The sequence below is a fragment of the Vreelandella titanicae BH1 genome, from assembly GCF_000336575.1.
GTDB lineage: Bacteria > Pseudomonadota > Gammaproteobacteria > Pseudomonadales > Halomonadaceae > Vreelandella > Vreelandella titanicae.
In genome coordinates this window covers 57,672-172,087 of record NZ_AOPO01000005.1, presented here as the reverse complement: position 1 = coordinate 172,087, position 114,416 = coordinate 57,672, and the positions used below count along the sequence as shown (strand labels likewise).

The 114,416-nt window shown below is 54.4% G+C and carries 107 protein-coding genes, 1 pseudogene and 1 riboswitch (1 of these 109 only partly in view); of the genes and pseudogenes, 54 read left to right on the top strand and 54 right to left on the bottom strand.

Going from position 1 to position 114,416, the window contains the following annotated elements; genetic code table 11:
• Window positions 1–423: 423 nt before the first annotated feature.
• The 5 genes from HALTITAN_RS11560 to HALTITAN_RS11540 all read right to left on the bottom strand — a co-directional run bounded on the left by HALTITAN_RS11560 (window position 424) and on the right by HALTITAN_RS11540 (window position 3,951).
• Entirely contained in the window at window positions 424–906 is a 483-nt protein-coding gene (locus HALTITAN_RS11560; RefSeq protein WP_039859275.1) for a GNAT family N-acetyltransferase, read from the bottom strand.
• Between the two features lie 76 nt (window positions 907–982).
• On the bottom strand, window positions 983–1,453 hold the full coding sequence (locus tag HALTITAN_RS11555; protein WP_039859274.1) for a GNAT family N-acetyltransferase: 471 nt from the start codon (window positions 1,451–1,453) through the stop codon (window positions 983–985).
• A gap of 62 nt (window positions 1,454–1,515) precedes the next feature.
• Window positions 1,516–2,043: a GNAT family N-acetyltransferase gene (locus HALTITAN_RS11550; protein WP_039859332.1), complete on the bottom strand. Its 528-nt coding sequence runs from the start codon at window positions 2,041–2,043 to the stop codon at window positions 1,516–1,518.
• Between the two features lie 206 nt (window positions 2,044–2,249).
• Entirely contained in the window at window positions 2,250–3,131 is an 882-nt protein-coding gene (yddG, locus tag HALTITAN_RS11545) for an aromatic amino acid exporter YddG (RefSeq protein WP_039859273.1), read from the bottom strand.
• Window positions 3,132–3,219: 88 nt separating this feature from the next.
• Window positions 3,220–3,951: an AraC family transcriptional regulator gene (locus HALTITAN_RS11540; RefSeq protein WP_009287223.1), complete on the bottom strand. Its 732-nt coding sequence runs from the start codon at window positions 3,949–3,951 to the stop codon at window positions 3,220–3,222.
• Here HALTITAN_RS11540 and HALTITAN_RS25555 point away from each other — a divergent pair.
• Window positions 3,950–4,126: a hypothetical protein gene (locus HALTITAN_RS25555; RefSeq protein ID WP_155705713.1), complete on the top strand. Its 177-nt coding sequence runs from the start codon at window positions 3,950–3,952 to the stop codon at window positions 4,124–4,126. The two genes, HALTITAN_RS11540 and HALTITAN_RS25555, sit on opposite strands and share 2 nt — an antisense overlap.
• 36 nt (window positions 4,127–4,162) lie before the next feature.
• On the opposite strand, the gene HALTITAN_RS11535 is transcribed toward HALTITAN_RS25555, so the two are convergent.
• From HALTITAN_RS11535 to HALTITAN_RS11520, 4 genes are all read right to left on the bottom strand, one after another.
• Window positions 4,163–4,696, bottom strand: a complete 534-nt coding sequence (locus HALTITAN_RS11535; RefSeq protein ID WP_009287222.1) for an AAA family ATPase — start codon at window positions 4,694–4,696, stop codon at window positions 4,163–4,165.
• Between the two features lie 348 nt (window positions 4,697–5,044).
• A complete protein-coding gene (locus HALTITAN_RS11530) occupies window positions 5,045–6,256 on the bottom strand; it encodes a DcaP family trimeric outer membrane transporter (RefSeq protein WP_009287221.1) in 1,212 nt (403 codons plus the stop codon).
• A gap of 38 nt (window positions 6,257–6,294) precedes the next feature.
• A complete protein-coding gene (locus tag HALTITAN_RS11525) occupies window positions 6,295–7,566 on the bottom strand; it encodes an Nramp family divalent metal transporter (RefSeq protein WP_009287220.1) in 1,272 nt (423 codons plus the stop codon).
• A 101-nt stretch (window positions 7,567–7,667) separates the two neighbouring features.
• The gene (locus tag HALTITAN_RS11520; protein WP_009287219.1) at window positions 7,668–8,585 is read right to left on the bottom strand and encodes a dihydrodipicolinate synthase family protein; all 918 of its coding nucleotides are present in this window, start codon (window positions 8,583–8,585) and stop codon (window positions 7,668–7,670) included.
• 269 nt (window positions 8,586–8,854) lie between these two features.
• On the opposite strand from HALTITAN_RS11520, the gene HALTITAN_RS11515 reads away from it, so the two are divergent.
• Entirely contained in the window at window positions 8,855–9,859 is a 1,005-nt protein-coding gene (locus HALTITAN_RS11515) for a LacI family DNA-binding transcriptional regulator (protein WP_039859272.1), read from the top strand.
• Between the two features lie 298 nt (window positions 9,860–10,157).
• A complete protein-coding gene (locus tag HALTITAN_RS25355) occupies window positions 10,158–10,346 on the top strand; it encodes an MntP/YtaF family protein (RefSeq protein ID WP_236614953.1) in 189 nt (62 codons plus the stop codon).
• Window positions 10,347–10,688: 342 nt separating this feature from the next.
• Here HALTITAN_RS25355 and HALTITAN_RS11510 read toward each other — a convergent pair whose 3' ends face one another.
• Window positions 10,689–11,381 carry a substrate binding domain-containing protein gene (locus HALTITAN_RS11510; RefSeq protein ID WP_236614956.1) on the bottom strand — a complete coding sequence of 231 codons (693 nt, stop codon included), beginning with the start codon at window positions 11,379–11,381 and terminating at the stop codon, window positions 10,689–10,691.
• A 15-nt stretch (window positions 11,382–11,396) separates the two neighbouring features.
• A pseudogene (locus HALTITAN_RS26030) lies at window positions 11,397–11,591 on the bottom strand (LysR family transcriptional regulator); the annotation flags it as partial.
• An 89-nt stretch (window positions 11,592–11,680) separates the two neighbouring features.
• On the opposite strand from HALTITAN_RS26030, the gene HALTITAN_RS11505 reads away from it, so the two are divergent.
• Window positions 11,681–12,700, top strand: coding sequence for an NADP-dependent oxidoreductase (locus HALTITAN_RS11505; protein WP_039859271.1), 1,020 nt, complete (start codon window positions 11,681–11,683; stop codon window positions 12,698–12,700).
• Here HALTITAN_RS11505 and HALTITAN_RS11500 read toward each other — a convergent pair.
• A complete protein-coding gene (locus tag HALTITAN_RS11500) occupies window positions 12,667–13,602 on the bottom strand; it encodes a LysR family transcriptional regulator (protein WP_039859270.1) in 936 nt (311 codons plus the stop codon). The two genes, HALTITAN_RS11505 and HALTITAN_RS11500, sit on opposite strands and share 34 nt — an antisense overlap.
• A gap of 160 nt (window positions 13,603–13,762) precedes the next feature.
• Here HALTITAN_RS11500 and HALTITAN_RS11495 point away from each other — a divergent pair, with 160 nt between their 5' ends.
• The 3 genes from HALTITAN_RS11495 (at window position 13,763) to HALTITAN_RS11485 (ending at window position 14,661) form a co-directional block, all read left to right on the top strand.
• Complete coding sequence (locus HALTITAN_RS11495) at window positions 13,763–14,002, top strand: hypothetical protein (RefSeq protein ID WP_039859269.1); 240 nt, start codon at window positions 13,763–13,765, stop codon at window positions 14,000–14,002.
• A gap of 156 nt (window positions 14,003–14,158) precedes the next feature.
• On the top strand, window positions 14,159–14,410 hold the full coding sequence (locus HALTITAN_RS11490; RefSeq protein ID WP_022520613.1) for a type II toxin-antitoxin system Phd/YefM family antitoxin: 252 nt from the start codon (window positions 14,159–14,161) through the stop codon (window positions 14,408–14,410).
• Window positions 14,407–14,661, top strand: a complete 255-nt coding sequence (locus HALTITAN_RS11485; RefSeq protein ID WP_039859268.1) for a Txe/YoeB family addiction module toxin — start codon at window positions 14,407–14,409, stop codon at window positions 14,659–14,661. The genes HALTITAN_RS11490 and HALTITAN_RS11485 overlap by 4 nt, the downstream gene beginning before the upstream one ends.
• Before the next feature lie 255 nt (window positions 14,662–14,916).
• On the opposite strand, the gene HALTITAN_RS11480 is transcribed toward HALTITAN_RS11485, so the two are convergent.
• From HALTITAN_RS11480 to HALTITAN_RS11455, 6 genes are all read right to left on the bottom strand, one after another.
• Entirely contained in the window at window positions 14,917–15,372 is a 456-nt protein-coding gene (locus HALTITAN_RS11480) for a GNAT family N-acetyltransferase (protein WP_027959860.1), read from the bottom strand.
• 89 nt (window positions 15,373–15,461) lie between these two features.
• On the bottom strand, window positions 15,462–16,046 hold the full coding sequence (locus tag HALTITAN_RS11475; RefSeq protein WP_022520616.1) for an HD domain-containing protein: 585 nt from the start codon (window positions 16,044–16,046) through the stop codon (window positions 15,462–15,464).
• Window positions 16,047–16,165: 119 nt separating this feature from the next.
• Window positions 16,166–16,528, bottom strand: a complete 363-nt coding sequence (locus tag HALTITAN_RS11470) for a DUF1304 domain-containing protein (RefSeq protein ID WP_027959862.1) — start codon at window positions 16,526–16,528, stop codon at window positions 16,166–16,168.
• A gap of 290 nt (window positions 16,529–16,818) precedes the next feature.
• Entirely contained in the window at window positions 16,819–17,007 is a 189-nt protein-coding gene (locus HALTITAN_RS11465) for a 2-hydroxymuconate tautomerase (RefSeq protein ID WP_022520619.1), read from the bottom strand.
• Between the two features lie 372 nt (window positions 17,008–17,379).
• A complete protein-coding gene (locus HALTITAN_RS11460) occupies window positions 17,380–18,567 on the bottom strand; it encodes a pyridoxal phosphate-dependent aminotransferase (protein WP_039859267.1) in 1,188 nt (395 codons plus the stop codon).
• Window positions 18,568–18,577: 10 nt separating this feature from the next.
• Window positions 18,578–19,255 carry a TetR family transcriptional regulator C-terminal domain-containing protein gene (locus HALTITAN_RS11455; RefSeq protein WP_022520621.1) on the bottom strand — a complete coding sequence of 226 codons (678 nt, stop codon included), beginning with the start codon at window positions 19,253–19,255 and terminating at the stop codon, window positions 18,578–18,580.
• 324 nt (window positions 19,256–19,579) lie between these two features.
• Here HALTITAN_RS11455 and HALTITAN_RS11450 point away from each other — a divergent pair, with 324 nt between their 5' ends.
• The 4 genes from HALTITAN_RS11450 (at window position 19,580) to HALTITAN_RS11435 (ending at window position 22,827) form a co-directional block, all read left to right on the top strand.
• Window positions 19,580–20,350: an ABC transporter ATP-binding protein gene (locus HALTITAN_RS11450; protein ID WP_039859266.1), complete on the top strand. Its 771-nt coding sequence runs from the start codon at window positions 19,580–19,582 to the stop codon at window positions 20,348–20,350.
• A 71-nt stretch (window positions 20,351–20,421) separates the two neighbouring features.
• Complete coding sequence (locus HALTITAN_RS11445; protein ID WP_009287214.1) at window positions 20,422–21,198, top strand: transporter substrate-binding domain-containing protein; 777 nt, start codon at window positions 20,422–20,424, stop codon at window positions 21,196–21,198.
• 66 nt (window positions 21,199–21,264) lie between these two features.
• Entirely contained in the window at window positions 21,265–21,984 is a 720-nt protein-coding gene (locus tag HALTITAN_RS11440) for an ABC transporter permease (RefSeq protein ID WP_009287213.1), read from the top strand.
• A gap of 9 nt (window positions 21,985–21,993) precedes the next feature.
• On the top strand, window positions 21,994–22,827 hold the full coding sequence (locus HALTITAN_RS11435; protein WP_009287212.1) for an ABC transporter permease: 834 nt from the start codon (window positions 21,994–21,996) through the stop codon (window positions 22,825–22,827).
• A gap of 153 nt (window positions 22,828–22,980) precedes the next feature.
• On the opposite strand, the gene HALTITAN_RS11430 is transcribed toward HALTITAN_RS11435, so the two are convergent.
• Both HALTITAN_RS11430 and HALTITAN_RS11425 read right to left on the bottom strand, forming a co-directional pair.
• A complete protein-coding gene (locus tag HALTITAN_RS11430) occupies window positions 22,981–23,748 on the bottom strand; it encodes a class II aldolase/adducin family protein (RefSeq protein WP_022520626.1) in 768 nt (255 codons plus the stop codon).
• A gap of 53 nt (window positions 23,749–23,801) precedes the next feature.
• A complete protein-coding gene (locus HALTITAN_RS11425) occupies window positions 23,802–24,758 on the bottom strand; it encodes an NAD(P)-dependent oxidoreductase (RefSeq protein WP_027959869.1) in 957 nt (318 codons plus the stop codon).
• 213 nt (window positions 24,759–24,971) lie between these two features.
• A riboswitch (TPP riboswitch) is annotated at window positions 24,972–25,134 on the top strand.
• Window positions 25,135–25,222: 88 nt separating this feature from the next.
• Here HALTITAN_RS11425 and tenA point away from each other — a divergent pair.
• From tenA to HALTITAN_RS11410, 3 genes are all read left to right on the top strand, one after another.
• Entirely contained in the window at window positions 25,223–25,906 is a 684-nt protein-coding gene (gene tenA, locus HALTITAN_RS11420) for a thiaminase II (RefSeq protein ID WP_009287211.1), read from the top strand.
• Window positions 25,907–25,937: 31 nt separating this feature from the next.
• Window positions 25,938–27,842 (top strand): phosphomethylpyrimidine synthase ThiC, encoded by a 1,905-nt coding sequence (thiC, locus tag HALTITAN_RS11415; RefSeq protein WP_009287210.1) that lies wholly within the window; start codon window positions 25,938–25,940, stop codon window positions 27,840–27,842.
• Between the two features lie 328 nt (window positions 27,843–28,170).
• Complete coding sequence (locus tag HALTITAN_RS11410; RefSeq protein ID WP_009287209.1) at window positions 28,171–29,880, top strand: hypothetical protein; 1,710 nt, start codon at window positions 28,171–28,173, stop codon at window positions 29,878–29,880.
• Between the two features lie 134 nt (window positions 29,881–30,014).
• Here the strand turns inward: HALTITAN_RS11410 and HALTITAN_RS11405 are convergent, their stop codons facing one another.
• The 5 genes from HALTITAN_RS11405 to HALTITAN_RS11385 form a co-directional block, all read right to left on the bottom strand.
• Complete coding sequence (locus tag HALTITAN_RS11405; RefSeq protein ID WP_039859265.1) at window positions 30,015–30,200, bottom strand: CsbD family protein; 186 nt, start codon at window positions 30,198–30,200, stop codon at window positions 30,015–30,017.
• A 97-nt stretch (window positions 30,201–30,297) separates the two neighbouring features.
• Window positions 30,298–31,422, bottom strand: a complete 1,125-nt coding sequence (locus HALTITAN_RS11400) for a DUF2955 domain-containing protein (RefSeq protein ID WP_009287208.1) — start codon at window positions 31,420–31,422, stop codon at window positions 30,298–30,300.
• The gene (locus tag HALTITAN_RS11395) at window positions 31,412–32,473 is read right to left on the bottom strand and encodes an HlyD family secretion protein (protein WP_039859264.1); all 1,062 of its coding nucleotides are present in this window, start codon (window positions 32,471–32,473) and stop codon (window positions 31,412–31,414) included. The genes HALTITAN_RS11400 and HALTITAN_RS11395 overlap by 11 nt, the downstream gene beginning before the upstream one ends.
• A gap of 234 nt (window positions 32,474–32,707) precedes the next feature.
• Window positions 32,708–33,220 carry a porin family protein gene (locus HALTITAN_RS11390; protein WP_027959874.1) on the bottom strand — a complete coding sequence of 171 codons (513 nt, stop codon included), beginning with the start codon at window positions 33,218–33,220 and terminating at the stop codon, window positions 32,708–32,710.
• A gap of 77 nt (window positions 33,221–33,297) precedes the next feature.
• Window positions 33,298–34,218: an EamA family transporter gene (locus HALTITAN_RS11385; protein ID WP_027959875.1), complete on the bottom strand. Its 921-nt coding sequence runs from the start codon at window positions 34,216–34,218 to the stop codon at window positions 33,298–33,300.
• A gap of 186 nt (window positions 34,219–34,404) precedes the next feature.
• Between HALTITAN_RS11385 and HALTITAN_RS11380 the strand changes: the two genes are divergently transcribed.
• Window positions 34,405–35,589, top strand: a complete 1,185-nt coding sequence (locus HALTITAN_RS11380) for an acetate/propionate family kinase (protein WP_022520634.1) — start codon at window positions 34,405–34,407, stop codon at window positions 35,587–35,589.
• Window positions 35,586–37,766, top strand: a complete 2,181-nt coding sequence (gene pta / locus HALTITAN_RS11375; protein ID WP_009287205.1) for a phosphate acetyltransferase — start codon at window positions 35,586–35,588, stop codon at window positions 37,764–37,766. Before HALTITAN_RS11380 ends, pta begins: the two co-directional genes overlap by 4 nt.
• Before the next feature lie 88 nt (window positions 37,767–37,854).
• Here pta and cyoE read toward each other — a convergent pair whose 3' ends face one another.
• From cyoE to HALTITAN_RS11345, 6 genes are all read right to left on the bottom strand, one after another.
• Entirely contained in the window at window positions 37,855–38,778 is a 924-nt protein-coding gene (gene cyoE, locus HALTITAN_RS11370) for a heme o synthase (protein WP_009287204.1), read from the bottom strand.
• On the bottom strand, window positions 38,736–39,056 hold the full coding sequence (gene cyoD / locus HALTITAN_RS11365; protein WP_022520636.1) for a cytochrome o ubiquinol oxidase subunit IV: 321 nt from the start codon (window positions 39,054–39,056) through the stop codon (window positions 38,736–38,738). Before cyoD ends, cyoE begins: the two co-directional genes overlap by 43 nt.
• A gap of 1 nt (window position 39,057) precedes the next feature.
• A complete protein-coding gene (gene cyoC / locus HALTITAN_RS11360; RefSeq protein ID WP_009287203.1) occupies window positions 39,058–39,678 on the bottom strand; it encodes a cytochrome o ubiquinol oxidase subunit III in 621 nt (206 codons plus the stop codon).
• Window positions 39,678–41,654: a cytochrome o ubiquinol oxidase subunit I gene (cyoB, locus tag HALTITAN_RS11355; RefSeq protein ID WP_009287202.1), complete on the bottom strand. Its 1,977-nt coding sequence runs from the start codon at window positions 41,652–41,654 to the stop codon at window positions 39,678–39,680. Before cyoB ends, cyoC begins: the two co-directional genes overlap by 1 nt.
• Window positions 41,655–41,657: 3 nt before the next feature.
• Complete coding sequence (gene cyoA, locus HALTITAN_RS11350) at window positions 41,658–42,665, bottom strand: ubiquinol oxidase subunit II (RefSeq protein WP_009287201.1); 1,008 nt, start codon at window positions 42,663–42,665, stop codon at window positions 41,658–41,660.
• Between the two features lie 345 nt (window positions 42,666–43,010).
• Window positions 43,011–43,793, bottom strand: a complete 783-nt coding sequence (locus HALTITAN_RS11345; protein ID WP_022520638.1) for a DeoR/GlpR family DNA-binding transcription regulator — start codon at window positions 43,791–43,793, stop codon at window positions 43,011–43,013.
• A 310-nt stretch (window positions 43,794–44,103) separates the two neighbouring features.
• Between HALTITAN_RS11345 and HALTITAN_RS11340 the strand changes: the two genes are divergently transcribed.
• The 7 genes from HALTITAN_RS11340 to cdd all read left to right on the top strand — a co-directional run bounded on the left by HALTITAN_RS11340 (window position 44,104) and on the right by cdd (window position 51,051).
• Window positions 44,104–44,949, top strand: a complete 846-nt coding sequence (locus HALTITAN_RS11340) for an outer membrane protein OmpK (protein ID WP_009287199.1) — start codon at window positions 44,104–44,106, stop codon at window positions 44,947–44,949.
• A 168-nt stretch (window positions 44,950–45,117) separates the two neighbouring features.
• Window positions 45,118–46,401, top strand: coding sequence for a NupC/NupG family nucleoside CNT transporter (locus HALTITAN_RS11335; protein ID WP_009287198.1), 1,284 nt, complete (start codon window positions 45,118–45,120; stop codon window positions 46,399–46,401).
• A gap of 85 nt (window positions 46,402–46,486) precedes the next feature.
• Window positions 46,487–47,281: a deoxyribose-phosphate aldolase gene (deoC, locus tag HALTITAN_RS11330; protein WP_009287197.1), complete on the top strand. Its 795-nt coding sequence runs from the start codon at window positions 46,487–46,489 to the stop codon at window positions 47,279–47,281.
• The gene (gene deoA / locus HALTITAN_RS11325; RefSeq protein WP_009287196.1) at window positions 47,281–48,636 is read left to right on the top strand and encodes a thymidine phosphorylase; all 1,356 of its coding nucleotides are present in this window, start codon (window positions 47,281–47,283) and stop codon (window positions 48,634–48,636) included. Before deoC ends, deoA begins: the two co-directional genes overlap by 1 nt.
• Window positions 48,633–49,877: a phosphopentomutase gene (locus HALTITAN_RS11320; RefSeq protein WP_009287195.1), complete on the top strand. Its 1,245-nt coding sequence runs from the start codon at window positions 48,633–48,635 to the stop codon at window positions 49,875–49,877. Before deoA ends, HALTITAN_RS11320 begins: the two co-directional genes overlap by 4 nt.
• A gap of 12 nt (window positions 49,878–49,889) precedes the next feature.
• Entirely contained in the window at window positions 49,890–50,615 is a 726-nt protein-coding gene (deoD, locus tag HALTITAN_RS11315) for a purine-nucleoside phosphorylase (RefSeq protein ID WP_039859262.1), read from the top strand.
• 28 nt (window positions 50,616–50,643) lie between these two features.
• Window positions 50,644–51,051 (top strand): cytidine deaminase, encoded by a 408-nt coding sequence (gene cdd / locus HALTITAN_RS11310; protein WP_039859261.1) that lies wholly within the window; start codon window positions 50,644–50,646, stop codon window positions 51,049–51,051.
• Here the strand turns inward: cdd and HALTITAN_RS11305 are convergent.
• The 3 genes from HALTITAN_RS11305 to HALTITAN_RS11295 form a co-directional block, all read right to left on the bottom strand.
• On the bottom strand, window positions 51,048–52,037 hold the full coding sequence (locus tag HALTITAN_RS11305; RefSeq protein ID WP_039859260.1) for a LacI family DNA-binding transcriptional regulator: 990 nt from the start codon (window positions 52,035–52,037) through the stop codon (window positions 51,048–51,050). The two genes, cdd and HALTITAN_RS11305, sit on opposite strands and share 4 nt — an antisense overlap.
• Window positions 52,038–52,123: 86 nt before the next feature.
• Entirely contained in the window at window positions 52,124–53,173 is a 1,050-nt protein-coding gene (locus HALTITAN_RS11300) for a Gfo/Idh/MocA family protein (protein WP_039859259.1), read from the bottom strand.
• Complete coding sequence (locus HALTITAN_RS11295; RefSeq protein ID WP_009287192.1) at window positions 53,170–53,949, bottom strand: ThuA domain-containing protein; 780 nt, start codon at window positions 53,947–53,949, stop codon at window positions 53,170–53,172. Before HALTITAN_RS11295 ends, HALTITAN_RS11300 begins: the two co-directional genes overlap by 4 nt.
• 272 nt (window positions 53,950–54,221) lie before the next feature.
• Here HALTITAN_RS11295 and HALTITAN_RS11290 point away from each other — a divergent pair, with 272 nt between their 5' ends.
• Window positions 54,222–55,346 (top strand): aminotransferase class V-fold PLP-dependent enzyme, encoded by a 1,125-nt coding sequence (locus tag HALTITAN_RS11290; protein ID WP_009287191.1) that lies wholly within the window; start codon window positions 54,222–54,224, stop codon window positions 55,344–55,346.
• Between the two features lie 43 nt (window positions 55,347–55,389).
• On the opposite strand, the gene HALTITAN_RS11285 is transcribed toward HALTITAN_RS11290, so the two are convergent.
• Both HALTITAN_RS11285 and HALTITAN_RS11280 read right to left on the bottom strand, forming a co-directional pair.
• Window positions 55,390–56,079, bottom strand: coding sequence for a CBS domain-containing protein (locus tag HALTITAN_RS11285; protein WP_027959889.1), 690 nt, complete (start codon window positions 56,077–56,079; stop codon window positions 55,390–55,392).
• A gap of 165 nt (window positions 56,080–56,244) precedes the next feature.
• Entirely contained in the window at window positions 56,245–57,675 is a 1,431-nt protein-coding gene (locus HALTITAN_RS11280) for a hypothetical protein (RefSeq protein ID WP_009287189.1), read from the bottom strand.
• Between the two features lie 112 nt (window positions 57,676–57,787).
• Here HALTITAN_RS11280 and HALTITAN_RS11275 point away from each other — a divergent pair, with 112 nt between their 5' ends.
• The gene (locus HALTITAN_RS11275) at window positions 57,788–58,807 is read left to right on the top strand and encodes a J domain-containing protein (RefSeq protein ID WP_027959891.1); all 1,020 of its coding nucleotides are present in this window, start codon (window positions 57,788–57,790) and stop codon (window positions 58,805–58,807) included.
• A 59-nt stretch (window positions 58,808–58,866) separates the two neighbouring features.
• On the top strand, window positions 58,867–59,298 hold the full coding sequence (locus HALTITAN_RS11270; RefSeq protein WP_022520651.1) for a hypothetical protein: 432 nt from the start codon (window positions 58,867–58,869) through the stop codon (window positions 59,296–59,298).
• On the opposite strand, the gene HALTITAN_RS11265 is transcribed toward HALTITAN_RS11270, so the two are convergent.
• A complete protein-coding gene (locus HALTITAN_RS11265) occupies window positions 59,215–61,749 on the bottom strand; it encodes a mechanosensitive ion channel family protein (RefSeq protein WP_009287188.1) in 2,535 nt (844 codons plus the stop codon). The two genes, HALTITAN_RS11270 and HALTITAN_RS11265, sit on opposite strands and share 84 nt — an antisense overlap.
• Window positions 61,750–61,882: 133 nt before the next feature.
• Here HALTITAN_RS11265 and HALTITAN_RS11260 point away from each other — a divergent pair, with 133 nt between their 5' ends.
• Window positions 61,883–62,893, top strand: a complete 1,011-nt coding sequence (locus tag HALTITAN_RS11260; protein WP_009287187.1) for an amidoligase family protein — start codon at window positions 61,883–61,885, stop codon at window positions 62,891–62,893.
• A gap of 74 nt (window positions 62,894–62,967) precedes the next feature.
• Window positions 62,968–63,651: a gamma-glutamyl-gamma-aminobutyrate hydrolase family protein gene (locus tag HALTITAN_RS11255; RefSeq protein WP_035538585.1), complete on the top strand. Its 684-nt coding sequence runs from the start codon at window positions 62,968–62,970 to the stop codon at window positions 63,649–63,651.
• Here the strand turns inward: HALTITAN_RS11255 and tpx are convergent.
• Window positions 63,648–64,148: a thiol peroxidase gene (gene tpx / locus HALTITAN_RS11250; RefSeq protein WP_039859258.1), complete on the bottom strand. Its 501-nt coding sequence runs from the start codon at window positions 64,146–64,148 to the stop codon at window positions 63,648–63,650. The genes HALTITAN_RS11255 and tpx overlap by 4 nt on opposite strands.
• A 136-nt stretch (window positions 64,149–64,284) precedes the next feature.
• On the opposite strand from tpx, the gene HALTITAN_RS11245 reads away from it, so the two are divergent.
• Window positions 64,285–65,001 (top strand): glutamine amidotransferase, encoded by a 717-nt coding sequence (locus HALTITAN_RS11245; protein ID WP_039859257.1) that lies wholly within the window; start codon window positions 64,285–64,287, stop codon window positions 64,999–65,001.
• A 24-nt stretch (window positions 65,002–65,025) separates the two neighbouring features.
• Here the strand turns inward: HALTITAN_RS11245 and nfi are convergent, their stop codons facing one another.
• The 3 genes from nfi to HALTITAN_RS11230 form a co-directional block, all read right to left on the bottom strand.
• Complete coding sequence (gene nfi, locus HALTITAN_RS11240) at window positions 65,026–65,712, bottom strand: deoxyribonuclease V (protein WP_009287185.1); 687 nt, start codon at window positions 65,710–65,712, stop codon at window positions 65,026–65,028.
• A 170-nt stretch (window positions 65,713–65,882) separates the two neighbouring features.
• Complete coding sequence (locus tag HALTITAN_RS11235) at window positions 65,883–67,598, bottom strand: DEAD/DEAH box helicase (protein ID WP_009287184.1); 1,716 nt, start codon at window positions 67,596–67,598, stop codon at window positions 65,883–65,885.
• A 91-nt stretch (window positions 67,599–67,689) separates the two neighbouring features.
• On the bottom strand, window positions 67,690–67,878 hold the full coding sequence (locus HALTITAN_RS11230; protein WP_039859330.1) for a hypothetical protein: 189 nt from the start codon (window positions 67,876–67,878) through the stop codon (window positions 67,690–67,692).
• Window positions 67,879–68,131: 253 nt separating this feature from the next.
• Between HALTITAN_RS11230 and HALTITAN_RS11225 the strand changes: the two genes are divergently transcribed.
• Both HALTITAN_RS11225 and HALTITAN_RS11220 read left to right on the top strand, forming a co-directional pair.
• Window positions 68,132–68,329, top strand: coding sequence for a CsbD family protein (locus HALTITAN_RS11225; RefSeq protein ID WP_027959898.1), 198 nt, complete (start codon window positions 68,132–68,134; stop codon window positions 68,327–68,329).
• Window positions 68,330–68,484: 155 nt separating this feature from the next.
• The gene (locus tag HALTITAN_RS11220) at window positions 68,485–68,973 is read left to right on the top strand and encodes a PRC-barrel domain-containing protein (RefSeq protein ID WP_027959899.1); all 489 of its coding nucleotides are present in this window, start codon (window positions 68,485–68,487) and stop codon (window positions 68,971–68,973) included.
• Between the two features lie 123 nt (window positions 68,974–69,096).
• Here HALTITAN_RS11220 and HALTITAN_RS11215 read toward each other — a convergent pair whose 3' ends face one another.
• Window positions 69,097–70,089 carry a glutathione S-transferase family protein gene (locus HALTITAN_RS11215; protein ID WP_022520660.1) on the bottom strand — a complete coding sequence of 331 codons (993 nt, stop codon included), beginning with the start codon at window positions 70,087–70,089 and terminating at the stop codon, window positions 69,097–69,099.
• Window positions 70,090–70,178: 89 nt separating this feature from the next.
• The gene (locus HALTITAN_RS11210; protein ID WP_027959901.1) at window positions 70,179–71,102 is read right to left on the bottom strand and encodes a LysR family transcriptional regulator; all 924 of its coding nucleotides are present in this window, start codon (window positions 71,100–71,102) and stop codon (window positions 70,179–70,181) included.
• A gap of 435 nt (window positions 71,103–71,537) precedes the next feature.
• Between HALTITAN_RS11210 and HALTITAN_RS11205 the strand changes: the two genes are divergently transcribed.
• On the top strand, window positions 71,538–73,235 hold the full coding sequence (locus HALTITAN_RS11205) for a peptidoglycan DD-metalloendopeptidase family protein (RefSeq protein ID WP_039859256.1): 1,698 nt from the start codon (window positions 71,538–71,540) through the stop codon (window positions 73,233–73,235).
• An 87-nt stretch (window positions 73,236–73,322) separates the two neighbouring features.
• On the opposite strand, the gene HALTITAN_RS11200 is transcribed toward HALTITAN_RS11205, so the two are convergent.
• Window positions 73,323–74,957 carry a L,D-transpeptidase family protein gene (locus HALTITAN_RS11200; RefSeq protein ID WP_009287181.1) on the bottom strand — a complete coding sequence of 545 codons (1,635 nt, stop codon included), beginning with the start codon at window positions 74,955–74,957 and terminating at the stop codon, window positions 73,323–73,325.
• A 105-nt stretch (window positions 74,958–75,062) separates the two neighbouring features.
• Here HALTITAN_RS11200 and HALTITAN_RS11195 point away from each other — a divergent pair, with 105 nt between their 5' ends.
• The 9 genes from HALTITAN_RS11195 (at window position 75,063) to HALTITAN_RS11155 (ending at window position 85,698) form a co-directional block, all read left to right on the top strand.
• Window positions 75,063–75,785 (top strand): murein L,D-transpeptidase catalytic domain family protein, encoded by a 723-nt coding sequence (locus HALTITAN_RS11195; protein WP_027959903.1) that lies wholly within the window; start codon window positions 75,063–75,065, stop codon window positions 75,783–75,785.
• A 170-nt stretch (window positions 75,786–75,955) separates the two neighbouring features.
• Window positions 75,956–77,080, top strand: coding sequence for a CZB domain-containing protein (locus tag HALTITAN_RS11190; protein WP_022520665.1), 1,125 nt, complete (start codon window positions 75,956–75,958; stop codon window positions 77,078–77,080).
• Window positions 77,081–77,183: 103 nt separating this feature from the next.
• The gene (locus HALTITAN_RS11185) at window positions 77,184–78,203 is read left to right on the top strand and encodes a patatin-like phospholipase family protein (RefSeq protein WP_009287178.1); all 1,020 of its coding nucleotides are present in this window, start codon (window positions 77,184–77,186) and stop codon (window positions 78,201–78,203) included.
• A gap of 342 nt (window positions 78,204–78,545) precedes the next feature.
• Complete coding sequence (locus tag HALTITAN_RS11180) at window positions 78,546–79,898, top strand: NarK family nitrate/nitrite MFS transporter (RefSeq protein WP_009287177.1); 1,353 nt, start codon at window positions 78,546–78,548, stop codon at window positions 79,896–79,898.
• A gap of 125 nt (window positions 79,899–80,023) precedes the next feature.
• Window positions 80,024–81,301: a nitrate regulatory protein gene (locus HALTITAN_RS11175; RefSeq protein WP_039859255.1), complete on the top strand. Its 1,278-nt coding sequence runs from the start codon at window positions 80,024–80,026 to the stop codon at window positions 81,299–81,301.
• A gap of 130 nt (window positions 81,302–81,431) precedes the next feature.
• Window positions 81,432–82,124, top strand: a complete 693-nt coding sequence (locus tag HALTITAN_RS11170; RefSeq protein WP_039859254.1) for an SDR family oxidoreductase — start codon at window positions 81,432–81,434, stop codon at window positions 82,122–82,124.
• A gap of 141 nt (window positions 82,125–82,265) precedes the next feature.
• Window positions 82,266–83,258 carry an LLM class flavin-dependent oxidoreductase gene (locus tag HALTITAN_RS11165; RefSeq protein ID WP_009287176.1) on the top strand — a complete coding sequence of 331 codons (993 nt, stop codon included), beginning with the start codon at window positions 82,266–82,268 and terminating at the stop codon, window positions 83,256–83,258.
• Between the two features lie 23 nt (window positions 83,259–83,281).
• Entirely contained in the window at window positions 83,282–83,776 is a 495-nt protein-coding gene (locus HALTITAN_RS11160; protein ID WP_039859253.1) for a GNAT family N-acetyltransferase, read from the top strand.
• Window positions 83,777–84,033: 257 nt separating this feature from the next.
• Entirely contained in the window at window positions 84,034–85,698 is a 1,665-nt protein-coding gene (locus HALTITAN_RS11155; RefSeq protein WP_039859252.1) for a methyl-accepting chemotaxis protein, read from the top strand.
• A 156-nt stretch (window positions 85,699–85,854) separates the two neighbouring features.
• Here the strand turns inward: HALTITAN_RS11155 and HALTITAN_RS11150 are convergent, their stop codons facing one another.
• Together HALTITAN_RS11150 and HALTITAN_RS11145 are read right to left on the bottom strand one after the other, a co-directional pair.
• Window positions 85,855–86,424 carry a DUF1415 domain-containing protein gene (locus HALTITAN_RS11150; RefSeq protein ID WP_009287175.1) on the bottom strand — a complete coding sequence of 190 codons (570 nt, stop codon included), beginning with the start codon at window positions 86,422–86,424 and terminating at the stop codon, window positions 85,855–85,857.
• 77 nt (window positions 86,425–86,501) lie between these two features.
• A complete protein-coding gene (locus tag HALTITAN_RS11145; protein ID WP_051051998.1) occupies window positions 86,502–87,197 on the bottom strand; it encodes a GntR family transcriptional regulator in 696 nt (231 codons plus the stop codon).
• A gap of 178 nt (window positions 87,198–87,375) precedes the next feature.
• On the opposite strand from HALTITAN_RS11145, the gene HALTITAN_RS11140 reads away from it, so the two are divergent.
• From HALTITAN_RS11140 to HALTITAN_RS11100, 9 genes are all read left to right on the top strand, one after another.
• A complete protein-coding gene (locus tag HALTITAN_RS11140; RefSeq protein WP_009287174.1) occupies window positions 87,376–87,945 on the top strand; it encodes a chromate transporter in 570 nt (189 codons plus the stop codon).
• Window positions 87,942–88,472 (top strand): chromate transporter, encoded by a 531-nt coding sequence (locus HALTITAN_RS11135; RefSeq protein WP_009287173.1) that lies wholly within the window; start codon window positions 87,942–87,944, stop codon window positions 88,470–88,472. The genes HALTITAN_RS11140 and HALTITAN_RS11135 overlap by 4 nt, the downstream gene beginning before the upstream one ends.
• A gap of 124 nt (window positions 88,473–88,596) precedes the next feature.
• Entirely contained in the window at window positions 88,597–89,577 is a 981-nt protein-coding gene (locus HALTITAN_RS11130) for a Bug family tripartite tricarboxylate transporter substrate binding protein (protein WP_009287172.1), read from the top strand.
• 84 nt (window positions 89,578–89,661) lie between these two features.
• Window positions 89,662–90,105, top strand: a complete 444-nt coding sequence (locus HALTITAN_RS11125) for a tripartite tricarboxylate transporter TctB family protein (protein WP_236557252.1) — start codon at window positions 89,662–89,664, stop codon at window positions 90,103–90,105.
• A gap of 15 nt (window positions 90,106–90,120) precedes the next feature.
• A complete protein-coding gene (locus HALTITAN_RS11120; protein WP_009287171.1) occupies window positions 90,121–91,635 on the top strand; it encodes a tripartite tricarboxylate transporter permease in 1,515 nt (504 codons plus the stop codon).
• A 91-nt stretch (window positions 91,636–91,726) separates the two neighbouring features.
• On the top strand, window positions 91,727–93,334 hold the full coding sequence (locus HALTITAN_RS11115) for a gamma-glutamyltransferase family protein (RefSeq protein WP_039859328.1): 1,608 nt from the start codon (window positions 91,727–91,729) through the stop codon (window positions 93,332–93,334).
• Between the two features lie 129 nt (window positions 93,335–93,463).
• The gene (locus HALTITAN_RS11110) at window positions 93,464–95,326 is read left to right on the top strand and encodes an ABC transporter ATP-binding protein (RefSeq protein ID WP_039859327.1); all 1,863 of its coding nucleotides are present in this window, start codon (window positions 93,464–93,466) and stop codon (window positions 95,324–95,326) included.
• A 165-nt stretch (window positions 95,327–95,491) separates the two neighbouring features.
• Complete coding sequence (locus HALTITAN_RS11105) at window positions 95,492–97,168, top strand: methyl-accepting chemotaxis protein (RefSeq protein ID WP_035538592.1); 1,677 nt, start codon at window positions 95,492–95,494, stop codon at window positions 97,166–97,168.
• A 140-nt stretch (window positions 97,169–97,308) separates the two neighbouring features.
• The gene (locus tag HALTITAN_RS11100; RefSeq protein ID WP_009287167.1) at window positions 97,309–98,475 is read left to right on the top strand and encodes an EAL domain-containing response regulator; all 1,167 of its coding nucleotides are present in this window, start codon (window positions 97,309–97,311) and stop codon (window positions 98,473–98,475) included.
• Between the two features lie 7 nt (window positions 98,476–98,482).
• On the opposite strand, the gene HALTITAN_RS11095 is transcribed toward HALTITAN_RS11100, so the two are convergent.
• The gene (locus HALTITAN_RS11095) at window positions 98,483–100,723 is read right to left on the bottom strand and encodes an ATP-binding protein (protein WP_009287166.1); all 2,241 of its coding nucleotides are present in this window, start codon (window positions 100,721–100,723) and stop codon (window positions 98,483–98,485) included.
• An 18-nt stretch (window positions 100,724–100,741) separates the two neighbouring features.
• Window positions 100,742–101,260, bottom strand: a complete 519-nt coding sequence (locus HALTITAN_RS11090; protein ID WP_236614952.1) for a putative pterin-binding protein — start codon at window positions 101,258–101,260, stop codon at window positions 100,742–100,744.
• A 166-nt stretch (window positions 101,261–101,426) separates the two neighbouring features.
• Here HALTITAN_RS11090 and HALTITAN_RS11085 point away from each other — a divergent pair, with 166 nt between their 5' ends.
• Together HALTITAN_RS11085 and HALTITAN_RS11080 are read left to right on the top strand one after the other, a co-directional pair.
• Window positions 101,427–102,140, top strand: a complete 714-nt coding sequence (locus HALTITAN_RS11085) for a response regulator transcription factor (protein WP_009287164.1) — start codon at window positions 101,427–101,429, stop codon at window positions 102,138–102,140.
• 296 nt (window positions 102,141–102,436) lie between these two features.
• Entirely contained in the window at window positions 102,437–102,685 is a 249-nt protein-coding gene (locus tag HALTITAN_RS11080; RefSeq protein WP_008957723.1) for a hypothetical protein, read from the top strand.
• Between the two features lie 166 nt (window positions 102,686–102,851).
• Here HALTITAN_RS11080 and arfA read toward each other — a convergent pair whose 3' ends face one another.
• The 6 genes from arfA to HALTITAN_RS11055 form a co-directional block, all read right to left on the bottom strand.
• Window positions 102,852–103,001 (bottom strand): alternative ribosome rescue factor ArfA, encoded by a 150-nt coding sequence (gene arfA, locus HALTITAN_RS24865; protein ID WP_008957724.1) that lies wholly within the window; start codon window positions 102,999–103,001, stop codon window positions 102,852–102,854.
• Window positions 103,002–103,111: 110 nt separating this feature from the next.
• Window positions 103,112–103,930, bottom strand: coding sequence for a 2,5-didehydrogluconate reductase DkgB (gene dkgB / locus HALTITAN_RS11075; protein WP_009287163.1), 819 nt, complete (start codon window positions 103,928–103,930; stop codon window positions 103,112–103,114).
• 93 nt (window positions 103,931–104,023) lie between these two features.
• Complete coding sequence (locus HALTITAN_RS11070) at window positions 104,024–105,739, bottom strand: bifunctional protein-serine/threonine kinase/phosphatase (RefSeq protein ID WP_039859251.1); 1,716 nt, start codon at window positions 105,737–105,739, stop codon at window positions 104,024–104,026.
• A gap of 206 nt (window positions 105,740–105,945) precedes the next feature.
• Window positions 105,946–106,755, bottom strand: a complete 810-nt coding sequence (locus tag HALTITAN_RS11065; RefSeq protein ID WP_008957727.1) for a formate/nitrite transporter family protein — start codon at window positions 106,753–106,755, stop codon at window positions 105,946–105,948.
• 68 nt (window positions 106,756–106,823) lie between these two features.
• Window positions 106,824–107,723 carry a uroporphyrinogen-III C-methyltransferase gene (cobA, locus tag HALTITAN_RS11060; protein WP_039859250.1) on the bottom strand — a complete coding sequence of 300 codons (900 nt, stop codon included), beginning with the start codon at window positions 107,721–107,723 and terminating at the stop codon, window positions 106,824–106,826.
• Window positions 107,683–110,448: a nitrate reductase gene (locus tag HALTITAN_RS11055; RefSeq protein WP_039859249.1), complete on the bottom strand. Its 2,766-nt coding sequence runs from the start codon at window positions 110,446–110,448 to the stop codon at window positions 107,683–107,685. The genes cobA and HALTITAN_RS11055 overlap by 41 nt, the downstream gene beginning before the upstream one ends.
• A gap of 752 nt (window positions 110,449–111,200) precedes the next feature.
• Between HALTITAN_RS11055 and HALTITAN_RS11050 the strand changes: the two genes are divergently transcribed.
• On the top strand, window positions 111,201–112,526 hold the full coding sequence (locus tag HALTITAN_RS11050) for an NAD(P)/FAD-dependent oxidoreductase (protein ID WP_039859248.1): 1,326 nt from the start codon (window positions 111,201–111,203) through the stop codon (window positions 112,524–112,526).
• A protein-coding gene (gene nirB, locus HALTITAN_RS11045) for a nitrite reductase large subunit NirB (RefSeq protein ID WP_039859247.1) crosses the window boundary here: on the top strand, window positions 112,527–114,416 show its 5' portion. Its footprint extends 618 nt past the window's final position; only the first 1,890 of its 2,508 coding nucleotides appear in the window; its start codon is at window positions 112,527–112,529; its stop codon lies off the right edge, out of view.

The following is a 114,416-nucleotide window of genomic DNA, read 5'->3' as shown; positions in this document are numbered from 1 at the left end:
TTTGTCGCCGTCGCGTTTTTCTTTCAGCGCTATGCAGCGCTCAACTGGGCCGGGGGCTATATTGGAGACGCTTTCATTGCCCAGGCCATGCTGCTGGTATTGATGGCGTTAACGGGATGGGGAATGGATAACGCGCCACGCGCAACAAACTCACCAGTTGCTATAGGTATAGCCATCAGCCTCTTCGGCCTGATCATAATGCCGCTGATGGCGCCGCTAAGCGGCGGCACCTGGCACCTGGCACCTGGCACCTGGCACCTGGCACCTGGCGGAAGTGTTCGGCATTCATGCCGCCCCCACAGCAGTTACCACGCTGGGCCTAGCCCTTATCATGTTCCAGGGTTTCGCCCTATGGAGTGGCGAAGAAGAAGCCAAGGAAAGGGCGGCCACCGGACGCGAACTGCTGCGACTTGTTATATCTTGTTAACTAACTGCAAAGTCTTCAAGCGCTTTTCCTGTCAAACGGTAGCCTATCCATTCATTTTGCGGTTTTGCGCCTATTGACTCATAGAACTGGATCGCAGGTTCATTCCAGTCAAGTACCTTCCACTCGAAACGGCCGCATTTTTTCGATATTGCAATGTTAGCAAGATACTTCAAAAGTGCTTTGCCAGCCCCGACGCCACGATATTTTTGAGTAACGTACAAATCTTCAAGATATAGCCCATGCTTACCGAGCCATGTTGAGAAATTGAAGAAATAGACCGCAAAGCCAATAGGTTCGTTATTGAAATAACAGATAACGGCCTTAGTCGTCGTATTATCGCCAAACAAAGCGTTTTCTATATCCGCGACTGTCGCTAACACTTCATGTTCTGCTTTTTCATAAGTCGCAAGTTCTATGACAAATTTATGGATTAAAGCCGAGTCTTCAATGGTAGCTTGCCGGATTTCCACTCCTGACATTACCTACCTCCGTATCTTGTAATAATGTTTGTGTTCCGCTTGCTGCGTCACCAATTCGCACGCAACCGCTCTCGCGCTACTCTACGCTGGCGTTATATAAGATCACCTCATCTCCAGCCCCATAGCCGCTAATCACGGCCGCGCGGGAGACTCCCAGCGTGGATTGATACAGCTTCTCTGCGAAGTTGCCTTCCGAGGTGGTCACCATCACCGCCCCCACATCGCAGCCCTGGCGACGCACGTGGGCCTTGAACGGCGCTAGCGACTCCACAATGAGCCGCTTACCCAGCCCCCTACCTGCTGCTTCCGGGTGAATGCCGATTTGCTCCAGCTCGATGATGCTTTTTTCCCGAAAGCCGTTCTTAACGCACCAAAGGATATAGCCACGCACCTGGCCTTCCACCTCCACCACGTAGTAAACGCCCCGTGGATAGGTGTTAAACGACGACTCAATCCACAGCACGTGATTTTTCTCACGGGGGAAACACGCTTGGTACACCTCGGCGATGGCGGCAATATCGTTTTTTTCTGCTGCTCTTACGGTCATTCTAAAGTCCTTTTTTCTTTGAGAGCCCGTTGCTATCGGCTCATACTCGCCCTTTCTGGGGCTTACATCATGACTTTTTCGAATCCAAAAAACTCTAGCTTGTGTGCCTTACTGCCTGCCTCCTCATCATCCGGCAAGAGGTAATAGCGGTTGTAAAAGGAGGCAATCTTAAAACCACACTTGTTGACATAAAAGTGGATGTTTCGCTTTTCGAAGTAAGGCGTATGGGTCATCCATACCCGCGTCTTGGGGTACGCCTGCTCGATGGCTTTCCACGCACGGTAGCCCACGCCACGTCCGTGGGTGCTGGGCAAGAGATAGAACAAGTCCAGCGAGTTGTGTTGGGTGGATTCGTCAATGACTACAATCGCGCCCCCCACTTTAACGCCATCTAAAAGGATGTGATGCACCATGGCATCTGGCGCATTAAGAGAGTTCTCAATATCTGAGTCAGAGGGAATCAAGCTCGGCTCCACCGCGCCAAAGGTCTCTTCTACCGCCACGCTAAACGAGGCTTTTAACTCTTGCTTGAACGCATCAAATGCCGATGCGTCTGCCAACGCCAGCGTGACTGCGGATGAATGTTCCATGGCTGCGCCTATTTGCTCAATGAGCGTCATCAACAAACCGTTTAGGCTAACCGCTGCCATGACGTTTTGCTATACCACGCCCCTGCAACCAACTACTTATCCGCTTTAACGCTGAATCTCGGTGACCACTTCTGCCTTAACGGAGTTGGCGATAACGCCAGCAAGTCGTCTTTTGCAGCACCAGCGTTATCAGTCTGCCATCATTTCTAGCGCTGCGCGCCCCGATGCTTCGCGCGACTTGCGATCAAAGAACCAATGACGATGAGCACGCTGGCACTCAATACGGCCACCGTGGCCTCGCCGTATCCCGCCAGGATCAGTAGCACCACCGAAATGAGTGGCGCGCTGTAGGCTAGGGTGCCAAGTAGCTGGATGTTCCCGTGTTTGACGCCATAGTCCCAGGTAAAAAATGCGATTCCAACCGGCCCGAGGCCCAGCCCAACCACGCCTACCCATTGCATCAAGCCATCCGGCCACACCGTCTTTTCCCACAGCATATGGCACCCTAAAGCCAGCAGCGCCGTCACGCCGCAGAACCAACCGACGGCATCGGTTGGCACTGAACGCACCAATCTGCTGAGCACGGAGTAAGAAGACCAAATCAATGCACACGCCAGCGCTACCAGATAACCGGGCAGGTTCTCCCAAGCAAATCCGCCTGCATTTCGGCTGATCAACAACCAACAACCCACCAGCGCCACCAAGGCGCCAACGATAGACTGAGCTTGCATCCTCTCATCCGGTAATAGGGCAGACAGCAGAACGATCAGTAGCGGCCAGAGGTAAGCCAACAGGCTGACTTCCACCGCCGGTGCTAGCGTCATCGCCTTGAAATATGCAAAGTGATAACCGAATAACCCGACGATACCGATACACCAGGCAAACGGCGACTGGCGTATATACCGAACGCCCGTATGACCAGCCAAGATCCAACGCCCACCCATCAACAGAAACGCAATGCCGAAAGTCATGGCCATCAGCTGGAACTCTGGAATATCTCCGCCGGATAGCTTGGTCAGCAAAGCCAACGTACCCCAAAGCAGAACGGAAATGGATCCGATCCAGGTAGCGGCATTCACGGTTGCCATGTCACTCTCCCCCGAGATTCTCATGCGTTAGCGGTTGCGGGAGAGCGTATCCATGGCATCAATGAGGATCTTTTGAATCCTGGCGGAATTATGTCGAGAGACGGCGGAAGTGGCTAGGCGGTTTGCCAAAGTGACGTCTGAAGCGGTCGCTGAAGGCCGATAACGACGAGTAGCCTACCGCATCAGCCACCCGCTGAACGCTGAGGCCTGACTGTTCCAGAAGCCGAAACGCCTCTTTCATTCGCACTTCTGTGAGGTATTGATGAGGCGTCATGCCCACCTGATGGCGAAAAAGATCGTTCAACTGCCGAATACTCAAATGGGCCACGTTAGCAGCCTCAGCCATGGAAATAGGTTGGTGGAAGTGATCATCCAGAAACTGTTTTGCCGCGTGAACCCTGCGATCCAGTTTCAATTGACTTCCATGGCGCTCCTGCAGCAGTTGTAACAGCAATAGCATCATGTGATGCTGGGTAGCATCCGCTCCAGCCCCGCTCATGACCTGAGCATGTAGGAACTGGACGTAATGGCGCAAAGCCGAATCAAGCTCCACGAAACAAGGCAGCTTATCTAGCGCAGGAGCCAGCCCCTCAGGCAAATCGGCCACCAAAAACCGATTATCTTCTGTTGCAGCAAACCCATGGCCGCTTCCTGAAGGGATGATGGCCGCACGGTGCTGTGCCACCTCCCCCGCCATGGAATCTACTGACAGAAACAGCGTGCCGACCAGGGGCAATACCAGTTGATGATGGTCGTGGGAGTGACTTTTCACTTCATCATCATAGGTACGTATGTGCAGGCCAATATCTGGATATTTCATGACCTTACTCAGTAGTCGTGGGCATATTCACTTCCTTGACCTGATTCCCCCAGCCTTAGGCTGTGCGTTTTTAGGCAACGCTCGCTTGGTGGATGGAGGTGGCATCCAGCGAGAGGATTCTCTTGGCTCGGCGCATATCGATAGTGATGATGCTGTAGTTCAGCAGTCTTGGTAAAGCGTGGGGAAGAAAACCGTCAACAACAATGACAATTTAAAGGCTATTTACATGCTGTAAAACGAACTTCACGCGCTCATCAATAGTGCCACGCGGCATTTCCAGCGTTTTGTAACCCCATTGCGAATACCAGCTTTTCATCCCCTCGAATACCTTGAGGGACTCCTCGAACGTTTGATCACGCTCTGAATCTGTACCGTAAATGTCTTCCCATGGCGGCAGAAGAAAAACAACGGGATTATAGGGGAACAGTTGAACATAGTTGGCGATGTCCGCCCGTGACAACGCGCTCTCCGCATCAAGCATGTACAGCGCATCCAGCACCCCACGATCAAAGAACGTGGCCTGCTCGCCAACAGCGACACTTCGGTACTTTTCAATATCGGATTTCAGAATATCCTGAGCGAAAGCGACCGGGTCTGGCCGAGGTGATAGCTCCGCCGCCAACCGCTCTTTGATGATGCTACGGGCAGACTCAGGTACAACGCGATAGCCCCGCTCCGCTAGGGCATCAAGGAGAGCAGTTTTGCCACCACCGGGGCCACCGGTGAGTACGAATAGATGGTTCATATTATTAACGCCCTACAGCAGACAAGGAAAAACGCTATTGAGTGAGATGCTGTCTCCCCCAACACAATAAAAGCCCAGGCTCCCCCATGATCTCATCTAGCTGCTCGCCCACTCGCACAAAACACCATGTTTCATAGGTGTACTCTGTTGGCGTAGATGTTAGATATTTATATCAACGCAGTGCTCCTTTTTAAAGACTTTTCTAGCCCAATTAACTAAAAAAAGCGTTAGCAAAAATACTAACGCTTAAAGCAACCTTACGATGCAGCAAGGTTCAGATCACTATACGCACAACTAGCCATAGACATATAATCAATTACAACTTTTTATTCAGGCCGAAGCCGCAGGTTAAAACCGATAGATAACACTCCCTTGTAGACGATCGACACTTCCACTACGGCCATCCACAGTATGCCGTACAGCATGAGCCAACTCAATTCCGTAGGTTACGTTATGACCAGGACTCCATTGGTAATTAATGTGCACAAGTTCACGCTCTTCGTCATAAGCGCTTATGAACTCACTTGAACTACCAGTATTAACAAGAGAAACGCCATCGCGCTCGGCATTATCCCAATCTGCATTAACAAGTGAGTATGAAACGTTGAAAGCACCAGGGCCTATATCGTGGCTAATGCCAATCGTTCCCCCCCATGCAAAGATGGTCTCTAGCTCGTTGCCTGCTCGATAAGCTGAGGGTGCCGGGTTTACTTTCATGTAAGCCCCAATCCCCTCACCGCCGGTTATTTGACCACGCAACGTCGTATTTGGCGTAAGAGCGTAATTAGCCGCGACAAAAGCTCCCCACCCGATCTTTGAGTCCTTTGCTGCACCATCGTCAAAGGCCACTTCTCGAATCATGGCAGCTGATGCCCAGCGTAATGCACCAGCCAATGATTCGTACCGAAGCGTAATGTCTGGCAAACCATCTTTACGATCAACATCAGTACCAGCAATGGATCTACCACCGGTTACTGCATCGTAGCCTCCGTCAAAAGAGTTGCCAGACATGGCACCGCTCGGATCCTCAATAGCAACATGAAAACTACCTACTGAATACCGCAGTTGTGCTTGTCGAAGGAATGCATCGCGACCTGCGGGGCCAGTAAAATCAAGCGTAGGAGTAGTGCTTATAAAGGTGTGAAAATTGCTCCACGTTTGTCCTGCCGTAATACCGTTCCATGAGCCATAGGCCTGACGCAGCCGGAGATTACCGAAGAAAAAATCGCCCTCGATATTGGTAAACAAGTCACCTTTCTCTGTCGGCGTTGTAGTCCGGATACCCAGGCGTGACTCATTAGCATGCAGATTCGAATGCCCACTTGTATTTGGTTGGCCATCCACAGCAATTTTAGAGAAGTTCACACTATCGCCCATGCCACTACTATTTCCGGTCTTAACGTCACCAATGTCATACATCACATCAAGCTTAGCGTAACCGTATAAAGAAACGTTGGTTCCATTCACATCATAATCAATTGCAAATACAGAAGGAGTAACGAATAGAAAAGAATAGCCTAAGAAAGGAAACACTCTGCACCACAACAAAAACTTATTCATATCTTTATCTCTATATTTGTAATACTTTTATTTTCAACTTAACCCAGGAGCCTAAAGACAAGCTGAGAAGACATTGCGAAAATGGTCACCAACCCCACTAGAGCAAGCGTGGTTTGTAGAGGGCCATTTTTTAGATCCCCCATCACATCTTCACGTCTTGTCAAAAGAAAGAGAATAATTCCCAAAAAAGGTGCTACTAGGACGGTTAGGGCTTGAGCGATGATAATTAGCTCAATGGGAGAACCTTTCGCCACCACAGCAACCGTCGCTCCCCAAGCCAACACCCCATATACAAGCAGCTTGACTCTCCATCCGGATAAACTGCTGTTCCAGCCCAACGCATCCGCTAATAGCGTTCCTCCCGCAGAAGCATTTGCCGCCATTGATGAAAAGGCTGCTGCGAAGAACCCAAGGCTGAACAGTACCGCACCCACCTTTCCAGCCAGTGGCTCCAATACGCTTGCCAGCTGTGGAAAAGTCGTAGCTACAGTACCAGTGGAGTGAAGTACCGCTGAGGCTACAATGATGATGAGCATCGCCATAAATGCGGTTGCTACATTCCCCGGGAGAGTATCCATTAACGTAATAGCTCGGTACTGCTGCCTATTCAGCTTTCTTTCATGGATGGCATAGCCAGTATAAAAAGCTGAGTTAATGGAGAAATTTGTACCGATCAAAGCAATTAAAAGAACGCTGGCCTCAGCAGGAAATTTGGGAATAAGACCTTGCGCAGCAGCTGCCCAATCTGGGTCACTCAGTATGGTTGATGCTAAAAAACCTACAGACATAAGCCCAATCAAAGCGACCAACAAGCGCTCCATCGCCTTATAAGTATTCCGCATGGCTATTAATAAGCCTACCGCTACAGTGCTAGCGAGCGTCCAGCCTACTACCGAACCTCCTAAAAGCAGGCTTAGCGCTAAACCAGAGCCAACGGCATTGCCTACAGCAAACATCAAAGTGATAGAGAAAACACCGAAGCCAGCCATGACACCGATTGGGCGACCAAGTTTTTGCTTGGTGACTTGAACCACCGAGTCACCAGATGCAAGGCCCAATCGCACGGCCATATCATTAAACACAAACATTAGCACTGCAGACACAAGAATTACCCAAAGCAGCATGTAGCCATATTGGCTGCCTGCCTGGACAGCGGATGTCAGCGCACCGGGTCCGAAACGCCAAGCGCCAGCGACAAAAGCAGGCCCCATTAGCGCAAGCATTTGCGGCAACGTCAGAGAAAACCGATTTCGAGCGTTGTTTGTCGCAGGGGAAAGTGGCCCTGAATCATGTTTGGTATTCATACTCATCCTACGCTCCTATTAAATTTGTTATTTAGGATGCATAAGGTGATGCCTCATTGGCATCACCGTTCGGGGACGCCCAGCGCCTAAGGAGTAGTCAATCTCGGTTAGGCTAACCCGGCTTGTTTCATAGCAGCAGCAATTTCACGATCTGCGCCTTCGGCAAGCGGACGGAGCGGAGAGCGCACAGTAGCGTGATCAAGAATCCCCCGGGCTACTAGGGCCCACTTCAGAGCCACAGTTCCTTCCATATGCGAACCACGGTGATAGACATTCTTGGTAACGGGCAGGAGGCGATCATGCAATTCGCGCGCCTTGGCATAATCCTTGGCTTTTCCAGCTTTGATCAGTTCGATCAAAGGCTCCGGTGCAATACAGCCATAGCCAACTAGCGCACCATCGACATCAAACATGGTGTGAAGCAGGTACTCATCATGACAAGTCAGAATTTGTAGATCCGGATGCTCAGCGCGAATGACAGGAATTTCAGTATCCCAGCGCTTCATATTGCGAACACCATTTTTCATCGCAAACACACCAGGTTGGGCCGCAATATCAAGCTGCGTCTGGAGGTTGTAAGTGGCTTTCGTGTTGTCCGGATACTGGAAAAGAATCAGCGGTAACCCACTTTCCTCATGAATGCGGCGATAGCGCTCTTGAGGCGCTCCCTCCTGATAACCAAACCTGAGCCAGCCATGAGATGGGTAGACTAGACCAGCAGATGCGCCCGCCTCGACAGCACGTTTTGCTTCTTCGGCTGCAACATGGTCACCTTCGCGAGTGATGCCCGCGATAATAGGTATCTCACCTTTTACCGATTCAACAAATGCCTCAATAACGCGCCTCTGCTCGTCAGAGGTCATGAATGTACCCTCACCAGCGTGGCCAAGAACAACGAGACCTTTCACGCCGTCGATGCCGCCCAACCAAGAGCCAAGCTTCTTGATTGCAGCAAAATCAACCTCGCCATCGCGAGTGAAAGGAGTAACCGGCGCGGGGGTCAAACCTCGGAGATCGAGAGACATGATGATTCCTCTTATATGGTTGTGTTATCGTTCCTGGGAACGATTGCAATCCTTTCACCAAATACACCACATCGAAAATTAGACGTTAGTCTACGACTCACAAATGATGTGTGGCTACGGAAAGCAAACTAATAGTAAATCAGTGGGGTTAGCGTCATATCGCTTATAAGATCGCTGTAAAACCGATAGAATGGTTCGCCTAAATGCCTGTTTATGCGAGCCAACACAGAGGTTCAGTAATCCACCTCACGTCATGGAATAATATATTCATGCACGGTAAGCCTATAACTATGCAAGACGTTGCCAAAGCCGCGGGCGTCAGCACGTCTACAGTCTCTCGCGTTCTTGATGAGCGCCTTCCGCCTTCCAATAGCCCAGCCGCTCAACGGGTTAAAAAAACGGCGGAAGAACTCGGCTATAAGCGTGACATTCTTGCCTCCAGCTTGAGGCGAGGTGGTACAGGCACTATCGGTGTACTGGTGCCCCGACTGAGCGATACAGTCATGGCTCTTATCTACGAAGCGATCTCTAAAGTTGCTCAAGAACGTCACTATTTCGCTATCGTAGCAACCAGTGGTGACGATCCTGAAAGCGAGCGTCAAGCGGTTGAATTGCTTCTCAATCGACGTGTGGATGGCCTAATTTTGGCTACCAGCCGACTTGATGACCAATTACCATCTCAACTGCGTGACCGGGGAGTTCCGCACTCATTGGTGCTTCGTACCGATGGTAAAAGTCCTTCTGCCTTGGGTGACGATATTCAAGGTGGATACCTTGCTACTCGGCACCTCATCGACCTGGGGCACCGTGACATTGGCCTTGTTGCAGGCCCTAGCTTTACCTCTAGCGCTCGCGACCGACAAAAAGGCTTTCGCAAAGCAATGAGCGAATCAGGGATTGCTGTGCGTGAGCCATGGATTATCGAGTCAGGCTATGGAATCGAAGCTGGCGAGGAAGCAGGGCTGGCTCTGCTCTCACAGAATGAGAAACCAACAGCCATTTTTGCAGTCAACGATAACCTCGCTATTGGCGTGATGGCTGCTGCACATAGGCTTGGCATTGAGGTGGGCAAAACGCTTTCATTAGTCGGATATAACGATATCCCTCTTGCCAGTCGCCTACCTGTGCCGCTCACGTCTGTATACATACCTTTTGACTATATTGCACAACAGGCTGTCGACTTACTGCTAAGCGATAAACACTCTGGCTCGCCGATCAATAGAGTGGCTATGCCTAGTTTGATCCCAAGATCATCATCAGTCCGACATATATAAAAAATCATGAGTACGCAGTATTAAGCTATTACTCTGAGAGCCCTCCTAATGCTAATCTAAATTATGGCAGAGGGCTATTCACTAGATACTCATTAGCAAATAGTATACGCCCTACATTTATAAAAATATTTACTTTTTCATTAACTGCTTATCATCAGAGAAGAACTTGATAGAATCCAGCGCTACTCAGCATCCTAACCTTACACTTAAGTAAGTTATTTTACGCACCTAGTTTAATCAAACGAGCTTTCCTACCATAACGTGTATTGCCCTGCATTCCATCACTGGCCTAGACGCCGTGAACATAGACACCAGCCTCGTATTCATTGATGTGAACATCATCACCGCCAGCCTCGCCATTGGCTTAGCCATCACAGTGATGGTCTCCATAGAAGCGCTACTAGACCACAAACTCGGTAAATATGTTGGGCCATTGGGCAAAACTCATTGGCGGCGTAGTGTTGATTGGGATGGCACTCAGTTTTAGTAATGCTGCCGTTTCTTGAGCTGTAGCCAAAGTTGCAATAGGCATTGCAACGACAGTTTTGCTTGGCGTGAGTCAGCCCCCACTGTTTCAGAGTATTTATAGATTCCCTTGGTCAGAAAGTTTTTCCCTCCTATGGATGGAGACTGGCAGGTAACCATCCGTTCGAACTGGCATTTGGTTTTGCGCCAGACCACAGGGCTATTGGCACTGTAGCGGCAAATTCCCAGGGTAGCTGTCGTGGCTCGGATCGCTGACGCAAAGGAACGGAGAACGACAATCCTGGTGAGCTTTCGGCCAGCAGCCGCCGTCAAAATGGCGCTCACCGAAACGACACAAAGCTGTTCAAAGTCGTTCGATCAACATATCGATAAAGGCGCGTACAGCGGGGTTGGTGCTACGACTCTGTGGCCATAGCGCAATGATATTATGCCGCTCTACATCGAAGTCGGGCAGGATTGGTACCAGTTCCTCTCGCCTAACCCGCTGGGCAGCCATGAAACTTGCAACCATCCCGATACCTGCACCCGTGGCCATAGCAGCTATGACGGCTTCGCTTGAATCAACGATAACAGGGGAAGATGGCACTATTTCGATCTCCTTCTCGCCGATCCGGAACGGCCAGCGAAACATTTGCCCCGTACTTTGGTAGCGCAAATTGATCGTTTCGTGCCCCACCAGTTCATCTGGATGCTCGGGAGCACCATACCTAGCCAGGTAGTCTGGCGAAGCGTAGCAAGAGAGCCTGTAAGGTGAGAGCCGCCTGGACAAAAGTGACGAATCCGCAAGTTCACCGATCCGCACTGCAAGATCAATGCTCTCTTCAACCATACCGACGATATGGTCGCTCAGCCGCAGGTCGATCGTTACCTTCGGGTAGCGCGTTCGAAAATCCGTAATAGCAGGAGCAATCAGATGCAGACCCAATGGGAGTGATGCCGCAATTCGTAACGTGCCTGCGGGCTCGGAACGAGCAGACTTCACTACCTGCTCTATCTCTTCTGCCTGGCGCAACAGCTCTAGCACACGTCCATGCAAGTCGCGGCCCTCGGCCGTGAAAGACAGCGATCGTGTCGTACGAGTGAAAAGAGAGACGCCGAAGTGACGCTCCAACCGCTGGATGCTTTTGCTTATCGCAGAGGGCGAAACAGACAACGAGCGCGCCGCAGCGGTGTAGCTGCCTAAGGAGCCGGCGCGTGCAAATGCGATAAGCCCCGTGAGGCGTTCCAATCCGATTTGTTCCTTCATGGAATTATTAAAACGAATCTACGCACCATTATCAATGATAAGGAACTTCCTTACTATTTGCCATGTGACTATTCTTGAGTGAGGTTGTGATGAACGACATGATGAAAGCAGTGCAGCTGCATAGTTTCGGCGGCCCAGAGGTCTTGCTTTACGAAGATACGCCCCGACCCGAAGTACAAGCCGGTGAAGTGCTTATCCAAGTTCATGCGGCAAGTCTTAACCCACCAGACCTTTACCTGCGCGACGGCTATCGGGCGCTACCTCCAGAATGGCAGCCTAGCCCCAACTTCCCGCTGACATTAGGCACTGATGTGTCAGGGGTCGTTGCTGCCATTGGCGACGAGGTTTCCAAGGTCAGCGTAGGTGACCACGTCTTTGTAATGGTGCGTTTCCCCGAAGACCTGATGACGGGCAGCGGCGCCTATGCCGAATATGTCAGCGTTCCTGAAAGCCACCTAGCGTTGAAACCAAAGGGCATTTCTCATGTCGAGGCAGCAGGTGCCCCAATGTCACTGCTTACTGTCTGGCAGTTTCTGGTTGATCCTGGTAATGACCTACCCAATCCATTCCAGGCATTTCGGCATGTGCCTGTCCCGCTCCAAGGCAAGACCGTCTTGATCAATGGGGCTGGCGGTGGCGTGGGGCATCTAGCGGTTCAAGTCGCTAAATGGAAAGGGGCGCGTGTGATCGCGGTTGCCTCAGGCAAGCATGAAGGGCTTCTTCACGAACTGGGTGCTGACGACTTCATTGATTACACCAAGGCAGCCGCCGAAACGGTCGCACATGATGTGGATCTGGTGCTTGACGCTGTGGGTGGCCCGAACATGGAGCGCTTGCTCAGCATTATTAAACCAGGCGGTTCGCTTTTTCTGGTCAACCCCTTGGGCTTTTCTGCCAGGGATGAAGCCGACAAGCTAGGGATTACGGTTTCCTCACTACAGGTGCACTCAAACGGAATGCTGCTGGCGCAGGCCAGTCGCTTGCTCGACGACCGTACCATTCGGATCGTGATCGACAGTACCTATTCGTTGGCAGAAGCATCGGCTGCGCACCAGAGAGCTATGCAAGGCGGCATTCAAGGTAAGGTCGTGCTTGTCGTTAAACAGTAACCGGCCAAGCGTTGTTTCTGAGCGCGAACCATTTCTGTCAGAAAATCCATCAAGGCATGAATCCTCACTACGCCTCGTAGATCCGGGTGCATCAGAAACCACAAACCGTATTCCAGCTCGGGGATGGGATCAGTGAGCTGGATAATGTCCGGATCTTCGTCCGCCAAATAACAGGGCAGAACACCCAGCCCCATACCGGAGCTAACAGCGCTGAGTATATTGACCAGCGTATCGACACGGTAGACACAGGCCGCTTTCAGCGCGTTGTTGTCCATCCACTGATCCAGTGCTGAGTCCTGCAATCGCGGACCAGCACCAATCCAGGGCTGGCTAGCAAGGGCCTTGATGGAAGCTCCTGGTGACAGATTGAGGCTTCGATGTCCGTAGACCGCCTGCCCTATGGCCATCAGCGGTCGCCCAATCAGATTTTCAGGAGGAGCATTGGACGGGCGGATGGCGACGTCAGCTTCTCTGCGTGTCAGATTGAATAGCTGGTTGGATACGGCGACGTCCAGCACGATGCCTGGATATTTATGCTGAAACTGCGTGAACAGAGGAGAGAGCAGCCCCATCAACAAAGAGTCCGTTGTGGTGAGCCAGATTTCCCCTCTCGGCTCCAAGTCGCGCCCAGCGACTTTACGCTCGGCGGCCAAGGCTGCTTCATCCATGATTCTGGCGGTTTCAGCGAGCTCTTCTCCAGCAAGCGTTGGCCGGTAACCGGTTCGGCTTCTTTCAAAAAGAGAAACACCAAGGCGCTGTTCGATATCACCCAGCCGCCGGAAAACCGTAGCGTGACTGACGCCCAAGGCGCGTGAGGCACCCGACAGCGAACCTGCAGTTGCGATTGCCAGGACGACCTCAAAGTCGTTCCACGCTAGGTGACTCCTGGTTTTCTGTGTCATGGCAGAAGGTTGCCTGAGATTTTTACCTGTTCGTTTTTGCAAAGTTAATTCTCACTTTCATGGAATACCTTGCAGCTTAGAACAAGATTAGCATGCACCTGAACCCATGAGATAACCCAATCGCCCCGGGAACAGGGACGATATGATGGAGGTCAGGCGCATGATGAACTCAACAAAAGTGCAGAACTTTCACCACCACGGCTCGTTAGCCCGCTGCGATAACGATGCCGTGCCAGAAGGAAGTGCCGGCAATTTGCTCAAGGGAAGCATCCCTTCCAGATACCGCGATGGGCGGGGAGGCGTTGATCTTGAGCGTGTGCGGCTGGATCAGCAAGAAGCTCGACGACAGGTAATCCAGGCGATGGTACGACGTATCGAAAAGCTATGGCGTCTGCGTTGAGACAACGCATTAGCAAACAAGCTGCCAACACGCGTAACTTTCCAATGGATTCGAATCCGCAAAGCGGCGGAAAACCGAGCGCTGTGCAGTTGATTGTCAAACCTCACTACGTACTATATCCTGTACATTAACAACATCCTGTACAGGAGCAACCTTATGGATGCTATCAGCTACACAGCCGCTAGAACCAATCTAGCAAAAACCATGGAGCAGGTCTGTGAAGACCATTCACCTATGATCATCACCCGAAGCAAGGCGCAATCCGTGGTAATGATCTCTCTCGAAGACTATGAGGCGCTGCAAGAGACAGCCTATCTTCTGCGCGCACCTAAGAACGCCCGCCGTTTGCTGGAATCCGTTGCCGAATTGGAACAAGGTGGTGGTCAGGAGAAGGAACTTCTTGAATGAAACTAATCTTCTCCGAGAGCGCCTGGGAAGACTATCTGTACTGGCAGAAAACCGACAAGAAGATTCTTAACCGAATTAACAAGTTAATCAAAGAGACCAACCGAGAGCCATTTGAAGGGGTCGGCAAACCAGAGCCTCTCAAACACAGTCTCGCCGGTTATTGGTCTCGGCGAATCAACGAAGAACACCGAATGGTTTACAAAGTCACGGATGACGCTTTGCTAATTGCCCAACTCCGATATCACTACTGATTTAACGCAGCATTAAGGTGTAAGCAACGCTGCCACCTAACCTAAAACATTGTGCCGTAAAAACGACACCCAGCCTTGAGCTGAAAATGCCAAGCGTTGCGATTCACTCTTAAACGCTTTGTTATGACGCTGAGCTTTGAGTCAGTTAATTTAATCGTGTGCCATAACGTTTTGTTAAGGGGTGGGCTTTAGCCCGTCCCAGCGAGCACAGCGAACGGTTTGAACCACTTGTTGGATGGTGCCAATATGACCTCACTATTTATTAGGGAAGTATTCAAGTATCTCATCTTCCGCATCATCAAATAGACCAGTTGAACGCCAGCCTAGGTGTCGATAAAAGCCATATGAACGAGCTTTCGCATCGGATGAACACCCGAGGAAAAGTCGTTCAAACCCGAAAGAGTTGAAAGACTCAATCATTTTATTCAATAGTGCTTTGCCAACACCTTTACTTTCATATTCTGGCAATAGTGCCAAAACAACAATTTCTCCGGTTTCGCTATCACCGAAGCAATAGCCAATAATCTTTCCTTCACTAACACCAACGTAACCAGGTAAGGAGCCATCGCTAATTCCTGCTTTCCAGCTCTCTAAAGTAATACCGAGTTCTTCCAATTGTTCGACAGAGAAAGCGTTTTCTCTCGTCTTTCCTCTCAAGGCAATGCATTCGGCCGCATCGTCAGGTGTTGCCATCCTGTATGCAACTTTCATTAGGAGCTCCATTTTAGTGTTTGGTTGTAGATCTAACGCCGTTCAGCACGCGCGGCTACGAAATGAAGGCGTCGCCGTGACGGACCTGGTTAGGAGTTCTTTAGCCAGCCTTGATCCACGGCGTACTCAACCTTTGAAATAAACCAGTCGTATATTTCTGAGTTTTCCTGCTCTATGAACCCATGCATTTTCAGCACTTGGCTCTTCCGTATGCCATGGTCTCTCCAGGCACGGCCCTCGCTCGTTACATTGTGCAGAAAAGGTAATAGACGGTCGATGACTTTGAGAAGCCTTGCTTCCTTAGTTTCCCCAGACTCTTGCTCTTCCCAGAGCTCCGGAAGATCTCCGATTGGGTTACCGGGATGAGAAGCCAGTTTCTCGATATACTTACGCTCTTCAATGTGGGCATCATTGCGGTTTGCGCTATAGAGAAATGTATCTCCTGCACCAATCTCACCAAGATCATGCACCAGGGCCAGTTTGAGTAATTTTAAGAGGTCAAAGTCTTCCTGTGACTGCTCTGCAAAAGCCCAGCAAGCCATCGCCAGGTGCCACGAATGTTCTGCTGAGTTCTCAACTCGCTCTCCACCGTTGATGTAGGTTTTGCGGTTTACCGATTTTAACGCATCAAACTGAAGTAAAAATTCCGATATCTGAGTGACTTTTTTGGTCACGTACTTCTCCTAACTCCGTGCACAGCGGCGACCTTGAAATGGTGACGAAGGAGCCCTGGAAAGGGTATCCGGCGGCCGCAGGCCGCGTACTGATGCGAATTGTTATGGCGAACCTGCACTTAATGATTAGCGAAAAGAACTAAAAGCAAGCCAATTGCTCCTGGCAACGCCTGCACAAATAGAATTTTCCGGTTTGCTGTTGCTGCACCGTAGATTCCGGCCACAACAACGCACGCCAAAAAATATAACTTGAAATCGTATCCTGCCGCACCTTGAAAGATACCAACCAAAAGACCGACTGCAATAAAACCGTTATAAAGACCTTGATTCGATGCCAAAACTTTTGTCGTTGCGGCTTGCTCTTTGGAATGACCAAAGACTTTAAGGCCCATCGGCTTATCCCAAAGAAACATCTCCAATATCAAGAAATATCCGTGGAGCAAAGCTACCAATAACACTACCAAATCAGTAATCATTGCCATGTGCACTTACCTACTTTTGAGACATAATTGAGCTTATGTAGCCATCAAAATTAACTCTACCCCATTGATTCTTCAGGTGGCAAAGAAAATTTCGGCAGCACACCCAAGATTCGGGTGCTTGCGCGTTTTGCTCAACTCGACAACGCTGTATATAAGCACACATTTTGTAGGGAGCGGCCCCTATGAAACTGATGGAGCGGGTGAAGGCTACCCTCAGAGTCAAACGCTATACGGATTCAATATCTCGACCTGCCCCACTGATCACCATTGTCCATATCGGGGGAAGCTACTCAGGAACGATCAGAATGTAGCTTCCCACCTTTGGCCCAATGCTCATCATCAAAATTTTGCAGGAAGATTGTTACTGCTTCAGGGCTGGTTCCATATGCTTCTGAAAATGCTTCGGTTATACGCTTAACTAAGAGCTCACGTTGCTCTTTAGTCCTGCCTGGAGACTGCTGAACGGTTACGATTGGCATATAGATCTCCTAATAAAATCAAAGATATATATAGGTTTAAATGAGGCACCCTGAGCAACCTTATTCAACCTGACGGCTCTTCCACTGAAGTTCTATCAACTATATCTTGACTCTACTCCACTCTTTCACAACCAAGCAAAGCCTAATTCGGCAGTATCAACCTTCCCCTTGCATTTCCCCCACCCGCCTCCTGCACTCCACCAACAAAAAGCTTGACGGGGTGCCGGTGATATCAGGCTGAGATCGCGCAAGGTGAGCATTTTGCTGCCAAGCGCTGATCCCGCTAAACCTGATCCGGCTAATGCACTGCCTGTGCAGACACCGGAGTAGGGGGTTAAATATCACAGTCAACGCATTCTTATATCTTGTCTGTTACGCCTCAAGGTGATGCCCTTCCAGGCTTCGACAAAGCGCTGCCAACCTGTCGACCGCCTGCATCAACACTTCATCCGGCACTGTCAGCGCCAGCCGAATTAGAGATGTAGCACTCTCGCCAAAGGAAGCGCCCGGCATCACCGCCACACCCTGCTCTTCGAGAAGGCGCCAAGCGAAGGCCTCGCCGTCCATACCTGTTTTGGAGATATCGATCATCAGGAACATGCCGCCCTGGGGCAGGCTTGAAGACAGCATGGGGATTTGGCTGATGGCTTCGTGCAGTAGTTTGGCGCGACGTCCCAGCGCTTCGCGCAGACGCTCGGCGGTATCGAAATGCTGGCGCAGGGCTACCTCGGTCATGTCAGCGATAAATGGCTGGTTGCCAAACAACATGGTTTCAGAGATGGGCAGCAAGCGGCGCGAGAACTCCACCGGCCCAATTGACCAACCACTACGGAAACCAGTTGCCGCATGGCTCTTGGAGATCGATGACACCACCACGGTTCGCTCTCGTAGGCTGTCGATTTCCAGCGGTGAGACAAAATCACCGTCGAAAATCAACGCTTCATAAACCTCATCACAGAGAATCCACAAATCGTGCTTGATACACAGCTCGCCCAGCTGCACCAAGGTCTTACGATCCAACACCGCGCCGGTAGGATTGTGCGGAGTATTGAGCATTAGCACCCGACTTTCCGGAGTAATAGCGTCGGCCAGATCATCGGGCTGCATGATAAAACTATTCGCCATACGCAGCGGTACCGGTTGTAAATGCGCACCTGCCGCGCGAATAACCCCTTCATAGGTGGCATAGTACGGGTCGCCACTCAACACACCATCGCCTTCACCGACCAGTGCCAGAATGACAGCGAACAATGCAGTTTGGGTGCCGGGAAAACACAGCACGTTCTCTTCGCTGATAGAAGGAAGGCGTGGTGCATAGGTGTCGATAAGCGCATCGACCAATCCCGGTTCACCACGCCCGTTAGAATAGCGCGTTCGCCCCGCCCGCAAAGCATTGATGCAGTGTTCGACAAGAGCCGGATCTGTGGTGATATCCGGCTCACCGATGCTCAGTTCAATGACCTCTTTGCCTTTGGCTTGATGCGCTCTGGCGGCATTGTGCACCGCCCATTTGTCACCGCCAAGTTCATAAAGACGGTCGGTAATCGCTGCGTAGCGCATGAATAAATCCCTATTGTGTTGCGGGTTGAGAAGACGATTTGTCGACAGCGACATACTGCATCAGTGTGTTATTGGGCAGCGCTAGAATGCCTTCGGCGGCGCTCAACGCGATCTTAGGTAGCAACGCTGTGTCATATAGGCCGTGACCCAGCCCCCCTTCAAGCCACAGGCCATCAATCAGCGCATTCAGCGCAATAGCGTAGTGTTTACAGGTAACGGGGTCTGCCGGACGCTCCAGCGCTAAAAGTACCGGATGGATCAATGTTTCCAGCAAAGCCAGGAATTCTCGATAGCTTTCGCGGTGGATATCGGAATATTCCGGCTCGGTTCGCACGCGACCAATGAAGGTTGCCCACAGTGCGACCTTTCGAGACGACAGGTTCGGCGAGGTTACGTTAGCGACGATAAAGCGTGCCAAGCGCCGCTCTGGCACTTCGCCCGCTTGCTCAGAAGATTCCTCGGCTTCACCCGTCAGTTGGCCAATCAGGTAGGCATAAGCAGCACTCACCATGGCATCTTTAGAGCCGAAGTAATGCCTAATCAGCCCAGCCGTTACCCCTGCACGTTCGGCCACACGACGCGCGCTGGCACCATTCATTCCGTGCTCAGCAATACAGTGCAGCGTGGCTTCGAGTAAGCTGCGCCGCCGTGCATCCATAGACCAGCGCTGAAATGATTTCCTACTCATAATTCCCTTCGTTTCCGCTAAGAAACATCCGCCTAGGCATTTAATGCCACGTAAATTACTTCACAGGATCTACTTCGCATTGTTTCCAGCACATAAGTTAAGCAACTGAATAACCTTGTGAGATCAATACAAAACCTGCCTCAACAGTCGATCACCAACAGCAATCGACTCACCTTTCGTTGAACATTGATGCTTTGAATCTGACCGTACTTGGCTTACAGTTATACTGTCGTATAACAAGGAACTAATTGCAAGCGCCTGCTAAATGATGAAGATGTTTCCCCTCCGGGAGGCAGATGGGCGCCCCCAGAGACGAGACAATCAATGGCAAACGTACCTGCAATAGAGATCCGTGATCTTCACAAACAATTTGGCTCTCTCAAGGTCCTCAAGGGCATCTCCCTGACCGCATGCCAAGGCGATATCGTCGCCATCATTGGTGGATCAGGCTCGGGAAAGTCCACACTACTTCGCTGCATTAATCTGCTGGAGCGCCCGACCTCGGGCGAGATAGCTATCCAGGGTGAACCCTATCGCATGAAGGACGCCCGCCATGGCGGTCTTGAAATCGCAGACCGTCGCCAGGTTCAGCGTATTCGCGCTCACCTCGGCATGGTTTTCCAGAACTTCAACCTGTGGCCACACCGTACGGTTCTGGAAAACGTGATCGAGGTGCCTATTCATGTGTTGGGCATGAAGCGCGACGAGGCCATTCATCGCGCTGAGGAACTACTCAACCGAGTGGGACTTGGCAGCAAGAAAGACATATATCCGGCCGTCATGTCCGGCGGGCAACAGCAGCGCGCAGCGATTGCTCGCGTGTTGGCCGTCGACCCGCTGGCCATGCTGTTCGATGAGCCCACATCAGCACTCGACCCGGAGCTGGTCGGCGAAGTGCTATCCGTGATTCGTGACCTAGCAGCCGAGCATCGCACCATGCTGCTGGTGACTCACGAGATGGCGTTTGCGCGTGATGTGGCCACACATGTGGTGTTCCTGCGAGAGGGCATAATCGAAGAACAGGGCCCTCCTGATCAGATTTTTGGTGACCCTCGCTCACCACATTTGAAGCAATTCATCAGTTCGGTGGCCTGACCGCCACCGATATCCCACCACTCCTGCAGACAATCTGGAAGACAACCCCGAAAACAACAGAGGTAATCCCCATGTTCAAGACATTCACTGCTACCGCCGGCCTTATCGGCCTGAGCATTTTCGCTGCCCCTGTGTTGGCAGATAGCTACAAGATCGGGCTATCCGCAGAGCCTTATCCTCCCTTTTATGCACCAGATGCCAGTGGCAACTGGTCAGGCTGGGAAATCGATTTCATCGAGGAGCTGTGTGACCGCCTGGATGCCAAGTGCGAGATCAAGCCAGTGGCCTGGGAAGGCATCATTCCGGCCCTGAAAACCGGCAAGATTGACATGATCATCGGTTCAATGTCGATCACCCCTGAACGTGCCGAACAAATCGCTTTCTCGAATAAGTATTACTCCAGCCCCACCGGCATCCTGGCACGCAAGTCCACTGACATAGAGCCTACTCCCGAAGGCCTGGAAGGCGCCTACCTGGGCATTCAGTCGGGCACCAACCAAGAGCAGTATGCACGCAAGCATTTCGCGGATAGCGCCACCCTTAATGTCTATCAAACCCTCAACGAAGAGCTACAGGATCTGGTCGCTGGCCGTATTGATGCCATCGTCGCCGACACCCTGGCGGTACAGACCTTTATCAACTCTGAGACCGGCCAATCCTGCTGCGAATACCGCGGCGAGGTGGCCAGCGACCCTGAACTCATGAGCGAAGGCATGGGAGTAGGCCTGCGCCAGAGTGATACCGAACTTCGCGAACGGGTCAATTCAGCCATCGACGCGATGCGCGCCGATAGCACCTATGAAGAAATTAGCGCCCCTTACTTCGACTTTGATATCTACGGCAGCTAATCCCCACCAGCAAAGGCCGCCCACCCAGGCGGCCTTTGCTTTCCAATTTCACAAGGACAAGCCACTATGACGACTGTCTTCGATTTAAGCTTGTTGGCCTATGAGCCTCCCGGCTGGGGCAAGTTGTTGCTCGTCGGGTTCATGCGCTCGATCCAGCTGGCGGCGGGTGGCTATTTGCTGGGTATCCTGATCGGCATCGCAGGTGCCGCTGGCAAACTGTACGGCAACAAGGTCGTTCGCGACCTGTTTGAAATCTACACTGTGGTCATTCGTGCCGTGCCCGAATTGGTGCTGATGCTGCTGTTCTACTATGTTGGCACCGATCTTTTAAGCCGTGCTTCAACCGCCATGGGGTTTGGCAGCGTCGATATCGACGGCCTGACCGCCGGGATTCTGGTAATAGGCTTGGTACAGGGCGGCTATGCGACCGAAGTCTTTCGCGGGGCCATTCTCGCCGTCCCCCGCGGGCAGACCGAGGCGGCCCACGCCTTTGGCATGTCGCCCGCCCAGGTGCTGCGTCGGGTCACGCTGCCAGCAATGACACCACATGCCCTGCCCGGCATGGCCAACCTGTGGATGATTGCCACTAAAGACACCGCCCTGCTTGCCGTCATCGGCTTCAGCGAGCTCACACTGGTCACCCGGCAGGCCGCTGGCGCTACGCAGCATTACATTATGTTCTTTCTGGCCGCGGGCGTGCTGTATCTGGCGCTAACGCTGATATCAAACGTGGCCTTGCGCCGCTTCGAACGCTACGCACGGCGTGGTCTTGTCTCTACACGCTGAACTCAAGGAATGCCTGTGTCTGACCCTCAAACTCTGGCGTCGCTTACCCGACCGTCGCGAACGCCCATGTTAACCAAACTGCCGGGCCTACTTGAGCCTCACCGTATTATCCTGCTTTTGATATTCATCGTCGGTCTGGTGGCCGCGATTCAACTGATGGACTGGAGCTGGCTACCCCGCTACTTGCCCAAGCTCTGGGAAGGCCTGCAGATGACTTTGATCATGCTGGTATCCAGCGTGGTGGTGGGCTTTCTGATTGCTTTGCCTTTAGGGCTTGCGCAAGTCAAAGGAGCGTGGCCGCTGCGATGGCTAGCCACCGGCTTCTGCACCGTCATCCGTGGCACGCCACTGCTACTGCAGCTATGGCTGTTCTATTTCGGGCTAGGAGCGCTGTTCGGCCAGTTCCCGGAAATTCGCGACTCCTGGGCCTGGGACTACCTGCGCCAGGCCTGGCCCTATGGTTTCATTGCCCTCACGGTGTCATTTGCCGCCTATCAGGGTGAGGTTATGCGCGGTGCCTTTGCCGGTGTACCGCATGGCGAGCTGGAAGCCGCCAAGGCTTTCGGCATGTCGCGTCGCAAGGTTTTTAGCCGTGTCTGGTTTCCGCGTGCTGTTCATCGTGCTCTACCAACGCTGACGGGCGAGATCATCCTGCAACTGAAATCCACACCGCTGGTTGCCACCATCACCGTGATGGACTTGTATGCCGTCATCACCCAGGTACGCCAGACCACTTACCTGACTTACGAACCGTTACTCTTCCTGGTCGCCGTCTACCTCTGCCTGAGCGGCGTCTTGATCGTTGGGCTGCGCTGGCTGGAAAACCGCGTACCACAACACTAATGGTCACGGGCCTGTGCGAGCATCACGTTTATCAACGCTAATTCAGGACGTGGCACAACCAAAAAGGGGCCGTCCAGTGGCCCCCTTTTGCTTGTGTAGATATTCGTATAGTTCTGATACTGGCTTGCTTGCCGTGCTGGCAACCGCGCCAATTTAGTCTTTGTAGCTTGGATCCAGCGCCTCAAGCGTGCGCAGGTGCGCGGCCCATTCGAGTTCAAGATCGCCGTCTTCATGAATAGTCTGGTCGTATTGGCGCGCCACGTGCCGCGCCACCTCTTCTGGCACCAGCCGTAAGGGCTGGCCAGTAGACTGCGCCGCCACCTGTAGCTCACAGGCACGCTCAAGATAAAACATATTGTTGAACATCTCTGCAGCCGACGCACCGGTCGTCAGCAGGCCATGGTTACGCAACACCAGCGCCGGGTTGTCGCCAAGGCTTGCCACTATTCGCTCACGCTCAGCCAGATCCAGGGCAATGCCTTCATAATCGTGGTAAGACACCCGTTCGTGAAACTGCAGCGCAATCTGGTTAAGCCGTGTTTCAAGGCCCGACTCCAGCGACGACACCGCCACGCCAGCGCGCGTGTGGGTATGCATCACCCAGGCCGCATGGTGGCTAGCAGTATGAATCGCGGAATGGATGGTGAAACCAGCCGGATTCACTTGTTCTGGGCTGTTATCAATCTTATGGCCATCAACGTCAATCTTCACCAGCGAAGAAGCCGTAATCTCCTCCCAACGCCAACCGTAAGGGTTGATCAGGAAACGTCCCTTCTCACCAGGCACCCGCGCGGTAATATGAGTGTAGATCAGATCCGTCATGCGATAGTGGGCGGCCAGACGATAGCAGGCTGCCAGCGCGATGCGGGTTTCTTGTTCGGCGTTGCTCGTCGTGGTGCGTTGAGACTTATCGAGACTCATCAGGTGTTCCTTTGCAGCAAAGTGATTGTCATGCAACGTGGTTAGCGTTTACGTCAGTAACCGCGCGCCCGATCAACGCCCATGGCAAGCGGCTGCCCATCGCGAAGGGCGCGGGCGGTGTCGACAACCTGCCCTGCGACCACCTCTGGCAACGAATCACTGGCAATGTGTGGTGTGATGCGCAGGCACTCATGCTGCCAGAAGGGATGATCCGCAGGCAGCGGCTCTGCACGGAACACATCCAGGCTCGCCCCACCCAAATGGCCGTGTTCGAGCGCTAGGAGAAGATCGTCCTCGACCAAGTGCTCACCCCGACCGATCTGCACCAACCAAGCGTCTTTGGCGAGCTTCGCGAACAGCGCCTTGTTAAGCACGTTTTCAGTGGTAGCCGTCAGTGGCAGCACATTGATCAGATAATCGGCGCCATCCGCTGCCGCCATGACAGCCCCGTCACCTGTCAGATAGGTCACGCCTTCAACCGGCGCTTGTGGCTCGCTGCGGCAGGCTACGTGTACAGAAAAGCCAAGCGCGGCCACCGCTTTCACCACGGCGCGCCCCATGGTGCCGTGTCCCAGCACCGCCACCTTTCTTGATGCTGGCGCGCGCATCGTCAATGGCGCCCAATGCGCCTTGGCAGCATTTTGCTCCAGGGTGGTGAACTCACGCTCACGATGGAGCACCTCATGCGCGGCAAAACCCGCCATCAAGTCGGCCTGATGTGGATCCCGCACCCGGGCGATATGTACTTCATCGCTCAGGCCAGGATGCGCCAGCAGGGCATCAACACCGGCACCGATAGACATCGCCAGCTCAAGATTAGGATAGCTCTCGAAAGCCTTGTCATTGGGCAACCAGCAGATCGCAAAACGCACATCTTCGGGGTTATCGATCTCATGGGGATGGCGCAGGACGACATCACTCGCTTCATCGCGCAAGGCGTTACCATAAATGGCATCAAGGTCGAGCGAATCACTGAGATAGACGCCTAAAATCGAGTTCGTGTTGGTCATGCAACTTCCTACGGTTCACATTCGAAATAGCAGTGGCTGTAAAACAGCCACTTGTTACTCAACTGTATAATAATTCACGTACCGATGCCATGAAACGCCATTACAGCACCTAAACTCTCATCGCTGTAATGATGCTAATAAATTGTTTCCCGATAACTTTCCATGTCATACACCCTTGCATCTCCCTCACCCGCCTCCTACACTCCACCAACGAACAGCTTGACGGGGTGCCGGTGAAATCCGGCTGAGATGGCGCAGGGCGTAGCAATTAATGCTGCCGAGCGCTGATCCCGCAGAACCTGATCCGGCTAATGCGCTGCTACTTACACAAGTTCGCAGCGAGGGTACCGGCGTAGGGATCAAGCGATGGCCACGGCTGCTCTCTCACGATCGCACGCCGCCCTTCTGCGCCACTCCCTCGATCTTTTTCGCCCGCCCTCCGGATCATTACCACCGGAGGAGTCATGGGCTACCGCTTTACTGATCTCACTACCGCTTGCCAGAAAGATTGGCGCGCCTATATTGAGCACGATTTTGTGCGCCAGCTAGGCACCGCCACGCTGCCCGGGGCGTCGTTTCGCCACTATTTAAAGCAGGACTACCTGTTTTTGATTCACTTCGCCCGCGCCTATGCGCTGGCTGCCTACAAAAGCCCCACCCTCGCCGATCTTCGCCAAGCCCATGAAGGCTTGAAAGCCATTGTGGATGTGGAGCTGGGCCTGCACGTGGGCTTTTGTCAGGAGTGGGGGATTTCCGAGCAAGAACTGGAGGAGCTTCCCGAAGCCAGAGCGACGCTTGCCTACACCCGCTATGTGTTAGATACCGGCAACCGCGGCGACCTGCTGGATTTGCACGTGGCGTTGGCCCCCTGCCTGGTGGGCTACGGCGAAATCGCCAACTGGCTAAACGCCCAGCCTTCCACCCTGCGCGGCGCGCAAAACCCTTACGACGCCTGGATAGCCATGTACGAAGGCGAGGAGTTTCAGGCCGCCATGCAGGCGGAGCTTGAATGGCTGAATATCCGCCTTGCCGACATTACCCCCGCCCGCTTTGCCGAACTGAGCAAGATCTTCCGCGACGCCACCCGCCTGGAAATCGACTTCTGGCAGATGGGCCTAGAGCTGATAGACCAAGACCTCACCCACTAATTCAGCAAAACAACACAAGGAAACAACCGTAATGACTAAGACCGTAACAAGCAAAACCAGCCACTTTTTAGCCGAAACCGCCCAGGTCGATGCCGCCGCCATTGCGCCGCTGCCCGGCTCACGTAAGGTATATATCGAAGGTTCGCGCCCGGATATCCGTGTGCCGTTCCGGGAAATTTCACTGTCGCCGACCAAAACCACCGGCATTGATGAAGAGAACCCGCCACTGCTGGTGTACGACACTTCAGGCCCCTATAGCGATCCGGATGCTAACAATGACCTGCGCCGCGGTCTGCCGGAACTACGCCGAGCCTGGATTGAAGAGCGTGACGATACCGAATTTCTATCAGGCCCCACGTCTGATTACGGCAACCGCCGCGCCAACGACCCGACGCTTGCCCAGCTGCGCTTTGATCTAACCCGCACACCACGCCGAGCAAAACCGGGCAAGAACGTGACCCAGCTGCACTACGCCCGCCAGGGCATTATCACCCCGGAAATGGAGTTTATCGCCTTGCGCGAAAACCAGCGCCGTCAAGCGCTAGGTACCGCTGAAGTAGAGCGCATTCTGGGCCATCAGCACAAAGGCCAGAGCTTTGGCGCCAGCCTGCCGGAAGAAATCACCCCTGAGTTTGTGCGTGATGAAGTCGCCAGAGGGCGGGCGATTATTCCCAATAACATCAACCACCCAGAAAGCGAGCCGATGATTATTGGCCGTAATTTCCTGGTCAAAATTAACGGTAATCTGGGTAACTCAGCGGTGACTTCTTCTATCGAAGAGGAGGTGGATAAGATGACCTGGGGCATCCGCTGGGGCGCGGACACCATTATGGATCTCTCCACTGGGCAGAACATCCACGAAACCCGCGAGTGGATTTTGCGCAACTCTCCGGTGCCGATTGGCACAGTGCCTATCTATCAGGCGCTGGAAAAGGTCAAAGGCGTGGCCGAAGACCTCACCTGGGAAGTCTTCCGCGATACGCTGATCGAGCAGGCCGAACAGGGCGTGGACTACTTCACCATTCACGCGGGCGTACTGCTGCGCTATGTACCGCTCACCGCCAAGCGGGTCACCGGCATTGTCAGCCGCGGCGGCTCGATCATGGCCAAATGGTGTTTGTACCATCACCAGGAGAGCTTCTTGTACACCCACTTCGAGGAGATCTGCGAGATCTGCAAGCAGTACGATGTGGCGTTCTCCCTCGGTGATGGCCTGCGTCCTGGCTCAGTGGCCGATGCCAATGACGAAGCACAGATGGCGGAGCTAAAAACCTTGGGCGAGCTGACCCATATTGCCTGGAAGCACGATGTGCAGGTGATGATCGAAGGCCCCGGCCACGTGCCCATGCACCTGGTGAAAGAGAACATGGATAAGCAGTTGGAATACTGCGACGAAGCGCCCTTCTATACCTTAGGCCCGCTGGTAACCGATATAGCCCCCGGCTACGACCACATTACCTCGGGCATTGGGGCGGCGATGATCGGCTGGTTTGGCTGCGCCATGCTCTGCTACGTCACCCCCAAAGAGCACCTGGGCCTGCCCAATAAAGACGACGTCAAAACCGGCATCATTACCTACAAGATTGCTGCCCACGCGGCGGATCTCGCCAAGGGCCACCCTGCAGCACAGCGGCGGGATAATGCACTCTCTAAGGCGCGCTTCGAGTTCCGCTGGGAAGACCAGTTCAACCTGGGGCTAGACCCGGATACTGCTCGGGAGTACCACGACGAAACCCTGCCCAAAGACTCCGCCAAGGTGGCGCACTTCTGCTCCATGTGCGGACCAAAGTTCTGCTCCATGAAGATCAGCCAGGAGGTGCGCGATTACGCCAACGAACATGGCCTAAACGGCGATCAGGAAGCGGTGATGAAAGGCATGGAAGAGCAGGCAGAGAAGTTCCGCAACAAAGGCAGTGAGCTGTATCAGGAAGTTTAAAATAGCGACTTACTGAACAGCGTCGCAACTATATGTGGCCCTTGAGTCTTAGAAAAACTCAAGGGCCACTTTACATATCTACTTGCAACGGGTCAGACACTGCATGTTTTTCTGGCTTTGCAATTCCTTATAGAGTTCCCGTTCAACGACCTCAACTGTTGCCGCGATCAGGCTTCTAAGTACAAATAACCATTTACTGAATTTTCTCTAAAAGTATTTATCGCTCAAGTAGATTAATTATACATTGCTCGTGTATGATTCTCATTTGCGCAGCGCTCTGTTACGGCGTTCTATTTAAAACCAACACCATTCAAAGAACCGATTCCAGATGAAAACCAAACTTTCCTTGGCGGTAACCGCGGCTCTGCTCAGCGCAGGCTTATTAACCGGCTGCAGCGATGATAACGAACCAACAGCCGCAGGCACACAGGAGGAAGCGCCGAAAAATAATGCAGCTCTCATGCTGAAATATATTCCGGCTGACTCTCCCTACTTCATGGCAACACGTGAAGCAATGCCTGAACAAGATGCTTTTGATCGTTATCAACGCATGCAACCCAAGGCTAGCATTGAGTCTAGTCTGGATGAGCTACGCGAGACACTGCCCGAGATAGACGATGAAGTGATGCATTCGTTGATGGCGGTATTGATCGCCATGAGTGAAGAACTGGTCGATGTTGAAACACTGGACGATGTCCATGCGCTAGGCCTGAAAATGAACCCTCAGGCCGCCCTCTATGGGTTGGGTGTCTTGCCTGTTTTACGCATGCAACTGCAGGATGAAGATGCCTTCCGCGAAACGCTGCAACGCATTTTGACCAAAGCAGACATTAACCTGAGCACGGCCACCACCAACGACACCGAATACTGGGTGCTGACGCCTGAGGGGCCCGTCAAGGCGATTCTAGCCATTGACGACCAGCAACTGCTGGTGTCTGTGGTACCACAGAATGCTAGTGACGAGCTGCTAGCACAAGTGCTGGGCAACACCCTGCCCGACAGCAGCATCGGTGATACCGATGCACTGGCAGAGCTTGAAAAGCGCCATGGCTTTACACCTTACGGCGCGGGGAAAATCGACTCCTCACGCCTACTTAATGAGCTGAGCACCCCCACTCACTCAGGTACTCAGGCACTGATGGAAGCGGTTGATGCCGAGCAATTGGATTTATCCGCCTGCCAGGCAGATATCGACCGTATCACGAACCGCTTCCCTGGCCTTGTAATGGGCTCGCGCGAGAACGATCTTGACCGCATGGAAATGAACCTGATTCTAGAAACCGATGAGGATATTGTCAGCGACCTGCGCACTCTGACGACTCAGGTGCCGGGCCTAGGTAGCACAGAAGGTATGGCCAGCTATGGCTTAGGTCTGAACATGCCGCTGTTGGTTCAGACCGTTCAGAAATATGCTCAGGAAGTGCGCCAGAACCCCTTCAGCTGTGATGAACTACAAGATCTGAACAGCTCCTGGAATGAGATCAACATGGCGATTAACAACCCGATCACCATGATGATTGGTCAGTCACTATCTGGCTTCAGAGCTCGTATCAACAGTCTGACAATGACAGACGGCGAACCTACCATGACGGGGCTCCTGACGCTTGCTTCACAAAATCCTCTTTCCCTGCTTTCTGCCGCAAGCTCTTTCGCGCCGGAGTTAGGGACTCTAGGGCTTGAACCCGGCGGGGAAGCCAAGCAAGTCGAGAGCATGATGCTGCCCCCTGAGGCACCGGAACTCTACGCCGCCATGTCTGACACGGCTATTGTACTGGGCGCTGGTATCAGTGATTCGGCGACACTGCAGAAAGAGCTGGAAGCCCCTGCCTCAGAGCGCAATCTGCTTGTTCATGGACACATAACAGGCGAGTTCTACCATTCACTGGCCGACTTTGTGGAACAGATACCATCAGATGATTTGTCAGCGTCCGATATTGATATGCTCAAGCAATATGGTGACATCTACAAAAACATGGAGTACTGGTTCAGAGTAGATGACGCTGGCGTGGAAATGAGTTTATCGCTGGAATTAAACTAAGATCAGGCCGCTTCAATAATGCGAAAAACCTGCTAGTGGGTTAGCGGTTTTTTCGTTTGAGCAAGACAACTGTTTAAAACCACTTAAACGCCAACAGGGGGCCGAAGCCCCCTGTTGGTATCAGTGTTACATAACTAGCGCTGTTTTTTCTGGCTCTCCTTGGCGTCGCCTTTGCCTTTTTGCAGTTCGCCTTTAGCCTGCTGGGCCTTACCTTTGGCTTCAGTTTTAGCGCTTCCTGTTGCCTTGCCCGCGGCTTCTTTCACTTTTCCCGCTGCTTTGTTGGCCGTTCCTTTCGCTTTATCTTCTTTACCAGTTGCCATGACGAACACCTCTAATCCGTTAGTAGGGAAACACATCAAATCACACGTCGACACATTCATCAGAGTAGCCTTTATTAAAAAAGTTGCGCTAATTAATTTAGGCCGGGTTGTTGGCGGGTAACCGCGTTGGTGCCCAGCGGTTCAACACGAAGTGCAGGGAAGCCATAGCCAGAAGCGTAAGAACCAGTGCCACACTCATGGAAGAGAAGCGATAGAGCGCGCTATACACCAGATCCTGCTGCGGGCCTAACGACTGGCCAAACAGAATCCCCAGAGTGGTCAGTCCACCAAAGCCAATCCCTGAACCGCCCCCTTCATGGATATGCTCCCGAGCGAAAAGCATTAACCCCAGCCAGTAGAGCAACACCACCAGCAGGAAATGGTGGCTCTGTGTATATAAGAATAACTGCATTAATAGAGCCAAGTTGCACCCTAGTAGGGTTCCTATGGCTCGCTTACCGGCTGATACTTTCGCTCCAGAGTACCCCAGCGTAAACAGCACCAGGATGGTCGCCATCTGCGCAGAGAGCGACCCTTGCAAGTCGAACATCTGAAACACTACAAATGAGAGCGTGGCGGTTAATCCACCGATTAAAGTTTCATGGCGAATTTGCGAGGGTGTTTTGGTAACCCTGGGCGGCGGTTTGCGGGCTTCCACGTCGGGAAACAGCGTATGCATCAGCATGGCAATAAACACCGCCAAACCACTGGCGACGAGATTACAGGCCAGTAAATCGCTCAAGTCCACATTGGGGTAGCTGGCGAAGTGAAGCAGAATGCTGAGCGTCAGCACACCGTTGGCGCCAAACAGAAACAGCGGCCCTTTCGCCATCAGGTTAAAGCGAAACAGAAAAATGCTCATCACCACCAGGGTCATCACCACCGGTATATGTTTGAGTAACCCCACCACCAGGCTGACTTCAAGCACGTTAAGCGATACGTTGGCTAAAAACTGGCGAATAATATGGCCATTCAGAATCGGCACCATGCCCAGCAAGAACATCGGGAAAACAGTAAAAAACACCCCGTAGTTCCAACCCATTAGCTGGCTGACCACAAACCCCAGCGTGCCACCACCGGCCACCCGCAAGCACTGACGCAGGCCGTTTTGGGTTAACACCGGGCGAGCAGTTCCCTTGGCATTAGCCCGGTCACGCTTCCCCCACCAACCTTTAAACGGGGTCAACAACAGGCGCTTAATATACGGGCTCTTAATAAACATAGTGCAACCAGCTGATCAGATGTGCCTGTAACCATACAAATGGTTTGGTCAAAGCAGCATCTCCTGGCTGAAGCTGCACCGTGGCGCGGGCGCCGCTGGGTAATAAATTCGCGATTGGCTGAGTTAGCACCAGGTGTACACGCATCCGCTGGGCATCGCGTATCCAGCGATCGGTGGTGGGAATATCAGCCAGTTGACCATCGGCAGCCAACTGTCCTTCACGAACACCGGCATCCATGGCGAGCACTTGCGCATCAAATACCTGGCCTGGCCAAGCATCAAACACTACTTGCGCTGCGTCACCCGGTGCCGCATGGCGCAGGCTCTTTTCGCGAAAATCGGCAATGACATCTATCGCATCCGCCACTACTGCTACCGCTGGCTGCCCCGCCTGAACGTAGTCGCCTACGTCTAGCTGCAGGTTGGAAACACTTCCGGCTTGCGCGGCGCGCACCTGGGTATGAGCAAGATCCAACTGCGCCTTGGAAAGCGCATTGTCTGCTTGGCGCAAACGCAGATTCGTTTCGCCGGCATCGCCCAGCTGCACTTCCAGGCTGACGATTTTAGCCCTGGCTGCCGCCACACTGGCCTGTGCGGTACGCTCAGCAGCCACCTGCTGTTCGTACTGTTGGCGCGATACGCTCTGCTGCGCCACAAGGGTTTCAGCACGCTGAAGTTCTCCCCGACGCTCGGCAGCCGTTGCTTCAGCGGACGCCAGCTCCGCTTGGGCAGAGGTAAGCTCTGCTTCCAACCGGGCATTCTCCCGCTCGGCCTGTTCGCGATTAAGCTGCGCCTTCTCAACGGCTAATCGAAACGGCGCAGGGTCGATCTGAAACAGCATATCGCCTTTTGCTACATGCTGGTGATTACTGACCAGCACCTCACTCACTGGGCCGCTGAGTTCGGGCGCTATTCGCGTGACCGGCCGCATCACTCTCGCCTCGGGCGTCATGGGCATAAAGCTATCGGCCACCAGAAAATAGATAAAAAGCAGTACAAAGGTAGCAAGGGCTACCCTCACCCATCGGGCAAATATTTGATCGGGGGTCATGCAGAGCTCACTTGTTAGCCACCAGGAAACCACCTGGCCAGCGCCTCTCAACGGGCGCGCATCGTGTAGGGAATCGCATAGGGGACTTTAGTCTAACAATCAATTAGCGCGCTAACAATATACCTATGTCTATCTACTGCTACATAAACGCTCTCTACAAGCTTATAAAACAAAAAACCCCATGGCATAAAGGCCATGGGGTTTAGTCATTCGCTACGCTGTTACGCTAAGGATTTAGAACCGGTAGCGTAAACCTACGCTTGCAGCATCAAAGGAGTAAGCTGATTTATCCAGGTAGCGCATATAGTCCGCGCTGAGGGAGAGGTTTCTGGCCACATCCATCTCAGCGCCTGCGCCGTAGGAGAAGTCGCTTTCGCTGTCGCCGCGGTCAAACTCTACTTCCGTAAAACCCGCCAGGCCATAAAGACGTACTTCAGGTGCTATGGGAATAATCCCTTTAGCATAAGCACCCGCTACATAGTCTAATTCGGCACCACCGTCGGAACCGCCCGTACCTAAATGACCTTCAATGCCAAAGTAGTCATTGAACTGGGCACCGCCGCGCAGGCGTAAGCCTACGTCATCACGGGACGAGCCTCTGTCTGGATCCAGACTCCAGAACATGGCATCAGCGCCCAGGTAAGCTTGCGGATAACCGGTAGACTGTTGTGCTTGAGCAGTGGTTGCAAATGCGCCTGCACCCACCAGGAGTACCGCCGATGTAAGTGACAACATGGACATCTTCATAGCTTGCACCTCAGTTAAAAAACAGTGTTTCCTTACACATTTGTATTGTGATTCATAACTATGAAGAACGCAAACATTTACCGCCCCTTGGATAAGCTCAGCACGACAATACCGCCAACGACGACTGCCCCACCTACCAACTGGCCGGGGCTAAGCATTTGCCCCAACACGAAGTAACCCAGCACCAGGGAGGCAACCGGCTCGATATTCATCACCGGTGCGTTGCGTGCCATATCGAGTCGCGGCACAAAAATAAACAGCGTCGAAAATGCCGAACCATACAGCAGACCAAGCAGCGTCAGCCCTAGCCAGCCGGTACTGTTATCCGGCAGGCTCATACCCCCTGGCACTACACCGGCGATGCCGCCAATGATCATGACAATAAACACGGTCTGCATGGTCAACAGGCTGCGCAGGGTGCTGCCCACTCCTGCAAGGCGGTGCTCGGTAACCCACAGCGCGCAGGCAAATACGAAGGCCGCCATTAATCCAAAACCAATGCCTGCTATCCACCCCGGCCCCATGCCATCGGCGCTGGCAATCCATGAGGGAATATCCAGCACCACCAGTAAGCCGATTAAAATCGTGCCCATGATCAGACAGCTACGCAGAGTAGGACGCGGGCCGCCCAACGCCCAACTGAGCAGCGCCAGCTGAATAGGAAAGGTATTGACCAATAGCAGTGCGATCACCACAGGCAGCCTGGCCACCGCCGAGTAGAGGCTAACGCTTTGGATCGCAATCAGTAGCCCCACGGTCAGTTGCCACGGCCAAGATCCCGCGGGCAGCCACAAGCGCTTTTTCTGCACGATGACTAGCGCCACTAAAATCAGGCAGGCAACCCCCGAGCGGGTTAATACCGCCAGTAACAGACCGGTGCCATTATCAAACGCCAGCCGAGCTGAAACGTGATTGGCGGCGAACATGGTGGCCACGGTCATCATTAACAGAATGGCCAAATGGCGCGGCAGTAGTTTCGGCAAAGAGGACGCTGACATAAGAACGGTACGGCTCGTTATAGGGGTGAAGGTGTAAGATGGCGAGTAGCCAGGTAGGCAAAGATCCCAGCATGCCAAGCTTTTGCCTAGAAGGCTAACGAAAGCCTGACGCTGCTTTTGCGCGCTGCAACATGTTAAACTAAAGTCTACCCCTTTGCTCAATAACCTCCTAGCGAAAAGGTTTTTATGAACGCACCGGTGCTGGTCATTAACTGCGGTTCCTCCTCTATTAAATACGCGTTGATTGATTCCGACCCTCAGGCACCGCGACTTGAGGGCATAGCGGAACGCTTGGGTAGCGAGGATGCACGCCTCAAGGGCAAAAACAGCGCCGGTGATCGTTTCAACCAACCACTTCCTGGCGCTGACCACACCCAAGCACTTAACGCGATCCTTGAGCGTATGGAGGGCCGATTACCAGCGGCGGTGGGCCATCGCATCGTGCATGGCGGCGAGCACTTCACCCAGGCCGCACTCATCGACGCTAGTGTCATTGCGGCTATCCAAACCACCGCAGCACTTGCCCCCCTTCATAACCCAGCAAATTTAGCAGGTATTGCGGCGACCCAGAACGTCTTTCCTGAGCTGCCCCAAGTGGCAGTGTTCGATACCGCTTTCCACCAAACCATGCCGCCGCGTGCTTACCGGTACGCACTACCAGAAAGCCTCTACGCTGAGCATGGCATTCGCCGCTACGGCTTTCATGGCACCAGCCATGCTTATGTTAGCCAGCGGGCGGGCGAACTGAGTAGCCGTGGCACAGGCGGCTGGCTGACTGCCCACCTGGGCAATGGCTGCTCCACCAGCGCGGTGTGGAACAATCAAAGCCAGGATACCAGCATGGGCCTTACCCCACTGGAAGGCTTGGTGATGGGCACCCGCAGTGGCGACGTTGACCCTGGCCTGCACGCCCACCTGCACCGCCAACTGGGCTGGTCGCTAGACAAAATCGACGACGTGCTCAATAAAGAGAGCGGCCTACTGGGCCTTTCAGGCTTAACCAACGACATGCGCGAAATTGAGGAGGCTGCTGAACAAGGGCACGCCACCGCACAGCTGGCGGTAGAGGTATTCTGCTACCGGATCGCTAAATCTCTGGCGGGGCTCTCCTGCGCCCTGCCCCAGCTTGATGGGGTTATTTTCACCGGCGGTATCGGCGAAAACTCGCCGATTGTACGTCGCCGTGTGCTCGCCCTATTGCCCCACTTCGGCTTTGCGCTGGATAACGACGCTAACGAAGCGACTATCCGCGGCAAAGAGGGCAAGCTGGATAGCGCCAGCCATGAAGGCCCCCAGGTGTGGGTGATCCCTACCGATGAAGAAGGCCGCATTGCCATGGAAACCCGCCACTGCCTAGAGACACGTGTATGACTCACCCCGACCAGCCACAAGCGATTCTGTTAGTGCCTACCAGCCAGGGCGTCGGGCTTACCTCCGCCTGTCTGGGGTTAATTCAAGCGCTGGATACCATCGGTCTGAAAGCCGGGTTTTTAAAGCCGTTTATGCAGAACGAGCTGAACGGCCCAGGCCTGGATCGATCCACCGCATTGGTTTCCCGGGCACTCAATCAGCGCCCGCCTTCGCCGATTTCCCAGGCTCGCCTTGAGCGCTTGCTGCGCGACGACCAAATCGATGAGCTGATGGAAAATGCCGTCGAGCTCTATGAACAGGTTGTTCAACAGGCCCACCGCGATGGCAGCACCCTAGACCTAGTCGTGGTAGAGGGCGTAGTGCCCACTCAGCACACCACCTACGCCACCCAAACCAACGCCCAGCTCGCCAACGCGCTTAATGCGCGAATTATTCTTGTCGGATCCGGTGATTTAAACGAGCCCCAGGCGCTGGCCGAGCAGCTTGATATGCACGCCCGCAGCTTTGGCGGGGTTAGCTCCAGCCGCACGCTGGGCGGCATTTTGATGCGCATGAAAAATCTGCCCTACGCGCAGGAAGATGATCTTTCTGCAGCACCGGGCACCTTCAAACCGCAGTTGGAAGAGTCAGTGCTCGCTGAGCTGCGCCAGTACTCCCCCGCCCTGGCGACCGATAAATTCCACCTGATTGGTGTGGTGCCCTACAGCAAAACGCTTAGCGCCCCGCGCACTCTGGATGTGGCCCGAGCGCTTAATGCCAAGTTGTTGAACGAAGGCGAGGCAGCCAGCCGTCGGGTACTCTCCACTAGCCTCTGCGCCCGCAGTGCTGCCAACGCACTGCATATTTTCACCCCGGGTAGCCTGGTAGTGGCCTCCGGTGACCGCGACGATGTGGTGCTGGCCTCAGCGCTGGCGACCATGAACGGTATTCAGCTAGCGGGCGTACTGTTGACCAACGGCTTTATGCCCAACGACAGCATGATCGAGATGTGCCGCCCCGCGCTCAAAACAGGCCTACCGGTCTTGGCAGTAGAAACCGACAGCCTGACCACAGCACAGCACCTCAGCCAGCTAAGCAGCGAAATCCCTATGGACGACTTCGAACGCGCCGAACAGGTGGCCCGTTACGTCGCAGCCCATATGGATCTTGAGTGGTTAAAAGCCCACCTGAGCAGCGGTTATACCCGCCGCCTTTCACCTTCAGCGTTTCGCCACCAGTTGGTTAAACTTGCCCAGTTGGCTAAAAAGCGCGTAGTGCTGCCGGAGGGGGATGAACCGCGCACCGTAGAAGCGGCAATAATCTGCCAGCGCCGCGGCATTGCCGACTGCGTACTGCTGGGTAAGCGCGACGATATCGAAAATGTAGCGCGCAACCGCGGTCTGACACTGCCAGAATCGCTGACGATTGTTGACCCTGAAAGCACCCGTGCGAACTATATTGGCCCGATGGTCGAGCGTCGTCGTGGCAAACTCAACGAGCTAACCGCCGAAGCGCAGTTGCAAGATAACGTGGTGCTCGGCACCATGATGCTGCAGTTAGATGAAGTCGACGGACTGGTTTCCGGCGCCGTACACACCACTGCCAACACCGTGCGGCCCGCCTTCCAGTTGATTAAAACCGCGCCGGAGTATAATCAAGTCTCGTCGATCTTCTTTATGCTGCTGCCCGAGCAGGTGGTAGTCTACGGCGACTGTGCGGTGAATCCCGACCCAGACGCTGAAACCCTGGCCGAAATCGCCCTACAAAGCGCCCGCTCCGCTGAAGCCTTCGGTATCGAGCCACGTGTCGCCATGATCAGCTACTCCACCGGCGACTCCGGCACCGGCGCGGATGTGGATAAAGTCCGCGAAGCCACCCGGATTGCTAAAGAACGCGCGCCGCACCTGGCCATCGACGGCCCGCTACAGTACGACGCCGCTGCCATCGAGAGCGTGGGCAAGCAGAAAGCCCCCGACTCGCCAGTGGCAGGTAAAGCCACCGTGTTTGTGTTCCCCGACCTCAACACCGGCAATACCACCTACAAAGCAGTGCAGCGAAGTGCCCGCGTCGTGAGCGTTGGCCCCATGCTGCAAGGGTTGAACAAGCCAGTGAATGATCTTTCCCGCGGCGCACTGGTCGACGATATCGTTTACACCATTGCACTAACCGCCATTCAGGCCAGTCAGCGGGAAAGCTGAGTTACAGAAACTTTCCCTAGCCAATAAAAACGCCCCAAGCAGATAACTGCTTGGGGCGTTTTATTAACGGCTTAACGGTATGTGAGGGCTAAACCCACATCGGCACCATCGATTCCAGCACCATGACTAAACTCATCGCGGTGATGGTAAGGATAGAGACGCCAAACACCTTTTTGGCCCAGCGCACATCGTCATCTAAACGGTAGCCGCGCAGTGCCAAGTAGAGCCAGTAGCCGCCCATGGTCAGCGCCACGCACAGATATCCCGCGCCCGCTTGGCTGGCCAGCCCTAGCGCCAGCGAGGCGGGAATAAACGCCACAATGTAGCCAAGGATATGGTGTTTGGCCATTTTCACCCCGCGCACCACCGGCAGTACCGGAATCGATGCCCGTTGATAATCGGCGTAGCGGAAGATCGCAATCGCATAGGAGTGCGGCATCTGCCACAGGCAGAAAATCACCAGCAGCATAATGGCACCGCTGTCGAACTGACCGGTCACGGCGCAGTAGCCAACCACCGGCGGCATGGCGCCGGAGAGGCTGCCTACCAAGGTGCCGTACTCCGAGCGGCGCTTCATATAGAGGCTATAAAGCCCCACATACACGCCCCAGCCAATCACCGCCAAGGCAACGGTTAGCCCGTTGGTGCCCAGCGCCAGGCACACCACCCCCGATACACCCAGCAGCGCCGAAACGCCCAGTGCCTGGGTAATAGAGATGCTGCCTCTTACCAGGGGGCGATGGCGCGTACGCGCCATCAATGCATCAATATCGCGGTCAATAACGTTGTTACACGCACAGCCTGACGCGATGATTAATGCAATCCCCACCATGACCGACACAAAGCTGAGCCACTCGAACTGCCCTTGGGCGGCGAGAAAATAGCCCCCCAGGGTGGCAATCAGGTTGCCGCCGATAATGCCCGGCTTGGTCAGCTCGAGCAGATCCCGCCAGCGGCTGGGCGCTGAGATTAGCCGATCATCATGTTGAGATGCAGATGCTGCATGATCCACAGCGAGCCTCCTACCACTAGGACGAGAATCGTCAGTGTGAAGACGAAGGACATCAGATTCCAGCCTTCGTCGGCTTTGGTACTCATATGCATAAACATGACCAGTTGCACCAGTATCTGCAACACCGCGGTCACGGCTATCACAATCACGGTAGCCAATACGCTAAAAGCGCCACTCATCACCACCGCAAAAGGGATAATGGTCAGTATCAGCGACAATACCAGTCCTGTCACATACGACTTAACGCTGCCATGGGCATTGGTTGAACTTGCACTCATCTCACAACACTCCCATCAGATAGACGAATGAGAAGACACAGATCCAGACAATATCGAGGAAGTGCCAGAACAGGCTTAGGCACAAAATCCTCGGCCGGGTCATATCGTTCAACCCTTTGGTGTAAAGCTGTACCAACATCACCAAAATCCAGATCATGCCAAACGTAACGTGCAACCCGTGAGTACCGACTAGGGTAAAGAAGGCCGATAAAAAGCCGCTACGGTCCGGACCGTACCCTTCATGGATTAGATGCTGGAATTCATAGACTTCCATCCCCAGGAAGCACAAGCCCAGTAGAAAGGTAATAATCAGCCACACTTTCACTTGGCCAACACGGTTGGCATGCATTGCCAAAACGCCCATACCGAAAGTGAAACTACTGATCAGCAGTGCAAAGGTTCCGAAAAGGATCAAAGGTAATTCAAAGATATCAGCGCCAGTTGGCCCACCCGCCGTGCCCTTCATCAGCACGGCGTAAGTGGCGAACAGTGACCCGAAGATCACCAAATCGCTCATTAAGTAGACCCAGAAACCAAACAATTTCGTGCCCGAGGCATCGTGATGCTCTTCTTCGTGCTCTACCGGGTGGTGCGAGCTATGATTTAGCGTATCAGTCGACATTACGCTTGCGCCTCCACGCGTTGTTGATGCTCACGTTCGATTCGCTCAACTTCAGCAGCGGGAACGTAGTAGTCGATATCGTCGTTAAATACCCGTGCCATAAAGCTGATGAATACACCCACGGCGCCGACGCCGGCTAACCACCAGATATGCCACACCAGCGCAAAGCCGATGACCAGCGCAAAGAAGCTGATAACTGGCCCGGCCACGGTATTACGAGGCATATGAATATCGGTATAGGGGGCTTCTTCAAGCTGCTCTTCGCTACGCTGCTTTTGCGACCAGAAGCTGTCGATATCGCCCACTTCCGGCAGACGTGCAAAGTTGTAGAACGGCGCTGGAGAAGAGGTTGACCACTCCAAGGTGCGACCATTCCAGGGGTCGCCGGTGACATCAGCGTTCTGTTTGCGGTCGCGAATACTCACCCAGAACTGGATGATGGTGCAGACAATGCCCAGCATAATGATTACCGCGCCTACCCAGGCCAGAATCATCCACGGCTGCCATTCGGGGTTGGCGTAGGACTGCATGCGGCGCACGGCACCAAAGAAGGCCAGTACATAAAGCGGCATAAAGGCGACGTAGAAGCCGATAAACCAGCACCAGAACGAACGCTTGCCCCACTTTTCGTTCAAAGTGAAACCGAACGCTTTGGGGAACCAATAGGTAAGCCCCGCCATCATGCCGAACACCACGCCGCCGATAATAACGTTGTGGAAGTGCGCAATAACGAACAGGCTGTTATGCAACACAAAGTTAGCCGCGGGCACCGCCAGCATAACGCCGGTCATACCGCCTAGGGTAAAGGTGATAATAAAGCCCAGCGTCCATAGCACCGGCGAAGTGAGTTCCAGGCTGCCGCGGAACATGGTGAACAGCCAGTTGAACACTTTCACCCCGGTAGGAATGGCGATGATCATTGTCATAATGCCGAAGAAGGCGTTGACGTTGGCGCCCGCCCCCATGGTGAAAAAGTGGTGCAACCAAACCACAAACGAGAGCAAGGTGATCGAAATGGTCGCCCACACCATGGTGGCGTAGCCGAACAGCCGCTTACGGGCAAAGGTCGCAATCACTTCAGAGAACACGCCGAAGGCTGGCAGAATCAGGATATAAACTTCCGGGTGGCCCCAGGCCCAGATGAGATTGACGTACATCATCATGTTGCCGCCAAAATCATTGGTAAAGAAGTGCATACCCAAATAGCGATCCAGCGTTAGCAGCGCGATGGTCGCGGTCAAAATTGGGAAGGAAGCAATGATCAGCACGTTGGCGCACAGCGAGGTCCAGGTGAAGATCGGCATGCGGAACATCGTCATGCCTTTGGTGCGCATTTTAATGATGGTCACGAAAAAGTTAATACCGGTCAGCGTGGTGCCTATACCGGATATCTGCAACGCCCATATCCAGTAGTCGACCCCCACCCCGGGACTAAACTCGATCCCCGATAACGGCGCGTAAGCGAGCCAGCCGGTTTTGGCGAATTCGCCCACCACCAGCGAGATATTGACCAGTATCGCGGAGACCGCAAACAGCCAAAAGCTTAAGTTATTCAGGAAAGGGAAAGCAACGTCGCGGGCACCAATTTGCAGCGGCACCACAAGGTTCATCAAGCCGATGACCATGGGCATGGCGACAAAGAAGATCATAATCACGCCGTGGGCGGTAAAGATCTGGTCGTAGTGTTCAGGGGGTAAATAGCCCGCTGCATCCCCGGCGGCCATGGCCAGCTGGGTGCGCATCATTATCGCATCCGAGAAGCCGCGCAGCAGCATCACCAGAGCGACGATGAAATACATAATGCCGAGCTTTTTATGGTCAACGGAGGTAAACCACTCGTTCCACAGCCAGCCCCACTTACGGTAATAGGTGATTAAACCAAACAGTGCGATCCCACCAATGGCCATAAAGGCCGCGACGACCATGATGATCGGCTCGTGGTAGGGAATTGACTCTAACGTGAGTTTTCCAAACACGGCTTAACCTCCCACTTCTACGCTAGAGGAGTGGCTGCGCATGGCATTATCCTGACTAGCATGGTTGTTAGTGACATGACCTGATTCGGCCGCGTGATCGGCAGTCTTCTCATTTTCGCCATCGTGGGAGTCAGCATGATCGCCGCCCATCTGATGCTCGCCGCCGGTATGGAAGCTTCGTAAGATGCTTTCATACAGCGATGGTGAAATGGCTGAGAAGTACTCAACCGGATTCGATTCGCTAGGTTCCGCCAACGCTTCATAACCTTCTGGGTAGGTCAGCGTTTGTGGAGCAGCGCGTACCGTTTCCACCCAGGCGTCAAAATCCTCGGGGTTGGTCACCTTGGCTTCAAAGGTCATGCCAGAGAAGCCCGCGCCACTGTAGTTGGTGGAACGACCAGGGTAGCTACCAATTTCATCGGCGATGAGATGGACATCGTTATCCATGCCCGCCATGGCATAAATCTGGCTGCCAAGATGGGGGATAAAGAAAGCGTTCATCACTGAGCCTGAGCTGACCCTAAAGCGCACCGGTGTATCTACCGGAAAGGCCACTTCGTTAACACTGGCAATACCCTGCTCGGGGTAGATAAACAGCCACTTCCAATCAAGCGCCACCGCCTGTATTTCGATCGGCGCCACATCGCTTTCCAGCGGTTTGTGGGGATCAAGGCTATGGGAGGTCTTCCAGGTCAACAGGGCGAGCACCGCGATAATCGCACAGGGCACGATCCACACCACCGCTTCAATCACGTTGGAGTGCGCCCAATCAGGCGTGTATTTAGCCAGGCTATTACTACGCCGGTAACGCCAGCCAAACAGCAGCGTCATGACAATCACAGGAATAACTACAATCAACATTAGGCCAAAGGCGGTCAGAATCAGTGTGCGCTGCTCAGCGCCAATCTGGCCTTTTGGGTCTAGCAGCGCTGAACTACAGCCTGCTAGAAACAGACACAGCGCAAGGAGCACTAGAGTGCCTCGCCTGCGCCAAAGTGAGCGTCGTTGCATGGTGTGATCTCGTCAGAGGTTGTTTAAAACACTAGCTAGCCATGTCGCCCTTCTACATAGCAGGCTAACTACCACCCCATACTCTTCCCAAAACATGCTCTGCATGGCGCTCTTGAAAACGTGCTAGGAAAACGCTCTCAAGGACAGTGCACACGTGACGCTGGGCGCCATTGCTCCGGGAAAAATATGCGTCGCCGGATGGGAATTGGCGACGAGCCTCGCTGGCCTAAGCACTAAAGGCTTAAGCAGTTAAGACTAAAGTATTTTCTATTGATCGAGATCATGAAAGAAGTGGCGCATTGCCGCACCCAAGGTATTGACTGGGATGAGCAAGGGGGAAATCGCTTACGCCACTGTGACGGTGGGAACCACTATCTCAGGTACAACGCGGCCATTTTTTTTAAGCAACTGCGGGGCGCCCTCTTCGTCGGTAACCACCACATCAAAATCGTCCAGAGCAGCGAAATAGGCCGGGCGAACTACGCTGAACTTACTGGCATCTACCACCAACAGGCGCTGCATAGCGGTGGCAATGGCAGCCTGTTTAGGCGCCACTTCGTGAAAGTGAAAGCAGCTAACACCACGCTCTAAATCCACCCCTGCAGCGGAGATCAGCGCCTTATTAATGCCTAACCGCTCGATAGCAGCAGTCATATTGTCGCTACCGAATGACTGCGAGGTGGCATAAAACAGCCCGCCCAGTAGCACCAAGCGCACGTTGGGCAGGGCGGCAACGGCATTGGCAACATTAAGCGCATAGGTCACTACCGTCAGCTCTCGGAAATGACTTAACTGGCTCAGCAGCGGCATTAGCGTTGAGCCGCAGTCGATAAACAGCGTATCGCCCTCTTCTATGTAGGCTAACGCCCGCTGACAAAGCCGATACTTGGCCTGGTAGTGGCTAGCCTGCTGTTCGGTCAAGTCATAAATAGGCGTTACGCCAGGGTAGTTTGCCATCACTAGGCGTCCACCCAGCAGGCTAATGGCAGTATCCTGAGTCGTCAGATCGCGACGGATGGTCATTTCGGAAACATCGCATAGCTCTGCGGCATCGCGCAGATGAAGAGTACCGCCACTGGCAAGCGCTTCCTGAAGCTTGGCAAGGCGCAGCGCACTACGGCCATTCATGGTGGGCATCTCCTGGCAAACCCCTCTTGTTGTGATTTTCGCAACGAGAGCATCGGTGTTGCGTCCATTTTCATTTCTATGCTGAGCGAGCGGCGGCGTAATTTCCACTGCTACGACGGCTATTGGTGCTATTAGTGCCACAATGAGAGCCATATGACATTTAAATAGCGTTGATGTGACAACTCTTGCAAATCAACGTTAGAAAAATAACACTAAATGTTATAATTTTAACATTAACGCCAGCCCGCACGACTACAACCTCGGATAGCCACACCCAAGTGGCTCCGCGACAACCAATGTTGAGGCTCTCATGACTGCTCGTACACACTCTCGCCCCCCTTCGTCTAAGATCGCGCTTGGCGCTGGCGTATTAGGGGCCATACTCACTACGCCGCTAATGGCAGACGAGGCTGCTCAGCCGCATCCCCTTGATCGGCTGTGGTCATTCGCCAACGTTTCGGTTAACTACCTGGACTGGTCAAACGGTACCGAGGCGCGCACCGCTTCCAACGCGGCGAAAAGCGACTTTATGTTTCTCGAAATCGAAGGCGGCGCTGGCTTTAGCTGGGGCGAGTTCTACGGCTTCTTTGATTTCGAGAACCCCACCAACGACCAGTTCGACGAGTCCAGCGGTGGTAAAGACAACTTCCGCACCGCGGGTAAAGTGACCTCACACATTTACCTGGGTGACAGCCCGCTGTCGATTTACGCCCACCTGTATGACTTCCGCGATTACGGTTATAACAGCCGCGAGCAGGATCAGATTCTTGGTTTGGGTTACCGCACTACCTTCGACAATGGCCTGTGGTTCAAGCCTTTTATCGGTGCTGCGCGGGTACAAAGTAACAGCTATACCGGCATGAACGGCTATATGGCAGGCTGGGTCGCGGGTTATGATTTCACTGCACTCAACCAGAACTTCAGCGTCACCAACTGGCACGAACAGACCTTTGGTCGCGACGATGAGTATCTGGAGCAGAACTACGTGGGCGATACAGCGGGCAGTGTAGGCACCAACGGTGCACTGAGCCTATGGTGGCATCCGAGCGATTTGATCACCACCGGCATTCAGTACCGCTACTCTGAGAATAAGTTGGGTACCCCCAACGATTATCAGAATGCGATGATCTACTCCGTCAAGCTCAACTTACTATAACCGCTTTAGGAGCCTTTGATTAACGTAATGAGCGCAGGCTAGACAAGGCAAAAATCAACGAAAAGGCGGAGTTTACGAGCAGTAAATGAGCATTTTGAGGCGATTTTTAACGCCGTATAGGCAAGCGCAATAGTTAATTAGAGGTTCCCGGACTCGAAGGATCTCCTTATGACACTCCTTATGAGCTTGGTAGGCATGGTCACTCTGGTGGCCATTGCCCTGATCTTCTCCTACGACCGTAAATCGATCCGGCTACGTACCGTGCTGGGCGCCTTTGCTATACAAGCGGGGATTGGTGCCTTTGTACTTTATGTGCCGTTTGGCCAAGCGGTACTACAGGCCATCTCCTCCGGCGTTAGCCAAATTTTGGTGTATGCCAACGATGGTATCGGCTTTCTGTTCGGCGGCTTAGCCGATGTGGATAATGTCGGCTTTGTATTTGCGATCAAAGTACTCCCCGTCATTATCTTCTTCTCCTCGCTGATCGCCGTGCTCTACTACATCGGCATTATGCAGTGGGTGATTCGCATCCTCGGTGGTGCCCTGCAAAAAGCCCTGGGCACCTCTCGCACGGAGTCGCTTTCTGCAACGGCAAATATTTTCGTCGGCCAGACCGAAGCACCTTTGGTGGTGCGTCCGTTTATCGCCCGCATGACGCCTTCGCAGCTGTTTGCCGTTATGTGTGGTGGTCTGGCATCGGTCGCCGGTTCAGTATTGGCGGGCTACGCCGCGCTGGGTATTCCCATGGAGTACTTGGTAGCGGCCTCCTTTATGGCGGCGCCGGGCGGGTTGCTGTTCGCCAAGCTGATCATGCCGGAAACCCAAGACGTTACCGACAGCGACAGCGTTACCAAGGTGGAAGAAGAGATTGAAGCCCTGGAAGATAAACCTGCCAACGTACTGGACGCTGCAGCATCGGGCGCTACCTCGGGCCTAATGCTCGCGGCCAACGTGGGCGCCATGCTACTCGCCTTTATCGCGCTGATTGCGTTGATCAACGGCATCCTGGGTGGCATTGGCGGCTGGGTGGGCTTTGACTCGCTGAGCCTGGAGCTGATCCTGGGCTGGCTGTTTGCCCCGCTTGCCTTCCTGTTGGGTGTACCCTGGGAAGAAGCGACGCTGGCTGGTTCATTCATTGGCCAAAAATTAGTGGTCAACGAGTTTGTCGCCTACATCAACCTAGCGCCTTACATTGATGGGGAACAGGTGGTAGCTGCGACGGGTCAGATGATGACACCGCACACCATGGCGATCCTCTCTTTTGCGCTGTGTGGCTTTGCGAACCTCTCCTCCATTGCGATTCTGCTGGGTGGCCTGGGTAGCATTGCCCCTACCCGCCGCAAAGAGATTGCTCGTTTTGGCGTCAAAGCCGTATTGGCCGGTACACTGTCCAACTTGATGTCGGCCTCGATTGCTGGCTTCTTTATCGCCCTAAGTAACGTCACTGCTTAACGCAGCGGGTTTTACTGAAGGTGGCGGGCACTGCGGCTTTATCCGCAGTGCCCGTTTTTATCTTTTACTGATTTGTGAGAATTCCATGACTGCGACCGCCTCTCCCCATATCGTCCAAGCCGCCCGCCAAGCACTCACCCTCATGGATCTGACGAGCCTGAACGACAACGACACGGACAGCACCATTGAAGCGCTCTGCCAGCAGGTGAAAACGCCCTTTGGCACCCCTGCCGCGGTCTGCGTATACCCACAGTTTATTGTCACCGCCCAGCGTGCCCTTACGGCTCACAAGCTAAACGAGCAGGTGAAGATCGCCACGGTCACCAATTTCCCTAATGGCGACGACGACATTATGGCCGCCGCCCGTGAAACCCGCGATGCGGTTGCCTCCGGCGCCCATGAAGTTGATGTGGTATTTCCCTACCGCGCGTTGATGGCAGGCGACGAAGAGACCGGCCTTGAGCTGGTAGAAATGTGCAAAGCCGCCTGCGCTGGTCAAGCACTGCTCAAAGTGATCATTGAGTCCGGCGAGCTCAAAGAACCTGCGCTGATCAAACGCGCCAGCGAACTGGCCATTGAAGGCGGTGCGGATTTCATTAAAACCTCGACCGGCAAAGTAGCTGTTAACGCTACACTGGAAGCCGCAGAAATTATGCTCAAAGCCATCAAGGCCAGTGGCCAAGACGTTGGTTTTAAAGCAGCAGGTGGCGTCAAAACCGCCGAAGACGCAGCAGAATATTTGGCTCTTGCTAACGATATTATGGGCTCAGGCTGGGCGACGCCCGCTCACTTCCGCTTTGGTGCCTCTAGCCTGCTGGGTAATCTGCTGGCTACGTTGACCGGCAACACCAACGCGGCCACCACTGACGGAGGTTACTAATGTCTGCCAACGCGACTAAACACACCCTTCTTCCCCAGGAGCTGATTCGCCTAAAGCGTGATAACCAGCCGCTGCCCGCGGAAGAGATTAAAGCCTTTGTGCAGGGCATTGCCGATGATCGCATCAGCGACGCCCAAATTGGCGCCTTCACCATGGCCGTGTTTCTCAACGGCATGAGCCGTGAAGAAGTCGTTGCGCTGACCACCGCCACCCGCGACTCTGGCCACGTGATGCAGTGGAGCGATCTAAACCTGCCCGGTCCGATCGTCGACAAGCACTCCACCGGCGGCGTGGGCGATTTGGTTTCGTTGGTGCTCGGCCCCTGGGTCGCCGCCTGCGGCGCCTTTGTACCGATGATCTCCGGTCGCGGCCTGGGCCACACCGGTGGCACCCTGGATAAGCTCGAATCGATCCCCGGCTACGACCCCTACCCTGCCCCTGAGCGCTTCCGCGAGGTGGTGAAAACCACCGGCGTAGCGATTATTGGCCAAACGGGTGATCTCGCCCCCGCCGACAAGCGCATCTACGGCGTGCGCGATGTGACCGCCACCGTGGAATCGATTCCGCTGATTACCGCCTCTATCTTGGGCAAGAAGCTGGCCTCCGGACTGGATGCGCTGGTAATGGACGTTAAAGTCGGCAGCGGCGCTTTTATGCCTACGCCGGAAAAATCCCGCGAACTGGCCAAAAGCATCGCCAATGTGGCCACCCAGGCAGGCACGCCCACCACCGCCCTGCTCACCGATATGAGTCAGCCGCTGGCGCCCTGCGCCGGTAACGCCGTAGAGATCGTTGAGACTCTGGCCCTGCTGCGTGGCGACCGCCCCAACAGCCGCGTGATGCAAGTCACCCGTGAACTGGCCGTGGAAATGCTGATCGCCGGCAGGCTCGCAGGCTCACGTGAAGAAGCACTTACTCAGCTTGAGAAGGCGCTAACCTCTGGCGCAGCTGCTGAAGTATTCGCCCGCATGGTGCACGAACTCGGTGGGCCTAGCGACTTTATGGAACGCTCCGAACACTACCTAGCCAAGGCCGAGGTAATCAAGCCGGTATATGCCGAGCAATCGGGTATCGTGCAACGCATCGATACCCGTGCGGTGGGCATGAGCGTGGTGGAACTGGGTGGTGGTCGCCTGCGCAACGATGCCAGCGTCGATCACAGCGTCGGTTTCACCGACATCGTCGAAATCGGTGAGAGCGTGGATAGCCAGCGCCCCATTGCCATGGTGCACGCCCGCAGTGACGCCGCCGCCGAGCGCGCCGCCGAACAGCTGCGTGCAGCGTTTACAATTGGCGAAGGTGCCGCCAACGCCGACACCCTGCTACAAGACACTTTCCGTGGAGAAGCCTTATGAGCCGCGCGATTGTACTGGTACTTGACTCCTTTGGGATTGGCGCCGCCCCGGATGCCGCGACCTTCGGTGATGAAGGCTCCGACACCTTGGGTCATATAGCCGCCGCTTGCGCCCGTGGTGAGGCGGATAACGCCAACCGTTCTGGGCCACTCAAGCTGCCCAACATGGCCAAGCTGGGACTATTTCATGCCCACCGCGATGCCACGGACAGCGTTGCCGAAGGCGTCACGCTGCCGGAAAGCCTGGAAGGCGCTTACGCCCACGCCAAAGAAATTTCCAGCGGCAAAGATACCCCCTCCGGCCATTGGGAAATTGCCGGTGTCCCGGTACGCTTTGAGTGGGGCTACTTTCTGGATAAAACCGACAGTTTCCCCCTTGAGCTGCTCGACGCCATCGTGCAAGAAGCCGATCTCACTGGGGTGATTGGCAACTGCCACGCCTCTGGCACCGAGATCATCTCTCGCCTGGGTGAAGAGCACATAGCCACCGGCAAACCCATCGTTTATACCTCGGCGGATTCAGTGTTTCAGATCGCCGCTCACGAAGAGCATTTCGGCCTTGAACGGCTTTATAAGCTGTGCGAAACCGTCCGCGAACTGCTTGAGCCCTACAATATTGGCCGTGTGATTGCGCGTCCGTTTATCGGCGAAGACAGCACCACTTTCACCCGCACCGGCAACCGCCGCGACTACAGCGTTGAGCCGCCCTCACCCACCGTGCTGCAAAAGCTTGATGATGCCGGCGGCGAAGTAGTCTCGATTGGTAAAATTGCCGACATCTACGCCCACTGCGGCATTACTCACAAGGTAAAAGCCAGCGGCCACGATGCACTAATGGACGCCACGCTCAAAGAGATCGCGCGCACCAACCAACGCGACGAAGGCGAGCGCGCCATGATCATGACCAACTTTGTCGATTTTGACTCGGTCTATGGCCACCGCCGGGATGTGCCGGGCTACGCCGCCGCGCTGGAAGATTTCGACGCCAAGCTGCCTAAGCTCCTGGCTGCGCTAAGCGAAGATGATCTGCTGATTCTCACCGCCGATCACGGCTGCGACCCCAGTTGGCACGGCACCGAGCACACCCGCGAGTACATCCCCATTCTGGTACACGGCCCCGGCTTTACCCCCGGCCCGCTGGGCGAGCGCGGCACCTTTGCCGATATTGGCCAAACCCTGGCCGACTTTTTCCTGTTACCGGCCATGGCCGATGGCAAAAGCTTTCTACCCGACGCCGCTTAAAGGAGACCTTTGATGGCAACCCCACATATTAACGCTGCTCCCGGTGATTTTGCCGATACCGTACTGATGCCCGGCGACCCGCTGCGCGCCAAATACATCGCCGATACTTACCTGGAGAACGTGCGCCAGGTCAACGACGTGCGCAGCATGTTCGGCTACACCGGCACCTACAAAGGCCGCGAGATATCCGTGATGGGCCACGGCATGGGCATTCCGTCGGTCTCCATCTACGCCAAAGAGCTGATCACCGACTACGGCGTTAAATCGCTGATTCGTGTGGGCTCCTGCGGCGCGGTGCGCGACGATGTCAACGTCCGCGATGTGGTCATCGGCATGGGCGCCAGCACCGACTCCAAGGTCAACCGCATGCGCTTTAACGACCACGACTTTGCTGCTATTGCCGACTTCGAACTGACTCAGCACGCGGTGGCTGCCGCCAAGGCCAAAAACGTGCCGGTCAAAGTGGGCAACATCTTCTCTGCAGACTTGTTCTACAACCCGCAAACCGAAATGGCTGAAATGCTCAAGCGCTACGGCATTGTCGGCGTCGAGATGGAAGCCGCAGGTCTTTACGGCGTCGCCGCTGAGTTTGGCGCCCGCGCCATGACCATCTGCACCGTGTCGGATCACATCCTGAAAGGCGACTCGCTCTCCAGCGCCGACCGTCAAACCACCTTCGACGATATGATGCTGATTGCACTGGACACAGTACTTCGCGACGACGCTGCCCGCGCTTAGGGCGTTGAAGCGGCCAAAAGGAAAAGTGATGGATCAAGTATTGGAAGAGATCGTTCAAAAGTTGTTAAACGCGCGGGCTAACGCTTATGTGCCCTACTCCGCGCATCCGGTGGCGTCGGTGATGGTGACTCCCGATGGTCAGCAGTTTGCCGGCACCAACGTGGAGGTGGCGCACTACAAAGGCTTGTGTGCTGAAGCCTCGGCCATTTCCGCCATGGTGACCACAGGCCAACGCCAGCTGGCGACCGTCTACGTCATGGGCCCCGCTGATCACCTCTGTACGCCCTGCGGCGATTGTCGTCAGCGCATTCGCGAGTTCGCCACGCCAGAGACTCAGATCAAGGTGCTATCCGGCAGCGGCGAACTGCTCAAAACCTACACCATGGAAGCACTGCTCCCCGACGCCTTCGGGCCGGAGCAGTTGCCGCCGCGTTAACTCGTTTCCCGTAACACCAGCGCCACCGGCAGCGATACGTGCCGGGGCGCTTCTCCCGCCTTCGCTTCTGCCAGTAGTGCCATGCTCGTCTCGGCTATCTCGGCAATATCCTGCCGTACGGTGGTGAGCCCAGTGGCGAGGGTGGGCAGGTCATCAAAGCCTGTCACCGCGACCTGAAAAGGCACTTCAATCCCACGGTCTTCCAGCGCGGCCACACAACCCAACGCTAGTTCGTCGGTGGCGCACACCAGCGCATCAAAAGGCAGTGGTTGGGCACCCTCTTGATATAAATAGCGATTTAAATAGCGATAGCTGTTAAGAGAGTCTGACGCGAAGCGGTGCGGTAGGCTAATCAAGCATTCGGCAAACCCAGCCTCTGCCAACGCCCGCCGGTAGCCCTCCAAACGGCTATGGGGACGCGGCACCTCTAGCTCGCCGCCCATAAACGCCAGCCGCCTGCGACCCTGAGTAATGAGGTGGTGGGTCATCTCATATAGCCCCTGCCGATCGTCCGGGGCGACGGAAAAGCCTTCCCCGGCATCACCTATGCGCACAAAAGGAATCGCAGCGGCCTTAAGCAGCGCTGGGCGCTCATCGTCTGGGGCTTCACCAAGCAAAATAGCTGCCCCCGCGCGTTCGGGTAATTCAGCGGTTTGTTGGTGATTAAAGAACACCGGCACCATACCCTGCTGATGAAGGGCCACGGTAAGGTGCTGGTAGAGCAAGATATAGTAAGGACGTAGCTCGATATCCTGACGGCCAAGAGAGATGCCTACCACCGCCGTTTTACCGCTTATTAGCTGACGAGCCGCGGCGCTGGGTTGGTAGGCCACTTCATGGCTAATCGCCAAAATCTTCTCACGCAGGGCGTCACTGAGCCCTGGCTTGCCGTTAAGGGCCCGGCTGACCGAGGCAATCGATACCTGGGCTCGCCGGGCAATTTCTCGGATGGTGGCCGTTTGGGCGCTTTGTTGACTCTTTATCACCGAATCTCTCACCGGCTATTTCCCGCCCTGTCTCTCACTTGTAATGCGTCCAGTGTGCCGAAAAACGCCCGGCGTTGCGACGCTGATTACACGGCAATGTCCAGGCTGCGATCTTCCTGACTGGAGATAACACAGGCATCAAGAACGGTTTGAATCGCCGCGCCGCGGGCAAAGTCCGGCTGGTCGTTTTGACCACTGCGGATGCTTTCCACAAAACGCTGATAGATACTGGGTGTTGGTGGTGCCTTCACTGTGCTCCAGCGCGCCGGGTGAACGTCACCGTCCAAACACACCTGCACGTCGTCTTTTGAGGCGTCTAAATCGACGCGAATAGCACCTTTATCGCCGTGTACACTCAGGGTTAACGAGTTATGGTGCCCGGTCGCCCAACGGGTGGCTTGAATGGTGCCCTTGGCCCCATTGGCAAACGTCACTCGCATTAGCGCGGTGTCGTTGGCATCCAACAAATAGTCACCAATCCGGTTGTCTGGAGCTTTTTCAAAACAGGTCAGTTCGCAGTTAACGCGAGTAATATCACCGACCGGAAAGCTGGCAAAATCGACAATGTGAACACCCACATCGCCCAGTACACCTTTGCTGCCATGGGCTTCCGAGAGCCGCCATAGCCACTGGCTCTCCTGATCCCAGCGCCCCCACTCATTGCTGACCAGCCAACTTTGCCGGTAGCTGGCATCTACGTGGCGAACTTGACCAATCGCCCCAGCGGTAATCAGCGCGCGAGCGTGCTGAATGGCCGGGGCATCGCGATAGCTAAAATTGACCATATTGATGACCTTGGCGGCCTGCGCCGCTTGGGCCATTTCATGCGCATCATCCGCATTCGTCGCCAGCGGCTTTTCGCACAGAATGTGCTTACCTGCGGTGATCGCGGCCAGTGACGTGCGCTTATGAACACCATCTGGCGTGACGTTGCTAACGGCTTGGATATCTTCCCGCGCCAGCATAGCTTCCAGGTCGTCATACGCATCGGCGATACCAAAACGGCCAGCAAAGTCGCGGGCCTTGGCCAGCTCCATATCGCACACCGCCACTACTTCCACCCCCTCGATCCGGCTAAAGTGCTTGGCGTGTTCCCCCGCCATACTGCCAGCGCCAATTATCGCTAAACGGATCATTTGAAGCCCTCCTCGCCAGGTTTATGCAGCCCTTCGCCTTTGATTTCCACCGGGTTGGGGGCCTGGTCGGCAGGAATATTAGGGCAGTTGTCGATCCAGCGGGAGCCTTCCGGGCGCGCCCATTTCACAGCGTTCTTCAGCACGGTTTTTACTTGTTCGTTGTAATAGATCGGATAGGTTTCGTGACCTGGGCGGAAGTAGAAAATCTTGCCGTTGCCGCGCTTGTAGGTCAGCCCTGAACGGAATACCTCACCGCCCTCAAAGGCGCTGATAAAAATCACTTCATCGGGGTTTGGCACCGCAAATGGCTCGCCGTACATTTCAGTATGCGGCAGTTCGATATAGTCGCCCAGGCCCTGAACGATAGGGTGACCAGGGTTAACGACCCACAGCCGCTCGCGCTCTCCCGCTTCCCGCCACTTGAGTGAGCAGGTCGTGCCCATCAGGCGTTTGAAGATTTTTGCGTAGTGCCCAGAATGCAGCACAATTAGCCCCATCCCCTGCAACACGCGCGCCTGCACGCGGTCGACAGTTTCCTCCAACACATCGCCATGGGCAGCGTGGCCCCACCACAGCAGCACATCGGTATTCTCGAGAGTCTCTTCACTTAAACCCTGTTCGGGATCTTGCAAGGTAACCGCGTTGGCGTGGATACCCTCCGCTTCGTTTAAACCTTCCGCGATGCAGTGATGCATACCTTCTGGATAAATTCGCGCCACGACTTCATTGGTTTGTTCGTGGACGTTTTCACCCCAAACGGTAACGTTAATGGTCATCTATTCTCCTTAGCCATAGCTGGTTAACAGCACAAAAGCAGCTTAAAAGTGCTGCATAACCCACAAAGTAAACGCTTACCTCGAATACGTAAACGTTTACTCATGTGCAACTTTAGTCGCTAACCCACTTATAGTGCCTAGACCATCACCATTGGCATCGCGACGAAGTTATCCGTATTCTGAAACGCAACCTCGCGCTTTAGCGTGACTCACGATGCGTGTTTAATTATTTGCTTCTAACAACAGGCTGTTTCTAAAAACAGGAGAACGCCATGGCTGGTTTACTACCCAACGTCGACCCCGACGGCTTGCTTGAATACTCGGTGGTCTACACAGACCGTTCGCTGAATCACATGTCACAGCAGTTTCAAGGTGTGATGCGGGATATTTCAGCCACGCTGAAAGAGGTGTACAACGCCCAAGCGGCCGTTATCGTGCCCGGTAGCGGCACCTTTGGCATGGAAGCGGTGGCGCGCCAGTTTGCCGTTGACCAGAAAACCTTGGTTATTCGTAACGGCTGGTTCAGCTACCGCTGGACGCAAATTATTGAGATGGGCCGCTTAACCGACCAGCACACGGTGCTTAAAGCACGGCGTCTAAAGGCCGATGAGCCTCGCTCGCCTTTTCAGCCAGTGCCCATTGAGGAGGCCGTCGCGCAGATTCGTAGCGAAAAACCTGCCGTTGTGTTCGCCCCGCAAGTCGAAACCTCTGCGGGCTTGCTACTTCCGGATGACTATATTCAAGCGCTCGCCGAAGCCACTCACGAGGTAGGTGGCCTGTTTGTACTGGATGCCATTGCCGCGGGCACTCTGTGGGTGGATATGCAGGCACTCGGCATTGATGTGGTGGTAAGCGCGCCGCAAAAAGGCTGGAGCGGTTCGCCCTGCTGCGCCATGGTAATGCTCTCGGAACGTGCCACGCAGCGCTTGAGTGAGACCCAGAGCAACAGCTTTGCCTGCGATTTGGGCAAGTGGCACAGCATTATGCAGGCCTATGAAAATGGCGGGCACGCCTACCACGCCACCATGCCTACCGATGCACTGCGGCAATTACGGGACATTATGCAGGAGACCCGTGTTTATGGCTTTGCCAAGGTAAAAGAGGAGCAGCAGGCGATTGGCCGGGAAGTCCGCGCCATGCTTAAACGCCACGGTTTTGTGAGCGTTGCTGCGGAAGGTTTTGAAGCCCCAGGCGTAGTGGTGTGCTATAGCGACGATAGTGGCTTAGTGGGCAAACTTGCCCAGGCGGGCGTGCAAGTGGCGGGCGGCGTACCGCTAATGTGCGATGAAGGCGATAACTTCCAAACCTTCCGCATCGGTCTATTTGGCCTCGATAAGCTGCACCACACAGAGCGCAGCGTGAACAGCTTAGAGCAGGCGATTAAAGCAGTGGTTTAAGGTAAAGAAGGCAGAGCCCGCTATTTTAATAGCGGGCTTTAGGTCACATATAGCCCACGCCCCGCGGCATCATGCCCAGATGATTTTCGACTTGGGTAACCCCTGGCACGTTTTCCGCAGCAACGGTTACCGCCTGCTTCTGTTCAAGGGATTCGACCAGCCCCCATACCTCCACAGCGCCGCCATCCACAATCACGCTAATGCCTTCAACTTGTACGCCGGTATTATTCTCAACTTCTTTGAGAATAGCCTCACGAATTTGGCGATCATCCGTGGGCGACTGGGTTGGCGCCACTGCGGCATTGGCGATACCCTGGAGCAAGTTAGCACGGCTAACAATACCCACTAACTTGCCATCACGTAGCACAGGCACCCGCTTGATATGATGTTTTTCCAGCATTCGCGCAATGGTATGCAGCGGCGTGTTCTCTTCCACGGTCATTGGATTCGGGGTCATGACCTCATGGGCTTTACGACCATGGGACTTAACATAGTCGCCAGCATCCTTGCCGCCGGTAAACAGCGATAACCACCAGGAGTGTCCATGATCACTGTCACTTTTTACCCGGCGCATTAAATCACCTTCGCTGACAATGCCAATCACCCGCCGTTCACTATCTACGACAGGCACCGCACTAATACGGTGCTTGAGCAGCAGTTGCGCAATTTCACGTACTTCGGCGTCAGGCCCCACACTCACCACTTTGGGCGTCATAATATCGATAGCTTGCATTGTACTCCTCCTTGAACTCAACCTTTAAAGACTGAGCCGCAGATGCAGATTATCCTGCTTGTTCTTTGAGCCTAGCTCGCTGCTGAAGATTTGCCCATGCTGGCCAGCGATCTCAAAGAACGCATTGAGGCTGAGTTGACCTAGCGCAGTTTATTGGCACTTTAGTTATTTACTTTCCTTCACCACGCTGCTCTCTTCGACTTTCTCGACATCGACAATGCCCGAGCGGCTAACGACAACCTTCCAGCGGGCCAAGTAAGGAGTATCTTCGCTGCCCGTCTCCCGAATCACTAAGTTAAACAGATGACGACGCTCGACGCCCTCGCGAACCGCTTGGCCATCTTTTAAACGATAGATGTGATGCTTGCCCTTACTCATTAGTCGGGTAAGCATCGAGATATCCAGATTGAGCGTTTCGCGGGTATGCTCGTAGCCGCTCAAAAAGCGCGTAGGCGACATACGTGAGCTTGAACGATAGTGCAGCACCACTTCTTCACGCTGGGCTACCGTACGGCGGCGCATCTGCTTGATATCATCGCCCAGCGATGCGTAGCGCTTGTAGTCAAACCACTCCAACTGGCGGCCCACCACGGCGTTGCGCGTGGGGTCTAAATACTGGCGCCGCCACTTGGGACGGCCTTTACGCAGCCAGCGCCACAGGGTATTGCGCAAATCATCCTTAAACACTTCGCGCAGGGCGTAGAGCAGCGCCATGGCTAATACGAACAGCGCGGTGATATCTCCCAGAGCATTACGCAACTGCAGCACGCCTAACGATACAAAGGCCATTACCACGGCGGTGGCAAGCGCTTTGACCGCTTTTTGCTCGCCGCCACCCAGCTCCAATGCCTCTTGTTTCAGGGTAATCGGGTGCTCAATCAGGCGCCGCAACAAGCGCATTTTATTCGACATCCGCGTGGGATCAGCCATCACGCGCTCGGCGTTGTACTGCTGTTCGCGGCGATACTCGCCCTCCCGGTGACACACGCTAATAAAACGTCGGCGAATATCGGTAAACTCTCCGCCGCGGGGCATGTGTGCCACCAGCGCCAGCAGCTGTTGCTCGGTAAACCAGGAGAGGTAGTTATCGATATTGGCAAAGTACTTATATAGACTTTCGTCATCAGGCTGGTGGCGACGCAGCCGCTTGAGAATACCATCGCTCAAGTCGATCATCTCATGCAGTTGGTCACGTAGGGCAACGGCACTCTCTTGCACCTCACTGTTCTCTTCGCGCTCCTCTTGGCGAGCATGGCGCAGCTTATTGGCATTCACCAACATTGCTCGAGTAGTGCGCTCCATCGCTTCCACGTATTGATAGGCGTAGAGACTCAAGCTCAACCGATACGAGTCGCTGCCGAGCCGATTACGGCTGGCCAGCCGACTGTGCACCAGCGGTAAGAGATACTCGTCACTGTAGTAGGTGCGCGAGACATTGATAGCGGCATGATAAAAGGCTTCTTCTGAGATAAGCTGGGTGCTTAATCCCAAATCGCCAGGCACAAAAAGATAGACGTCGAGGTTATGCGATGTCTCTTCCTTGAGCCGCCGGGTAAGACGCAGCTGAAAGCTGTTTTTACGCTCAACGTTGATCAACTCATCAATCTCCTACTCCTTTGCCTAACGCGATGATATACCATGGCTAACTTGATCATGGCGCTACCTAAAGCCACCCCTCTGCTCACCTCTTCACCTATGGAGCTAGGAAATGTCCATTGCCCGTTTTTCACCCTTTGAGCTGCTGCTATTAAAGAGCCGCAGCCAAGTGGATACGGCAACCCTGCTGCTGTTGGCCTGGGTGCTGGTGCACCGTCAACATGTTTCAGAGGGGCAGCGGCGCCGCCGCCTGGCTCAGGTGACCGCACAGTTTCGCCACGGGCATGAGCTGGGGCCAGTAATGAGTATTGCCCGTAGCCAAGACTTGCAAGCGATCCAACTAGCTGCCGAGGTGGTTCGCAAAGAATGCGGCACAGAACGCAGCCTGAGCGTTATTCATCAAGCGATTACCGTCGCCACTGACGACGGCGAGCTGTCCCTGGCCAACCACTATATTTTGCGTTTTTTGGCCGACCTGCTAAGTATCGCACCAATGACCTTGAATACTCTGTTTAAAGAGCTCACCGGCACACCCCTTGCCACACCCGAAGACCCCAGCCGTGATGCTTACTGGCAGGCACACGACCCAGATTATCATGCCCGAAAAGCACGCGAAGCCGAGGCCGCTGAGCAGTACCACCAACAGGCCAATGCTCGGGCCGAACAGCAGCAACAACAGAAAGAGCGACGCCACCAGCAAAAGCAACAAAAACAGCAGGAGAAACAGCAACGCCAGGAGCAGGCTCGCCAAGCCCGCGAACAGGAACAGCAGCGCCAGCGTGAACAGACGCGCCAACAGGAGCAGGAACGGCAACGGCAACAACAGCAGCGCGAACAGGCCGAGCGCGAACGGCGCCGCTCTCGCCAGCAAGATTCTCGTCACCAGCATCGCCAACAAGAGCATCGCCAGCAGCGCGCCTCACCGCCGCCCGATCGCACCACGCGGGCGCTTTCGGTGCTGGGACTTACCCCAGGTGCCACCCGGGTAGAGGTTCGCCACGCCTATCGGCGGATGGCGCAGCTCCACCATCCAGACCGCTTCTATTCGGAAAGTGAACAACAGGTCGCCTTGGCCTCAGCGCGGTTTCAGCGTATTAAAAACGCCTATGATTATTTGATGCAAACTTACTAAGACCATGTAACGCTAGACGTTTCGCAGGATGCACTGGCCCATGAGAATAAATTGACCCTATGCGCGATTTGTACCAGCGCCTCGCGGTTTCCCCCGAGGCCAACGAACAAGAAATCAGCCAAGCCGTGGCTAGCTGCCAGCATAGCGCGCTACGCCAGGATGCCGAGGCGGTGTTCGCGGTTGCCGAACGCCGCGAAACCTACGATACGCTGCACGACACCGTCAGCGATATCGGAAAGCTACGAGCGCGCCTGGGGCTCAGCCACGGCGCCCACTGGCAGGGCGATGTCGCCAACGACTTTTCGCTGCCGCCGGATCACGCCATTTCCCGTCACGACGAACTGGTCGACCGCGTTAGCCACGCGGTCTCGTTGTACAACCGTTGGCGCCGCTGGCGGGGCCCGTGGCTACTCATCGCCGTGTTCGCCACCGGGGCTGGCATAGGAATCGCTCTGGGGCTTGCCCTGTGCCTGGGGCTTTTGCCGATGTGACGCAGCACGATTATTCGTATTATCGTGCCTGCGTGCCTGTTCATCCTGGCGAATCTCAGCTTTTGTCGGACGCGGCGCGGGCTTCGGAGGTGTTGGTTTCTTATGCTCCTGTGGGTTGAAGTCACTTGCTTGCGTCGCGCTATGCTTGCCTTGTTCACTCTCAGGCGAAGTGTTTTCTTGCCCGGCTTGTTCTTGCGAGCCCTCTTCTAAAGAGAATGAAGTACCCGCGGTCGCCTCCATGCGGTCTTCAGCGCGTGCTTCCATACTGACACTAAGACGCGGCACGCCCAGGTCAATCTCTTGAGCTTCCATACGCTGCTTCAGCAACAGGTTAAACGCCCGCGAGACATCCCACTGCATCTCCGGCGCGGTGCGAAAGCGCATGCGTAAAATGGGGCAGCCATCTTCAAAGCCCTGAACGCCCTGCATCTCCAGCGGCGACCAGATGTAGTGGCGCATCATCGGATCACGGCGCAGCTCCTGGGCAGTCTCCTGCATCAGCGTAATCGCATCGTCGATTTTCATATCAAACGGAATGCGTATTCGCATCAGCGCGATGCCGAACTGGCGGGACATGTTATGAATCGACTCAATGCGGCTAAAGGTGATGATGTGCACAATGCCATCCAAATCGCGTAGCCGCACAGTGCGCAGCGTCAGCCCCTCGACCGTGCCCATATGGTTATTGATCTGCACGAAGTCATCGACCGCTAACGAATCTTCGATCAAGATAAAAATACCGGTAATCAAATCCTGCACTAACGTTTGCGCACCAAAACCGATCGCCAGACCGATCACACCAGCACCCGCCAGCAGCGGTGTGACGTTGACACCCAAATTAGCCAACCCGGCGATAACGGCAATAATCAGAATGGTTACAAAGATGACGTTGCGGATCATCGGCGTGATGGTTTGCGCCCGGGCCTGATTGACCCGCCGCCCACGTGAACGGGCTGACGATGTTAGCGCTCGCTGAATGGCGGTATCGGCAAATATCCATACCAGCCATGCAAGCAACACCGTGGCCCCCAAGCTAACCAGCGCTTGGCCAATCCGCGCGCTGGCCACGGCTTGTTGGCCCAAACCGAAGAACGAACTGCCCCACACCTGCATTGAGAGTTCGGCAAACACCATCCACGAGCAGATGTGCGCCAACACGAAGCCGAAGCGCTCTAAACGTTTACGATACTGGCTATAACGGCGGCGGTGGCGACGCTTACCCATCCGTTCCGCTTGGCGGCGCAGCAACCCGGTGACTACCAGTGTCAGTACCAGCAGGCTGGCGGAAATAATCGAGCGCGCCAGAGCAGTGCCCACATCGCCCACGGTGATAAAAATCGCCAGCAGCGAACCACTCACCAGCAGCAGTGCGGGTATGTGCCATAGCCCCCCCAGGGAGCGAATCATTTCGACCGCGGTGCTGGCGTCACGCCGCTGCTTGAAGGGCCGGTTGCAAATCAGGTGGCGCACGGGGCGCTTAAACTTGAGAATAAACCGCGCTGCAAGCAACGCCGCGAGCATATTGGAAAGCACAGAGGCTAGGCTCGACAGCTCGCTACCCAGCATTTCAACGAGACGAGTGGAGTTGACCGCGTCGCCAAGCGCAATCAAAGCACCAATCACAAACAGCCCGCGCAGCGCACGCTGTTGAAGCAGTTGAACCGCAGTAAAACGATGGCCACGGCTAAAGAACGCGATGACTGTTTCAAACACCACCGATAGCGCCCTGCCACACAGGCAGATATAGGCCACTACCAATACTAGCGTACGCCCAGGGCTATCGGGCAGCACCTGGCCAATCCCCAAGGTAATGGCAAACGACAGTGCCCAGGGCAGCATGCGACGCAAAAAGTGCACTGCCATCAGCCAGCCCTTGGGATCCCGAGGCAGATCCAACGGCCACTCACGCCGGGTAGCGATCATGCGCCCAAAGGCAATCATCAGCACCAACAGTACGCCCCAAACCAAGGCCAGCACCGCCCCTTCGGCAATCGCTCGAATCGCCTCCCCCTGGTCGGCATCATCGTTAAGCGCGCGCAAATCATCTACGCCCTGAACCAGCTGGCGTGACCACTGATCAACCGGCGAATCCCCCGCCTGGGCCTGATCACCCAGGTCACTTAAGGTATCGGCGAGAGCACCCAGTAATCCTTGGCGTACTACGCCCTCATCTGCGCTGGCAGCGTCTGCGGTTACCTGCAATTCGCGTAGCGATTTAAGCAACTCTGTGCGCCGCTCTTCGTTTTCAAGCATGGTGATGACGTCAGTGAGCGACTTCTGAAACTCTTCACCGCTAACGTCAGCGCTTTCCTCTTCGGAACCGCTGCTCAGGCCGGGCAGCGACACCGTTTGCGCCTGGGCCTGAGTGATTGCCGTACTCGTCATTGCTAGGCTTGCCAATACAAACAAGACAAAACCTATTAACGAATTGATTAACCAGTGCTGTCGCACGCCTTACTCCTGAAAATTAGCTTAGATGGCGTCCTGCTTATCATTTGCCGCCGCTATGGCCCGTCATACGCTCAGTCTCAACGCGTGACTATGATAGGCTGAAGACTTAAACGTTCACCTCAAGGACGCCGAGATGACGCTACAAGCTCCACCTAACCGCTTAAACAGCCAGGGGAAAATCCGGCACGTTGGCATTGAAATCGAGTTCGCTGGCCTACCGCCCCGAGACACGGCGATGATCGTACGTGAACTGTTTGGCGGGGAGCTTAACGTGGTAAGCCCCCATCGGCTACTCGTTGAGGATACCCGCTGGGGCGAATTTGGTATCGAGCTCGACACCCAATACGCACATCCCGACAAATCGCTGGCCGACGACCCTCACCCAGAAGATAGCGAGTGGGCGCGCCATCAGCATCAACGCCGGGTCGAGTTCCATCACAAAACCCGCGAGCTGATTGGCGACATGGTCACAGGCCTGGTGCCTACCGAAATCGTTTGCCCACCGATACCTTGGAATGAGCTGGAAGATTTAGACGCGCTGTTCGAGACACTACGAGAGCATGGCGCTAAGGGCACCGATGCCAGCCTGCTGTATGGGTTCGGCTTACACCTAAACCCTGAAGCGGAGCGTTTCGACGTTGACTATTTGCTAGCCATGCTGCGTGCGTACCTGCTGCTGGCTGGCTGGCTGCGCGACGAAATTAAAGTCGATATTACCCGTGAGATGCTGCCCCACGCGAATCCATTTCACAAAGCCTATGCGTTAAAAATACTGGATAGCCACTATTCGCCTGATCTCGACACGTTAATTGACGACTACTTGCACCATAATCCCACGCGCAATCGCGAGCTGGATATGCTGCCGCTATTTGCCTATCTACGCCCCGACCACTCTCATGAATTGCTGCATACGCAGCTTACCAAGCCGCGCCCCACCTTTCACTACCGCTTACCCAACGCTCAGCTTTCCCAGCCGGGGTGGGGCTCAGTGACCGAGTGGAATCGCTGGGTGGAAGTCGAGAAACTTGCCGCTAATTCTGAGGTGTTACTCGCTCGCTGCGCTGAATATATCGCCGACCATAACCGACCGATGCTGACCCGCGTAAAAGAAAAACTAGTTCGTTTGCTTCGCCGCGAACACTGATTGTGTTGTAGAGCCCAGCTATATAAAACCCGTTTAGCATTCTTCATTTCCTGTCACAGTGAGTAACTATCCACATGACTCGGCCGCTTATCGGAATTACTACCTCTGACCAAAAAAGCCACTTAGCGTGGTGGTTTGATTGGTTCGCCGTCTGGCGGCATGGCGGCAAACCGTTGCGGTTATCGCCTTCGCGCCCGCAGCCGGAAAGCCTGGACGGCTTGATCATTGGCGGCGGCGACGATATTCAGGCCCACCTCTACGGTGGCGAAGTACAATTAGATGTTCGTTTAGATCCTGCAAGGGATGAGCTGGAGCTAGCCCTGCTTGAACGTTTTATTCCGCTGCATACACCGGTGCTGGGTATTTGCCGAGGGGCACAATTAATCAACGTGCATCTTGGTGGCACACTGGATCCCGATATCTACACCACCCACGAAGGGTTAAAACGGCGACGCACCGTTCTGCCGCGCAAAACCGTTGATATCGTGGGGGCAAGTAAGTTGCACCGCCTGCTAGGGGTTACCTGGTGTCGGGTTAACAGCCTACATCATCAAGCCGTTTACCAGGCGGGCAGAGGAATTGAAATCGTTGCACGCGACCGGGATGGCTTGGTGCAGGGCATTGAGTCACCGGAGCACGACTTCTTGATTGGCGTGCAGTGGCACCCGGAGTGGCTGATTTTCAATCGCCCCCAGCAGCGCTTGATTCGCGCGCTGGTGAGGGCGTCAGAGCGGCATGCTACACGGCATACGAGCTAGCTCAGCACCGCCAAGGCAGCCTCATAATCAGGCTCGTTCTTCAACTCGCTCACCAGCTCGCTATGCAGCACCCGGTTATCGGCATCCAGTACGACGACTGCACGGGCGCAAAGACCTTCCATGGAGTTGTTGCACAGCGCTACGCCCCAGGCTTCGCGAAACTCGGGGTGGCGGAAAGTAGACAGCGTTTCGACGTTATCCAATCCTTCCGCGCCACAAAAGCGTTTGGCTGCAAAGGGTAAATCCGCGGAGACGACCAATACCACGGTGTCGGCAAGGTTAGACGCCAGCTCGTTAAAGTGACGCGTGGACATGGCACAAGTGGGCGTATCCACACTGGGGATGATATTGAGCACTTTATGCTTTCCTGCGTACGTATCGAGCGTAACGTCTTGCAGATCGGTGTTGGTCAGCGTCATCGCCGGTGCCGCCTGCCCTTTTGCAGGCAGTGTGCCAGCCACATCCAGCGGTTCGCCTGCACGGGTAATCTGTTGCATTATTGTCTCCTTATGATGTGCATAATTAATGCGTTCTTACCATTTAAGCAGCCATGGTAGGCTATTTTCACGCCTTTGCGCTCTTCCTGAAAGGCCTTTGTTCAATGTTTGCGTTTCATCATACCGAGGGAGTGATATGGCCTGTGTATTGATCGTTAAAACCGGCGACGCTTTTCCGGAAGTCGTCGACCAGCACGGTGATTTTGAAAGGCTATTTATAAAGCAGCTTAACATCGCGCTGCCCGCGCATTTAGAACTACAGGTGTGGGATGCAACCCGCCAACCCAGCGCACCTGAACTTAATACACTCGCGGGTATTGTGATTACCGGTTCGCACAGCATGGTCAGTGAGGCGGAACCCTGGAGCGAAGCACTGAAGCCGTGGCTGAAGGAGGTGCTGGCAAACGACATTCCCATGCTAGGCGTTTGCTATGGCCACCAGTTAATGGCCGCCGCTTTTGGTGGCATGAGTGACTACCACCCGGCTGGCCGCGAATCGGGCACGCGCACCGTGCGACTCACCCAAGCGGGCCAGCAAGACCCGCTGTTTAGCCAACTACCGGAAAGCTTTGCCGCCCACCTGACCCATGCCCAGTCGGTGATGCAGGCGCCCCAAGGTTGCACGGTGCTGGCCCATAACAGCCACGACGCCCACCAGGCGCTGCGCTACGGCCCGCGCCAGTGGAGCGTGCAGTTTCACCCGGAATTTACGGCGCCGGTGATGCGTGCCTACCTTGAACGCCAACGCGCCGCCCTACGCGACCAAGGCGAAGAGCCCGACACCCTGCTGGCGAACATTACTGACTGCCAAGAGGCCTCCAGCCTACTGCGACTTTTTTTGGCATTTGTATAGCCCTTAGCCATTGGCAATCGAAAGCTACTTACGCTGATCACGCCGAGAGGCCAGCCGATCTGCCAGCCGCGTTGGCTCAGGTAGCTTGGTACGCCCCAAGCAGCGCAACACCCAGGCCAGCGAGGTTTCTAAAGTGATCCGGTGGCCAGGTGATACGTACACGGGCTTGACCTTGGTGCGGGAACGCAAAACGGCACCAATGGTTTCCTGCCCCGCGGAGAGTGGCACCCAGTCGCCGCGCTGCTCGCCCACCTCGGCGTGTTGGCCATATAGGCGTGACTTGGCAATACCGATGGTAGGTAGATCGAGCCATAGCCCTAGGTGAGCCGCCACGCCTAACCGGCGTGGGTGTGCAATCCCCTGGCCGTCGACCATCACCAGTTCAGGCATCACGCTGAGTTTTTCAAACGCGCCTAGCGCGGCGGGGATTTCTCGAAACGAAAGCAAGCCGGGGATATACGGCATTCGGGTGGGCTCGCGATGGACGACCTGTTCCACCACGCTTAAATCGGGTGCGGTGGCAGGATCCCATTTCAATACCACCACCGCTGCCCGAGTGATTTCGCCGCCCTCTTCGAACCCAATATCCACCCCGGCGATATGCGTTATCGGCGCTAGGCGATCAGTAAGTTCCAATCGCCTCGCCAACTGCAACTGCAGCGCCATCGCTTCCTTGGGTGCCAGATTCCATTCGTGTAGTGGTGCGGACATGGTTTCCTCCTTGAAGTGGTGAATGGTGAATGGTGAATGGTGAATGGTGAATGGTGAATGGTGAATAAGGTAGCAAAAAAACGCCCCCGCACCAGTAACGGTACGAGGGCGTCGAGATCTTCTCAGTTGCCGCTTGGCGGCAGCTGATTAATCCTTACATTGATGAAGACCTAGGCGCGTTCGCGACGACGAACCGGCGCATCACCTTCGTCACGACGACGGCGTGGAGCGCGCTCAGCCGGTGCGCTGTCTTCGCTGATTTCCAACGGACGACCGGCCACACGGGCACGGGCCATCTTGGTCAGAATCGTCGAGGGCAAGCCGCTCGGCAGTTCGACCACAGAGAAAGCGTTGCGAATATCGATACGACCGATACGCGCGCCTTCAATGCCGCCTTCATTGGCGAGGGCACCGACTAGTTGGCCAGGCTTGACGCCATCTTTATGACCAACCGATACGCGGTAGCGCGTCATACCTTCAGTTGGCGCACCAGTGCGTTCGCGGCGTGCACCCGGCTTACCGCCAGACGCTCCATCACGCGAGGGCTTCTCTTTGCGCGGCGCCTGCAGGCGACCGATCGGCGCTTCGTCAGCACGCGCCATAGCGGCAAACGCACAAGTCAGCTCGATCGGGTCATGGCCTTCTTCGATCAGACGCTCAATCAGCGCACGCTGCTCTTCGGCGCCCTTCGTTAAGGAGGCGATAACACGCTGATAGAAGACGTCATCGCGATGGGCACGAATAGCGGCTTCATCAGGTAGCGGCATTTCGGTCATTTTCTGACCGGTTGCCTGCTCCATCCAGCCCACTTTGCGGCCTTCACGGAAGCCAGCAAAGGTAATCGCGATACCGCTACGGCCCGCACGACCGGTACGGCCAATACGGTGCGTATAAGCCTCTGCATCTTGAGGCAGATCGTAGTTGATAACGTGAGTGATACGCGACACGTCAAGACCACGGGCAGCTACATCGGTAGCGATCAGTACGTCGACTTTGCCACGCTTCAAGCGCGTAATAGTACGCTCACGCAGGCTCTGATCAAGATCACCGGACAGGCCAGCAGCGTTAACGCCACGAGCAGTCAACTGCTCAACGAGCGTGGTACAAGCGGCACGGGTACGTACAAAGACGATGGCCCCATCGACCGGCTCGACTTCAAGAATACGCGAAAGAGCTTCAAGCTTAGCGCCACCATCAACACGCACAATGCGCTGTTCGATGTTTTCGCCGGTCGTGGTGCCCGACTCAATCGCGACTTTCACTGGGTTAACCAAGTAACGGTTAACGATGCGCTCGATTTCAGTGGGCAGTGTCGCTGAGAAGAACACACGCTGAGCATCTTTCGGGGTATCGGCAACCACGCGTTTTACGTCGTCGATAAAGCCCATGCGCAACATTTCATCAGCTTCGTCCAGCACTAGGGCGGAGAGGCCATCAAGCTTCAGGCTACCGCGGTCCAGGTGGTCGATAATCCGGCCGGGGGTACCGACAACCACTTGCGCGCCACGCTTAAGGGCGCCCAGCTGTTCACGGTACTCTTGGCCACCACATAGGGTCGCAACTTCGAGACCTTTCAGGTTTTGGCCATATTTACTAAACGAGGCAGCTACTTGCTGAGCCAATTCGCGGGTTGGCGCCATAACCAACACTTGGGGCTCACGGCGAGTCAGCTCTAAACGTGACAGTAACGGTAATGCAAACGCTGCGGTTTTGCCGGTACCCGTCTGGGCCTGGCCCAGCATATCGCGGCCTTCAAGCAACGCAGGAATAGTTTGTGCCTGAATCGGCGAGGGAACGAGGTAGCCCTGTGATTCAACAGCAGACAGAACGGCAGGCAAAAGAGCCAGATCGCCGAAGCTCGGCGAGGCGACAGAAGTCGAGGTCATTAATCACACCTTGGTAGGCCGGCAAGTACCGGCAAAAAACATCATAAGCGTCTCTGACTCAGTCATCGCACAACGACATGAAGAATGGTCATTATCGATAACAGGCACCGCCGTAGCGGTCAAAGCCATCAGTGGAGTCGGAGACGCCGGTCGCACCTAGCATCCGGTTGGCAAACAACGCATTAGCGGGCCAACCGTTGTGGCGACCTTCTGCGCCGATTTCACCCGTTTGGTGAAATACTGGAGGCGCGCCATCTACACAGCAATGAACATCTAGCAATTGGCGAGATGTTCCCGCAAGCGACACTACAAATAACTATTAACATCTACTCATTAATAACTATGCAGTTAAACGCTTACCGTCGTGATGGAGGGGTCAACACATGCGAGGAGCGCGCATCCTACCATTGCATTTGGCGTCTGACCAGTACTTTTAACTTACACCACAGTGAAACAAGGACTTGCGCTCATGCACATATGGTCTAACCTGAAAAAGTGCCTAATCAAGTTCACTATTCTCAAGGAGCGATGCAATGAACTGGGATCAAATTGAAGGCAAATGGAAAGAGATGAAGGGTAAGGCACGCTCAAGCTGGGGCGAGCTCACCGACGATGAGTTGGATCAGATCGGTGGTAAAAAGGATCAATTGGTAGGCAAGCTTCAGCAGAAGTACGGCCTAGAGCGCGAAGAAGCAGAGCGTCAAGCCGATGACTGGGCTGATAAGCAGTAATAGCATTATAAGCCCCCCTTTAATTACACCATTTCCGTTTTGGTAGGTCGGTTTTTTTAGCAACACGATGTGTTGGTGGTTCTAGTTACGTTATCCCCCAATACACCTACAAGCACACCGATCTATTATCTATCGTAGCCACATGGAGAGATGCTATGCGTAAGACAATCCTCACAACCCTTATCGGTACCGCCCTTATGGGCAGCGTTGCCATGAATGCTCACGCGCAGGATGAGCCCCAGGGCATGTATTCTGCCGACGACATTCTTGATGCAGAGGTCTATTTTGCCGGCGGTTCCGGTGAAGAGATTGGTGACGTCGATGACATCCTGTTTGATGAAGAGATGCGCATTACCGCGATTGTGATCGAAAGCGGTTCAGTACTGGGCCTCGGCGGCCGCGAGATCGTTGTTGATACCGACTACTTCACCCTCGAAACCGAAACGGACGCCGATGGTGATACAGAACATCGCATTATGGTCGAAGCCAGCCAGGAAGAAGTCGAAGCCTTCCCGGCTTACAATAACGAGTGGTGGGAGCAGACTAAAGCCAACGCTCGCGATGCCTGGCAAACTACCCAAGAGGGCGCTGAAAGCGCTTGGCAGCGTACCCGTGAAGCGTTAGATATCGATGATAATGGCTAACGCTTCCCCATTGTTTTTAATAGCAACGTTTTTAATAGCAACGAAACGCTAGCAGTAGAATCTCAGCATTAGAAAAAGGGCTGCCCAACTGGGCGGCCCTTTTTGCTAGCTAGCGATACGCATCTATTTACGCCGCACGCCCTGCCCCGGTAAACGCTCCCGGTCGTGAGACCGTTCAAGGTCGAGTAGTGGCCCAGCAGGTACGATTCGCGTTGGGTTAATCGTGTCGTGACTATAATAGTAGTGGCGTTTGATGTGATCCATATTGACGGTCTCCGCCACCCCCGGCCACTGATAAATTTCTCTCACGTAATTGGAGAGATTGGGATAATCTTCAATGCGCTTAAAATTGCATTTGAAGTGGCCATAGTAAACCGCGTCAAACCGGATCAGCGTGGTAAAGAGACGAATATCCGCCTCGGTTAACCACTCCCCCGCCAAGTAACGATGCTCGGCCAAGCGTGCTTCCATACGCTCTAGACCGTCAAACAACGCCTTCACGTGCTTCTCATAAACCGCCTGTTCGGTGGCAAAGCCTGATTTATAAACGCCGTTATTGATGTGGTCGTAAACATCGGCGTTTACGTCATCAATGACACCGCGCAGATCTTCTGGGTAAAAATCCAGGTCGTTGCCGGTCAATTCATCGAACGCACGGTTAAAAATACGTAGCAAGTCTGCAGACTCATTATTAACGATGGCGCTGCGCTGTTTGTCCCATAGCACGGGCACGGTGACACGCCCGGTATAGTGGGGGTCGGTCATGGTATACAGCTGGTGATGGTAGTCGACGCCGTTAACGGGGTCGCCACTGGCACCTTCGTCCTGACGGTACGTCCAGCCTTGGTCGAGCATCAAGGGGCTAACATGGGACGTGCCGATCAACGGCTCTAGCCCTTTCAACTTACGCATAATCAGCGTGCGATGCGCCCAGGGGCAGGCTAGCGAGACATATAAATGATAACGCTCTTTTTCCGCTGGGTAGCAGTCACCGTCAGTCTCCGGATGGCTGCCCACCCAGTCGCGAAGCTGAGCGGACTCACGAACAAATTCGCCGCCGTGTTTTTTAGTGTCATACCACTGGTCTTGCCACTTGCCATTTACCAGTAATCCCATTGGGCGTCTCCTGAAAGTCATTAGAGGTGCTAACAATTACGTTCTTTTCTTCAGCATACGCCCGCTTCAGGAACGCTCAAGCGGATGTTTTACGGCCTTTCATTCGAGTCAGTCGAATCATTCAGCGCGCATTCGCTCACCACGGCCTGTTTCAGTGCGGCGGCCATCGCATGAGCCGCTGGCCCTGCCCGGTCTCGGTCGCGAAAAATCATCTGAATCGGCACTTCACGAATACCGCCCGCGGGTAGTGGCAGCGGCTTTAATTGCCCGCTGTTTAACTCCTCCGCAATTCGTGTTTCCGGCATCCAGGCAAACCCCAAGCCACGCCTTAGCATATCCAGTGAGGTATTGAGGTGGCTGACGGTCCAACGCTGCTCGGCTTTCAACCAGCCAGCATTGGTTGATTGGCGCAGCGCTGAATCACGCACCACCAACTGCCGATACTGGGCTAGATCGCGTAGATCCAACGAGCGGCCCAATTGATGTAGCGCATGCTGGGGATGCGCCACGGCAACAAAGCGCACCGTGACCAACGGCTCGCCCAAGAAGCCCTGCGCCTCAATGCCGGAGACTACCAAGTCTGCGCGGCCATCATAGAGCATCTCAATGCCGCCATTGAGAACACTCTCGTGCAACTGAACGCGCACCTGCGGGTACGTTTCAGAGAATCGCTCTAGCGCTTTAGCTTGAGCAGCAGCGGGAAACACCTGATCGATTGCCACTACCACTTCCGCTTCTAAACCAGCGGCTAGCCGGGTGGCGACATCTTCAAGTGACGCTGCGCTCTCTATTAATTGACGCGCGCGCCGAAGCAGCAGCTCGCCCGCTTCGGTTAACCGTACTTGTCGGCCAATAGGCTCCAGCACCTGCACGCCTAGCTGCTCTTCTAATTTATGAACGGCATGGTTCAGCGTGGAGGGGCTTTTATGTACCGCCTCTGCCGCACGCGCAAATCCGCCGTGGTCAACCACGGCGGCCAACATTTGCCATTGTGAAAGTGTTACCCGGGACATTTCGATTTCCTCAACGCAATACAGCGAAACAATGCGCTTAATGTTCGAAAAAACATGGCTAGAATGCCAGGAAACAGCTAACACTTCCGCCCATGCTTACAAAATGCTTGAGATTAACTGCTGGTCGCAGGTAAAAGAGCACGTTATTTCTATCCAGCGGGAAAATATTTGACACAGATTATACTTTAGCTTTTAAAAGCGTAGTTTTCGTCTATAGTTAACACAGATTATTTAGTTAGCACGCTTCACTGGTTACATTTGTTAGCAAACGCTGTTTATAAATAGTAATCTCTGTCTGTTAGTGCTATTTTTGTATTTAATTACGCTTTATGTATAGATATACAGTCTATGCACCCCTGCCTTCATGGGGTATGGTTTCCGGGTTTATTCGCTTAATAGTTACTTTTAATCACGAACTCGGCGGTCCATTTACCCATGTTGCGAATCCTCCATTCGCTGCCCCGTACGCACAAATTATTACTGTTACCCGTGGCCACAATGGTCACCGTGCTGGGCACACAAAAGTTATTGACGACATACCAAGATTTAACTCAACTAAACACACCGCTTGAAAGCGTGCTAGTACCGCTCCCAAGCGACTCTACTCCGGGCGTCCCTTCCCTGCATCAAGAACGCACCCCGGTAGCAGATGCGATCGATCGCGCCTCGCGCGCCCTCGACGCGACCCGCGAAAATATCCCCCTCAGTGAACTCACCGCAACCGAGATCGTTGATCTTGACGTCATTGCCAGCGCAGAGGCCGACATGGCGAACCAGCCGGCTTTGGGCGTCGACGTCACGGTACCGAATACCGCAGCACTGGAAAGCGGTGGTCTCGATGACGGTGCGCTGCATATGGCAATTGTGCTAGGCACATTGGCTAGCGGCATGCTGGATAATAATGTAGACAACAGCTCTTCCGTCGAAATTGCCGACGCTACCTCTTATGAGGATTATGGCGTTGAGCTATTCGATGATATCTCCTTTCTGGATTTAGAGCTGGCAGCTGAAGAGCCCTTTGTACCTGAGTGGGAAACCCACATTGTTGAATCCGGCGAAACTTTTGCCGTACTGGCACAAAACGAATTAGGCCTAGGCTATAGCGAAGTGATGGCTCTGCTGGAGGATTTACCTGACCCGCGCATGCTAACCAATTGGCGCGCCGGGCACAGCTTTGATTATCAGCTGGATGAAGATGGGCGTTTATTGTCGCTACGCATGATGAAAAACACCCGTGACGGCATACTGCTGGAGAAGGACGCAGACCACTTCGCCATCACCACGATTGAACGCCAAGGAGAACCTGTTCAGCGCCTCTATGCCGGTAGCGTCAGCGGTAGCTTTGCGCGCTCCGCCCAGGCGACAGGTTTGAACAGCGGCTCGGTAACAGAACTGACGAAACTACTCGAAAAGAAGCTCGATTTTCGGCGTGACAGCCGCCGCGGCGATCGTTTCCAGGTACTGGTCGAGTCAGACATGATCGATGGTGAAACTTTAGATTCCCGTGTATTGGCTGTTCATTACAACGGCGAACGCATGGACTTAACCGTTGTGCGTAATGCCAGCGACGATAACTTCTATACACCTGAGGGTGGTAGCCTGGATCCTGCCTTTGCGCGCCACCCGTTTGAAGGCAACTACCGTTTAAGCTCCAGCTTCAATCCGCGCCGTAAGCATCCAGTAACCGGCCGCACTAGCCCGCATAACGGTACCGATTTTGCTATGCCGATTGGCACGCCGGTAACGGCTCCCGCTAACGGTGTTGTGGAACGAGTGAGCAACCATCGCGCCGCAGGACGCTATGTCGTCATCCGTCATGACAATGGCTACCGGACGCGCTACCTGCACCTCTCCCGGCCGCTGGTGAAGCAAGGTGAACGTGTAACAATGGGCGAGCGTATCGCGCTATCAGGCAATACAGGCCGCAGCACCGGCCCTCACCTGCACTACGAAGTCATCGTCAACAACTCACCGGTCAATGCGATGACGGTTCCCCTACCCGAAAACACCAGCTTGAGCGGCGATACGCTTATTGCGTTCCAGAATCAGGCAGCACCCATATTGGCGGCGCTGGAAAGCGGCGAAACAGGCCCGGTTAGCGTGGCTAATTATCGGCAGGAGAGCGACGACTAGCGACCGCTATATAGCTACCGTGTACTCAAACGCAAAACACCGCCACGTGGGCGGTTGTTTTGCGTTGGCTTACGTATTTTCAACTGTCTAGACTGACCGCTGCAGCGCGGCCAGTAGCGTTGCATCCCGGCGGTAGATATCAGGTCTAAACTCCACCTCGCCTTCGGCATTTGGCCACGCGGTCAAATAATGCAGCGCAATGGGAATACGCTGAGATAAGCTCACATTGCGATCACTCCCTCCTTTTAACAGCGTACTCATTTGATAACGACTGCCGGTGTCTTGCAGCAGCATTTGCGCCAGCTCAGTCACACCTTCAACCCGAATACAGCCTGAACTAAGTGCACGCTGATCACGCCGGAACAATCCACGCGCGGGGGTATCGTGCAAATAGATCATTTCATCGTTGGGAAACCGTACCACGACGCGACCTAGCGGGTTACCTGTACCCGCTACCTGACGCAACATAACGCCGCCAGGACGCTGCCAGTCGATCTCCTCCGCAGCAAGCGGTTCGCCCATGGGGCTAATCACCTGGATGTTTTTACGCGCCAAGTAGTCGATATCGGCACGCACCTGGGGCAACACATCCTCGCGCATGATCGTCGGCGGGATTGTCCAGGAAGGATTAATGGTTAAATGGCTGATCGTAGAGTGGATAATCGGCGTCTCGCGCCGCGGGGTTCCTACCACCACACGGGCGTCCCAGTGCTGGCCGTTAGGGCGCACGTAGTGCATCCTGTAGCCTGCAATATCAACCCATACTCGTGGCTCAGCAGATTGCATCGGACGGATCCACCGCGCGCGCTCTAAATTGACCCGCAGCTGGTCGATTCGCGACGCCACTGAGGTGTTCAACGCCAAGCGAGTTTGTTCGCCCACTACACCATCTTCCTGCAGCAAATGACGGCGCTGGAAACGCCTCACCGCGGCTTCCAGCGGTGCATCAAAGGCACGCCGATTCGACCCGGCTTGTACACCGATTAATGGATAGGCGCTGCTATCCGCCACCTGTAACTCAGCCTCTCCCCATAGTGCCAGGCGCTGGCGCAGCACGCTCACATCGTCGGCTTCATCGCCTGGCCGCAACGACTCTTCCCGCGCAGCCAAGTAGGGCACGCTGCCCAGGTTAGCCAGCTGATAATGCTGCTTCAAGGCATCGCGCAGTTGCTGATATTCAGCAGACGAGGGCCGAGCCAGCGCGATCGCGTTATCAAGCGAGCGGTCATCGACGGCATGCACCACACGCAGCAGTGAGTAGCGACGTTCAGGGCGCGGCGCATCCCACTGGGGTTCGACATCGCGCGGGTTCACCTTACCGCGCTCTAAATGATCCAGCGCCAGCAGCAACGCTCGAGTTGCTTTAATATCAAACGACGCCTGAGCGGCTTGACTGCTTGCCTGACTGCGCTGGAACTCATCAATCAGTGTATCAGCGTGGTAATCCTCGGGTGTTAGACCATCGGTTTCCAAGCTATTCAACGCAGCAACCAGAGACTCAACCGCCACGGCTGCCTGCCAGGCGGGCTGCCCATCGCGCAGTTGATAAAACTCAGCAACGGGTAGCCGCTGCGCCTCAACCGCGCTTAATTGCTGGGCTAACGCCTGTTGTAACGGCGCTGAATCCGCATTCGCATAGCTAATGCCTAAAGGGCTGTGGGTAAGCGTGAGACAAAGAGCGACCCCTATCGCCCATTGTCTTAGTGGCTGTATCTCGTTCATCGCCCTCTCCTTGCGTTACTATAGTCTTCCACATCGCCGACCCTGTTTTTTATATTAGTCGGCTAATCTTTATAATGACTTATATTGCTCGTAGGATCGACTTTTATGGCTCTTCGTTTAAATGTTGCCACGTTATTATTTTCTCTCCCTTTTACATTATTTACATTACCGCTCCACGCTGCCAGTTTCTTCGCCCAAGTTGATTCAACGCCACCTCGCGGCATACTGCCTTTACACCATCAGTTGCTGCAGCTCGCCCCCCAGGCCTCGCCCGATGCGCTGCGTTTAGCCGCCCAAGCGCTTAACTGCGCCGAGCCTAATGCCGAGCGCTTGGCAGTGATCGATTACTCGCTGCCATCTACCGAGCCGCGCTTGTGGGTATTTGATTTGCGCCAGCATAAGCTACTCTTCGAAGAGCTGGTCTCCCACGGCCAGGGGTCTGGCGACGCCCAAGCAGAGACGTTTTCCAATACCCCCGATAGCCATCAATCCAGCATTGGCCTATTTCGCACTATGAACAGCTACTATGGGCGCAACGGCTATTCACTGCGCCTGGAGGGTCTGGAACCCAACGTCAATGACTTGGCGTTTGAGCGCGCTATTGTGATCCACGGCGCGGACTATGTAAGCGACGCCTTTATCACCCAAACGGGGCGGCTCGGTCGCAGCCATGGCTGCCCGGCGGTACGCGAAGACGTCACTTACCCGCTGATCGACAGTCTAAAAGAGGATCAGTATGTGTTCGCTTATTATCCCGATGCCGAGTGGCTGGCCACCTCCGCGTTTTTAGGCTGCACGGCCACCGCCGCACAGCTAGCCCGGCGCTAATGTTACCCAGAATCTTAATGAGGGGAACGTTAACAACCTCAGCCTTACAGGCAATCAGTAGCTGAATTTTATCATTTTCGGCCGCTAAATCAGGCGCACAGGGGAACCCTCTGCAATACTTTGTGACAAATTAACACAAAATATTGCTATCTGCCGTAGGTGTCTCTGCCATGTTCACCTTTATGCACCCGTACCAAAAAATTCGCCGCCTGGAACAGGAAGTTGCCGAGTTACGCACTCAGCTTGACGCTGCTACCCCCTCCCCCAGTTGTCGATTATTGAGCCTGATGAAACCGGCACAATCCATCGGCATGCTGCAGGCAAGAGGCGCGGATATGCTGGCTTCTCTCAATAGTGGCATACAGGAGTATGCGGATCAGCTTGCCGGCGAGCGGGCCACCCTAACGGAAACGGTTAATTTAATTGCCACCGCTGAACAGGCGGTCAGTAGCCTTGACCAACGCTGCCACGACACTGAACGTACCGAAGCGTTACCCCCATTAGTGTTAGCTAAAACTCTGCACGCCTTAAGCCAGCTACAGGTCGCTCTCGCCCGTAGTGCAGGCCACGCCCAGGCGTTAGCGGTAAGTACGGCCCTCGAAACGGCCCATAGCCAAGGTCTGCTTGGCAGCACCGATGCCGCTAGCCAGCAATCTCCAGGATTGGCAGCCATTGCAGACGATGTCCACCGCTTAGCGTTGACTATGCACAGCTTGAGCCATCAGCTCAGCCTACTGATGGAGCAAATTAATAGCCAGGTAAGAGAACACTCGCAGGCCGTAGTGAAAAAACGTCTGGCCGACGAGGAGATTACCCATTCCGCGCAAGCAGCTAAGCAGGCAGTGCATCAGCTTGCTGACCAAGCTCAGCATATGCACAAGGTGATTCATCACAATGCCACCGCTGCGTTTTTACACTCCGCGAAGCTTGATCATGCGGTGTGGAAGTGTCGGCTTTATAAGCAGCTCCTCTCTGCCAACACAGACACTCCCCTAGAAGACCATCACCAATGCCGTTTAGGGCGCTGGCATCAACATGGAGAAGGTCACCAACGTTACGCCCGCACTGAGGCCTATCGAGCGCTGGCGGCACCCCATCGCCGTATGCATGACAGTGGCGCGGAAGCACTTAAGTTTGCCCGCCTGGGCGACCGCAATGGTCAACTGGCCGCCTTGGGAGTCATGGAAGAAGCCAGCCAGCAGCTCGCCCTGCAGTTGGACAACCTCATGGAGCACGCCATGTATGAGGCGCCCTATTCAACCAATCATCACTCACCGCTTGCGGGCGCACCTTAAATAGCCGTTGTACGCTAAATAGCCTTTCGTCTTATCTAGCCGCCTATGCCATGCTGGTTGCAATAAAACCACTTTCCTCACCAGCAGCAATGGGAAAAAGCATATGGCACAGGTCAAAAAGCTAGATCTCGCGTTACAAGGCGGTGGCGCCCACGGGGCTTATACCTGGGGTGTCATTGATCGCCTACTGGCAGATGACCGCATTGAGATTGAGGGCATCAGCGGCACCAGCGCCGGGGCAATGAATGGCGTGGTAATGGCCGATGCGCTCACAAGAGGCGATAAAGAGACCGCTCGGCAAGCACTGCACGACTTTTGGCAAGCGGTGAGTCGCGCGGGTATGGCCAGCCCCATCCGCCGCTCTCCCTTGGACATATTGACCGGCAACTGGAGCCTGGATCACTCGCCCGGTTTTATTGCGATGGACCTATTAAGCCGTGTGGCCTCCCCCTACCAACTCAACCCACTCAATATAAATCCGCTGCGCGATATCGTGGCCGAACATATTGATTTCGAGCGGGTTAGGCAATGCCAACAGCTTAAGCTGTTTGTCGCGGCCACTAACGTACGCACGGGTAAACAGCGGGTGTTCCGCCGTGAAGAGATGAGCGTTGACGCGGTGATGGCCTCCGCTTGCTTGCCCTTTATATTCCAAGCAGTGGAGATCGACGGCGAAGCGTATTGGGATGGTGGCTACATGGGTAACCCCGCCCTGTTTCCTCTCATGGAGGAGTGCAGCGCACGGGATATTCTGCTGATACAAATCAACCCAATCAGCCGTAACGAAGTCCCCACCTCGGCATCGGCCATTATGAATCGCCTCAACGAGATCACCTTTAACTCAGCACTGATTAAAGAGATCCGTATGATTGCGCTGCTTAAGCATACCCTCGATGAGCAAGGCATTGAAAACTGCTACCAGCAGGCGTTGTTCCACCGCATTAGCGGCGAGCAGGCACTTGAGGGCCTCTCTGTCTCCAGCAAATCCAATTCTGAGTGGCCTTTTCTATGCCATCTTTTCGAGCAGGGACAAGCTGCCGCTGAACGTTGGTTAAGCGAACACTTTGAAGCGATTGGTAGCCACTCCACACTGGATATTGATGCCGTCTATTTACATGAATAATGGCTGCACGTTCAGTCCGCCCATTGCACCCTTCTAGCACCAAGATGCCGCAAAATCGGCGTTGCATGCCCAATCATGCAGCATAGACTTGATCACTCATCTCTAACACGCACAACAAAAATAAATTAAGATATTGATTTTTAGCAATAAATATTCAACTGGCAAACTACCTGCATAACTCCTACCAGTGGTGGTAGGCGTGGACCAGGCCCAGTCGGGTACGAGTGCGTCGAACCTGACCTTCAACGGTGAAGGCATGTTCTCGTCAATTGTTTGCGTAACGCGCTAACTTGTTTGCGTTGCGTAGCGACTAACTCGTTTTATGCCCCGTGAGGCCATCCCATGGACATACGCAACAAAGCCAACCGCATTCGGCTGCTTAACTTCTCGACTCCTCAGATGCGCGCTTTCCACTTTTCATGGTTCGCGTTTCATATCTGTTTCTTCGGCTGGTTCGGCATCGCCCCTCTTATGGCGATTGTTCGAGAAGACCTTTCACTGACTCAAACACAAATCGGCAATACGATTATCGCTTCGGTAGCGATTACGGTCATTGTGCGCCTTGCGATTGGCGTACTGTGTGACCGCATCGGTCCGCGTAAAACCTATACCGGGCTACTGATATTAGGCGCTATTCCGGTGATGGGCATTGGCTTGGCCGATAGCTTTGAAACCTTTCTATTGGCGCGCTTAGCCATTGGGGCCATTGGTGCCTCCTTCGTGATTACCCAGTACCACACCTCGATGATGTTCGCCCCCAATGTGGTCGGCACCGCCAACGCTACTAGCGCAGGTTGGGGAAACCTGGGTGGTGGCACCACGCAGATACTGATGCCACTAATCTTCTCGGGCATGCTGATGCTGGGCGTTAACGAAGCCTTTGGCTGGCGTTTAGCGATGATGGTGCCTGGTGTAGTGATGTTCTTTACCGGCATTGGCTACTGGTTCTTTACCCAGGATGCCCCCAACGGCAACTTCAGCGACCTGCGCGCACGCGGCGAATTGCCTGAAGCTTCAGGTGAAAATGGTGCCGCGCAAAGCTTTCTAGCCGCCGCCAAGGATATTCGTGTTTGGGCGCTGTTCGTTGTCTATGGCCTCTGCTTTGGCGTGGAACTGACGATCAACAATATTGCCGCCATCTACTTCTTTGATAAGTTTGATCTTACCCTGGCCACCGCGGGTCTGATTGCCGGTCTGTTTGGTTTAATGAATATTTTTGCGCGTACTTTAGGCGGCGTCTTCTCGGATCTTTTCGCTAAGCAAGGGGGCTTGAAAGGGCGCGTTCGCTGGCTGTTTATTGCCTTGGTTTGCGAAGGTATTGCGTTGGTAGCGTTTTCGCAGATGCACGTATTAAGCCTAGCGATAGGTATCATGCTGGTGTTCAGCCTGTTTGTGCAGATGGCGGAAGGCGCTACTTTTGGCGTGGTGCCGTTTATCAACAAAAAGGCGCTGGGTGCCGTGGCGGGCATAGTCGGCGCTGGCGGTAATGTGGGCGCGGTAGGCGCTGCCTTTCTGTTCCGCAGCGAAAGCCTGACCTATCAGCAAGGTCTGTTCTATTTAGGCCTCACTGTACTGATCCTGGCTTCATGTGTGTTGGTGGTACGCTTTAGCGATGCTACCGAAGCAGAAGAGGCCAAAGCGTATAGCGACGCAGTAGGTGATGATGTAGGCGCGGGCGCTCTGTCGTTACGCTAAGCGCTTTCCAGTACACTCATACTTCCATAACGTTCCTGTTCACTCCCATACGCTTCGGCATGGTATGGGAGAATAACGGTATGGGAGTGTTCACATTTAGGCGGCGAGTCACCAAGGAAATTTCTATGTCTTCAGCGCAGCAACTGCTCTTAACCGCCATCCGTTGCGATATCGACAACCTTACCCACCTTGCCACCACCGCCGATATTGTCGGCGACATCAGCCGCTTTATTCATATGCTCCAGCGTGAACGGGGCGCATCGACGATTTACCTTGTTTCCCAGGGGCAGCGCTTCAAAACCCGCCGCGACACCTACCGGCAACACAGTCAGCAGGCCGAAACACTAATGCGCCAACGGCTGGAAGCGCTCAGTGAGGAGGCCCGCCCCCAGGCCGCCGCGCGCTTACTGCGCCGGATTGCCGCCGTCTGGTACGCGCTTGACGAACTTGGCGCGCTTCGCCAGGCCATTGATACCTTTGCTATCACCCCCGATGCAGCGACCCAGGCGTTTAACCAGTTGACCAGTGGCCTACTAGCCATTGTGTTTGAGGCCGCAGATACCTCTATCGATCCCGATATTACCCGCACGCTAGTAGCGATTTTCCACTTAATGCAAGGCAAAGAGCTGGCGGGCCAGGAGCGCGCCTGCGGCGCCTTTGGCTTTACCCATGGCCACTTCGACGAGCCTCACCGTGCCCTGCTCAACCAGCTAATGTCGGATCAACAGCGCTGTTTCGACACCTTTGTAGAGTTTGCGACACCCGAAGCGCAGCAGGCATGGCAGAAGGAGCTTTCACCGCGCACGCTGTCGGGTATTTGCCATCTACGCGATATCGCCTGCCAACGCTCGTCGGCAAAACAATCACCACCCAAAGAGACACCCGATAAGCTGGGTGAAACCTGGTATGAACTCACCACGCTGCGCATCGACTCAATGAAAACAGTTGAAGATGCGCTGATTGAACAACTGAGTGTGCTTTGCCACCGCAAAATCGCCCAGGCCGAGGAGGCTTTAGAAAAAACCAAGGCGGATCCCTGTCGCCCAACATCCGCCCCCTGCGAGCAGCTGTTGGCGCTGAATAGAGCGCAACCATTAGGTGACCTGACCGCCAACGCTCTCACCTCCCCCCTGGGCCGCTCGCTGATCGAGCTCACCCAAGCCCAGGCCAGCCGCTTACAAGGGCTCAGCGATGAGCTTGAAAATACCCGCAAAGCGCTACGAGAACGCAAACTGATTGAACGCGCCAAAGGTCTCATCATGGCCCACCAGGAGATGAACGAAGAGGAGGCCTACCGCTTTCTGCGGAAAACCTCAATGGATCAAAGCAAAAGCATGGCAGATATGGCTCAAGCGATACTGGATCTCTCAGCGATGCTAAAACGCAACGATGCTAAAACGTAAAGTAGATGGGCTCCTCGTTAGCAGTCAGTTAGCAGCACAATACCAAGCTGCTTAAGCCTATATTTGCAGGATGCTGTCACCTTAGCCATGCTAAAAGCTCACTTGACTGACCAAGCAAGGAGCGCACCCCATGCAACACCGCGTGCTATTAATTACCGGCGCATCTAGCGGCATCGGTGCGGCCACCGCTCGCGCAGCTGCACGTGAAGGCTATAAGTTAGTACTCGCTGCACGTTCTAGCGACAAGCTCACCGCACTGGCGCAAGAGCTGGGGCCGGAAAACGTACTGACCTGTGAGCTGGACGTGATTAACATGGAACAGCAGCAGGCCATGGTTGAGCAGGCGCTGGAAACCTTTGGCCGCCTGGATGGCGTCTTTGCCAACGCTGGCCGTGGCGGTTCACCCGGCGGCTTTAGTGAAGCCGACCACGACGCATGGCGTGAGATGATTCTCACCAATATCTATGGAGTGGGCCTCACTATTCAAGCCTGTTTGCCCGCCCTTAAACGCAGCAAAGGCCATGTATTGCTCACCGGCTCAGCCGCAGGCCGCACGACTATTCCAGGCTCGATGTATAGCGCGACCAAGTGGGCGGTCACCGGAATTGGCTACAACTTACGTGAAGAGTTACGTGGCACCGGCATGCGTGTGACGCTAATTGAACCTGGAATGGTCGACACCCCCTTTTTTGATGAGCCGCCAACTCATGCCTTAGAAGATCGCGATATCGCCAATGCGGTAATTTACGCACTAGCGCAACCTGCCCATGTAGATGTGAATGAAATTCTTATTCGCCCCACTCCACCTTTAAATGAGGAGTGAGGAGCCAACGAACCTGTATATCCGCCACCTGGATAGTCGACACCTTGCAATTCATCTGCAATGGCCGCATAACGTGTAATTACCAAGCGCGCTAAGTAATTTTTCACCCGACGCGCCCACGAATTAATTTGCAGGTGATCCATGAGCCAACTCGCTTCCACGGCACTTTCCGTTCTTGATCTGGCACCTATTCGCCAGGGCGGCAGTGCCGCAGAGACCTTTCGCGATAGTGTTGCCCTGGCGCAATTAACCGAGCGGCTAGGCTATACCCGTTACTGGCTTGCCGAGCACCACAATATTGCCGGTATCGCCAGTGCCGCAACCGCCGTGTTGATTGGTCATATAGCCGGGCAAACGTCCACCATCCGCGTGGGTAGCGGCGGCATTATGCTGCCTAACCATCCACCGCTGGTGATTGCCGAGCAGTTCGGCACACTGGAAACGCTCTACCCTGGCCGTATTGATCTGGGATTAGGCCGTGCGCCTGGCTCGGATGGTGCCACCATGCAGGCTATGCGCCGCAACGCCCACGCCGGGGTCGATGATTTTCCACAACTGCTGAATGAGCTGCGCAGCTACTTAGCCGATGCAGAGCCCCAGCAGCGAGTGAAAGCGGTGCCTGGCCAAGGTACCCATGTGCCTATTTGGTTGCTGGGTTCCAGCGGTTACAGCGCGCAGCTGGCAGCCAAACTGGGCTTACCCTTCGCGTTTGCGGCTCAGTTCGCGCCGGGCTATTTATTTGAAGCGCTGCGTTTGTACCGTGATAACTTCCGCCCTTCGGAGCACCTGGATAAGCCCCATGCGATGGTCGGCCTTCCCGTGATGGCCGCAGAGAGTGACGCGATGGCTCACTACTTGGCCACGACAGCGCAGCAGAAGTTTTTAAACCTTATTCGCGGCAAGCCGACTCAGTCACAACCGCCGGTTGAGCAGTTGGATTGGTCGCCGATGGAACAGGCCCAAGTCAGCCAATTTTTAGGCGCGGCGATTATTGGTGGGCCCGAGACAGTTAAAGCCGAGCTTGAGGAATTCCAAACACGCACTGGTGCCGATGAACTGATGATTAATAGCGATTTTTACAGCCACGCCGACCGTCTACGCAGCTACGAAATTGTGGCTGAGGTCGCTCGATAAGCGCTTAGCTGAACAGGATAGTTATGACCACACTCGCTTTCTCTCCAATAACGGATGACGATTTTGCTGCTTTCTGGCCCACCTTCCAAGCCATTGTTGCAGCGCAAGAGACCTATGCGTTTGATCCCGATATCAGTTTTGAAGCTGCCCGTCAGTTATGGTGTAAAACGCCTAACGCCAGTGTGGTTGCCAAAGATGAAAACGGACAAATGCTGGGCGCTTACTACTTAAAAACCAACGCGGCTGGCCCCGGCGATCATATATGTAACTGTGGTTATATGGTGACCCCCGCCGCACGGGGCAAAGGCGTAGCGCGAGCCATGTGTGAGCACTCCCAGCAACAGGCCCGGGAACTAGGGTTTCTGGCCATGCAGTACAACGCCGTGGTGGCCACCAATGAGGTGGCTGTCGCGTTATGGCAGAAGCTTGGGTTTAGTATTGTGGGTACCGTTCCTAACGCCTACCGCCATGCGCGCTTCGGTTTTGTCGATACGCATGTGATGCATAAGACGCTTTAACAATCATCCATTTACCAAAGGGTTCTTTACCAGACGACTATTTACTAAGCAACTCTTTATCAAACAATTATTTTCCAAACAACTCTCAAACAAGTTTAAAAAAACATTTAATTATACGGCTTTATTATGATTTAGCATTTAACAATATAGAAAACTAACACCAACTTAATCAAATTATTATTTTAACGGAAAATTGATACCTTTTAAAACTCCCCTATGCACCAATTCAGGTGCGGGGAGTATTAGGAGAAGTATCAATGCAAAACATATCAGTTAAGAGAGTGATTGCTGGCGCACTGATTGTGCTTTTAGCCATGCTTATCATTTTGGGTAGCATGGGTGTCATGGCAGAACGCGAAGGTGCACAGCTGCTGGCAGAAATTAATGAAATCAGTGCTCAACAAGCGAGTGCTGCTAACCGTGCAGAAACAAATCTAATGGAGGTGCGGGTCAGGCTAGAGCGCATGTCACAGCACTACCGCAATGGCAACGAAAGTTACGCTGAGCGGGCGCTGGGAGAAGCGCTGGTGAGCCTGGAGAAATCTGACCAGCGTATTGCAGAACTCACTCGCCTTGAACTCCCGATTGATTCCGAGCGTCGCCCACTAATCGATGCAATTGTCGATAGTTACCACCTTATTGTCACTGACACCTTAAGAAGTGATTTAGCCAACGAGCGCTATGAGACACTGGACGAATACCGTGATCCCATTAATCAGAAGTTCTCTGGCTTTAGCACTGCGATCAGTAATTTCAATGATTATGCATTGAGCAGAGGCAACCAAGTTCACTCGGAAGCGCAGCGCGACAGCGTCATTTTTGGTATCACCGTAGGCGTTCTCATTTTAACCGCGATTGTACTCTATATTGTGGTACAAATAATGATTAATCGGCTCGTCATCAGTCCCCTACAGCGGGCAGTCAGCATTTGCGAAAACATTGCAAAGGGGGATTTGACCAGCCATATCGATGCCCTAGGGCGTAACGAGATTGGCCGCCTTTATAGTGCCATGGAGGATATGCAGGAGCGCCTGGAAGAGATAATCGGTACGCTCAATCAAAGTAGCGAAGCCGTCGCCTCCAGCTCTACGCAAATTGCCAGCGGCAGCCAGGATCTCGCTTCGCGTACAGAGCAACAAGCCGCAGCTTTGCAGCAAACCGCCGCGAGTATGGATGAAATTTCATCGATTGTGCGGCAAAACGCAGATACTGCCGGTCAAGCACAGCAATTGACCCAGGACGCCGCGCAACAGGCGAATAGTGGTAAGCAGGCATCTGAACGCACCAGCCTACTGATGCGGGAATTAGAAGAGACCTCGCACAAAGTCCATGACATTATCCAGGTGATTGACTCAATCGCCTTTCAAACCAATATCCTGGCGTTGAATGCATCGGTAGAAGCTGCCCGGGCTGGCGAGCACGGTAGAGGCTTTGCGGTGGTGGCCAGCGAAGTTCGCTCATTAGCCACCAAGACCTCCACTTCATCGAAAGAAATACGCACCATGATTGAAGATATCTCACAGCGTATTGTTGTCGGTGCGGAACAAGCAGCTAAAAATGGCCATGATATGGCGGAGATCAACGAAGCTATTCGTAAAGTGACGGAAATGATGCAAGAGCTTGCTCTCGCCGCAAAGGAGCAGGAGTCGGGCATTAGCCAAGTCAGCACAGCGGTATCCCAGATGGACTCGGCGACCCAGGAAAATGTATCACTGGTTGAAGAGACCAGCACCGCGTCAGCCTCACTCCAGGATGAAGCGACTCGTTTGGCCGAGTTAGTCACGACCTTCAAACTTAAGCGCGTAGCGCACGGTGGCTCGGAAACCCCCAGCGCCTCTTCATCACCGCAGGCACTTGCAGCGTCTAACGCTTCTTCAGCTAGAAAACTGCCCAACGCCACACCTGATTGGGAAGAGTTTTAATTCACGCTTTTGGGCCAGCTTGGCTGGCCCTTTTTCCATTGGCCTTCCGCTTCAGGTCATAAAAATTAGCGGCTCGTTAAATGCAAATATCGACAGAATACAACTTGCGGATGGCGCCCTGTCAAAGGCAAACATCAGCGATGTGATTCACAAGCCTTAGTCGTTCACGTCAAAACAGTGCTGTAACTGTTGCTCAGCGGCGTCGCTGCCCATCGCCGTTAACTTAGCGATATTTCGCTCAGGAATCGCGTCGGTATCGCCGTAAAACTCGATCGCCTTTTCGACGCTCTCTTCGCGCAACAAATGCACCATGGCATAGGGAGAGCGGTTGGTATAGTTGGCAGCGTCATCGGGCTCAGCCCCGTCGAAGCAGTAATCGGGATGAAAGGTAGCGAGCTGATAGACTCCTTCATATCCCTGATCGACCAAGATACTTTCGGCCAGCTCAACAAAATCCAGGTAGTGATCAAAACTTTTAAAAAGCGTTGGAAATACCAGCAGCGTCGTTTCAGTTTCAGGGTGTTCGTCCAGCCACGCTACCTCGACCATCAGCTCTTCAAGCGCCACTTCAATTTTTTTAGAACGCACAACCTCAACGCGGATGGCTTCACGCGCTAGCTCCCGCTGAGCGAACGGGCAAATATCGTGGGCGACAATGAAAGTGCGCACCCAGTTCAGCGTTTGCGCGGCAACTTGGTCATCTGCGTGTTGGTTATCTGTGTGCATAGCACCCTCATGATCATGGTTAGGTCGGCGATGGCCGACGCTTTATGCGCAGCAGTTTACCAACTGTTCATGACCAACTACACGTGCTCTTGGTAGCGCTTCAGGGCGACTTCATAGGATTTATGGATATGGTCGTCCATTAATTCACGCGCTGCTTTAGCATCCCGCTGTAGCGCCAGCTCCACCAGCTGATGATGCTGCTCGTCCAGCTCTTGACGTATCGTCGGCATTTTTGGCCCCAAACGTCGGTAGCGATCGAACTGGTCGTGTAACTGCTCAATAAAACGCAATAACCAGACTGACCCACACGGCGCCACCAGGGTGCGGTGAAACTGTGTATGCAGATGCTCCCACTCTTCGCCTTTATCCAGGGTTATATCGGCCCGTTTCAGGCGATGTGCGGCAGCAAGCAAATCGGCCTCCCAAAGCGAGTCACCGTTAGCAATAGCTCGCTCTAGCGCCATCCCCTCCATTTCCAGGCGCATTTGGGCAATATCGTCCAGTTCATCCCGCGATAGCTTCGGCACCCGAAAGCCGCGCTGATTCTCCTGCACCAGCAACCCATAAGCCGCCAATCTATTGAGCGCTTCTCGCAGCGGGCTCAAACCGACTTGATAGCGCTCTTTGAGGGCATTGATAGCGAGCTTTTCACCGGCCACAAAACGCCCACCCACCAAATCCTTGCGTAAATGATCAAACACGCGACTTGATGCGGTACCCGCTGGCCCCACTGGCCCTACTGGCTTGGCTGACGTAGGTAGAGAATTATTCATCACGATGTCCTTTGTTTATCTCAGTTCCCGCTGTCCATTCTGTTTTGACTGTTGACGTTGGGTCGGGCACTACCTATATTCTATTTTAGACAAGATAATCGATTTTTTAATCTACAAACGATAAATAAGGTCTAGGTATGCTTCTGATCTCCTCTTTGGCTTCGCGGGATATGCATCAATGACACCACCCGCCACCTCCTGGCAACTTTTCTGGGCCTTTTTCCGCATCGGCATCTTTGGTTTCGGTGGCGGCCCCGCCATGATCCCATTAGTGCGCGCCGAGGTCGTCACCCGTCACCATTGGTTAACCGATGAAGAGTTTGCCGATGTACTGGCGATTGGTAATACCTTACCCGGCCCCATTGCCACCAAGATGCCCGGCTATATTGGCTATCGTGTAGGTGGAGTCGTCGGCTGTATTGCGGCCGTCATTGCTATTATCGTCCCGATGATTGTGGCGATGATTGTCATGTTAGGCATTTTCAGCCGCTACCGCGATGTGGCATGGATTCGCGGTATGGGCCAAGCGGTAGTGCCGGTGGTCATGGTGATGATGGCACAGCTCACCTGGGACTTTTTTGATAAATCCCAGGCCGCTCTTGGCTGGCTGGTCAGCATTGCAATGGCCATCATTGCCGCCGGGCTGATCTATTGGCTTGGCATTCACCCAGGCTGGGTGATTGGCGCCATTCTACTTGCCGCCCTCCTGCGCCCTGCCGGTAAGAAAAAAGCGGAGGGAGCGGCATGATTTATTGGGATCTCTTCTTAGCCTTTTTTATCCCAAACATTATCGGCTATGGCGGCGGCCCAGCCATTATTCCACTGATCGAAGCCGAAGTGGTTGGCCGTTATGGCTGGATGACCGCACAAACCTTCGCGGAAACACTAGCCCTCGGCAATGCATTACCTAGCCCTATCGCGACCAAAATGGCCGGCTATGTGGGCTATGAAGTAGCGGGTATTGGCGGTGCCTTCATCGCCGTGGCTGCCACAGTGATCCCTACGCTGCTACTCATGTTAGGCGCGTTAGGGTTGCTCTACCGTCATCGTGATTCCCCCCGGGTTAAGCGCATGAGCCAGTGGGTACGCCCTGTCATCGCCATGATGATGGCCTGGCTGACCTTGGGGTTTCTGCTCGAAAGCCTTAATACCAGCGGGACGATTCATACCCTGATCATTGGCATAGTCGCCGCTATAGCACTGATTCGTTTTAACACGCACCCCGCCTTTGTGGTTATGGGCGCCCTGGTTTATGGAGGTTTCTTTCTAGGCTAACGCTTATTGGCAGATGTATTTATTAGATAACAAAAACCCGATAACGGGATCACGCGCTCACCACGTCGCTGCAGTCAGGGCGGCATCCCACAACACCAACCTCAATCTATAAAGGTGTATAAGAATGACGCGTTCAACATTTACTCTAAGCACTACCCTCGCAGCCATCGGACTTGCGTCTAGTTTGGCAATTGCCACCACCGCACAAGCTGACTATCCCGAGCAGGATATTCGCTTAATTATCCCTTATGGGCCTGGGGGAGCAACGGATATCCTCTTCCGGTTGATTTCTCAGGAAGCTGAAAAGAACCTTGGAGAATCCATCGTTCCGGTCAATATGGCAGGAGCAGGCGCTACCCTGGGGTCTCGCAATGTAAAAGACGCAGAACCCGATGGCTATACACTGCTTGGCAGCCACGACACCATTGCACTTTCAAAGCTAGCGGGCACCGTCGACTACTCGTTTGATGCCTTCGAACCTATCGCGCTACTTACCCAAACCATCAATATCCCAACCGCCCATGCGAATCACCCTGTCCAGAGCGCTGATGAAATCGCTGACTATGTTAGCGAAAACCCAGGCCAAGTGCGCTTCAGTATGATTCCTAGCTCCACTGACCACTTCTTCTGGGCACAGTTCTTCCAGGAGGCTGGCATTGATATGGCCGACGTGCGTCTAGTCGGCTATCCAGATACGGGTGAACAGGTATCGGCTTTGATGGCGGAAGAAGTTGATTTCGCAATGTTCAACCTGCCCTCTGGCGGTGCATTTTTTGAAGATGGCACCTTCCGCGCGCTCGGCATCGCCCATCCAGAGCGCCTTGATAGCATGCCAGATGTAGCCACCCTGCGAGAGCAAGGCATCGAGATGGATCACTCCACCAGCAGAGGTATTTTTGCTCCCAAAGGCACTCCGCAAGAAATCCTCAATACCATCGCTGACGCTTACGAACAGGCCTTGGAAAATGAAGAAGTACAGAGCCGCATTGAAAACGAATTTGGCTCTGTTGTTCGCTTTCTGGCCGGTGATGATTATCAAACGTTTCTGGATGAAAACGAAGCAGCACTATCCGCCGCTGCTGAGAACATCGATTTCCAGAACTGAGGGCGCACCCTCTAGCCCTCGTGAGTACGGGGGCTAGAACTACCGGAGGCATCGCTAATGCTTACGCTAACGAAAGACCGCGCCTTGGCGCTGGCTCTGCTATTAATTGTGGCTGTCATGTGGATGGAGTCAGGAAGCATTGCTCCACCGACCAGTTGGCAACCGTATGGGTCAGCTCTTTTCCCACGTATTTTGTTGGTAGTGATTGGTTCGTTCTCACTGCTGATCCTAGTGCGCTCCTTATTAGTAAAAGTACCTGAGCGGGCGGGCGCAAAGCAGCTTGTTGCTGGGTGGTTTAAAAGCCGGCGCACCATACTCGCTCTGTTTCTACTGTTTGGGCTTTATGCAGCACTTCTCCCAGCAGTTGGGTATATCGCAACCACTATGGGCTTCTTAGTCGCCTCGCTTGCTTTACTTATGGGTATAGATACGCGGCGAAAATGGATCATTAATCTCACGTTGAGTTTCACTCTGACGCTCGTGATATTTGTGGTTTTCCGCTATGGCTTAAATGTCTGGCTGCCCTAATCTGCGGAGTAAATAATGACCAATTTTTTTCTCCAAGCTCTCGCTGAGGTCGGTACTCCCTCGGTGCTGGGCCTAATTGTAATCGGTGTTTTGTTTGGCATTATTGGCGGTAGCATCCCTGGCTTTACCGTCACCATGGCCATCCTGGTGGTCTTCCCTTTTACCTTTGCTATGGATCCGGTCAGCGGCGTCTCACTGATGGTTGGTGTATTTGTGGGGGGATACTCGGGCGGCATTGTGTCTGGCGTCATGTTGGGGATACCCGGCACACCCTCGTCTATTACTACTGTTTATGACGGCTACCCGATGGCACAGAAAGGCGAACCGGGCCGCGCCCTAGGCATTGGCGTCGCTTCATCGTTTTTAGGCACCATTATCAGCGTGGCGGTGCTGGTGTTCTTCGGGCCGCTAATTGCAAGCTTCAGCATGAACTTCCGTCCTTGGGAAATCACTGCATTAATCGTTTTCGCTCTGACACTTGTGGCAGGCCTTTCCAGTGGCGCTCTGCTCAAAGGCCTGATGGCCGCCGCTTTGGGGCTTTTGATTACCACCGTTGGCTATGACCGCAACAGCAATCTTCGCTTTGACTTCGGCCTGCCGGCGATGGGATCTGGGTTCGAAATTCTCCCCGTGATGATCGGTATATTTGCTTTTTCGCAGCTACTTGGAAATATAGAGAAGCTCAAAGATGAGAAAAGCGAAGCCAAAAACATCGATACCAATGTAACGATTCCCTACGGCCAAATACTCAAAGATATGGCGGGACAAAAGCTTAACACGCTGCGCTCTTCACTCATTGGTAGCTTGGTGGGAGCGCTACCTGGCACGGGTGGCACCGTGGCTAATTTCTTAAGCTACGACCAAGCCAAGAAATTCTCAAAACATCCAGAGAAGTTTGGCACTGGCACACCCAGCGGCATCGTGGCGTCTGAAGCCTCCAATAGCGCGGTGGCAGGCGGCGCGTTTGTACCTACGCTCGCGTTGGGAATACCGGGCGATTTGCCCATGGCGATCATGATGGGGGTTCTGATCCTGCACGGCATTACGCCGGGGCCAATGATGTTTGAACAGAACCCGGTGCTGGTGGGTGCTATTTATGCCAGCTTACTGATCGGTGCGGTGGTCATGGTGCTTTGCAATCTGCTGCTAGTACGCTGGTTCGCCAAAATATCGTTGATCCCCCAACAGATCCTCGTTCCTGTCGTATTAATGCTGTGTGCCATTGGTGCTTATGCACTGAACAACAACCTGTTTGATATTTGGGTGCTGTTTATCTTTGGCATCATCGGCTACCTGCTGTGGAAAGCTGAAGTACCGCTAACGCCTCTGATACTCGGCGTAGTACTTGGCGATAACCTTGAGCGCCAGCTCTTCCGCGCCCTTGAGCTTAATGAAAGCTGGCTGACTTTTTTGACTCGACCACTCTCTGCGCTTTTTCTGGCACTCGCTGTCGCTTCGATACTGTTTTCGCTCTATCAAGATCGCAAGATTCAGCGCTTAAAAGGTGCCGCACAGCAAGAGAATGTTTAATACCTCTACGTTATTTCAAAACATTGTTATTTTAAAAAACTGTTGTTTCAAAAAACTGTTGTTTCAAAACAACGTTCAAAAGGACACTGGTATGCAACATGATGCTCTCTATTACCCCAGCGCCTCGCGCCGGATGGCAACGTTCGGTAAACGTGGCATGGTCGCCACCTCACAACCGTTAGCAGCGCAGGTAGGTATTAGCATTTTGCAGCAAGGTGGTAATGCGATTGATGCAGCCATTGCCACGGCAGCCGCATTAACGGTGGTGGAGCCCACCTCGAATGGGATCGGCAGCGACGCTTTTGCCATTGTGTGGGTCGATGGCAAACTGCATGGGCTTAACGCCAGCGGCCCTGCTCCACAAGCGGCAACCATTGAAGCGCTAAAAGCCCTCGGCCATGACACGATGCCCAACCACGGCATGCTCCCGGTAACGGTACCCGGCGCACCCGCTGCCTGGGCGGCGCTATCTGAGCGCTTCGGCAAACTTCCGTTCGCAGAGTTGCTGGCGCCTGCGATTGCACTGGCCGATGAAGGATTCCCGGTTTCTCCCGTCATTCACCAAATGTGGAAAGAAGCTTTCAACACCTACTCGGCTTACGATGAGGCTTCCTTCAAACCCTGGTTTGATACGTTTGCTCCCAAAGGGCGTGCGCCGGAGCCCTGTGAACTGTGGCGCTCCGAAGGCCATGCTAAAAGTCTAAAAGCGATTGCTGACAGCCGCGCCAAAGCATTCTATGAGGGCGAACTGGCCGAGGCCATTGATGCCTTTTCCCGCGAACATGGTGGCCTATTACGCAAAGAAGACCTAGCGGCTTACCAGCCAGAGTGGGTAGACCCTATTAGCGTGCGCTACAAAGGCCACGATATTTGGGAAATTCCCCCTAACGGCAGCGGCATAATTGTCCTGCAAGCGCTGGGCATGCTTGAACATTTAGGCGATGAAGGCCGCGACCCCGTCGAAACCCTGCACCGTCGTATTGAGGCCACCAAGCTGGCTTACGTCGATGGCTTCGCGCATGTGACCGACCTTGATACTATGCGACCCACCATTGATCAGATGTTGAACGACGACTATTTGAAGTCGCGAGCAGCAATGATTGGCGAGCAAGCCGTCGACCCTATACACGGCAATCCGATCAAGGGCGGCACAGTGTATCTCGCCACGGCTGACAACGATGGCAATATGGTGTCGCTGATTCAAAGCAACTTCAAAGGCTTTGGCTCTGGCATGGTGGTACCGGGCACCGGCATTAGCCTGCAAAACCGTGGCTGGTCGTTCTCCCTCGACCCGCAGCACCCTAATGCACTAGCCCCCGGCAAGCGCACCTACCACACCATCATCCCAGGCTTTATCACCAAAGATAACCAAGCCGTTGGGCCGTTCGGTGTGATGGGTGGCTATATGCAGCCCCAGGGCCATGTGCAGGTGGTAACGGCGATGCTTGAGGATCAACTGAATCCTCAGGCGGCGCTCGATATGCCGCGTTGGAAATGGACCAAAGGCAAAACCATCGAAGTTGAAGCCGACTTCCCCAATCACTTAGCGCTTGCCCTGGCACGCCGCGGCCACGACATCGTTAAAGTCGCCGATTCAATCAGCTTTGGCCGTGGCCAAATCATTCTGCGCGATCCTGACACCGGCGTACTCCAAGGTGGCACCGAGCCACGCACCGATGGGGCTGTGCTCCCCTGGTAATATCTCACCACTAAACTGGGTCTCCGCCGTGTTGCCGTTGAAGGCAACCGGCGGCTGAGCTGGCTATCCACGCTCAACCACCGCATCATGGCACTCTTTTTTTCGTCGGTACTTTTTGCCAGCCTAACTATGTCTCCACCACCTTCTGAATCGACTTCCTCACCACTAAGCGGCTTTTTTGGCGTATTTCGCTATAGCCGACGTGCACTTGGCTTAGTCTGGGAAACCTCTCGCTGGATGATGCTTGGGCTGGCGCTGTGCACGCTGGTCGCAGGGGTTCTGCCTGCCGTGGCGGCCTGGGTGGGTCAATTGATTGTGGATGGGGTGGTAAGTGCCATGGAGGCCCATCAAGCAGCCACTGATCCCAATCTACTAGCGTCCATCACACCGGTGCTAACGCTGGTGGGGATCGAAGCCGTGATTATTGCGCTCATTGCCCTGGCCCAGCGCGGCCTCTCAGCCCAACAGTCACTGCTGCGTGCGCTGCTGGGGCAGAAGGTCAATGTGATGATTCTGGAGAAAGCGGGACAACTGTCACTTAGCCAGTTTGAAGATTCAGAGCTTTACGACCAGCTCACGCGAGCGCGCCGTGAAGCATCTACGCGCCCGCTTGCACTGGTGAATAAAACCTTTGGGCTGCTGCAAAACGCTATCTCGCTGGGTAGCTTCGGAGTGCTGCTGGTGCAGTTCTCCCCTTGGGCGCTGCTGATTTTGGTAGCAGGCGCCTTGCCGGTATTTATCTCAGAGGCCAAATTCTCGGGCGATGCCTTTCGGCTGTTTCGCTGGCGCTCGCCGCAAACCCGTATGCAGATCTATTTAGAGACGGTGCTGGCAAGGGAAGACAGCATTAAAGAGGTCAAACTGTTTGGCCTTGAAGGGCTGTTTCTCAAGCGCTATCGCGACATTTTTACCAAATTGTTTGCTGAGGATCGTCGCCTAACTTTGCGTCGTGAAAGCTGGGGGTTTCTGCTCGGCCTGCTTGGCACCTTAACCTTTTACGCCGCCTACGCCTGGGTGGTGATTGAGACGATTGCCGGGGCACTTACCCTGGGCCAGATGACCATGTACCTGATGGTCTTCAAGCAGGGTCAGGCCGCGCTCTCCGCAAGCCTCACCGCGATCAGCGGCATGTACGAGGATAACCTCTACCTCTCCAATCTTTATGAGTATCTTGAGCAGCCAGTGGAGGGAGAGAGCGGTACACTCACTCAGGGGGCACTGCCCGGTGACGGGCTGCGCTTTGAGCACGTTAGCTTCTCCTACCCTGGCGGCGACTCTGTTCTCCAAGATCCGGTTCTTCACGATATCTCACTGCACCTCTGCCCTGGGCAGAGCCTGGCTTTGGTAGGCGAAAACGGCTCGGGTAAGACGACCCTTATCAAGCTGCTCACGCGGCTCTACCACCCAACCCAAGGCCGAATTCTGTTAGATGGTAGCGACCTGCGGGATTGGAGTACCCAAGCACTACGTGAACGCACCGGGGTGATTTTTCAGGACTTCGTGCGCTATCAGTTGCAGGTGGGCGAAAACCTTGGTGTCGGCGATACTCATGCCTTTAACGACCAAGAAAGGTGGCAGAACGCCGCTCGTCACGGTATGGCGGATGAGTTTATTACCCGCATGGCCAACGGCTACAAAACCCAGCTTGGCCGCTGGTTTAAAAATGGCCAAGAGCTCTCTGGTGGCCAGTGGCAGAAAATTGCCCTCTCCCGAGCGTATATGCGCGAAAACGCGGACATTTTGGTACTGGATGAACCTACCGCTGCCATGGATGCTGCCGCAGAAGCCGAAATATTTGCCCGCTTTCGCGAGCACAGCCGCGATAAAATGGCGATATTGATCTCTCACCGTTTTTCCACAGTACGCAGCGCTGATCTCATTCTGGTTATTGATCAAGGGCATATCGTTGAACGCGGCACCCATGAAGAACTCCTGGCCACTGCAGGCCGCTATGCGAAACTATTTCAACTCCAGGCAGCGGGTTATAAATAGCCACTAAAATATTAATAATTCTTATTATAATTATGTTTAAACTCTTACCACGCTAATTAAAACCTCGAACGTGAACAAACGTCACAAGCGTTAAAAATCTGTCGACCGTTCTAACGCTTTAAAGGTAATGTGCTCTCATGGTTTGACACTACAGGAGTGGCACATATGAACCGTCTTCATCAGATAAGAGTTAAGTATGCTCTTGCCTTTATCAGCGTTGCGTTAGCACTACTGGTTATTGTGGTAGCCGATGCACTGCTGGTTAATATGGTAAAAAGCCGTTTAGATACGTTTATCACCAACTATATTCCGGCGACTTCAGCCACACTCAACGGCGACCGAGACCTTTATCAAGCACGCGTTGCTGAGATTGAGTATCTGTTATCTGACCCCAGCTCCGAGCGAGCAACAGCGTTAATCGCCGAGTTTGAAGAGAATGCTCAGCAGGCTTATGACCGCATGGGGCTCTACGCCGAACTAATGCAGAACTACCCAGAGCTAACCAAGCAACTAGCTAACTTTGAAACGCTGTATAGCGATTGGAAACAAGAGGCAACACGTGTTTTTGAGCTGCACCAAAGCGGTAATACCGCAGCAGCATTAACGATGCTATCCGGTTCATCATTAGACGACTTTAATGCACTGCGTGATATATATGATGTATCGGGAATAAATATTGAGACAGCCACTTATCAAGCAGAAGCAGCGGTGGTTGATAGAATCCAAGTGCAGCAAACATCCACTATTATTGTTGCTTTAATCATCTTTATTGCTGCAACGCTTATTGCGCTACTGGGGCCGCTAATGATGTCTCGGGCTATCCGTCAAATTAGTGGACGTATTAAAGAGATTACCGAAGGCGATGGCGATTTAACCGCGCGGATTGAGAGTCAACGCCGTGATGAAATTGGTGAATTGGCACAACAGTTCAATGCCTTTATTAAACGCATTGACGATACGCTTCAGTCAGTTAGCAGCAGTACCGTTAGCCTGCAGCATGCATCTACTGAAATTGCCAAAGGCAGTCAGGAGCTTGCGGCACGTACTGAGCAAGCTGCTGCGAATTTACAGCAAACCTCTGCTTCGATGGAGCAAATCGCAGCAGTGGTCAACAACGCCTCTGATTCTGCCCAGCAGGCTGACCAGTTGGCGCTTTCAACCCGGGATCTCGCTCAACAGGGTTTGCACTCCATGCACAGTGTTGAGCAGACAATGGATACGATTAACGACTCTTCCTCTGAAATCAGCAGCATCGTCAACCTTATTGATAGCATCGCTTTTCAAACCAATATCCTGGCGCTGAATGCGTCTGTAGAGGCCGCCCGCGCAGGCGAGCATGGCCGAGGCTTTGCGGTAGTTGCCCAAGAGGTACGTATATTAGCCAGCCGCTCAAGTGATGCATCCAAAAACATTGCCACTCTGATCAATACGTCGTTAAACCGCACAAAGGTGGGCGTTGACCAAGTGAAACAAACCGGCGTCACCATGCAGGAGATGGTAAAAAGCATCGAGCGTGTGGCGGACGTGATTGCTGAGATCAGTGCTGGTGCTAAAGAACAGAGTGTAGGTATCGGTCAAGTAAATGACGCAGTCAACGAGCTGGATAGCATGACCCAGCACAATGCCTCCATGGTAGAAGAGTCCAGCGCTGCGGCGGCGGAACTAAGAGAACAAGCCGACCGACTGGGCGTGCTAGTGGGAGGCTTCAAGCTCAGCAATGCTAACGCGCAACCAGCTCTTGGCAAAGCAGCGCTTGCCCCTACAGCTAATAAGCCCTCACCTACGCCTAATGTCCCGCGTCGTTTAGCGAGCTCACAGCAGCCTGAATGGGAGTCGTTTTAAGCAATCTCCCTTAGTTTTCTAAGTATCCTTGGACTCATACTGAGTCCAAGGAAGTTTCGTTACCAGCTTATATGCTCATCCATTTCAGCAAGCTCTTCGTCTAGCCGCAGCCGCTCATCGTAGTCATCAAAGGTATATGTATGCTGTCTGGTGCTTTAATTATTGATGATGATTGTAGTGTCCAGCTATTGGGCAGAATGCTACTACGCCAGCACGGTTATCAGGTGGAGACGGCAAGCAGTTTTGGCGAGCTGGTGCGCCAACCCGACCTACTCAATGTCGAGCTGATCTTGCTTGATCTCGGGCTAGGTGAATTTACGAGCCTTGATATTCTGGAATATCTTTATGATTTACGCTTAAACGCTTCAATTTTATTAATTAGCAATTATACGGAAGAAACTGCTGCGCATGCGCTTGCAGCAGGTGAAGCAAAAGGCTTGAAAATGTTAGGTTTCCTATCTAAATCCAAGCTACTCACCGGTCTAACGACATTTTTGGGGCCATTAAAAAAAGCGCCCAAAGCGCCTACAAGCGTTGAATTGGCGAAGGCCATTCGTGAACAACAGCTTTTTCTAGCTTTTCAACCCCAAATAAGCCTGCAACAAGGCACTCAACAAGGGCAGGTTATTGGCGTTGAAGCGCTGGTACGCTGGCAAGACCCTCAACGCGGCGTGCTATACCCCGACAGTTTTATACCTCTAGCAGAGCAAAACGACCTGATGCTTCCACTCACTTGGTACGTTATTGAGCTTGCCATGAAGCAGCAAGCCCAATGGTTGTCACAAGGGTGGGACTTAGACGTCTCGATAAATATACCGGCGGCCTTTATTCAAGCAGAAGGCGTACTAGACGCGTTTGATCAACTCACCCAAGCGCATCATGCTGTGCTTAGCAAGATCACCCTGGAACTCACCGAAACAGCGGGGGTTGAGTGCTTGGGCTACGCTAGCTACGTGCTCAAAGCGTTGCGACAACGGGGCTGCAAACTGGCGTTAGATGACTTTGGTACCGGCCACTCTTCGCTGACACAGCTCTATCGGTTGCCTTTCAGCGAGCTCAAAATTGACCGTAGCTTTGTCTCACTGATCGATCAGGACAAAGAAGCACTGGTGATAACAGAGTCGATTGTCGACTTAGGCAAACGCCTGGGACTGACTGTTGTCGCCGAAGGTATCGAAACGTCGGCACAGTTCACTCGGCTTGTTGAAGCCGGGTGCACTGTTGGACAAGGCTACGGTATTGCACACCCGTTAACCACCGACGCTTTCAACACCTGGTTACGCGAGTACTCACCGTCCGCCCCCTAATAACGCATCAAACGAACATGCTTTCTTGCTCCAAAGCCAGCTTAGTAGTGGCCTCAAGAGCAACTAAACGCTCCAGATAGATCATCAATTCGCTTAATGGGGCTTCTAGCGCTGCTTGCTCCAATTGGCTTGCTTGCTCAGCAATCGCAGCACAGCCTAGAGAGGAAGCGGCACCCTTTAGTGAATGGGCTTCTAGGCACAAGGCTTGTCGATCCTCTGACTGCCAGTAGGCATTCAAGCGAGCGATGCGCTCACCAAGCCGTGTTAAAAACGTGGTCAGCAGCGCATCCAGTGCCTTGGGTTCAAAGGTACTTTGCAGCTCTTCGCAAAGACGCTTATCGAGTACTTGAACTGCCCCAGCGCTATCACCCAGCGATTCGGGGCTTTTAATAGGAACGGTAGCGTGAATACTGACAGATTCAACGCTTTCATCATTTAACAGATAGCGGCCAATCACCTGATGCAACTCATCGCGCGTAAAAGGCTTGTGAATCATATCGTCCATGCCGCTTTGAATGCAGCGCTCTCGGTGCTCAGGCATCACATTGGCGGTCATCGCCACTATGGGCAACTTAGGCAGTTGATGCACAGCTTCATAATCGCGCCAGCGTTGGGTGGTTTCCGTGCCATCCAGCTTAGGCATCTGCATATCCATTAACACCAAATCAAATCGACCATGGTCTGCTTTCAACTGATCGAGCGCTTCCTGGCCGTTCTCTGCAACCGATACCTGCTGGCCAAGGCGCTCAAGCATGACGCGTGCCACCGTTTGATTTAGCGGGTTATCCTCTACCACCAAGATATGGTGATGGGAGGGTATTGCTGGCGGGTGTTCACCGCTTTGGTAAATGGCCAAAGGTTCGGTTTCCGGCAGGCTGACGGTGAACCAGAATCGACTGCCGAGCCCCTGCTGGCTGTTAACACCTATCTCGCCCTGCATGGCATCGACCAACCGCTTACAGATTGCGAGCCCAAGCCCCGTGCCTTCGTGACGACGCGCCATTGAGGTATCCACTTGCGAGAACGCCGAGAACAGCTGTGCTTGATCCGCTTCCGCGATACCACAGCCAGTATCGTGTACCTCCATAAGAATATTATCGTCTCCAAGAGGTTTTATCTGGCATTTGACGAACCCCTCTTCCGTGAACTTCAAGGCATTATTGATTAAGTTCATCATGACTTGGCGCAGCCGCGCGATGTCTCCCAGCACATAACGGGGCAGCGCCGGGTCGATAGCGTAACTAAAGGAGACCTTCGCCTTTGGTTCGCGGAGGGTATAGCTTTCACAAAGCTGGTCGATGCATTGGTGAAGATCAAACGGCTGGATATCCAGATCGAGGCGCCCCGACTCAATTTTGGTGTAGTCGAGAATATCGTTGATCACCGCGCGTAGACTCTCCGCACTGCGCTTAAGAGCGGCTAAATAAGTCTCAGCACTTGTTGTTTTAACCTCCTCGCTTAACAAATCCGCCATACCCACGACACCATTTAACGGGGTTCGAATTTCATGACTCATCACCGCCATAAACTCAGATTTTGCCAGACTCGCTTTCTCTGCTTGCCTAGCTACCTCATTTAGCTCTTGGCTCTTGGTTTCTAACGCCTGAGCCTTACGATGACTGGAGCGCCCTTCTAGAATCAGCGCGCGAACCAACATGCCACCTGAAAGCATTAACAGGACAATAAGCAACAGCACCAATCCGTTGAGACTTGTCAATGCGCGGTGTTCCTCACTATGCATATGGGAAACATGGGCGTTGGTTTCGATCAAAATGTTACCGCTGAGTTGCTGTAGCTCAGCCGTTTGCTGCAGGAGGATAGCCGTTAACTCGCTATTTAACTGGGTAGGGTGGTCCCATACCGTTTCGAGTAGGGTTTCCATCTCTAGAATGCGGATGTGAGCTTGTTGAATGACCGCCTCAATATCCTCGAGTTTCGCCACGACTTTTCCTATTTCACCTTGAAAAAAAAGTGATTGTCGGCTGAAGAGAATCTCAAAACGCAGCAACACATCATCAACCGTAGCCTTCCCAGCACTCGTTTCGAATAGCGACAAGCGCAATTCGCGCACCTCTCGATCAAACTGATACCCGGCCCATAACACATTTTCGAGCAACCGCTCCTCCTGCGCATGCTGACGGTTATAAATAACCCCACCGGTGGTTAGCGCTGAAAGAAAAAAAAGGATCGCCGAGAATGTAGCGACCCTGGTACGGCGGGAAAAATAGAACTTAAAAAAAGCCAGCATGATTGCTACTCGGTTATATTACTCAACGTCGATTCGTGTCACCTGCCACACAGAGCGCGAAAATATCTCTTCATCTAGCAGTTCGGGGTGCTGGTCAAAGGGATAAATGACAAATAGCGGCCCCTGATCACGAATTCGCAGCGCTTTGCCGTTTGCCTGCATAGCCAGAATGACATCGTAATTCTCAAAATCGCTGATAGGCACCGTCGCGGCGTACTCATTCAACGCTACCACACGAATATTCTCCCCCTCGGCACCGACGGCTTCCAGGATAGCTCGCCCCAATGGGCCAGAGAAGCGCATCACGCCGTCGTGCCAGGGCGTGCGGGTAATCGTTTCGTGCTGCGCCAAGCCTTCTAGCATCGCTTTATCAAAATGGGCTTCGTCACCCACATTCGTCTGCCCCACCTTTCCACTCACCACCAATATCACCGGGCCTTCAGGTACTTCCAGGGCGATAGTGTGGGTCGACAGCAAGGCAAGTCCTACCGCGACGATGAAAACCGCGAATTTAACAACCATAGGGCGACGTATCATGCTGCACCTCGGTGCTGACCGTTGAAAGTGCAGAAATTGTATATCGGCCGTTGGCGGGCTAACTGTGAACCTTTGTGTCAACGCATCATCATCCACTAAACTTAACGCGTGAGCTTGCCGCCTCTACACGGGTGACATTTATAAGACGACAATAAGGGAAATTAGCATGCATATTGGCGTACTTGAAGATGACCTCGACCAACAGGCCTTTATTGAGCAGTGCCTACTAACGGCAGAACACCAAGTCTCGCTGTTTAGTCGCTCTAGCGAGCTTCGCCGGGCGACGCAGCAGCACACCTTTGACCTGCTCATTATCGATTGGCGCCTGCCCGACAGCGACGGCATGGATGTGGTTGCTCATCTTCGCCAGCACGACAGCTGGCATGGGCCAATCCTGTTTATTACCGCCAGCCAGGGCGAAGACGATGTTGTTAAAGCCCTGGAGCGAGGCGCCGATGATTTTCTCGCCAAGCCCCTTCGCCCCAGTGAGCTGATTGCCAGAGTGAGTGCGTTAGGTAGACGCTCTGGCTATGCCACATCGCGCCCTGCACCGGCCTGTCCCGAGATATTTACCCTGCATACCGATGAGCACTACATCAGCGTGGCGGGCGACGCCATTGATTTAACCGAACGTGAATACCGGTTAGCCACGCTGTTTTTCTCTAAAATGGGTGAGCTAATTACCCGTGCGCACTTACTAGAGCTGGTGTGGGGCATTAAAGGGGATATTTCGACGCGTACCGTTGACACCCACGTAAGCCGCCTACGCCGCAAGCTGGAACTGGATGGTCGGCATGGCCTGCGTCTACGTAGCGTTTACCAATCGGGGTATCGCATGGAAACTTGCCAGCCCCCCCACCTTGAACAAGTCGCTAAATAGATTGACGCTCATATAAGCATCGGTTAAAACATAAGAGCTCCCCTTTAAGGGGCAGTTCTTTTTTATTAACGAAACTTTTTCAGAGACCTTCTCATGCGCTGGCAAATCCCCGCGACACGAATGAATAAGCTGCATCGCATTATTAATAATGCGGTATCAGCTTATTATTGTCGCGCGCCAGAGATGTAAAGAGGAAATTGGCCGCGGCAAGTGTCGCGGCCATGTTGTTTTATCGTTACCTTTGAGACTCCCTGATCGCGATGTTGCCCGGCCTCCTAACCCAGGAGACCGACCCCATGGCAATCGCAACCATTACCCGCAAACTACTCAGCGCTTTCACCCACTATCGTACCCAGCGGCGCTTTTACGAAGACCCGCGCTTTCATGACCCGCACCTGTTAAAAGATATCGGTTTACGCTGGGAGCAGGGCCAGCTGGTATCCATTCATGGTGTAGAGGAACCAAGTCAGCGCAACCAACGCCATCAGGCTGAAACCCGCGATGCCTACGAAAAATGTCCACACTGTGGGAGTAGGTTGGCATAGCCAACGCCCCGGTCACAGGAAGTGGCCGGGGCGTTTTCAGTGGCGTGCCACGCCTGGCGCGCAATAAAAAAGCCGATCCATTGGATCGGCCAAGCTGATGGGATATTGCACAGCATGGGGAATACTGTGCAGAGATGCCTGGGGAAGGCATCGCCAAAACGCCGGGTTAGGCGGCTTGGCGATGCCCTCCCAAAGAGTTGCGTCCTTTCCGGGAGTAGCTGCCTTTACCTTTTTTCGGGGTTTGCTGCTGCATTTTAAACATCGGCGTTCGCAGCTGCGCTTTTAAAGCGTTGTCTTTTATCTTGCGCTGTTTCATCGTTTTCTCCATTCTTTTAAAGATGCCTGCCTGGGCAGGCACCCACTACGACACATACTATTAATTGAAGTTCATCGTTTAGCGTTTCAAGTCCTGGTTATTCATTCCTCTTACTCATCCCAGAGCGGCGCTATTTCAGGGTTGGCGATACGCTCTTTACGATCCAACTTGGCGATTTCCGTCATCTCGCTGTCGCTCAAGACTAAGTCAAAGGCGGCAATGTTGCTTTGAATATTTCGCGCCTTGGTCGATGAAGGAATCGTAATCATATTGCGCTGTTTTACCCAAGCAAGGGCAATTTGCGCGGGCGTGGCGTTATGCGCGTCGGCGATCTGCTTAAGGGTTGGGTCATCCATGACTTTACCCACGGCCAGGGGCATAAAGGCAGTAATTTGAATGCCATGCTGCTCGCAGTGATCGACCAGTTTACGGTTCTGTAAGAAAGGATGAACCTCGATCTGATTGGTGAGAATTTCACCTTTACCCAGAATGCTAACCGCTTCGTCCACCTGGGCGATGGTAAAGTTGGAAATGCCGATATTGCGCGCTTTACCCTCGGCTTTGACCTCTTTTAGCGCCGTCAGGTAATCGACCATCGGCACTTCATCCTCTGGGGACGGCCAGTGGATCAGCAGCAGGTCAACGTAATCGGTGCCTAATTTCTGCAGGCTTTCGTCCACGCTGGCTTTAAGCGTTGTGGGCTCAAGATTATCGAACCACACCTTGGTGGTTAGGAAAATATCGCTGCGTGGCACGCTGCTGTCGCGAATCGCCTCCCCTACCCCTTTTTCATTGCCATAAAACTGTGCCGTGTCGATGTGTCGATACCCGACCTCAAGCGCTGTGTGGATACTCTGCTTGAGCGTATCGCCTTCCAGGCGAAAAGTACCGAAACCGGGGTTGGGTATCACAGTCTGCATCATTAACATCCTTTTCTATTGATAGCGTGTTAACTAATATGGGGTGGAGACCGCCCCACTTCAACCCCGTTGTTTATTGTTCCCTGATCAACAGTAGTGCCATCAACGCAATAAAAGAGCGATAACCACTACCGCCAACACTAGCGACACCCCCTTCCAGAACAGCACCGGATCACGTTCCAGCAGCGGTAACTGGGCGCGCTTCAGCATGTCTGGGCTTGGCGAGCGTAGCTCGAAGATAAACTCCGAAAGCGCCGGAAAGCGTTTGTGGGGAGTGGGATGTAATGCCTTTTTGAGCACCTCATCCACCCAGGCGGGCAGTTCACGGTTCTCGCTAAGCGCCGATTGGTAGGCAAGCTTATGCTGCGCTGCCCGAGTGCGAGTTTTGGCCACCTCGGTGCCATAGGGCAGCGTGCCGGTTAGCATCTGATAGGTAATCACTGCCAGTGAGTACTGATCCGAACGGGGCGTGCCTCCTTCACCCAGAAAATACTCCGGCGCGGTGTACTGGGCAGTGCCTAGAATATCGTCGCTAGCCGCCCCGACCTCTTCGGCAAGGCCCGCCACCTTGGCAGCGCCAAAATCGATCAGCTTCACCGTTCCGTGGCTATCGATCATGACGTTATCGGGGCGTAAATCCTGATGCAGCATTTCCAGGCGATGAAAGGCGCGTAGCCCCTTGGCAATCTGCTCGACGATGGGACGAACGCTGGCTAATTCGGCGTTGGGGTGGTCACGCATCCACTGGGTCAGGGTTTGCCCTTCGATATACGCCAGCACGGTGTAAAGGTAGCGGCGAGGGCGCTCTTGGGCGGGGGCTTTAAGCACGTGCTGATTATCGATGCGTCGGGCAATCCACTCTTCGCGCACAAACCGCTCGATACTCGCCGAGTCTTGGCTTAGCTCGGTTGAGAGGGTTTTAAGTGCCACCTTCTCGCCACTCGCTACCTCTTCCGCCAGGTAGACATGGCTGCGGCTGCTGGCATGCAGTTGACGCACAATGCGGTAGCCATCCAGCTCACTTCCTGCGCGCAATTCAGACGGTGACGGCAGTGTGCCCAGCGCCGCGTAGAGTTCATTAGCGTGGCGCTCAGGCAGCGAATCAATGCGCACAATTTGCACGGTGAGGTTGTCATCGCTGTCATGATCGATGGCAGCCGCGATTAGCGCCTCAGCCGCCGCATCGAGATCGCCCCAATGGGCATGAATCAGCGCGGCCATTTCAGCGCCGGTTAGCCACTCATAAACACCGTCGGTAGTGAGTACAAACACATCGCCCTCACTCAGCGATACCGAGCAATAATCCAGCTCCAGGTGCTGGCTGGCCCCCATGGCGCGGCTTAAATGACTGACTTCCCGGGATGCCCAGAAGCGATGATCCTCGGTCAGTGGCTCCAGCGTATTGCCGGCGAGCTGATAGATACGGCTATCGCCAACGTGAAACAGGTGCGCAGTGGTGGATTTAATCACCATCGCGCTGAGGGTACACACATAGCCACGATCCAGGTTATAGCGATACTGGCTCTGCCGGGTTTGGGCATAAAGCCATGCATTGGTGGCCTGCAGCACCCGCTGGGCGGAGGTTTTAACCGCCCAGGTGGCGGGGGTGGCGTAGTAGTCTGTTAAGAAACCGCCCACTGCTGCTTCGCTCGCTTCCCGGCTCACTTCGCTGCTGCTGATCCCATCCGCTAACGCGATCGCAATCCCTTTGGTGGCGCGCAGGGAGTCGCTGGGTAGATAAGCGCCGTAAAAATCCTGATTGCTTGGCTTGCGCCCTTTATCAGAGTGCTGGCCGAGCGAAATGGTCAGCGCTGCCATTATGCTTCCCCTAAAAAAAGCCTCCGCCGGAGCGAAGGCTTGGTTAATGACAAACTCTATTGCAACTTTATCGAGGTCTGAACCAACCCGTAGCGGGGGTCTTTCGCCATGGATGGCGAAAGTAGCGCCCAAGGATGGGTCTACAGCGCCCCCGCATAGGGTTGTTCAGACCGTTTGAATGCACAAGGCTCGCTCACCGTAGTTAATCATAGGGCTTTCTGGGGCGCGGTACGCACGTGAGTGGTGTAGAGCGTGAGCCCCGTTAATGCCAAGCCACCGATCAAGTTACCCAGCACTACCGGAATTTCGTTCCAGATCAGGTAATCCATAATCGAGAAGTTACCGCCCATCATCAGCCCAGATGGGAATAGGAACATGTTGACCACCGAGTGCTCAAAGCCCATACCGAAGAACAGCATAATCGGCATCCACATGGCAATCACCTTACCGCTCACCGTGGTTGAGATCATCGCACCCACAACCCCCAGCGATACCATCCAGTTACACAATATGCCGCGAATAAAAATCGTCGCCATGCCGCCAGCGCCATACTCTTTATAACCAACCGTGCGTCCTTCACCTACTTCACCAATGACCCGCCCCACTTCGCTGGGTTCGGTGCTAAAGCCGTAGGTGAACACAATCGCCATGAGAAAGGCGACCGTTAATGCCCCACCAAAATTACCGATAAACACAATGCCCCAGTGCTTGAGAATACGATTAATCGTCACCCCAGGCCGTTTATCCAGCCACGCCAGCGGCGTTAACACAAACACCCCGGTCAACAGATCAAAGCCCATTAGATAGAGTATCGAGAAACCCACCGGAAACAGGATGGCGCCGATAATCGGGTAGCCGGTTTGCACCGCTACGGTCACCGCAAACACCGCCGCGATGGCCAAAATAGCCCCCGCCATAAAAGCGCGAATCAGCGCATCACGGGTAGACATGTGAAGCTTGGCTTCGCCAGCATCGACCATCTTGGTGGCAAATTCAGCAGGCAATAAGTAGGACATAGAGAGCTTTTCCTTGGTAGCTGGTTGTAAGGGTCAGAAGAATAAAATGCGCACCGCAAACCCTGCCGTTAAGGCGTGGTTTGCTGTGCAAAGCAAAAATTGGTGGCTAGGTTAGCGGGCGTCGTGGCGACTCTTTGCACCACACTGCCCACCACAATCAAACAGGGTGACGGTAAGGGAGTTGCGGAGAGTTTTTCGGGCATATCCGCCAGCGAGCCCACCAGCGACTGCTGTTCACTCTGGCTGGCGTTAGCCACCAGCATAATCGGCCACTCATCCGGCAGGCCTGCTTGGCGTAGGCCGTGGCAAATTGCACTCACTTTTGAAAGCCCCATATAAAACACCAGGGTTTCATCCTTGCGCGCCAGCGATGCCCAATCCGGCGTACCGTCTTCGCGGCATAGCTGGGCAGTCACAAAGCGCAGTTGCTGCGCATGACCGCGATCGGTGAGCGGAATGCCCATGCAGGCAGCGGCGGCTGAAGCAGCGGTGATCCCCGGCACAATGGCAGCGGGGATCTCGGCAGTGGCCAGGGCATCCAGCTCTTCGCCCATCCGCGCAAACACCGCCGGGTCGCCGCCTTTCAAGCGCACCACCGATTTACCTTCCCGGGCGAGTTTTACCATCAGCTCGCCGATCTCCGTTTGGGGTACACTGTGGTGGCCGCGGGCTTTGCCAACGTAGTAGCGTTCGCTGCCGCTAGGAATCAGCGCCAGAACGTCATCGCCCACCAAGCGGTCATATACCACGGCGTCCGCCTGCATAAGTAAGCGTGCGGCCTTGAGGGTTAACAGCTCCGCATCGCCGCTGCCTGCGCCAACCAGGTAAACCTGCCCGGCGCGGCACTCGCCACGCAGTGGCAAACGTATGTCTACAGCCTGCTGAACCCACGGCGTTAGCGCGCGGTGCGATAACCGCATAAAGGCGTTAAACCACTTCTGTAGCAAGGGGTTGCTTAGTGCGGGCATTGGGCCGTTCCTCTTCAATAAGTGATTTCAATTCGGGAATACAGCTACCGCACTGGGTGCCGCAGGCGAGCCTGGCGCCCAACGCTTCTACGCTGGTGTCGCCCTCGCGGATCGCATTGACGATGGTGGTTTGGCCTACTTGGTGGCAACTACATACCACCGGGCCGGTATCCGCAGCGCCGTCGTCGCAGCCGGCCAATAGGCGGCGGCGGTGGGTATCGCTCAGCGCCGCCTCGTTAAAACGCGCTTCCAGCCACGCCAACCCTGGCAACTCTTTGGGCGGGCCAACCATCAGCCACCAGCGCAATTGACCTCTTTCCACGCAGGCGGCGCGCAGACGTCCGTTAGTAGGGTCTTGGCTGATAACCGATACGTCGCCGGGCAGCCACGTTTTCAGTTGCGCCAACCAGTCATTAACCGACTGCGTATTGGCAAGCTGCCAGCGTTGGCAGCCGCGCATGGGAATGCGTGTCCAGTAGGCACTGGTGCACCAAGGTGTTGATTCCGTTGCCCCTTCGGCGATCAGTAGAGTGGCCTGCCAATCAGTAGCAAGCGGCGCCAGCGCCACGGCGCCGTGCTTCGATTCTGGCTGCCCAGAGAGCGGATCGGTAATGCTGTCGATCAGCGCGCTGCTTCTGGCCTGCTGGGTGAAGCAGTCAGTCCAGTGGATGGGTACGAAGACCTCACCGCGGCGTTGGGCATTGGAGACCCGCACCCGAGCGCGAAATTCGCCTTTCTCGGCGGTTAACACCGCCAGCCCTTGATCGGTTACACCGGCAGTGTGGGCATCCTCTGGGTGAACATCCATAAAGGGTTCGGCGCGGTGATTCATTAACCGCGGTGAGCGAGCGGTGCGGGTCATGGTGTGCCACTGATCACGAATCCGGCCGGTGTTCAGACGCAGCGGATAAGCGCCGCTCAGCGCCTGTTCAGGCCCTTTGGGATGGATCGCCAGCAGCTTGGCGCGACCATTGGCGGTGGCAAACTCGCCATCCTCAAACAGCCGAGCAGTGCCATGGGGTGCGGCCTTTGTGACCGGCCATTGGATGGGGGCTAAGGCGTCGTAGCCATCCCGGCCCAGGCCCACCAAACCCGATATATCAAACAACCGCTGCGGGCTGCCGGGCACCGTGCTGTTATCAAAGCCATTTTCAAACCCAGAGAGCTTGGCGTGCTCGTCGAAAATCTCCCAGGGGTGCGCGTAGTTAAACGCCTCAGCAAACCCCAACCGTTTCGCCACTTCGCACATTATCCACCAGTCGTGGCGGGCCTCACCTGGGGGCGGCAGCATGCCCCGCTGGCGAGAAATGCGCCGCTCGGAATTAGTCACGGTGCCATCTTTTTCCGACCACCCCGAGGCGGGCAGCACGATATCGGCATAAGGCAGCAGATCGGTATGGGCAGCGCACTCGGAAACAATCACCAGCGGGCACTTTTCCAACGCAGCGCGCACCCGCGCGGCATCGGGCAGGCTGATGGCGGGATTGGTGGCCATCACCCACAGCGCTTTTATTTCGCCACGCTCAATGGCCTCAAACAGCTCCACTGCTTTATAACCGGGCCCTTCCGGCAGGATCGGTGTAAGGCTGTCGGTAGTCCAAAAGCGGCTGACTAGATCGAGGGCGCCTGGGGTGTGGTAATCCATATGCGCGGCTAGCTGGTTGGCCAGCCCGCCTACTTCGCGCCCACCCATGGCGTTGGGCTGGCCGGTAATCGAGAACGGCCCTGCCCCCGGCAAACCGATTTTGCCGCCAGCCAAGTGGCAGTTAATAATCGCGTTACACTTATCGGTACCGCTGGCGGATTGATTAACGCCCTGGGAATAGAGCGTGACCACATGCAGTTGACTGGCGAACCAGTAATAGAAGGTTTCCAGGCGCTCGGGGTCGACATCGCAAGCCGCCGCTACCTCCGCCACCGAGCCCGCGGTTTGCTGGGCCGCCGCCAGGGCATCGTCAAACCCTTCGGTGTGGCGCTCAAGGTAAACGGTATCGAGCCTGCGGCGTTTCGCCATCCACGCCAGCAGGCCGTTAAACAGGTATGCATCGCTGCCTGGCTTAATACCCAGGTAGAGGTCGGCGATTTCGCAACTGTCGGTGACGCGCGGGTCGATCACCACCAAACGCATCAGCGGATTGCGCTCTTTAGCGACTTTAATGCGCTGGTAGAGCACCGGGTGATTCCAGGCCAGGTTGGAACCCACCAACACGATCAGTTCCGCCTCTTCCAAATCTTCGTAGTTACACGGCACCGCATCCGCACCGAAGGCGCGCTTGTAGCCAACCACCGCTGAGGCCATGCACAGCCGCGAATTAGTATCTAAATGGGGCGTGCCTAAAAAGCCTTTAAACAGCTTATTGGCTACGTAGTAGTCTTCGGTAAGCAGCTGGCCGGAGAGGTACGCTGCCACACTGTGGTTGCCATACTCGGCCCGTAGGGTGTTTAAGCGTTCGGTAGTAGTGCTTAGGGCGGTGTCCCAGGAGACCTCAACACCATCAACGCGAGGGTGAGTCAGCCGCCCCTGATTCCCCAAGGTTTCGTGTAGCGCAGAACCTTTGACACACAGCCGTCCGAAGTTCGCCGGATGCTCGCGGTCGCCCTCGACAGAACTCAGCGTGCCCGCTTCAACGGTTGCCGCTACGCCACAGCCAACGCCACAGTACGGGCATGTAGTTTTGGCTTGCTGCGTCGTTTTGGTCTGCTGCCCTGCTTTCGCCCCTCGCATAACTACTCCTCGGGTCTTACCTGAACGCCGTATATACGCGTATAAATGGCGGGCATAAAAAAACGCCCAGTCCCTTTCTCTAATGCGCTATATAAACGCATTGAGAGAAGAGGGCTGGACGTCGTTGCCACAGCGCACCTTCATCGGTGCATCACTCTTTACAATAGTCTCTTCAAACAAATGAAGATTTTCTAACAGCTACACATTCGGCTACTTGTTTTTCTAGCGGCTTTGGAGTTGTTCGCTGCCATCGCCTAACAATGAGTGCTTATCCCTTGTTAACTTACTTATTGCCTAGGGAACTGCAAGAGCCAAGCCGATAACCGACTAGATGAAACTTAATCATTTAAAAACAGATAGTTAAAAAATTAAAAATCATCACACAACGCTCTTTTTCGCACTGTGCACACGCTAAATGGTGCTTGAGAGTGCAGGCCACCTCTCTTTTCGCACCATCACCGTGCAGTCTATCCGAAGAGCCTGGCCACCGCTTACCCATCACCTAAACATAAGCAGCTGAAGTTATTTAAAAAAATATGCTATACGGCCAGTTGGCTAGCTCCTTGCTTGTTACAGGGTAAGGTTTTTAATCAGCTGGCAGCCAATGGCGGTTGTCGCGTATTTAAAACGACGCTATCGGGCAACGACGCCCCTGTTACGCACGCTTTTGCGATTATTTGCAAAGAGGTGCGCGACAGGGGCGTTTTTTTGTTTGGTGCTCAAGCAGCCGCAAAGACACAGAGGAGCCACCCATGGAAACTACTTCCCGGTGCTCATCCAACGACCATCTGGTGGTCATTGGCAATGGTATGGCAAGCCACCGCCTAATTGAGGCGTTGGTAAAACAGCCCACACGCCCCCAGCGCATCACGGTGATTGGCGCAGAGCCAAGCCCTGCCTACAACCGTATTCTGCTTTCGCCACTGCTGGCCGGTGAGATGCAGCAGGAGGCGCTTACCCTGCGCGATACCCAGTGGTACGCCGAACAGGGCGTTACGCTGATACTGGGTGAAAAGGTCGAGATGCTTGATCGCGCACGCCAAACATTGACCACCGATAGCGGCCGATCGCTTGATTACGATCATTTGGTCATCGCCACCGGCTCGCGCCCAGCGCTGCCCGATGTTCCTGGGATAGAGCTTGAGGGCGTACATGGCTTTCGCAACCTGCAAGATGCCGAATCACTAGAAGCCATTGCCCAGCGTGGCGGTGACGCTGTCGTGATTGGCGGCGGCCTGCTGGGTCTTGAAGCGGCTGAGGGTTTACGTAAACGCGGCAGCGACATCAACGTAAGCGTGCTCCAGCGCAGCGAGCGGTTGATGAACCGTCAGTTGGATACCACCGCCGCCCACCTGCTTAAAGACACCCTCACTCAACGCGGTTTACAGATCATCACTGGCGCCCATCTAGCGCGGCTAGAGAGCAACGCCCAGGGTCGGGTCGCCAAGTTGCATCTTGCCGATGGCCGCCAGTTGAACGCCTCCAGTGTGATCGTTGCCGCGGGCATTACCCCTAATGCGGAACTTGGCCGCCAGGCAGATCTGCGTACTGATCGAGCTATTGTGGTGGACGAATGGCTCACCACCAGCGACCCGGCGATCTCAGCGCTGGGCGAGTGCTGCCAGTTCGATGGCACCACCTACGGCCTGGTGGAGCCGATCTGGCGTCAGGTAGAAGTGCTCGCCGCGACGCTGTGCGGCACGCATACCCAAGGCTACGCGGATGCTCCCAGCGCTACCAAACTCAAAATTAGCGGTGTAGCGCTCTACGCCTTTGGCCCCACCGAGGCCAGCGCCGAGCATGAGGTGCTGAATTACCACGACATTGAGCGCGGCGATTACCGCCGCCTGCTCTTGCGCGACGGCCAGATTGAAGGCGCGGTGCTTTACGGCGACACCAGCCAAGGCCCCTGGTACTTCGAGCAGGCGCTCGCGGGTACCGATCTCAACGCTTACCGCCAAGCCTTGTTGTTTGGTGGTGCTGATGTCGAGGTGCTCCGCGAAGCATCTCAGCACAGCCCTGATTCTTCTGAGCTCTCTTCAAAACACTCTTCTCATACAACGTCGGAGGCGGCTTAAATGTCTACCCAACAGCAGCTTATTATTATTGGTAACGGCATGGTCGGCCACCACCTGGTCGAGCAGTTAGTCGATAACGGCGCCCTTGAGCGCTATCAGGTCACCGTGTTTGGCGAAGAGCGCCACCGCGCCTATGACCGAGTACATCTATCTGAATACTTCAGCGGCCGCGATGCCGATTCGCTAGCGCTTTGCGAAGCGGATTACTACGCCACCAGCGGCATTGAACTGCGCACAAGCGAAGCCGTCATTGAGATCGACCGCAACTCACAAGAGGTGGTCACCGAACAAGGCCGTTACCCTTACGACCGCCTGGTGCTGGCTACCGGCTCGTTCCCCTTCGTGCCGCCGATTCCCGGTAACGACCGCGATGGTTGCTTGGTTTACCGCACCCTGGACGATTTAGACGCCATCCAGGCGGCCGCCGAAAACGCCACCACCGGCGTGGTCGTGGGCGGCGGTTTGCTGGGCCTTGAAGCGGCAAATGCCCTGCGCGGGTTGAACCTGGATACCGCTGTAGTGGAGTTCGCCTCACGCCTAATGCCGATGCAGGTGGATAATGAAGGCGGCGAGCTACTGCGGGAAAAAATCGAAGCGCTGGGCGTACAGGTGCTTCTTGAACGGGCCACACAGCGTATTGAAGATGGCGAGGCAAGCCGCCACCGCATGGTCTTCCAAGACGACAAAGTGCTGGAAACCGACCTGATTGTGTTCTCAGCAGGCATCCGCCCCCGCGACCAGTTGGCCCGTGACTGCGGCCTGGAGATTGGTGAACGCGGCGGCGTGGTGGTGGATAACCAGTGCCTCACCAGCGACCCGGCCATTCTCGCAATTGGTGAAGTGGCGCTGTGGAATCAGAGCATTTTTGGCTTGGTCGCCCCCGGTTATCAAATGGCCAAGGCGGCGTTTTCGACGCTAACTGAAGGCGACACCCAGTTTGGCGGCGCAGATATGAGCACCAAGCTCAAACTGCTGGGCGTGGATGTGGGCTCGATTGGTGACGCCCATGGCAATCAAAACCCCAGTGCTCGCATGTTCCGCTACCTAGACCCCATCAAGCAGGAGTACCGCAAGCTGGTAGTCTCCAGCGACGGTAAAAAACTGCTCGGCGCCATGCTGGTAGGCAACAACGGCGTTTATGACACCCTGCTACAGTACTACTCCAACGGCATTGAGTTGCCCGACGAGCCCGCCTCATTGATTCTGCCCCAAAGCAGCGGTGCCGCACCCACTCTCGGCCCCGGTGCGCTACCAGAAACAGCTTCCATCTGCTCTTGCCACAACGTCACTAAAGGCGATATTTGCGCCACTATTGACGCTGGCGCAGTAGATCTAGGCGGTGTCAAAGCGGCCACCAAAGCCAGCACCGGCTGCGGGGGCTGCACCGCGCTGCTCAAAAGCGTGGTTGACCATGAGTTGGAAGCCCGCGGTGTCGAAGTTGATAAATCGATTTGCGAGCACTTCGCCCATACCCGCCAGGAGCTATACGATATTGTGCGCGTTGAAGGTATTAAAACCTTCACTGACTTGATTGAAAAACACGGCAACGCCGACACCCATCGCCTGGGCTGCGATATCTGCAAACCCGCCGTGGCATCAATTCTGGCCTCCTGCTTTAACGAGCCGATCACCGACGCGGCGCATATTCCCCTGCAGGACACCAACGACACCTTTATGGCCAACATGCAGAAAAACGGCACCTACTCAGTAGTGCCGCGTGTTGCCGGTGGCGAGATTACCCCGGACAAACTCATCGTGCTGGGTGAAGTGGCCAAAAAATACAGCCTCTACTCCAAGGTCACCGGCGGCCAGCGTATCGATCTGTTCGGCGCCCGCCTGGAAGACCTGCCGGATATCTGGGGCGAGCTGATTGCCGCAGGCTTCGAGACC

What these genes read in the sequence shown, in the direction of transcription:
- HALTITAN_RS11560 (WP_039859275.1), bottom strand. Translation starts at nt 906, where the DNA reads ATGTCAGGAGTGGAAATCCGGCAAGCTACCATTGAAGACTCGGCTTTA.
- HALTITAN_RS11555 (WP_039859274.1), bottom strand. Translation starts at nt 1,453, where the DNA reads ATGACCGTAAGAGCAGCAGAAAAAAACGATATTGCCGCCATCGCCGAG.
- HALTITAN_RS11550 (WP_039859332.1), bottom strand. Translation starts at nt 2,043, where the DNA reads ATGGAACATTCATCCGCAGTCACGCTGGCGTTGGCAGACGCATCGGCA.
- yddG (WP_039859273.1), bottom strand. Translation starts at nt 3,131, where the DNA reads ATGGCAACCGTGAATGCCGCTACCTGGATCGGATCCATTTCCGTTCTG.
- HALTITAN_RS25555 (WP_155705713.1), top strand. Translation starts at nt 3,950, where the DNA reads ATGACCTTACTCAGTAGTCGTGGGCATATTCACTTCCTTGACCTGATT.
- HALTITAN_RS11540 (WP_009287223.1), bottom strand. Translation starts at nt 3,951, where the DNA reads ATGAAATATCCAGATATTGGCCTGCACATACGTACCTATGATGATGAA.
- HALTITAN_RS11535 (WP_009287222.1), bottom strand. Translation starts at nt 4,696, where the DNA reads ATGAACCATCTATTCGTACTCACCGGTGGCCCCGGTGGTGGCAAAACT.
- HALTITAN_RS11530 (WP_009287221.1), bottom strand. Translation starts at nt 6,256, where the DNA reads ATGAATAAGTTTTTGTTGTGGTGCAGAGTGTTTCCTTTCTTAGGCTAT.
- HALTITAN_RS11525 (WP_009287220.1), bottom strand. Translation starts at nt 7,566, where the DNA reads ATGAGTATGAATACCAAACATGATTCAGGGCCACTTTCCCCTGCGACA.
- HALTITAN_RS11520 (WP_009287219.1), bottom strand. Translation starts at nt 8,585, where the DNA reads ATGTCTCTCGATCTCCGAGGTTTGACCCCCGCGCCGGTTACTCCTTTC.
- HALTITAN_RS11515 (WP_039859272.1), top strand. Translation starts at nt 8,855, where the DNA reads ATGCACGGTAAGCCTATAACTATGCAAGACGTTGCCAAAGCCGCGGGC.
- HALTITAN_RS11505 (WP_039859271.1), top strand. Translation starts at nt 11,681, where the DNA reads ATGAACGACATGATGAAAGCAGTGCAGCTGCATAGTTTCGGCGGCCCA.
- HALTITAN_RS11500 (WP_039859270.1), bottom strand. Translation starts at nt 13,602, where the DNA reads ATGACACAGAAAACCAGGAGTCACCTAGCGTGGAACGACTTTGAGGTC.
- HALTITAN_RS11495 (WP_039859269.1), top strand. Translation starts at nt 13,763, where the DNA reads ATGATGAACTCAACAAAAGTGCAGAACTTTCACCACCACGGCTCGTTA.
- HALTITAN_RS11490 (WP_022520613.1), top strand. Translation starts at nt 14,159, where the DNA reads ATGGATGCTATCAGCTACACAGCCGCTAGAACCAATCTAGCAAAAACC.
- HALTITAN_RS11485 (WP_039859268.1), top strand. Translation starts at nt 14,407, where the DNA reads ATGAAACTAATCTTCTCCGAGAGCGCCTGGGAAGACTATCTGTACTGG.
- HALTITAN_RS11480 (WP_027959860.1), bottom strand. Translation starts at nt 15,372, where the DNA reads ATGAAAGTTGCATACAGGATGGCAACACCTGACGATGCGGCCGAATGC.
- HALTITAN_RS11470 (WP_027959862.1), bottom strand. Translation starts at nt 16,528, where the DNA reads ATGGCAATGATTACTGATTTGGTAGTGTTATTGGTAGCTTTGCTCCAC.
- HALTITAN_RS11465 (WP_022520619.1), bottom strand. Translation starts at nt 17,007, where the DNA reads ATGCCAATCGTAACCGTTCAGCAGTCTCCAGGCAGGACTAAAGAGCAA.
- HALTITAN_RS11460 (WP_039859267.1), bottom strand. Translation starts at nt 18,567, where the DNA reads ATGCGCTACGCAGCGATTACCGACCGTCTTTATGAACTTGGCGGTGAC.
- HALTITAN_RS11455 (WP_022520621.1), bottom strand. Translation starts at nt 19,255, where the DNA reads ATGAGTAGGAAATCATTTCAGCGCTGGTCTATGGATGCACGGCGGCGC.
- HALTITAN_RS11450 (WP_039859266.1), top strand. Translation starts at nt 19,580, where the DNA reads ATGGCAAACGTACCTGCAATAGAGATCCGTGATCTTCACAAACAATTT.
- HALTITAN_RS11445 (WP_009287214.1), top strand. Translation starts at nt 20,422, where the DNA reads ATGTTCAAGACATTCACTGCTACCGCCGGCCTTATCGGCCTGAGCATT.
- HALTITAN_RS11440 (WP_009287213.1), top strand. Translation starts at nt 21,265, where the DNA reads ATGACGACTGTCTTCGATTTAAGCTTGTTGGCCTATGAGCCTCCCGGC.
- HALTITAN_RS11435 (WP_009287212.1), top strand. Translation starts at nt 21,994, where the DNA reads ATGCCTGTGTCTGACCCTCAAACTCTGGCGTCGCTTACCCGACCGTCG.
- HALTITAN_RS11430 (WP_022520626.1), bottom strand. Translation starts at nt 23,748, where the DNA reads ATGAGTCTCGATAAGTCTCAACGCACCACGACGAGCAACGCCGAACAA.
- HALTITAN_RS11425 (WP_027959869.1), bottom strand. Translation starts at nt 24,758, where the DNA reads ATGACCAACACGAACTCGATTTTAGGCGTCTATCTCAGTGATTCGCTC.
- tenA (WP_009287211.1), top strand. Translation starts at nt 25,223, where the DNA reads ATGGGCTACCGCTTTACTGATCTCACTACCGCTTGCCAGAAAGATTGG.
- thiC (WP_009287210.1), top strand. Translation starts at nt 25,938, where the DNA reads ATGACTAAGACCGTAACAAGCAAAACCAGCCACTTTTTAGCCGAAACC.
- HALTITAN_RS11410 (WP_009287209.1), top strand. Translation starts at nt 28,171, where the DNA reads ATGAAAACCAAACTTTCCTTGGCGGTAACCGCGGCTCTGCTCAGCGCA.
- HALTITAN_RS11405 (WP_039859265.1), bottom strand. Translation starts at nt 30,200, where the DNA reads ATGGCAACTGGTAAAGAAGATAAAGCGAAAGGAACGGCCAACAAAGCA.
- HALTITAN_RS11400 (WP_009287208.1), bottom strand. Translation starts at nt 31,422, where the DNA reads ATGTTTATTAAGAGCCCGTATATTAAGCGCCTGTTGTTGACCCCGTTT.
- HALTITAN_RS11395 (WP_039859264.1), bottom strand. Translation starts at nt 32,473, where the DNA reads ATGACCCCCGATCAAATATTTGCCCGATGGGTGAGGGTAGCCCTTGCT.
- HALTITAN_RS11390 (WP_027959874.1), bottom strand. Translation starts at nt 33,220, where the DNA reads ATGAAGATGTCCATGTTGTCACTTACATCGGCGGTACTCCTGGTGGGT.
- HALTITAN_RS11385 (WP_027959875.1), bottom strand. Translation starts at nt 34,218, where the DNA reads ATGTCAGCGTCCTCTTTGCCGAAACTACTGCCGCGCCATTTGGCCATT.
- HALTITAN_RS11380 (WP_022520634.1), top strand. Translation starts at nt 34,405, where the DNA reads ATGAACGCACCGGTGCTGGTCATTAACTGCGGTTCCTCCTCTATTAAA.
- pta (WP_009287205.1), top strand. Translation starts at nt 35,586, where the DNA reads ATGACTCACCCCGACCAGCCACAAGCGATTCTGTTAGTGCCTACCAGC.
- cyoD (WP_022520636.1), bottom strand. Translation starts at nt 39,056, where the DNA reads ATGAGTGCAAGTTCAACCAATGCCCATGGCAGCGTTAAGTCGTATGTG.
- cyoC (WP_009287203.1), bottom strand. Translation starts at nt 39,678, where the DNA reads ATGTCGACTGATACGCTAAATCATAGCTCGCACCACCCGGTAGAGCAC.
- cyoA (WP_009287201.1), bottom strand. Translation starts at nt 42,665, where the DNA reads ATGCAACGACGCTCACTTTGGCGCAGGCGAGGCACTCTAGTGCTCCTT.
- HALTITAN_RS11345 (WP_022520638.1), bottom strand. Translation starts at nt 43,793, where the DNA reads ATGAATGGCCGTAGTGCGCTGCGCCTTGCCAAGCTTCAGGAAGCGCTT.
- HALTITAN_RS11340 (WP_009287199.1), top strand. Translation starts at nt 44,104, where the DNA reads ATGACTGCTCGTACACACTCTCGCCCCCCTTCGTCTAAGATCGCGCTT.
- HALTITAN_RS11335 (WP_009287198.1), top strand. Translation starts at nt 45,118, where the DNA reads ATGACACTCCTTATGAGCTTGGTAGGCATGGTCACTCTGGTGGCCATT.
- deoC (WP_009287197.1), top strand. Translation starts at nt 46,487, where the DNA reads ATGACTGCGACCGCCTCTCCCCATATCGTCCAAGCCGCCCGCCAAGCA.
- deoA (WP_009287196.1), top strand. Translation starts at nt 47,281, where the DNA reads ATGTCTGCCAACGCGACTAAACACACCCTTCTTCCCCAGGAGCTGATT.
- HALTITAN_RS11320 (WP_009287195.1), top strand. Translation starts at nt 48,633, where the DNA reads ATGAGCCGCGCGATTGTACTGGTACTTGACTCCTTTGGGATTGGCGCC.
- deoD (WP_039859262.1), top strand. Translation starts at nt 49,890, where the DNA reads ATGGCAACCCCACATATTAACGCTGCTCCCGGTGATTTTGCCGATACC.
- cdd (WP_039859261.1), top strand. Translation starts at nt 50,644, where the DNA reads ATGGATCAAGTATTGGAAGAGATCGTTCAAAAGTTGTTAAACGCGCGG.
- HALTITAN_RS11300 (WP_039859259.1), bottom strand. Translation starts at nt 53,173, where the DNA reads ATGATCCGTTTAGCGATAATTGGCGCTGGCAGTATGGCGGGGGAACAC.
- HALTITAN_RS11295 (WP_009287192.1), bottom strand. Translation starts at nt 53,949, where the DNA reads ATGACCATTAACGTTACCGTTTGGGGTGAAAACGTCCACGAACAAACC.
- HALTITAN_RS11290 (WP_009287191.1), top strand. Translation starts at nt 54,222, where the DNA reads ATGGCTGGTTTACTACCCAACGTCGACCCCGACGGCTTGCTTGAATAC.
- HALTITAN_RS11285 (WP_027959889.1), bottom strand. Translation starts at nt 56,079, where the DNA reads ATGCAAGCTATCGATATTATGACGCCCAAAGTGGTGAGTGTGGGGCCT.
- HALTITAN_RS11275 (WP_027959891.1), top strand. Translation starts at nt 57,788, where the DNA reads ATGTCCATTGCCCGTTTTTCACCCTTTGAGCTGCTGCTATTAAAGAGC.
- HALTITAN_RS11270 (WP_022520651.1), top strand. Translation starts at nt 58,867, where the DNA reads ATGCGCGATTTGTACCAGCGCCTCGCGGTTTCCCCCGAGGCCAACGAA.
- HALTITAN_RS11260 (WP_009287187.1), top strand. Translation starts at nt 61,883, where the DNA reads ATGACGCTACAAGCTCCACCTAACCGCTTAAACAGCCAGGGGAAAATC.
- HALTITAN_RS11255 (WP_035538585.1), top strand. Translation starts at nt 62,968, where the DNA reads ATGACTCGGCCGCTTATCGGAATTACTACCTCTGACCAAAAAAGCCAC.
- tpx (WP_039859258.1), bottom strand. Translation starts at nt 64,148, where the DNA reads ATGCAACAGATTACCCGTGCAGGCGAACCGCTGGATGTGGCTGGCACA.
- HALTITAN_RS11245 (WP_039859257.1), top strand. Translation starts at nt 64,285, where the DNA reads ATGGCCTGTGTATTGATCGTTAAAACCGGCGACGCTTTTCCGGAAGTC.
- nfi (WP_009287185.1), bottom strand. Translation starts at nt 65,712, where the DNA reads ATGTCCGCACCACTACACGAATGGAATCTGGCACCCAAGGAAGCGATG.
- HALTITAN_RS11235 (WP_009287184.1), bottom strand. Translation starts at nt 67,598, where the DNA reads ATGACCTCGACTTCTGTCGCCTCGCCGAGCTTCGGCGATCTGGCTCTT.
- HALTITAN_RS11225 (WP_027959898.1), top strand. Translation starts at nt 68,132, where the DNA reads ATGAACTGGGATCAAATTGAAGGCAAATGGAAAGAGATGAAGGGTAAG.
- HALTITAN_RS11220 (WP_027959899.1), top strand. Translation starts at nt 68,485, where the DNA reads ATGCGTAAGACAATCCTCACAACCCTTATCGGTACCGCCCTTATGGGC.
- HALTITAN_RS11215 (WP_022520660.1), bottom strand. Translation starts at nt 70,089, where the DNA reads ATGGGATTACTGGTAAATGGCAAGTGGCAAGACCAGTGGTATGACACT.
- HALTITAN_RS11210 (WP_027959901.1), bottom strand. Translation starts at nt 71,102, where the DNA reads ATGTCCCGGGTAACACTTTCACAATGGCAAATGTTGGCCGCCGTGGTT.
- HALTITAN_RS11205 (WP_039859256.1), top strand. Translation starts at nt 71,538, where the DNA reads ATGTTGCGAATCCTCCATTCGCTGCCCCGTACGCACAAATTATTACTG.
- HALTITAN_RS11200 (WP_009287181.1), bottom strand. Translation starts at nt 74,957, where the DNA reads ATGAACGAGATACAGCCACTAAGACAATGGGCGATAGGGGTCGCTCTT.
- HALTITAN_RS11195 (WP_027959903.1), top strand. Translation starts at nt 75,063, where the DNA reads ATGGCTCTTCGTTTAAATGTTGCCACGTTATTATTTTCTCTCCCTTTT.
- HALTITAN_RS11190 (WP_022520665.1), top strand. Translation starts at nt 75,956, where the DNA reads ATGTTCACCTTTATGCACCCGTACCAAAAAATTCGCCGCCTGGAACAG.
- HALTITAN_RS11185 (WP_009287178.1), top strand. Translation starts at nt 77,184, where the DNA reads ATGGCACAGGTCAAAAAGCTAGATCTCGCGTTACAAGGCGGTGGCGCC.
- HALTITAN_RS11180 (WP_009287177.1), top strand. Translation starts at nt 78,546, where the DNA reads ATGGACATACGCAACAAAGCCAACCGCATTCGGCTGCTTAACTTCTCG.
- HALTITAN_RS11175 (WP_039859255.1), top strand. Translation starts at nt 80,024, where the DNA reads ATGTCTTCAGCGCAGCAACTGCTCTTAACCGCCATCCGTTGCGATATC.
- HALTITAN_RS11170 (WP_039859254.1), top strand. Translation starts at nt 81,432, where the DNA reads ATGCAACACCGCGTGCTATTAATTACCGGCGCATCTAGCGGCATCGGT.
- HALTITAN_RS11165 (WP_009287176.1), top strand. Translation starts at nt 82,266, where the DNA reads ATGAGCCAACTCGCTTCCACGGCACTTTCCGTTCTTGATCTGGCACCT.
- HALTITAN_RS11160 (WP_039859253.1), top strand. Translation starts at nt 83,282, where the DNA reads ATGACCACACTCGCTTTCTCTCCAATAACGGATGACGATTTTGCTGCT.
- HALTITAN_RS11155 (WP_039859252.1), top strand. Translation starts at nt 84,034, where the DNA reads ATGCAAAACATATCAGTTAAGAGAGTGATTGCTGGCGCACTGATTGTG.
- HALTITAN_RS11150 (WP_009287175.1), bottom strand. Translation starts at nt 86,424, where the DNA reads ATGCACACAGATAACCAACACGCAGATGACCAAGTTGCCGCGCAAACG.
- HALTITAN_RS11145 (WP_051051998.1), bottom strand. Translation starts at nt 87,197, where the DNA reads ATGAATAATTCTCTACCTACGTCAGCCAAGCCAGTAGGGCCAGTGGGG.
- HALTITAN_RS11140 (WP_009287174.1), top strand. Translation starts at nt 87,376, where the DNA reads ATGACACCACCCGCCACCTCCTGGCAACTTTTCTGGGCCTTTTTCCGC.
- HALTITAN_RS11135 (WP_009287173.1), top strand. Translation starts at nt 87,942, where the DNA reads ATGATTTATTGGGATCTCTTCTTAGCCTTTTTTATCCCAAACATTATC.
- HALTITAN_RS11130 (WP_009287172.1), top strand. Translation starts at nt 88,597, where the DNA reads ATGACGCGTTCAACATTTACTCTAAGCACTACCCTCGCAGCCATCGGA.
- HALTITAN_RS11120 (WP_009287171.1), top strand. Translation starts at nt 90,121, where the DNA reads ATGACCAATTTTTTTCTCCAAGCTCTCGCTGAGGTCGGTACTCCCTCG.
- HALTITAN_RS11115 (WP_039859328.1), top strand. Translation starts at nt 91,727, where the DNA reads ATGCAACATGATGCTCTCTATTACCCCAGCGCCTCGCGCCGGATGGCA.
- HALTITAN_RS11110 (WP_039859327.1), top strand. Translation starts at nt 93,464, where the DNA reads ATGTCTCCACCACCTTCTGAATCGACTTCCTCACCACTAAGCGGCTTT.
- HALTITAN_RS11105 (WP_035538592.1), top strand. Translation starts at nt 95,492, where the DNA reads ATGAACCGTCTTCATCAGATAAGAGTTAAGTATGCTCTTGCCTTTATC.
- HALTITAN_RS11100 (WP_009287167.1), top strand. Translation starts at nt 97,309, where the DNA reads ATGCTGTCTGGTGCTTTAATTATTGATGATGATTGTAGTGTCCAGCTA.
- HALTITAN_RS11095 (WP_009287166.1), bottom strand. Translation starts at nt 100,723, where the DNA reads ATGCTGGCTTTTTTTAAGTTCTATTTTTCCCGCCGTACCAGGGTCGCT.
- HALTITAN_RS11090 (WP_236614952.1), bottom strand. Translation starts at nt 101,260, where the DNA reads ATGATACGTCGCCCTATGGTTGTTAAATTCGCGGTTTTCATCGTCGCG.
- HALTITAN_RS11085 (WP_009287164.1), top strand. Translation starts at nt 101,427, where the DNA reads ATGCATATTGGCGTACTTGAAGATGACCTCGACCAACAGGCCTTTATT.
- HALTITAN_RS11080 (WP_008957723.1), top strand. Translation starts at nt 102,437, where the DNA reads ATGGCAATCGCAACCATTACCCGCAAACTACTCAGCGCTTTCACCCAC.
- arfA (WP_008957724.1), bottom strand. Translation starts at nt 103,001, where the DNA reads ATGAAACAGCGCAAGATAAAAGACAACGCTTTAAAAGCGCAGCTGCGA.
- dkgB (WP_009287163.1), bottom strand. Translation starts at nt 103,930, where the DNA reads ATGTTAATGATGCAGACTGTGATACCCAACCCCGGTTTCGGTACTTTT.
- HALTITAN_RS11070 (WP_039859251.1), bottom strand. Translation starts at nt 105,739, where the DNA reads ATGGCAGCGCTGACCATTTCGCTCGGCCAGCACTCTGATAAAGGGCGC.
- HALTITAN_RS11065 (WP_008957727.1), bottom strand. Translation starts at nt 106,755, where the DNA reads ATGTCCTACTTATTGCCTGCTGAATTTGCCACCAAGATGGTCGATGCT.
- cobA (WP_039859250.1), bottom strand. Translation starts at nt 107,723, where the DNA reads ATGCCCGCACTAAGCAACCCCTTGCTACAGAAGTGGTTTAACGCCTTT.
- HALTITAN_RS11055 (WP_039859249.1), bottom strand. Translation starts at nt 110,448, where the DNA reads ATGCGAGGGGCGAAAGCAGGGCAGCAGACCAAAACGACGCAGCAAGCC.
- HALTITAN_RS11050 (WP_039859248.1), top strand. Translation starts at nt 111,201, where the DNA reads ATGGAAACTACTTCCCGGTGCTCATCCAACGACCATCTGGTGGTCATT.